Source organism: Pseudomonas sp. HP_14, from assembly GCF_055283875.1.
The window spans coordinates 110,492-207,312 of sequence record NZ_JBTOQI010000004.1; the positions used below are offsets into that span (position 1 = coordinate 110,492).

A 96,821-nucleotide genomic window follows, 5' to 3' on the forward strand; every position below is an offset into this window, starting at 1 on the left:
CAAACTCGGGCCTGTAGGAGTGAGCTTGCTCGCGATTCGATCTGACAGTCGATGAACATATCGCCTGTGCTGACGCCATCGCGAGCAAGCTCACTCCTACAGGGAATCCATCTCAGAGTCAGTACTGATAACGCAGCACGGCATGCGGCAGCGAATACAGCGCGAAACCGCCAAACAGTGCCACCAGGGATGGCAACACCAGCCACCAGATTTTTACAGGCAAGGCAGGCAGCGACGATTGTCTTTGCACCAGGCTCAGGCTGATCGCGCAGAGCGTGAACGCCAGCAGCATCCCGGCCAGTACGTCAGTCGGCCAGTGCACACCCAGATAGACCCGGGACATCGCGATCGAAATCGCCGGAAGCCCGCCCAGCATCAGCCATGTCAGTCGCAACCGCACCGGTTGGCCGCGACCGGCCAATACTGCCAGTGTCATGAAAAACGCAAACGCTGCAGAGCTGTGTCCACTCGGCATGCTGTAGGTCGTCAACGGTTCAAGCAGCACTTCCGGACGCTGGCGTGCGAACACCCATTTCATTCCACCGTTGGCGCAGGCCGTGCCCAGTGTTGTGATGCCCGCAAACAAGGCGTGACGCCATTGCCGGGTAGCAACCAGCAGGATCAGCAGCAAGGCGGCGGCATAGAACTGGGTACGGAAATCACCGAGGCCGGTGACCACGATGACGAACTGATCGACCACCGTGCTGCGGTGTTCCTGGATCAGGGTCATGATGCCGTTATCGAGCTGGGTCAGGTGCGGCCAGCCGAAAAAGATGGCGGCGAGTAGAACCGCGCTGGTCGCAGCGATGATCTCGGTCGCGTGTTTTTTGCTGCGCAGGCTGGTCTGGATAGCCACCCCGATCAGCACGGCAAGGCTGCCCCCGACGATGCCGGCCTGAGGCCAGAAACCGTCAGGCAATGGCAGGCGCACAGCTGCACCCGCAGCCCAGCCCGGCAACAGATAAGCAATCGACCAGCCTGCGGCCGCAACCACGCTGACTGCGGCGAACCGTGGGAAAGGCATATCGAACATGCCCGCGACCATGGGGAGCATCGGACGCAGCGGACCAATAAAGCGCCCGACCAGAAGGCTGGCGATGCCGTAGCGCTGGAAGTAGGTTTCTGCGCCGCCGATCCATTCCGGGTGGGTACGAAGACCCGGAAGACGCCGTATGTTCTGGTGAAAGTGGCGCCCAATGAAGTAGGAAACCGCATCGCCGAGCAGGCCTCCGACGAAACCCAGCAGGAGAACCTCACCCAGCGGCAGAATCCCGCTGCCCGCCAGCGCCGCCACGGCAAACAACACAACCGTACCCGGTACGATAATGCCGACAATCGCCACGCATTCGACGAACGCGATCAAAAAAATAGCCACGCTCAGCCACGACGGATTGACCGCCAGCCAGCCGGTGATGCTGTCGAGCCATTGGCCCATGGTTCAGTTTCCTTGATCGAGATAAAAGTAGTCGCGCCCTTCGACCTGACCGCGTCGCAGCGGGTTCCGTGTACAGAATCGAGCGTATTCAGGGTCGACGAAGCGGTACATCAGGTGTTCATCACGGCCCAGAGGTATGCCCAGTCGCGTGGTCTGGATGATACGGGGTGGCGTTTGACCGACATCTTCTACGAGTAACAAATTTGCATCGAAACGTTTCGCATCCCACATCGGTACTTTCAAGCCTAGCGCCTTGCACAGCAGTGTCTGACCTGCGCACAAACGCTCGGGCGCCCTTAGCGCGCCGCTGGCGTCAGGGTTGTTTAATTGCATTCGGGCAAGGCTGTTGGCATCCGATATGGCATCGACCCAAGGGTGCGCTGATTTAATCAGCACCGCGTTGCCCGGCCCTTCGGCGCTGAAGTTAAGCGAATCTCCGCCGCGCGCGTAGTACATATAGATATGCCCGCCGTCGAGAAACAGGGCCCTGCGCTTTTCGGTGTAGCCAAGCGATGCGTGGCTGCCCTTTTCGGCAAAGTAATAGGCTTCGGTCTCGATAATCCTGGCGGCCAGCCACAAGTCGCCGACCTTGTGCCGAATAACTTTGCCCAGCAGCGCCTGCGCCAGAACCTGTGCGTCACGGTTGAAAAAGCTGTCGGGCAGGGCGGTTGGCATGTCTGGTTACACAAAGAAGGCGGGCATTGATGATATCAACGCCCGGCTTAATTGCAGCTGAATGTGATGGTTCAAAACTTGTGCTTGCATCTGTAGGAGCTGCCGAAGGCTGCGAAGCATTTGATCTGACACACCGCCATCGCAGCCTTCGGCAGCTCCTACATGTACTCTGATTGGTGTGCGGCAGCGCTGAGTCAGGGATACAAGGCGATCTCCCGCAGATAAAACCTTCGTCCTATTTCACCCCGTTATCGACCATCCGCCTGTCACCGCTGTCGTTAGCGTCGCCCGACAGCTATAATCGGCCGCTTTCTTCACTGCCAAGACCTCTGAGACCATGACTGAGTCCGTTCTTGACTACATGACCCGCCTGGGTCGCGCCGCCCGCGAAGCTTCGCGAGTGATCGGCCGTGCCAGCACTGCGCAGAAAAACCGCGCCTTGCTTGCTACCGCCGCTGCTCTGGATGAGGCTCGCGCCGAGTTGTCCGCCGCCAATGATCTTGACCTCGCCGCAGGTCGCGCCAACGGTCTGGAACCGGCCATGCTGGAGCGTCTGGCCCTGACCCCCGCACGTATCGACAGCATGATCGTCGGGCTGCGTCAGGTAGCGAACCTGCCTGATCCGGTGGGCGCGATCCGCGACATGAGCTTTCGGCCGTCGGGTATTCAAGTCGGCAAGATGCGCGTACCGCTTGGCGTTGTGGGCATCATCTACGAGTCGCGTCCGAACGTGACCATTGATGCTGCCAGTCTGTGCCTGAAGTCAGGTAACGCCACTATTTTGCGTGGCGGCTCCGAAGCGATTAACTCCAATCGGGCAATTGCTGCCTGTGTGCAGCGCGGTCTGGCGGAAGCCGAGCTGCCTGCTGCTGTGGTGCAAGTGGTGGAAACTACTGACCGTGCGGCGGTTGGCGCGTTGATCACCATGCCTGAATACGTGGATGTGATCGTGCCTCGTGGCGGCAAGGGCCTGATTGAGCGCGTCAGCCGTGATGCGCGGGTTCCGGTAATCAAGCATCTGGACGGCATCTGTCATGTGTATGTCAGCGCCCATGCCGACCTGCCCAAGGCCCAGCGCATCGCGTTCAATGCCAAGACTTACCGTTACGGGATTTGCGGTGCCATGGAAACGCTGCTGGTCGATCAGACCGTCGCTGCGGATTTCCTGCCATTGATGGCGGCTCAGTTCCGTGAAAAGGGCGTGGAGCTGCGTGGCTGTGAGCGTACCCGTGATTTGATCGACGTTATTCCTGCGACCGAAGAAGACTGGCACACCGAGTATCTGGCGGCGATTCTGTCGATCCGTATCGTGAGCGGCCTGGATCAGGCCATCGAACACATCAACCATTATGGTTCGCATCACAGTGACGCGATCGTTTCCGACCATCAGGGGCAGGTTCGCCGATTCATGGCTGAAGTTGACTCCAGTTCGGTAATGGTCAATGCGCCAACCAGCTTTGCCGATGGCTTCGAATACGGATTGGGTGCGGAGATAGGTATTTCTACTGATAAGCTGCACGCCCGTGGCCCGGTAGGTCTGGAAGGTCTGACGTGCGAGAAGTACATCGTGATCGGCGATGGCCAGTTGCGCGGACAGGAGCCAGCCTGACTTGAGCGAACCTGTGCAGCACGCGGCAACGCCTGCGGATGCTGTAGTCGAGGCCGATACGGCCTTGCCGAAACGTATTGGTATTCTGGGCGGCACGTTCGACCCGGTACACATTGGTCACTTGCGCGGCGCCCTTGAGGTTGCTGCGCTGCTTGAACTCGATGAGTTGCGCCTGACGCCCAGCGCCAGGCCTCCTCATCGCGACATGCCGAGTGTCAGCGCAGAAGACCGTCTAGCGATGGTCGAGTGTGCAGTGGCCGGTGTGACGCCCTTGACGGTGGATGACCGTGAACTGAAGCGGGACAAACCGTCGTACACCATCGACACCCTGGTATCGATGCGCGCCGAACTGGCCGCAGAGGATCAGTTGTTCCTGTTGCTGGGCTGGGATGCTTTTTGCGGGCTACCCACCTGGCATCGTTGGGAGGAGTTGCTGGAGCACTGCCATATAGTGGTGCTACAGCGCCCGGACGCAGACAGCGAGTCGCCGGATGCCATGCGCAACCTGCTGGCGGCCCGCGCGGTCAGCGATCCGAAGGCCCTGAAGGGGCCGGGCGGACACATTACATTCGTCTGGCAGACGCCTTTATCGGTGTCTGCCACCCAGATCCGCCAACTGCTGGCCAGCGGTAAGTCGGTACGTTTTCTGGTGCCAGACGCCGTACTGGCCTACATCGAGGAGCACGGGCTGTACCGTGGTCCCAATTGAACTGAATGAGTTTTATATGACCAAGCAAAAACACAATATTTCCGGCGAAGAACTGGTTGAACTGACCAAAGCTGCTCTGGAAGACGTTAAAGCCCAGGATATCCTGGTCATCGACGTGAAAGACAAGCACAGCCTGACTGACTACATGGTTATCGCTACCGGTACTTCCAACCGTCAGATCAACGCGATGCTCGACAAGGTTCGCGAGAACGTCAAAGCCAAGGGCGCACAGCCTCTGGGCGAAGAAGGCAAAGGCGAAAGCGATTGGGTTCTGCTCGATCTGGGCGACGTTATCGTGCACATGATGACCGCCGCCGCACGTCAGTTCTATGACCTGGAACGTCTCTGGCAGGGTGCCGAGCAGAGCCGCGCTGCAAGCGCTGCACACCACACTCCGGGTAACGAAAGCGAATAAGGTCTCATTGTGCGTCTGCGTCTGATTGCCGTTGGTTCGCGCATGCCTAAGTGGGTGGAGGAGGGCTGGCATGAATATGCCAAACGTCTGCCATCCGAGCTGGCACTCGAACTCGTGGAGATTCCGCTTAATACCCGTGGCAAAAATGCCGACGTGGCCCGTCTGATCCGTCAGGAAGGCGAGGCCATGCTGGCAAAAGTGCAACCGGGTGAGCGGATCGTGACCCTCGAAGTGCACGGCAAACCATGGAGTACCGAGCAGCTCGCGGTGGAGCTGGATCGCTGGCGACTTGATTCGCGCACAGTGAATCTGATGGTTGGCGGCCCTGAAGGGCTGGCACCGGAAGTCTGTGCGCGCAGTGAGCAACGCTGGTCGTTGTCACCCCTGACGTTGCCGCATCCCTTGGTGCGCATCCTCATCGGTGAGCAGATCTATCGTGCCTGGACAGTTCTGTCCGGGCATCCTTATCACAAATAGCATCGCGCCCTCATGTCTCAGCCCATCCGCCTAAAAGACCACGAGAAAGACGCACGCCTGGTGCGTAGTCGCGTTGTGGTCGGGGCTGTGGCTGTTGTCTTGCTGGTGTGCGTGTTGATCGCCCGGCTGTATTTCCTGCAGGTCATCCAATACGACTATCACTCCACACTGTCGGAGAACAACCGGGTTCATGTGCAGCCGATTCCCCCAAGCCGTGGCTTGATTTTCGACCGCAATGGCGTCGTTATCGCCGATAACCGGCCCAGTTTCAGTCTGAGCATGACCCGCGAGCGTTCCGGTGACTGGGCGCAGGTGCTGGACACCATCGTCGAGGTGCTGGAGCTGACGCCGGATGACCGGTTGATCTTCGAAAAGCGTATGAAGCAGGGGCGTCGGCCTTTTGAGCCGGTACCGATCCTGTTCGAACTGACCGAAGAGCAAATAGCCCGTGTCGCGGTGAACCAGTTCCGCCTGCCGGGTGTGGAAGTCGTGGCGCAGTTGGTTCGGCATTACCCTCAGGGTGCGCACTTTGCGCACTCGGTGGGCTACATGGGACGGATCAACGAGAAAGAGCTGAAGAACCTTGATCCGGTTAACTACAGTGGTACCCACCACATCGGTAAGACCGGCATCGAGCGCTTCTACGAAGACCAGTTGCATGGTCAGGTGGGCTACGAGGAAGTTGAAACCAACGCCCGAGGTCGCGTATTGCGCGTGCTCAAGCGAACTGATCCGGTGCCGGGCAAGGACATCGTGCTCAGTCTGGACATCAAACTTCAGGAGGCGGCTGAGGCCGCGCTCGCAGGGCGGCGTGGTGCGGTTGTGGCCATGGACCCGCGAAACGGCGAGGTGCTGGCGATGGTCAGTGCGCCGAGCTTCGACCCTAATCCTTTTGTAACCGGTATCAGTTTCAAGGCTTACGCCGAGTTGCGTGATTCCATCGATCGACCGCTGTTCAACAGGATCCTGCGGGGCTTGTACCCGCCGGGTTCGACGATTAAACCGGCCGTGGCGATTGCCGGGCTGGATGCCGGGGTCGTGACGGCTTCAAGCCGTGTATTCGATCCGGGTTACTACCAATTGCCCAATTACGATCATAAATACCGTAACTGGAATCGCACTGGCGATGGCTATGTGGATCTGGACACCGCGATCATGCGCTCCAATGACACGTACTTCTACGATCTGGCCCACAAGCTGGGTATCGATCGGCTTTCTTCCTACATGAACAAGTTCGGCATCGGACAGAAAGTGTCTCTGGATATGTTCGAAGAGTCGCCGGGCCTGATGCCGTCCCGCGACTGGAAACGTGCGACCCGCCGTCAGGCCTGGTTCCCGGGTGAAACCTTGATTCTCGGGATCGGCCAGGGCTACATGCAGGCAACACCTCTGCAGTTGGCCCAGGCGACTGCGCTGGTTGCCAATAGAGGCGTGTGGAACCGGCCGCATCTGGCCAAGACCATTGAGGGCGAGAAGCCGGTCGATGACAATCCGATGCCTAACATCGTGCTGCGCAATCCCTCCGACTGGGACAAGGTCAACCACGGCATGCAGCAGGTTATGCATGGCGCTCGGGGGACTGCGCGCAAGGCGGCTATTGGCGCTCAATACCTGATTGCGGGCAAAAGTGGTACCGCACAGGTCGTCGCTATCAAGCAGGGCGAGAAATACGATCGCTCCAAGGTTCAGGAGCGTCACCTCGACCACGCACTGTTCGTAGGCTTCGCGCCGGCCAACGACCCGAAAATCGTTGTTTCGGTCATGGTGGAAAACGGCGAGTCGGGCTCGGGGGTCGCAGCTCCTGTGGTCCGTCAGGTAATGGATGCCTGGCTGCTAAACCCCAACGGAACACTGAAACCTGAATATGGCGGCGCTCAAGCCGTGGAGGCCGCAGCCAGTGCCAGTGAAGAGTAATTTCGACCGCATTTTGTCCAGTGAAGACGTGATGCGTCGTCGCGCGACGTTCTTGCAGCGTATCCATATCGACGGTCCTTTGCTGGTCTTGCTGCTGACCCTGGCGGCAGGCAGCCTGTTCGTTCTGTACTCGGCGAGTGGCAAGAACTGGGATCTGCTGATCAAGCAGGCGAGTTCGTTCGGTATCGGTCTGGTCGCTATGGTGATCATTGCTCAGTTCGAGCCGCGCTTCATGGCCCGCTGGGTGCCCGTGCTGTATGTGGTGGGTGTGCTGTTGCTGGTCGTCGTGGATGTCATGGGCCATAACGCCATGGGTGCGACCCGCTGGATCAATATCCCCGGCGTGATTCGCTTTCAGCCTTCCGAGTTTCTCAAGATCATCATGCCCGCGACGATTGCGTGGTACCTGTCCAAGCGATCTCTGCCGCCGCATCTCAAGCATGTGGCGGTCAGTCTGGCGTTGATCGGTGTGCCGTTTGCCTTGATCGTTCGTCAGCCTGACCTGGGGACATCGCTGCTGATCCTCGCGTCGGGTGCGTTTGTGATGTTTATGGCGGGCCTGCGCTGGCGCTGGATTATCAGCGTGATTGCTGCTGCGGTGCCGGTGTCGGTTGCAATGTGGTTTTTCATCATGCACGACTACCAGAAGCAGCGCGTGCTGACCTTTCTCGACCCGGAGAGCGATCCGCTCGGCACAGGCTGGAACATCATTCAGTCCAAAGCCGCTATCGGTTCCGGTGGTGTATTCGGCAAGGGCTGGCTGCTGGGTACCCAGTCACACCTGGACTTCCTGCCGGAAAGCCATACCGACTTCATCATCGCCGTACTGGGCGAAGAGTTCGGTCTGGTGGGGATCTGCGCGCTGTTGCTTATCTATATGCTGCTCATCGGACGCGGTCTGGTGATCACGGCTCAAGCCCAGACATTGTTCGGCAAGTTGCTGGCTGGCGCGTTGACGATGACATTTTTTGTTTACGTTTTCGTCAACATCGGTATGGTCAGTGGCCTGTTGCCGGTCGTGGGTGTGCCGTTGCCCTTCATTAGCTATGGAGGAACTTCGCTCGTGACGCTGCTGTCAGCCTTTGGGGTTTTGATGTCGATCCATACACACCGTAAATGGATCGCACAGGTTTGATTAAGGTGAAGAATTCAATGCAAGTAGTGCGTAGCTGGGCTCGATATGCTCCGGTGGTCGGCCTGGTTGGCATTCTTGGATCTGTTCAAGAAGCATTCGCTGGCGATTACGAAGGTTCGCCGCAAGTGGCTGAGTTTGTCGGTCAGATGACCCGCGATTATGGTTTTGCCGGTGAACAATTGATCGACGTGTTCCGTGAGGTCGAGCGCAAGCAAGCCATTCTGGATGCGATTTCCCGTCCGGCCGAGCGGGTCAAACAGTGGAAAGACTATCGCCCGATGTTCATCACCGACGCGCGTATTGCGCGGGGTGTGGATTTCTGGCGTCAGCACGAGGCCGCGTTGGCCCGTGCCGAGCAGGAATACGGCGTCCCGGCTCAGGTGATCGTATCGATTATCGGCGTCGAGACCTTTTTCGGGCGCAACACCGGTAATTACCGTGTGATTGACGCTCTGTCGACGCTTGGCTTTGACTATCCTCCTCGCGCTGAATTCTTCCGCAAGGAGCTGCGTGAGTTCTTGTTGCTGGCCCGTGAAGAACAGGTTGATCCGCTGACGCTCAAGGGGTCTTATGCTGGTGCCATGGGCTTGCCGCAGTTTATGCCGAGTAGCTTCCGCGCCTATGCGGTGGATTTCGACGGTGATGGGCACATCAATATCTGGACCGATCCGGATGATGCCATCGGCAGTGTGGCCAGTTACTTCAAGCAGCATGGCTGGGTCGCTGGCGAGCAGGTGGTCAGCCTTGCAAGCGTGCGCGGGGATCGCGTTGATGAAGGACTGACACCGGGCATTGATCCGGTAAAGACCGTCGGGGAGTTGCGAGCCTTGGGGTGGTCGAGTCATGATGCGCTGCGCGACGACCTGCCAGTGACCGCATTCAAGCTGGAAGGCGAAAATGGGCCTGAATACTGGATGGGTTTGAAGAATTTTTATGCAATCACTCGCTATAACCGCAGTGTGATGTACGCCATGAGTGTGCATCAGCTGTCTGAATTATTGGTTCAAGCTCGGGGCGTCAAGTAATGCGGGCATTGCCGATGGTTACATCTTTGAAGTTGATGGCGTTGGCTTCGTTGTCATTGCTGGTGGTCAGCTGTTCGTCCCCGAGTCGTCCTGTACAGAAGGGCACGGCGGGTATCTCTTCGCCACCGGGCCTGGACATCAACCGTGCGCATAAAGATGGCGCGCCCTGGTGGGACGTGGATATCTCGCGTATCCCTGATGCGACGCCAAGCCTGCACACCGGTCCGTACAAGGCCAACCCGTACACCGTGCTGGGCAAGACTTATTTCCCTATTCAGGACTCCAGGAACTATGTCGCGTCAGGCACTGCATCCTGGTACGGGACCAAGTTCCATGGCCAGAACACCGCCAATGGCGAGGTTTATGACCTGTATGGCATGAGCGCGGCGCACAAGACGTTGCCGCTGCCCAGCTATGTAAAAGTGACCAACCTGGACAACAATCGTACGGTGATTTTGCGCGTCAACGACCGTGGACCGTTCTATTCGGACCGGATCATTGACTTGTCTTATGCCGCGGCCAAAAAGCTCGGTTATGCCGAAAGCGGCACCGCACGGGTCAAGGTTGAAGGGATCGACCCGCAGGTATGGCTAGCCCAGAATGGACGTCCTGCGCCGTTGCTGCCGAATCAGCCACAGGCAATACCGCAACCTGCTGCACCGGCTTTGGTCGCATCTGCCGGGACCATCGAGCAGTACACGCCACCGCCGCAACAGCACGCTGCGCCTGCGGTGCCGTTTGACGCAAAAAAAAACGCTTCCGTACCAGTCTCTGGGCTGTATCTCCAGGTGGGCGCGTTCGCCAACCCGGACGCTGCGGAGCTCCTGAGGTCGAAATTGAGCGGGATGGTTCGGGCACCGGTTTTCGTGAGTTCGATAGCCCGCAATCAACAGACACTCTATCGAGTTCGAATGGGGCCGATCGAGACTCAGGGTGAAGCCCAGCAAATGCAAAACAGCGTTAGGTCAGCCAATCTGGGTCAGCCTAGCGTCGTGACACTGGATTAATAGCCGTTCACGTCCGGCAGCGATGTCGGGGCGGATCGGTTTGCAGTTGCCTGCCAGACTCATTGCCATCAGAGCAAGTCGCGCAGGCAACTGTCCATGAGCCTGTTTGTCGAACAGGCGGCTCATGGGCCAGGATTAGAGCCTGGCACCGCCGGTCGATGGCGGCACCGCTGCCATCGGCCCGTTAAGCTTTGCCCGCGAGGGCATGTTTGCCCATTAGCAATTTCGAGAGACGGATGAACATCACCACCTTTGCAAAACGCTTGTGCCTGCTTGTACCGCTGATCATCACTCCGGCTGCCTGGGCGGCCGAGCAGATGACGCCTTCCGCACCGCAACTGGCCGCCAAGGCCTACGTGCTGATGGACGCCAGCAGCGGTAACGTTCTGGTCGAAAACAATGGCGACCAGCGCCTGGCGCCTGCAAGCCTGACCAAACTGATGACCGCCTACATCGCGACTCTGGAAATCCGTCGTGGTCAGATTGGTGAGAACGACCCTGTGACCGTCAGCGAAAACGCTTGGCGCACCGGTGGTTCGCGGATGTTCATCAAAGTCGGCAGCCAGGTAACCGTCAGTGACCTGCTGCACGGCATCATCATTCAGTCGGGTAACGACGCCAGCGTAGCGCTCTCCGAGCACATCGCAGGCAGCGAAGACGCGTTCGCCGACATGATGAACAAGACTGCCGCTGATCTGGGCATGACCAACAGTCACTTCATGAACCCGACAGGCCTGCCAAATCCGGAGCATTACTCTTCTGCTCACGACATGGCGATTCTGGCGCGCGCGATCATTCATGAAGACCCGGCTCACTACGCGATCTATTCGCAGAAAGAGTTCTTCTGGAACAACATCAAGCAACCTAACCGTAACCTGCTGCTGTGGCGCGACAAGACAGTAGATGGCCTGAAAACCGGCCACACTGACGAAGCTGGCTATTGCATGGTTTCGTCTGCCGTTCGCGACGGCATGCGTCTGATCGCAGTAGTATTCGGTACTGCGAGCGAGCAGGCCCGTGCTGCCGAAACGCAGAAGTTGCTGACTTACGGTTTCCGTTTCTTCGAAACCCAGAACTTCTATCAGAAGGGCACCGAGCTGGCTCAGGCCACTGTCTGGAAAGGTACCGAGCGCCAGGTCAAAGCTGGCCTGGCTGAAGACCTGAGCATGACCATGCCAAAAGGCGAGATGAAGAAGCTGACCGCCAGCATGACCATGAACCCGCAGTTGGTTGCGCCAATCGCCAAGGGCGATGTGATCGGCAAGGTTGAAGTGAAAATGGAAGACAAAGTCGTCCACACTGCCAATCTGATTGCCCTCGACGCTGTTGAGGAAGGTGGCATCTTCCGCCGCGTGTGGGATAGCATTCGTCTGTTCTTCTACGGCTTGTTCAACTGATAACAGTACAACGCTGACCATGACGCGCCCGCTCATACCCTGAGTGGGCGCGTTTCCGTGTTCACGGCTTGTGAGACCTTTACTGCCATGACAGATTCCGACGTCAAGTCGCACAAAATCGAATTCCCCTGCGATGACTATCCGATCAAAGTGATCGGTGACACAGGTGTGGGGTTCAAAGACAGCGTGATCGAGATTCTGGCCAAATACGCCAAGATCGAGATATCCACGCTCGCCGAACGCCAAAGCAGCAACGGCAAGTACACGACTATCCAGTTGCACATCGTTGCAACCGGCGAAGACCAACTGCGTGACATCAATAGTGCCTTGCGCGCTACGGGTCGCGTGCACATGGTGCTTTGATGGCTGCAATGCTGGGCGTTCGCGAACTGGGTCAGGTCGATTACGAACTGGCCTGGCATGCGATGCAGCGCTTTACCGACCAGCGCGGTAAAGAGACTCAGGACGAGATCTGGTTGGTGCAGCACGCACCGGTTTTCACTCAGGGACAGTCCGGTAAACCCGAACATTTGCTGTTACCGGGTAATATTCCGGTGGTACAGGTCGATCGTGGCGGCCAAGTGACCTATCATGGGCCCGGCCAATTGGTGGTCTATCTGATGCTTGATGTCAGACGCCTTGGTTTCGGTGTGCGTGATCTGGTAACCCGGATCGAAAATAGCCTGATCGACCTGTTGGCCAGTTACGGTGTAACGGCTGCGGCAAAGGCTGACGCACCGGGTGTTTATGTCGAAGGAGCGAAGATCGCGTCCCTGGGATTGCGAATTCGCCAAGGTTGCTCATTCCATGGTCTGGCGCTCAACGTCGACATGGACCTTGAGCCCTTTCGACGGATTAATCCCTGTGGATACGCAGGACTGGCAATGACCCAGCTGTGCGATCATGCAGGCCCGATTGAATTTGCCGAGGTAAGTGCCCGGCTGCGCGCGCAGCTCGTCAAACACCTCGACTATGCTGAGCAGACGACCCTAACGGGCGGAATCGACTGATTATGACTACTGCGACTGAAACTGCCGTGCAAACCTTGATCCCAACCGTCGACGTTTCCGAGCGTGCACCTCGCCCTAAAGTTGAGGCTGGCGTGAAGCTGCGTGGCGCGGAGAAAGTTGCGCGTATCCCGGTGAAGATCATTCCGACTGTCGATCTGCCGAAAAAGCCTGACTGGATCCGCGTTCGTATTCCGGTTTCCCCTGAGGTTGATCGCGTCAAACAACTGCTACGCAAGCACAAGTTGCACAGCGTTTGCGAAGAGGCTTCCTGCCCGAACCTGGGTGAGTGCTTCTCCGGTGGCACTGCGACCTTCATGATCATGGGCGATATCTGCACCCGTCGCTGCCCGTTCTGCGATGTAGGCCATGGTCGTCCAAAGGCGCTGGACGTCAACGAGCCGACCAACCTGGCCGTTGCCATCGCCGATCTGCGCCTCAAGTATGTGGTGATCACCTCGGTTGACCGTGATGATTTGCGTGATGGCGGTGCTCAGCATTTTGCCGACTGCATCCGTGAAATCCGTAAGCTGTCGCCGAACGTGCAACTCGAAACGCTGGTTCCGGACTACCGTGGCCGTATGGACGTCGCTCTGGAAATCACTGCTGCCGAGCCACCGGATGTGTTCAACCACAACCTCGAGACCGTGCCGCGTCTGTACAAGGCTGCGCGTCCGGGCTCCGATTACCAGTGGTCGCTGACCCTGCTGCAGCGTTTCAAACAAATGGTCCCGCACGTACCGACCAAGTCCGGCCTGATGCTGGGTCTGGGCGAAACTGATGAGGAAGTCATCGAAGTCATGCAGCGCATGCGCGAGCACGACATCGACATGCTGACCCTCGGTCAATACCTGCAACCTTCGCGCAGCCACTTGCCTGTCCAGCGCTTCGTGCACCCGGACACGTTCGCGTGGTTCGCCGAAGAAGGTTACAAGATGGGCTTCAAGAACGTGGCGTCCGGTCCGCTGGTGCGTTCTTCGTACCACGCCGACGAGCAGGCCAAGATTGCCGTCAAGGCGATGGTCTGACGCGTCAAGCGTTGATTGTTTGAGCTGTAAACAAGGCGGGCCGGATATCACTATCCGGCCCGTTTTTGTTTGGAGGATGCTTGGCTTTCGGTAGATGTGTTATTTGCTATGTATGGCCTGCATGAGCCGTCCCCGTGTCCCTGACACCGCGCTGTCTCGCAGCAACATTTGACCTGTAGGAGTGCACGAGCACCGCGAGGCCGCGATAGCGGTGCATCAGGCAGGACGCCATCGCTGCCTCGCGATGCTCGTGAGCTCCTGCAGGAGGTGTCTTTTCGGCTTAAGGCCTGCGCAGGTTTTGCAACAACTCCTGCGTCGGATAGCCATCAGCAGGCCAGCCAAGTGCTTGCTGCGCACTGCGAATGGCTTTGCGCGTGTTGGCGCCGATAATGCCGTCTGGGGTGCCTGCGTCGTAGCCTTTGGCCGAGAGCAGGGTTTGCAGTTCCATGCGCTCAGAACGGCCTAGAGGGACGTCCCCGCGCGGCCAACTGCCTTCGACATACCCACCGCCCTGGAAACGCCCAGACAACAGCCCGATAGCCAGCGCATATGAAGATGAGTTGTTGTAGCGCAGGATCGCGCGGAAGTTGTCCATCACCAGAAAGGCCGGGCCTTTATAACCTGCCGGTAACAGCAGAGCCGCCTGTTGCTGCGCCGCCGTCGGTGGCAGGGCGCTGCCGTTGGGCAGAGTCAGCCCCAGTTGCTGCCATTCAGCAAGAGTCTTACGGGTTGACGCATCAGCCAGTGCATAGTCGAAACCAGACGCGAGTTTGACTTCATAGCCCCAGGGCAGGCCGGTCTGCCAGCCAGAGCTTTGCAGGTAGTGCGCCGTCGATGCGAGCGCGTCAGGCGCGCTGTTCCAAATGTCACGGCGCCCGTCACCGTCAAAGTCAACGGCGTGAGTGTTGTAGGTCGTCGGGATGAACTGCGTCTGGCCCATGGCGCCGCCCCAGGAACCGATCATTTGTTCCGGTGAAATATCGCCCTGCTGCAGGATTTGCAGTGCTGCCAGTAACTGGTCTTGAGCGAAGCTGCGACGCCGGCCCTCATAGGCCAGTGTGGCCAGCGAGCGGATCACTGATTGCGAACCCTGGAATTGTCCAAAGTTGCTCTCCATACCCCATACAGCTACCAACGCATTGCGGTCGACGCCGTAACGCTGTTCGATGGTTTGCAGGACCCCTGCGTACTGATTGAGCAGTGCTTGTCCCTTGCGAACCCGCGCATCCGAAATTGCGCCGTCCAGGTATTCCCACACTGGGCGGGTAAATTCGGGCTGGCTGCGATCAGCTTTGACCACCTTCATGTCTGGCGTCACGCCAGTAAACGCGCGATCAAAAATGTCCGGTCTGATACCTGCCTTGAGGGCTTGCGCGCGGAAACCAGCCTGCCAGTCGGCAAAGCTCATGGTTGGCAGAATATCGAGATTGGCATCCACAGCAATGGCCGGAGCCGGTGAGGCCAGCGGCGTTGTGATAACGCGTGGAAGAGGCGTGGCGTCGGCTGCTGTCGGTTTTTCCGCGCAGGCAACTAACAGGATAAGGCTGGAGGCAGCGATCATTTGGCGCAATTGCCAACGTCGGAAAAAACAAGAGGGCATGCTTGGGTCCAAGGTATTACCGTTAGATGCAGACCTTAACATGCCTGCAGGCCGGAAAGGACCTCGGGGAACAGTCGCGATGTTTCAGGCTGCCAGAAAGTGAGAAGCCTCCCAGCTTTTAGACTGGAAGGCTTCACGGCGGTAGCTGCCTTTGCCTTTACCCGGTTGTTCCTGGCGGCTGCGGAACAAGGGTTGGGCGATGATGGATTTGGCTTTGTTCGGTCTTTTTTGCTTATTCATGGCGGGTGTTCTCTGGAGGGAAGGAAGCGGGGCGGATTTTCAAACAGAATGAAGCCTTCTGTCTAATAGATGTGTGCTATCGCCAACGCCCAATCCCTGTTTGTTTTAAAGAGCATGTCACTTTGCTACCTGTAACTTATGACAGCTAGACAGCCCCTATAACGACGCGCCTAATAATCTTCCGACCAGCATTAACTTGAATTCTGAGAGGCGGTAATCGAGCGTGTGTTCGACACATGGAGGTTTAGATGAAACGGCTATATGCAGTGGCGCTATTATTGGCTTTGTCGGCTTGTTCGGTAGATGAAAGCTCGAAGAGGGAAGCGATTGATCCATTTTCTACTGTCGATATGTCGCAGCAGCAATTGGTTGATGACCTGAATGCACGTTATAAAAGCGACGTTGTGGAATGTACCGATGGCACACCCGCCTATTATTGTTCGGGCGTTATGCTTCGCACGGTAAATTACAGTGCTTCTTATCCATTCTGGACTCATAGTCCGCCGGCGGCTCAGTTGGGGTCTCTGACGTTCTCCTATATCAGGCAGGATATTGGAAGTGACGGCAGTGATATCAGCAGCGGCTTTATCTTCAGTGATCAGGACACAGCACTGGCGCAAAACAAGGCGCAGGTGGTGAGGTGTATCTATCCCTTTATGGCAGGCACGCAGAACACGGGGCGGCCGGGTTTCGGGTGTGGCTTTGCGGCAAGCAAGGGTAGACAGGAAGTCGATCTCAGTACCTGTAGGACATTGAGCACTCCTGCAATCACGGCTGCATTATGGTTGGAGAATTTCCGCCGCTTTGGCTCGGATGTTTATAAGCAGTGCTCGTTGAGTTCAATAGTTGCCAGTCAATTCAAAGCCAGCCTGGAAGCGCACAATGGCGTCGATACCGCACATACGGTGAAGCGTAACGAATTGCTGATTGGCACCTGGCGAGAAGAAACGCCAGAGTTGCTGCCGATTGAAGCTTTCTTTTACAACGGCACCACCGGCGGTCTGCTGAATGTGCATGCCTTACGTCGAGCCTATTACCTTAGAACTTCACAGCGCTTGCCGATTGTCAGGGTGAATTTCTCAGCGGCAGACCGAAATATATTCAGTTGGAATGAGGCGGATCAGGTCGACGGCTGGGAGGTGGCGGATCGGTTGAATGCCCGTTACAACGACACCGCCTATGACTGCGAGGGGAAAGCAGCCTTTTACTGTAATGGCGTGATGGCCAGACTGACGGGGTATGGACCCGATTTTCATTCCTGGAACCCCAACCCCGCGGGCAGTAACGATGTTTCCTTTAGCTACTTACGGAAGGATCTCAAGTTCATGCATGCAATTTTTTCAGGGTTGATTGAGCAGGGTTATATATTCAAACAAGCTAATTATTTCGGTCAAAACGGTAATTACCCTCTCCAGGTTTTATGTTCATTTCCTTATGACGCGGTATCAGCGAGTCGATACGGGGAAGGCTGCGGCCCTTCACATTTATTTCCCGTGGACAGTCGCCCCTGTGATGAACAAGGCATTACTACGCTCGCAGCGTGGCGGACCCACTTTAATCTCTATCCGCCTGTAAATTACAATAGATACAGTCACCAGTGCGGGTTTAAAGCTGATCAACCTGGTTTTGCTCTGAGTCTGATGGCCCGGGAAAACCCTCAGGCAGAATGGAGTCTCCTGGCTCATAACGAAATTCTCATTGATCGGTGGCCGCAAAATATTCCCACACAACTTCCAATCGAGGCATTTTTCTATATATACGATCAAGCCAAGGCGGTAGGCCTTGAAGGTGCTAAGTTCATACAACGGGATTATTTCAGTCAGAGTCGCATTACGGCCCCGGTGATCAGCGTCGCCTTCAAAACGGGAGGGGACAACATTTTTAGCTATCACCCGAGTGATCAAGCTGCTGGACTATAGCAATCGGCCGTGGAGCCTGACGTTTCCTGGCTCCACGGTCCAGATTGAGTCTGCTGAGTGTTATTCGGCAGGCAACGCCAGCCGCTGCCCCGCCATCAGCAACGATAACCGACTCAAGCTGCTCCACGGCGAGCCTACCGCTTGGCCTTTGATCTGCGCATCAATGCGTTGCGCATCCATAAGCAGTTCTGCCCAGCGTTTGGCAGAGTAGCGCTGCAGTGCTTTGCTCATTAGCGGTTTGCGTTTGTCCCAGATGGGCGGTCGGGCTGAGCTGAAGGCTTTGTCCAGGGGCATACCCTGACTGAATTGCAGTGCAAGGTTGGCCAACACCCGCAGCTCGCGAGAGAGCGCCCAAAGGATGACCGGCGGCTCGACGCCTTCGCCGCGTAGCCCCTCAAGCATTCTTAAAGCATGAGAAGCTTCGCCGTTGAGAATGGCATCGGTCAGCCCGAAGACGTCGAAACGCGCGCTATCGGCCACCGCGGCCTGCACTGTTTCGACCGTAATCTGACCTTCTTCGGCCATCAGCTTGAGCTTTTCGATTTCCTGCGCTGCTGCCAGCAGATTACCTTCCACCCGAGCGGCTATCAGCTCAACGGCATCCTGAGTTGCGCTCAGACCCGAGTGAGACAAGCGCTGGCGAATCCACTGTGGTAACTGCCCAGCGTCCACTGGCCAGATTTGCACGAACTGAGTCTGCGCGCCGTCGATCAGCGCCTTGCCCCATTTGGTTTTCTGCGCGCTGCCATCAAGCTTGGGCAAACTGATCAGCAGTAACGTGTCTTCCGCCGGGCGTGAGCAGTACTCCATGAGCGCTGCGGCACCTTTGTCGCCAGGCTTGCCGGAAGGCAGGCGCAACTCCAGCAGGCGACGTTCGGCGAAAAGCGACATGCTCGCACCGGCTTGCAGCAGCGTGCCCCAGTCGAAACTGGAGTCGGCACTAAAGACCTGACGTTCATCAAACCCTTGCTGCCTTGCGGCGGCACGAATGGCGTCGGCAGCCTCCTGGCACAGCAACGGGTCATCGCCACTTATCACGTAAACAGGCGACAGGTTGCCTTGCAGGTGTTTGCTGAGTTGGGCGGGTGCGAGTTTCATCTGAGATTCCCCGGTGGCCCTGACGCCGCGCCTTCAAGCAGCAAACACCGAATCTTTGTAGGAGTGAGCTTGCTCGCGATTCTGTCTACCCGTCGCAGAAGTACTGACGGAGCTAACGCTATCGCGAGCAAGCTCACTTCTACAGAAAAAATGCGATTCAATTGAGATGTTTGCATTTTTGTAGATGGCGAATGAAAAACGCGAGGGCCAGGAAAGTGCTGGCCCCCGGCATTTTAACGAGAAGGGATTTCGATTGGCGACTGTTGTGGTGTTTCGTCGCGAATACGTTGTGCAGCTTCCAGCGCATCAGCTTCCGCCTTGGCTACTGCGTCGGCTTTGGCCTGCAGTTCGTCCAGTTGTGCCGGAGTCAATTGCTGCAGCTGGGCCATCAGGTTCTGTATCAGGTCGCTGCGCATTTCGTTGCGAACCTGCACGGCCTGCAGGTCAGAACCGATCAGGTTGTTGCCGTCATGCACGTAGATCTTTTCGATCTGGACCTTGCGCTTCAACAGCTGACGATTCTGGCTGCCGTTGATTTCGTAGTTGAGCGTGGTATTCAGGGTGTACTCGGTTGCACGCCCCGCGCCTCCCGAGCTCGCCGTACGCTGAGTTTCCTGTTCGTCGAGAATAACCAGCTTGTATGGAGCGCCGGTGTAGATCTTCACGTTATTGCCTTCCAGAACCTGACGCAGTTGCACAACGGTTTTACCGTAGGCATCACGTGCGCTGAGGTCCAGTTCCTTGATGGAAAGCTGGTTTTCGCCAGTACCACGCAGCTGGAAACCACAGGCGCTCAACAATACGGCGAGGCCCATAACCAGCAAATTGCGTTTGATCATCTTGATGCTCCCCTTGAAACCGTTTGGGTCGACTCTGCGAACCCAGGAAATATGTTCAGCGCCCGCGCATGGTCGGGCGCCTGATCCCATCAGCTTGCGACGATATTGACCAGTTTGCCGGGTACCACGATCACTTTACGGATCGTCAGGCCATCGATGAAACGCAGTACGTTTTCGTTGGTCCGGGCAGCGGCTTCTACTTCTTCGCGGGTAGCACTGGCAGGCATTTCGATCTGGCCGCGCAGTTTACCGTTAACCTGGATGACCAGCTGCAAGCTGTCTTGAATCAATGCAGTCTGGTCCAGAACCGGCCAGCCAGCGTCGATGATCGGCGTGTCATGACCCAATTCACTCCAGAGTTCGTGGCTGATGTGCGGCGTGATCGGAGCCAGCAACAATGCAACTGTTTCCAGACCTTCCTGCAGCAGCGCGCGATCCTGAACTGAGGCCTGCGGTGCTTTTTCCAGCACGTTCATCAGCGTCATTACCTGCGCGATGGCCGTGTTGAATTTGTGGTGCTGACCGACATCCTGGCTGGCTTGCTTGATTGCCTGATGGATGGCACGGCGAATGACTTTCTGATCGTCGTTCAGCGAAGCGATATCTAGCGCGGCTGGCAGCCCTTGCGTCACGTGGCTTTGCGCCAGACGCCAGACGCGACGCAGGAAGCGATGCGAGCCCTCAACGCCGGAGTCAGACCACTCCAGGCTCATGTCAGGCGGCGATGCGAACATCATGAACAGGCGGCAGGTATCTGCGCCGTACTGATCGATCATCGACTGAGGGTCAACGCCATTGTTCTTCGACTTGGCCATCTTCTCGGTGCCACCAATCTCGACCGGCAAGCCGTCGCTGATCAGTTTGGCGCCAATGATCTTGGCTTTGCTGTCGCGCTCAAGTTCGACATCGGCCGGGTTGAACCACGTCTTGCTGCCGTTGGCTTCGAGACGATAGTAGGTTTCGGCGATAACCATGCCTTGAGTCAGCAGGTTCTTGAACGGCTCGTTCGAGGTCACCAGGCCTTCGTCGCGCATCAGCTTGTGGAAGAAGCGCGCATACAGAAGGTGAAGGATTGCGTGTTCGATACCGCCAATATATTGATCAACCGGCAGCCAGTGGTTGGCTGCAACAGGATCAACCATTCCGCCTTCATAGTGTGGCGAGGCGTAACGGGCAAAGTACCAGGACGACTCCACGAAGGTGTCCATGGTGTCGGTTTCGCGCTTGGCTGGTGCGCCGCATTTCGGGCAGCTGCACTCGTAGAACTCAGGCATGCGCGCCAATGGCGAGCCAGCGCCGTCCGGTACAACGTCTTCAGGCAGTACAACCGGCAACTGATCTTCAGGGACCGGTACATCGCCGCAGGTGTTGCAATGCACGATCGGGATCGGGCAGCCCCAGTAACGCTGACGGCTGATTCCCCAGTCGCGCAGGCGGAATTGGGTGCGTGATTGGCCGAGGCTCTTCTTGGTCAGTGCCGCTTCCATGGCGTCGAATGCGCCAGCGAAGTCCAGGCCATCGAACTCGCCGGAATTGATCAGCGTGCCGTGCTCGTTGTACGCGGCTTGCCATGGCGCAGGTGTTTCATCGCCAGCGCTGGTGCGTACGACCGGTTTGATGGGCAGGTTATATTTGACCGCGAACTCGAAATCACGCTCGTCGTGGGCCGGTACTGCCATTACCGCGCCGTCGCCGTAATGCATCAGCACGTAGTTGGCGACCCAGACTGGCAGTTTTTCGCCCGTCAGCGGGTGCTCCACGAACAGCGAGGTCGGCAGGCCTTTTTTCTCTTGGGTGGCGACGTCCGCTTCGGCAACGCTGCCGCTTTTGCATTCGTCGATGAAGGCTTGTAGCTGCGGGTCGGTCTGTGCAGCCAGAGTCGCCAGTGGATGCTCGGCAGCCACGGCAACGTAAGTCGCGCCCATCAGGGTGTCAGGACGAGTGGTGAAGACTTTCAGTGCACCGGCTTCACCAATGGACGCCTGGTCGTACGGGAACTGCACTTCCATGCCACGGGATTTACCAATCCAGTTACGTTGCATGGTTTTGACCTGCTCGGGCCAGCCCGGCAGTTCGTCGAGACTCTCCAGCAGCTCATCCGCGTACGCGGTGATCTTGAAGTAGTACATCGGGATTTCACGCTTCTCGATGACCGCGCCGGAACGCCAGCCGCGGCCATCGATGACTTGTTCGTTGGCCAGAACGGTCTGGTCAACAGGGTCCCAGTTCACGGTGCCGTTCTTGCGGTAGATCACGCCTTTTTCGAAGAGTCGGGTGAACAGCCACTGTTCCCAGCGATAGTAATCAGGCTTGCAGGTGGTGACTTCCCGGGACCAATCGACCGCCAGTCCCAGGCTGCGCAGCTGGGTTTTCATGTAAGCGATGTTTTCGTAGGTCCACTTGGCCGGCGCGACGTTGTTTTTCATCGCGGCGTTTTCCGCCGGCATGCCGAATGCGTCCCAGCCCATTGGCTGCAGAACGTTCTTGCCTTGCATGCGCTGGTAGCGGGCGATCACGTCACCGATGGTGTAGTTGCGCACGTGACCCATATGCAGCTTGCCGCTAGGGTAAGGAAACATCGACAGGCAATAGAAGGTGTCCTTGCCTGGCTGTTCACTGACTTCAAAAGACTTTTGCTCGTCCCAGAAGGTTTGGGCGGCGGCTTCGATTTCACGGGGCTGATAGAGTTCGTGCATGGCTACTTTTTACTAAAGATTGGTGACCCTTGACCTCTTCGTTGCTTCGCCGAGTCAGGTCGGCACCGCTTGCCGGACAAAGGAAACTGCCTGTGCGGTGCTTTCGTGCTCACGCGAGCGGAAGTGGAATTACAGGAAGCGCCGTAGCATACATGAGCGCCGACTATCGAGGGAAACCCTGATTGCGTGGCTCATTGCTCGCAAGGACCTGTTGCGCAGCACCCAGCCGCCGTTTGTCGCAGCAATGCACCGGTTTTGACAGTGGCGCTAAGCTCAATGACGAGGGTATGTTTTATCTTCGATGAGGTGAGCGGATGACAGAGCTGCAGCACACAGCAACACCCCCCGAGCTGTACGAACGTTTGATTAATCGGCTGGGCCTTGCTCTGGAAACGGCAGATATTGCAGTGCGACTTCGTCACGAGTGGCCTGAGGAGCTGGAGCTTCGTGGCTTGAGTCGTGCCGAGTTCGATCTGATTGAAGCCTACTTAAACAACGGTGCCGTTGCGGCAGGTGGTGAGGTGACGCCTGATGGAAAAAGCGGTTTCATCGTTTCAAGAGAACCCGTGGGGTCGGTATCGATGCCGTCGCATTCAGCCAAGGTCATCTGGCTGAAGGATAAAAAGCACGCCATGACCCTGGCGAAGTTGAACCGTCACAGCACGAGCAATTTTTTCAGGCGTTAACCTTCGCAGGCTGCGGGCCTGCATCATAAGCATTGTTGCTTAGCGTCAATCCTTCTAGGCTTCGGGCATCTTCTGGAGATGCTCGATGCCTGTCCGCTATTTTTTCAAAGCTCTTTTTCTCCCACCCGGTATTTTCTTCGTCCTTTTGCTACTGGCGTTTTATGTACGCCGTGCCCGGCCGCGTCTGGCTGCAGTATGTTTTGCGATTGGCCTCGGCGGGCTGTGGCTGATGAGCTTGCCTGTAGTCGTAGAGACCGCTGCCCGCAGTATCGAGCAGGTACCGCCGCTCTCGCGCAGCGAGTGGGCAACCCTCGCGCAGCAGGCCGACGCGATTGTGATTCTCGGGTCGGGGCGCGAACGTAATGACCCGAGTTGGGGGGCTGATATCCCGACAGGCGTGGCCCTTGAGCGCATGCGCTACGCAGCAAGGCTGGCAAAAGCTTCAGGCCTGCCGATCCTGACGACCGGTGGCTTGCATTACGGAGAGCCGCCGAGTGAGGCGGCCATTATGGCGGAGTCTCTGGAAAACGATTTTGGCGTACAGGTGCGCTGGCAAGAGGGCTTGAGTCGTACGACCTGGGAGAACGCAACGATGACAGCTGCCATCTTGCAGCCTTTGGGTATCAAACGGGTGGTGCTTGTAACGCAGGGCTGGCACATGCCGCGTTCAAAATGGAGCTTTGAAAAGGCCGGATTTACGGTGGTTGGGGCGCCCGTTGGTTTTTTGAGTGCCGACAACGCTCGCGTGTTTGGTGGCTGGCTGCCGGAAAGCCGGGCTATCTGGCAAAGCGGTCAGTTGCTTAATGAAGCGGCGGGGTTGCTGGTTTATCCGTGGGTGTACCGGTAATTTGTGAGAGCCGAGCTTGCTCGCGATAAGGCTCAGGTAATTTACCTGCTAAATCTCGGTGCCCTTATCGCGAGCAAGCTCGGCTCCCACATAGACTGCATTTTTCCGTAGGAGCGGTGTTGTTACACCGTCTTGGAAATCCGGCTCGCTACCAGTGCCCAGCCAATCAGCAGTACGCAAACAATGGCCAATGGCCAAGAGCGCCAGCGCAGGTACGGTGTCAGTTGCTGCATCGGCACAACTTCGCCGTACATCACGCCACGCTCGAATTGCGGGATGCGGGTGGTGATTTTTCCAAACGGATCAATCAGCGCGGTAACACCGTTGTTGGTCGCGCGGATCATCCAGCGGCCAGCCTCCAGCGCACGCATCTGCGCCATTTGCAAGTGTTGAAGCGGGCCGATAGAGGTGCCGAACCACGTGTCGTTACTCACCGTCAGCAGTAGTTCGCTTTGCGCTGAAAGCCCGGCAGCAAACTCTGGGTAAACCACTTCATAGCAAATGAATGGCGCGATCCGGTAGCCTTTGGCTTGCAGCATTGCCTGATCGCTCGGGCCGCGAGCGAAGTCGGACATAGGAAGGTCAAAAAATGCAATCAGGCCGCGTAGAAGGTCCTGTAAAGGAACGTACTCGCCAAATGGCACCAGCTTTTGTTTCAGGTAAGTGCCTTCGCCCTGACCCACTACGGTGATGGCGTTGTAGTAGTTGTAGCTACCGCGATCATTGGATTCACGCAGCGGGACGCCGGTAATCAGTGCCGAACCTCGCTCCGTCGCGAATTGCCCCATCATTTTCAGATAGCCTTCAGCGGAGCTTTTGAGCACCGGCACGGCGGTTTCCGGCCAAATGATCAGGTCGGCCTGTTGCGAGCGGAAAGTCATGTCGCGATACAGCGCCAACTGCGCGTTGAGCTGCTCGGGGTCCCATTTCATCTGCTGTTCGATGTTGCCCTGCATCGCAACCACTTTCAGCGGCGCACCGGCGGGCGACGTCCAGGCGTAACCTTTCAATGCCAGCGAAACAATCCATGGCCCGGCCAGCAGAACCAAGCCCGCCGCCAAGAACGACTTGCGCGCCCGCAGCCTTGAAATATTGCACAGCAACGCAGCCGTCAGTGCCAGGGTGAAGGACACCAGCCACATCCCGCCGAGCGGCGCGAGCCCTGCCAGTGGCCCATCAAGTTGACTGTAACCGGAGTAGAGCCACGGGAACCCGGTGAGAAACCAGCCGCGGAACGCCTCTTGAACCAGCCACAAGGCTGCAAAAGCGAGTGCATCGGCTAGCGGGGCTTCGTTGCGGCGGATCCAGCGTGCCCACACCCAGGCGGGCAGGGCAAAGAACCAGGCAATACAGGCGATAAACAGTAGCATCAGGAACCCGGCGAGCAGCACCGATGCGCCGCCGAAGTTATGAATGCTGACATAGATCCAGCTGGTGCCAGCCCCGAACAGGCCAAAGCCAAAGCACCAGCCGCGCCCCAACGCCTGACGTGGACGCAGGTCGCGCAGACCGAGATAGAACAAGGCCAGCGCGACCAGGGCCAGCGGCCAGATATCGTAGGGGGCTAAAGCGAGGGTGGTAAGCGCGCCAGCCACCACAGCCAGCAGGTTACCGGGCCAGCCGGGGCGGGAGATCCAGCGCATTTACATTCCTTAGAACGGGGGTGGCGTTACGAGCGTGAAATAGGGCTCAAGCGCAGCAAGTGAATACGACGGCTGTCAGCATTGAGAATCCGGAAACGATACGCGCCGATTTCGGTGATTTCATTACGCTTGGGCAGGTGCCCGAACGCGCTCATCACCAGACCGCCAACTGTATCGAACTCGTCATCAGAGAACTCGCTGTCGAAGAACTCGTTAAAGCTTTCGATGGGCGTGAGCGCTTTGACCAGAAAATCGCCACTCGGCAGAGGTTTGATGTAGCTGTCTTCCTCTACGTCGTGCTCGTCTTCGATATCGCCGACGATCTGTTCCAATACGTCTTCGATGGTCACCAGTCCGGCCACGCCGCCGTATTCGTCGATAACGATGGCCATGTGGTTGTGGTTGGCGCGAAACTCACGCAGCAGCACGTTCAGGCGCTTGGATTCGGGCACGAAGGTGGCGGGTCGCAGCAGGTTCTTGATGTCCCCTTCGCCGCCATCCTCCTTGAGGATCAGAGGCAGTAGATCCTTGGCCAGCAATACGCCGAGTACGTCGTCATGGCTTTCGCCGATGACCGGGTAACGTGAGTGGGCGGCGTCGATGACTGCCGGGAGAAACTCCCGCGGCGTCTGGCTGGCCTTGATGCTGATCATCTGCGAGCGCGGCACCATGATGTCGCGCACTTGCAGGTCTGCTACCTGAATGGCGCCTTCGACGATGGCCAGGGCTTCGCTGTCCAGCAGCTTGTTCTGGTGGGCTTCGCGCAGCAGCTCAAGGAGCTCCTGGCGGTTTTTCGGCTCATGGGCAAAAGCCTGGGTGAGCTTACCCAGCCATGACTTTTGCCCGTTGCTCGATCGATCTTCGCTCATAGCCCTTACTCGTTGTCCTTGCTTGGTATTGCTGAATGTGGAGGTTCGTCGTGTTCGTCGTCTGCATAGGGATCGGGATAGCCCAACTCTCCAAGCAACGTTCGTTCCAGCGCTTCCATTTCCTCGGCTTCTTCATCGTCGATGTGGTCGTAACCCAACAGATGCAGACAACCGTGAATGACCATGTGCGCCCAATGTGCGTCGATCGCCTTGCCTTGTTCCTGTGCTTCACGGGCAATTACCGGTGCACAGATGACCAGGTCACCGAGCAGCGGTATATCCAGCATATCGTCGGGCACGTCAGCAGGGAACGACAGCACATTAGTCGCGTAATCCTTGTGTCGCCATGTGTGATTGAGCTCACGGCCTTCGGTTTCATCCACAAGCCGGATGGTCAGCTCGGAATCGGCACTGCGCTTGCGCAAGCCCATTTCGCACCAAAGGCGGAACTGAGCTTCGCTTGGGAGATTCGCTTCACTCGCTACTTGCAGGTCCAGCTCAAGCATCGCGGCGGTATTCCCGTGAGGAATTGGTCGTAGCTGGCGGCGCGTCGCTGTTGCGGTCTTCGAAGCGCTCGTAGGCTTCGACGATGCGCTGCACCAGTGGGTGACGGACCACGTCCTTGGGCTTGAAGTGCGTGAAGCTGATGCCCTGAACGTCCTTGAGCACTTCGATGACATGAGTCAGGCCGGACTTGGTGCCTTTGGGCAGGTCAACCTGAGTGATGTCGCCGGTTATGACGGCAGTGGAGCCAAAGCCGATCCGGGTCAGGAACATCTTCATCTGCTCGACCGTGGTGTTCTGGCTTTCGTCGAGGATAATGAAGCTGTTATTGAGTGTACGACCGCGCATGTACGCCAGCGGTGCGACTTCAATAACCTGCTTTTCGATCAGCTTGGCGACATATTCGAAGCCCAGCATTTCGTAAAGCGCATCGTAAAGCGGGCGCAGGTAAGGGTCGATTTTTTGAGCCAGATCACCGGGCAGGAAGCCGAGCTTTTCGCCCGCTTCAACGGCCGGTCGGACCAACAGGATGCGTCGAATCTGCTCACGCTCCAGCGCATCCACGGCGCAGGCCACAGCAAGATAGGTCTTGCCGGTACCCGCCGGGCCGATGCCGAAGTTGATGTCGTTACCGAGGATTTCCTTGACGTAGCGCTGCTGATTCAAGCCGCGGGGGCGAATCATGCCTTTTTTGGTGCGCAGAGCCACGCCTGGGTCGGCGGCCGGATGGTTGTCCAGCTCTTCCACGCCGGATTCCTGCAGGAACAGGTGGACCATGTCGGGCGACAGTTCGGAGCTTTTGGCTTCCCGATACAGGCGGCGCAACAGGTTTTCGGCTGAGGTGGTTTGCTTGGGCTCGCCAATCAGTTCGAACTGACTGCCGCGGTTGCGGATCTCGATATTCAGGCGCTGTTCGATGAGACGCAGGTTCTCGTCGAGTTGCCCGCAGAGATTTGCGAAGCGATGAGCCTCGAAGGGTTCGAGGATAAAACGATGTGGTTCGACTTGTACGTTCAAGGTCGTTTTTAGCTGCCCTGCAATTTAGGTGATACGAAGGATAAACCCTGTGACCGGTGTGCGAAAGCTTTGACTTGAGAAAGGTTGTGCGCAAATCAACAGGACGATGAAATCCCGGTACGAGCGAACTTGTTCGCGAGGCGTCATCCGTAGCTACACGGGACCAATGCCTCGCCAACAAGTTGGCTCCTACCGGTTCGGCGTGCTCGGCGCTTTCAATTCAACAACGACCCGCGCAACGAGTGCGGCTGGGCGTCGTCGATGTGTACGTCGGCAAACTGGCCGATCAGCTTGGGGTTGTCGCAGCGGAAATTGACGATCCGGTTGTTCTCGGTGCGACCCTGCAGTTCGCCCGGGTCTTTTTTCGAATAGTCGGTCACCAGAATGCGCTGGGTGCTGCCGACCATTTGTCGGCTGATCTCGAAACCCTGCTGGTTCAGGCGGTGCTGCAAGGCAGCCAGGCGCTCTTTTTTCAGCGCTTCAGGGGTCTCATCGTTCAGATCTGCTGCCGGAGTGCCAGGGCGCGGGCTGTAGATGAAGGAAAACGAGAAGTCGAAGCCGACGTCGGCGATGAGCTTCATGGTGTTTTCATGGTCTTTTTCAGTTTCGCCCGGGAAACCGACGATGAAGTCCGAACTGATGCTGATCCCGGGCACGGCAGCCTTGAGTTTGCGGATTCTGGACTTGTATTCAAGCGTGGTGTGGTTGCGCTTCATCGCTGCCAGAATACGGTCCGATCCCGACTGCACCGGCAAATGCAGGTGTTTGACCAGCTCCGGAACTTCGGCGTGAGCCTGGATCAGGCTGTCAGAGAACTCCAGAGGGTGCGAGGTGGTGTAGCGAATGCGGTCGATGCCATCCACCGCAGCTACAACCCGGATCAGATCGGCCAGGTCGGCGGCGCGTCCATCATGGGTGGTGCCGCGATAACCGTTGACGTTCTGCCCGAGCAGCGTCACTTCACGCACACCGTTTTCGGCCAGGTGAATCACCTCGGCGATCACGTCATCGAAAGGCCGGCTGACCTCTTCGCCCCGGGTATAGGGCACAACACAGAACGTGCAGTATTTGCTGCAGCCTTCCATCACGGACACGTAGGCACTCGGGCCATCGACGCGAGGCTCGGGCAAATGGTCGAATTTTTCGATTTCCGGGAAAGAAACGTCGACCTGCGGCAGGCGCGTAAAGCGGGCTGCGTCGATCATTTCCGGCAGGCGGTGCAGGGTTTGCGGGCCAAAAACCACGTCCACGTAGGGCGCGCGATCTCGAATAGCCGCGCCTTCCTGGCTGGCGACGCAACCGCCGACAGCGATCACCATCTCCGGGTTGGCCAGTTTCAGCTCACGCCAGCGGCCCAGCTGGGAGTAGACCCGGTCCTGAGCGCGTTCGCGGATTGAACAGGTATTGAGCAGGATGACGTCTGCATCTTCCGCACGAGCGGTGACTTCCAGGGCTTGATGTTCGCCCAGCAGATCGACCATGCGCGAGCTGTCGTACTCGTTCATCTGGCAACCGTGGGTTTCGATATAAAGCTTCTTGGCCATGCGTCCGTCATCAGGTGGTTCAAAGAACCGCGCATTATAGTGGCGACGGTCTCTGCTTCCTAGCGTCCTCTACCGAACGGGCATGCTATAGTTCGCGCCCTCTTTTATGCCCCCGATTCTTACCCGCCCTTTATGACCAAACGCGAAGCTCCAATCTACAAAGTGATTTTCCTTAACCAGGGCCAGGTGTTCGAAATGTACGCCAAGCAGATCTATCAAAGTGATCTGTGGGGTTTCCTTGAAGTAGAGGAATTCGTCTTTGGCGAGCGCACGACCGTTGTGGTGGACCCGAGCGAAGAGAAGCTCAAGGCGCAGTTCGAAGGTGTCGTACGCAGCTTTGTGCCGATGCATTCAATTGTGCGCATCGACGAAGTCGAGCGAATCGGCACGCCAAAGATCAGCGAAGCACGCGGCACCAGCAACGTGATGCCGTTTCCGATGCCGATGCCGGATAAGTAAGTTTTCGCCCCCTTGAGCCTCACTTTCCTGCGCTGGACTGCGCCTCGGTAAATCGCGCGACAAGGTTCTGATTGGGCTTTTGCTCCCGGAGAACCTTCACCGCGTGGCTCAGACGCTGCAATTCCTCACTGGGCCTGGCCCATTGCTCCTCTGGCAGCGACTCGGACCAGCTTTGCATCGCCTCCGGAATGGCTGCACGGCCGATGCTTTTGATCCGGCGGATTTCCCATTCGGTGAGGTGGTTGGGCAGCGTCCACAAGGTCAGCACGTGGTACGTGTACCACCAGAACGGATAAAAGAAGCCCACCTCGCGATTCTTACGCCGACGCCTCATGCGCTCCCGTGCGTTGTAAAACGTATGCAGCCCTTCATGGGGCGGATCGCCGGGGTTTTGTAGCTCCAGCGGGTCCTGAATTTCCTTGAGGGTGTGAACCTCATATTCCATATACGCCCGGATCGCCTCCCAGTTGCATACCGCCAGATCAAACCCTGCACAAAAAAACTCCAGGCTGTAATGCTCGTCGTGAGGCGGATGATAAAAGCCCACGCCCATGGCGTAGCGGATGTCCATGCCGTATTGCATGACCGACTGTGCCTGAATAACCCACGCCGATAGCGATTCCCATGGCACGAAGATAGGCTCGGTATGACCTCGAGGGACAAAGCAGACTTCCCGGCGCTGGCGGTTGAAGCGGGTGGGGATGACTTCGTGGTATTTGTTGAGGTGGTTGAAGGTGATGAAGAGGTAGAGGGTGAGTGCGGCAGCTGCCGCCCATGAACCTACTTGAAAACCGTATGGCATGTAGTCCAAGGCAAGCTTTGTGGCCATGTCTGCGCCATTACCTTCTGCGATGGTCATAAACCAGACGAGTGCTGATGCGAACAAACCAAAAAACCAGATGGCCCAAAAGGGGAGTCCTACACCTACCTGCCAGGCGAATACTGCGGGTAGCCCAACGCCGAAGTCCAGATACGTATCGTTCATTTCACCGACCGCGTGTCCGTAATCCTGAGCGGGTAGGTCTGTGGGCAACGGCAATGGCGCGAGGTACACGATCTGGCCTGTCGGGAAGGTTTCTCGCATACCCGCATGGGGTGCATGATGAATTTGCGGCGGCGCGTCAGGCGCTTGTTTCCTCATCTTAGTTCTTTCTGCCAAATCAACTACCTCAGGTTTTCTGGACAGATTGCTGTACTTCGCTGAATCGTGATGCGAGGTTCTGGCTGGGTCTTTGTTCGCGTAAGGTTTTGACTGCCTGACTCATGCGCACCAATTTGTCACTGGGCTTTACCCACTGTTCGGTTGGCAGCGGCTCTGACCAGCTTTGCATCGCTTCAGGTATGGCGGCGCGGCCGATGTTTTTGATGTGGCGGATTTCCCATTCGGTGAGGTAGTTGGGCAAGGTCCACAGGGTCAGCACGTGGTACGTGTACCACCAGAACGGATAAAAGAAGCCCACCTCGCGATTCTTGCGACGCCGCCGCATGCGTTCTCGCGCGTTGTAAAACGTATGCAGACCTTCGTGAGGCGGATCGCCGGGATTTTGCAGTTCAAGCGGGTCCTGGATTTCCTTGAGGGTGTGAACCTCATATTCCATGTACGCCCGAATTGCCTCCCAGTTACACACCGCCAAATCAAACCCAGCGCAGAAAAACTCCAGGCTGTAATGCTCGTCGTGTGGAGGGTGATAAAAGCCGACGCCCATGGCGTAGCGGATGTCCATGCCGTATTGCGTGACCGACTGTGCCTGAATAACCCACGCCGATAGCGATTCCCACGGGACGAAGATAGGCTCGGTATGACCTCGAGGGACAAAGCAGACTTCACGGCGCTGGCGGTTGAAGCGGGTGGGGATGACTTCTTTGTATTTGCATAGGTTGTTGAAGGTAATTGCGAGGTAGATGGTGAGGGAAAAGGCGGCGGCCCATCCCCCCATTTCCAAGCCCCCTCGAACCAGTTGCAGCGAAAACTCGGTGGCCTTCTCCAATCCTCTTCCTTCCACAATGGAAAGTAACCAGTCAAGTACGGGGAAGAATAAGCCAAAAAACCAGATTGCCCAGAAAGGTGTTCCAAGGCCCATCTGCCAAGCGAAGACAGCGGGCAAGCCGACTCCAAAGTCGAGGTATCTGTCGTTTAGTTCTCCCACTGCGCCGCCGTAATCCTGCGCCGGTAAATCGGTAGGCAACGGTAATGGCGCAAGATAAGTCACCTGACCAGTCGGGAATGCCTCCAGCATGCCAGCGCGGGGAGCGTGATTGATGGGCGGTGGGCTAGTAATGTCTGTCGCCATCTTATTTTTTCACCTCAGGCATGAGGTCGGGATGAATAGCGAAGTACTCGCATTGTTCTCCCGGTGGCTCGAGGTCGACCGCCGGGAAATCGCCGCTTTCGCCAAACATCGGGAAGCAAACCTCATACACGTTGGCTTCGTATTGCCCCTTTGTAGTGATAGGTCCCAGCTGAATTGAGAGCACGATATCTGTGTGGCTGGGCAGCTCTGAATTGATAAGGCCGCGCACATCCGTCAACTCCACAATTAGTGGGTTGCGCGCCTTGATGTGCAGACGATCTTCCAGGGCTGTGCTCAAGGGGCTCCAGCGCTCTGGCCTGCCCATTCGGCCTTCGACTTTGCGTATCACTTGATAGCCGCCAATATTGAGCACGGAAGAACTGGCATGACTGCCAAGGGGCTTTGTCAGTTCAGCAGCAAACAGTGTCGGGAAATGCAGCAAGAACCTGCGAGGGGTGTCATCGCTACTCGGTATGATTTGTATACGTGGGGCCTGGTAATGCGCGCGCAGCTCCTTCAAATAATGAGCAAGAGGTAAGGAAAGACACAGGTTGGAGTCCTGACCCTCGGCCCATGGTGTGCTCAGCAGCCAGCGATCGTGCCGGCTGAGGTTGTTGCGGTTGAAGTACCAACTGCCGGACAGCTCCAGGGCAGTAAACAAAATCCCTGCCAGGTTAAAACGTAAAAATACTGTAGACAGGCGCACACCGGCAGCCGCCCAAGCGGCTGTCCTCGCAGCAGTTCCAGCTTCTGCGGCTAGAACATGGCTGAAGGTTTGAATCGTTTGAGCGAAGCCATAACTGTTGCTAGCCAGAAAGCCGCTGTTGCCCAGCATGCTGATTGTGGCCCCAATCTGCGCATCGCTATTACCGCTGCGCACTGAGTCTTGCCAATTTTTATGGGAACTCGCAAGGCTCATAGTCGCAGCAATGATCCCTGCGACGTAGCCCACCATTCCAAGGCCAATATGCAATTTCCCCATTTGCACATGAACACCGAGCAGTTCAGCTTTCTTGAAGTTTTTCGCCAGCTCTGCGGCATGGGCGCTAAGTGCCGTATCGGCGATGCCTTGGGCTGCACCAAATCCAGCCGCAGCAGTTGTTGCCTGTGCGCTCCGGTAGGAGCTCTGGTCCTTGGAGCTCTCAGGTTGAGCGAGTGTTTCTCCTCGCACCACAACCAAATTCACCACCTGCGCCAAAAACACCAATAACCCAGCCCCATCCCCGAGCAGCCCGGCCTTCGGCGCTACCGTCACACCCTTTCGATAACTCTCCAGCACCGACTGAGCCTCCCGATGCTGTTGCGCAGGGAACACCAACGCCAACCCCGGCTTGCCGGGGGCCGCGGATTGCAGGTGATTTGAGTCGGTCGGCAGGTCCGCGATGGGGCTCATGGCCTTGGCGAGTTGTTGTTCCAGTTCGGCCAAGGACTGTTGAGTGGTTTGCCGTTGCTCCTTGAACCAGTTGGCATCGGAACCTAGATGCCAGGAACGATCTGCGGCCCTGCGCTCGCGGGACATGCTGGTCAAGGTGCGCAGACGATCACGATGCTGCTGGACGGCCTTGATGGTCTTGCCAAGATTTTGCAAGTCTTCGGCGCTGGCTACCTGGAACGTCACGTTCTCCCGGCGTGCTGCATCAAGAATCGCTACGCCCGCCGCCTTGGGCAGAGTACGAAACAGAGCATCCATGTCGGGCAACTGGCCCTTGTCCATCTGCTGCAAGAAGGCCTGCACCGCCTGCTGAATGCCCATCTGCAACGCTGGAGCCAGTGTGCCCCAGGCAGCCGTGAGGTTGACTTGAGAGGCGGGCGATAGCCGCCCGGTGTCGAGCACCACGCCAGCGCCCCATTGTTTGAGGCGTTCCAGCCATTGCGGTGCGTCCTTGAAAAACAGCCAGCTCGCGTTTGTGAAGACAGCAAACTGCACGCCCAGCTCGGTTTGCGCACTCAACGGCGCGGCGTAAAACATGGGGCGGGACATGGCCGGGTTGTTGTTCAGCCAATCCAGCACCGAATCAACGGCTTTGTCGCTTCGGCAGATGTCTTTCAGACAGGCGTATTCGGTGAGCAGGGCGTGATCAACCTGCTCGCTGTCTTCGATGTCGTAATACCAAATGGCCCGATGCAGGCGGTTTTTGATCAGCAGATCGATGCGATCCTGGGTGATCTTTTCCAATAGCTCGTTTAGCGGTCGCAGGATTGCCCGTTGCTTCTTGAGAAAGACATCCATGCGGGGGCGGTCGATCAAGTCATTGATGCCGCGCTGGCCGAATTTGGCGCCGTGCAGCAGTTCCTTGGTGCGCTTGTCCATCTGGCGATAGAGGCGCCACAGAGGCTGTCGATGTCGAGAAATAAACGCTGGGCTGGTGTTGCTGAAACGTTGCTCGAGGTAGTACTGCTGAAGGGTACGCACTCGGGCTTCTTGTCCTGCATACAGGTTCGACGGATCGGCGCTGGGCGGTATCAGTTCGAGCCTGGCTTTCAGGTCGGCAGGTAATCCCGGATCGTCCACGCGTGGTACAGGGTGCTGGCTGTTGTCTTCACTCATCACTTCCAGCAAGGTTTTGCGCGTGTCACTGCGCTCGGGCTCGGCCAGGAGTTCGATGTCATCCAGGAGCGCCTGAAGCGCAGGATCAGTCTCGGCCCTCTTGTCGAGATCGGCCTCGCTGATCTGGGTCAGGGATTCGATATAACAACCCAGCAAGTAGTCGCGCTCGACCTGACCTTCCTCGGTTCCGCTTTTCGCCCAGGCATCTATCTGGTCGACCACCTGATCCTGATACTGCGCCAGATCGCGCATCACACCGACGTCATCGCTAACCGCCAGAAACAGGAAGTCACGCTTATGAGCGGTGGTGATCTGGCTGGTGAACTCTTCAAGAATGGTTTGGCGATACAGCGGGGTGTGTTCCCAGGCGTAGGGTATCTTCGTCGAAGTGTCGTCCGGTCTGTCCGCCCAACTGCCGCTGCTTTCCGCCAGCCACACGGCCATTTTTCGGTCGTCGAAGAGGTCCCGGGCATCGCCGCGCTGAATATTTTCAAAGCTGACGCGCTGCATGAAGTACTCGCGCTCGGTGGCGACCTTCATCACCTGCGCGCATTTGAAAGCCGTCCACTGGACCTCGGAAAAGGCGACGTGCAGCACGCTGCTGCGAGAGAACGCCAGCGCTGGATCAGTTTCAATCACATCAGTCCGACGATCCCCGGTGACCTGATCGCCCTTGAACAGCAACGCAGTCACTGAACCATGGGTTATCTGGTACTCGTGCAGCATGCCGGTGGCGCTGTCGATGATGTACAGATAGCCATCGCGCAGCAGGCGAAAGCCCAAAGGCAAGGCCTGCAATTTGTACGGCATGGTGATTTCGATGGACGGGTCGAGGTCTTCCACCAGCCCATAACGTACGGGCAGCAGTTGCAGGGTCTGACTCATCAATGGACAGAATCCTCCCGCATCAGGTGCTTCGGCGGGTCTGGCTTTGGCGACTAGATTGGCCATATGGCCACGCGGCGTAATATGAGGATTTGTCATGCAGGCTCCTTGCCTTGGGCTGGCGAGTAGAGGCCAGGATCCAGATGGCGGAGCACTAATCTCAAGCCCGACCCTGAGCGAGGGCGGGAGAGTGGCTGATGCGCGGCGGGTACTCAATGCACGGAAGGGGGTTTGGGAAATGCCCTACAAGAAATGTCGTAAGTTTTCCGGGGCATACGGTCGGCTACCGGTTTTGGTCAGGAGGAATGTACTCCCGGCTAAAGCCAGTCCTACGGAGTTGCGTACGTCTGCAACAGCTTTAGCCGGGAGGCATTGGGATTTCTACGGCAGCGGAGCAAACGGCGTACGCCCTTCAGCTGTCTGCAATTCCAGCAGATACTTGCGGAAAATCTGGCCCAGCACCTGAGTGGCGACTTCAAGCTCGTCGCGCTGCATGTGCTCGGAGACTTCATCGGCTGCGTCCAGTGCGTCTTCTGAGCCATTCACCGAGGCCATCTTCAGTACGATATACGCCTGAATATTATTGGCCTGCACACCTTCACCCTTGGAGAACATCAGGCCGAGCTGGTACTGCGCCTGCGCGTGACCCTGCAGCGAAGCCTGCTCGAAGTAACCCAGTGCTTTGGGCAAGTCACGTGGCGCGTGTTTACCGTCGTAGTAAAACTCGCCCAACTCGTATTGTGCCTGTGCATCCCCGGACTGCGCGGCCTGCTGACAGGCGGAAAGCGCCGCTGGCAGGTTGTCTGGCTGGGTATTTAGAGTGCAACGACCCACCGCTGGGATTAACAACGAGTTGCCGCCTGCATTCGCCAGCAGGGGATGAATAAGCAACAGGCAGCCCAATGCAAGGGTGCGGCCGGTGCGGTTCATGGGAATCGACTTACCTCTGAAAAAGGTGCGGGCGTGCCCGTCCAGCTAAACGTGCTGGCTGCGCATTATGAAATAAGCGGGGCCAACCTTACAAAGTCTTTACTGATTTTCTGCTGCGCGGGGCTGAAAAGCCCGGTTTTGCGGGGTGCTGTATGCCCGGTAGGAGCTAACTTGTTGGCGAGACGGTGTATAAGGGATACCGTCTCGCTAACAAGTTAGCTCCTGCCAGGGTTCATGCCGCCCTTATTTCAACGCCGCAAACGCCTTTTCGGCGGCATCCAGGGTCAGCTTCAATTCTTCATCGCCATGGGCAATGGAAGTGAAACCTGCTTCGAATGCGCTCGGGGCCAGGTAAACGCCACCCTCAAGCATCAGGTGGAAGAAGCGCTTGAAGCGATCAGCGTCGCTGGTCATGACGTCATTGAACGTCACAATTTCCTTGGCTTCACTGAAATACAGACCAAACATGCCGCCTGCCTGGGTGGTCACGAAGGGGATGCCCGCTGCATCAGCGCGTTGTTGCAGGCCTTCAAGCAGGCGGCGAGTGAAGTCGCTGAGTTCGTCGTGGAAACCCGGGCGGCTGATCAGGCGCAAGGTGGTCAACCCGGCGGCCATGGCCAATGGGTTACCCGAGAGCGTGCCTGCCTGATAAACCGGGCCGAGCGGGGCGATGTGAGACATGATTTCGCGTTTGCCGCCGAAACAGCCAACCGGCATGCCGCCGCCAATGATTTTGCCGAAGGTGCTCAGGTCCGGTGTCACGCCGTAGTAAGCCTGCGCGCCGCCAAGGGCTACCCGGAAACCGGTCATGACTTCGTCAAAAATCAGCACCACGCCGTACTCGTCGCACAGTGCACGCAAACCTTGCAGGTAACCCGGTGCTGGCGGTACGCAGTTCATGTTGCCCGCGACCGGCTCGACGATGATGCATGCGACCTCCTGGCCCACTTCGGCCAGCAATTCTTTAACAGCGTTCAGATCGTTAAACGGTACGGTCAGCGTGTGTTTGGCGAATGCGGCGGGTACGCCCGGTGAACTCGGTACGCCCAGGGTCAGTGCGCCGGAACCGGCCTTGACCAGCAGGCTGTCTGAGTGGCCGTGATAGCAGCCTTCGAACTTGATGATGCTGTCGCGGCCGGTGAAACCACGGGCCAGACGAATGGCGCTCATGGTTGCTTCAGTGCCCGAACTGACCATGCGGACCATTTCCATCGACGGTACGATCGAGCAGACCAGATCGGCCATCTCGGTTTCCATGGCGGTTGGCGCGCCGTAGGACAGACCGTGTTCCAGTTGGCTACGCACGGCGTCCAGCACTTCAGGATGGCTATGGCCGAGGATCATAGGTCCCCACGAGCCCACGTAGTCGACATAGCGCTTGTTATCTTCGTCGGTGACATAGGCACCGGCCGCATGCTTGAAGAACAGAGGTGTACCACCGACGCTCTTGAATGCGCGTACGGGCGAGTTAACGCCACCGGGAATATGTTTTTGGGCATTGGCGAACAGGGTTTCAGAACGGGACATGAGTAGGTCTCTGACTTAATCGAAATAGGGCCGGGCGCGGTCAGGCTCTGTTGAGCAATGCATTGAAGGCGCGGGCGCGGCGGGTGACTTCCTGGGTGTTTTCGGCGCCGAACAGGCCATGTACCACGGCCAGCAGGTCGGCACCGTGCTCAACCAGTTGCGGAGCGTTTTCCAGGGTAACGCCACCGATGACAGCAATCGGCATGTTGAAGCGGGCGCGAGCCTGGGTCAGCACATCCAGCTCGATGGCAGGAGCATCAGGCTTGGTCGTAGAGTTGAAAAAGCGTCCGAAGGCGACATAAGTGGCGCCATCTGCTTTAGCCTTTTCGGCCATTTCCAGGCTGCCGTGACAGGTTGCGCCAACAATGGCCTTATGGCCCAGCAGCGCGCGGGCATCGGTCAGCGAGCCGTCGGTCTGGCCCATGTGCACACCCACATCCAGGCGCGCAGCCAGGTCAGCATCATCGTTAATGATCAGATGAGTCTTGTACTGCTGGCACAGCTTGAGCAGGGCGGTGGCTTCTCGCAGGCGTCTGGATTCATCGCCAGACTTGTCACGGTATTGCAGCAGAGTGACACCGCCATCAAGGGCGGCCTCGACGTAAGACAGGAATTTGCCAGCCAACAGGCGACTGTCGGTGACGGCATACAAGCCACGTAGTTTCATAGAAAGAGCCTCATCACGTGGCGTTACGAACAGAAATCCAGGGGCAGGCGCCGGGGAACAAATTGTCCTTTGCCCAGCTGTTCAGCATCGCGCAGCGTGCGCCAAGTGTAGTCCAGCGCGGTCTGTACGGCGCTGATCAGGTTTTCGCCTTGTGCCAGACGGCCTGCCAGAGCGCTGGCCAGTGTGCAGCCGGAGCCATGGTAACTGCCGGGGAGGCGCTGGCAGATAAAGGTGCGTGTTTCACCGCCACGGCTATATAGGCGGTTGTGGACTTCCACCTCGTCACCATGCCCGCCGGTGATCAGCAGGTGTTCGCAGAATGGCAGCAGCTTTTCAGCGCATTCGTCAGCTGTGCCTTCCGGTAATTCGGCCAGAATACGGGCCTCCGGCAGATTCGGCGTCGCGATGGTTGCCAGCGGCAGCAAGCGTTCACGCATGGCATAGCCGACTTCATCCTTGCCCAGACGCCCGCCGCCGCCAGCGCGCAGCACTGGATCGCAGACCATCGGCAGGTGAGGGTTCGCTTCAAGCAGCTGCACGACGGTGTCGACCATTTCCAGAGAGCCGAGCATCCCCAGCTTGACCGCCGCCACGGTCGAGTCATTGAGTACTGCATTGGCTTGCGCCAGCACCCATTCGCGATCCAGCACCCTGAAGTCAATGACATTCACGGTGTCTTGTATGGTCAGTGCGGTAACTGCCGGGGCCGCATGGCAACCCTGAGCGAGCAATGCTTCGATATCTGCTTGCAGACCGGCACCACCACTTGGATCGTGACCGGAGAGGCAGAGGACAACAGGGCGGGAGCTATAGATATTCATGGTGCGCGAGCTTACCACTAAACTTTTTTTGGCACCGCTCAGTGGACTCGGAATTTTCATACGGCCGATAGAGATTCTGAACAGATATTCAGCCCATGAATTTACTTTATAAATTCATGGGCTGGCTGTAAGTGCTGATTTAGAGCCTTTTAAACGATTTCAGAAAATAGTGCATCAGACCTTTTGGCAGCTATGCTTTAGAGCGTTGGCATGAAATAGTGATGGCACTAACCCGGTACTGCTGTGTGAAGTGAGCGAGCCTGTGCACACAGGCCCACATTGAGATAGTTGTTTCAGGCTGTCTGGAGCTACTCCAAAAAAATCAGGAACTGCAGAAAGCGTCGCTCCAATGGAAGGGGGCCAGCGACGTCAACTGACGGATCTATCCGGGGCTTTATGCGCTATTTGTTGATCATGCTGGTCGCCTTGTTGTCGCAGCTAGCCAGTGCCGTCGACTTCGACGAGAGCACTCGCAGTCTTGCGTTGGGCCGAGCAGTTCAGGTGTTTGAAGATGTCAGCGGCGAAGCGACGATCAGTGATGTCAGCTCTGCGGCGATGTCTGCGAGCTTCCGCGACCTTGGCAGCGACACCCTGAACGCAGGCTTTTCCAACTCCGCCTTCTGGCTCAGGGTTGATTTGCGCTATCTACCCCGAGACGTCACCGCTCACCGTGACTGGATGGTGGAACTGGCCTATCCGCCCATGGATTACGTGGACTTTTACTTGCCGGATGCTCTTGGCACTCAGCACCTTGCCTGGCAGACCGGGGACATGCTCCCGTTCTCCAGCCGGCAGATCAAACAGGCCAACTATCTGTTCGAAGTCAGTCTTGAGCCTGGGCAAAGCAAGACCATTTACTTACGCGTCAAAAGCGCCGGCTCGATTCAGGTCCCCTTGAGCCTGTGGGACAGCAGCGCCTATCTGGAAGAACAACCGCCGCGTATGTATGTGCTGGGCGTGTTGTATGGCGTACTTCTGGTCATGCTGATTTACAACCTGTGCATTTACCTAGGCGTGCGTGACGTCAGCTATCTGTACTACGTTCTCTACATCGCACCTCTTGGGCTTTATCAACTGGCGCTTAACGGCATAGGCGTCGAGTTTTTGTGGCCAGAGAGTCCCTGGCTCGCCAATGTCGCGCCCTTGTTCCTGCTGATGATGTCGGTCCTGTTCGCCTGCCAGTTCGCCCGTTCTTTCCTGCAAACAAAGAACATCGGGGCCTGGCTTGATCATTCGCTTGTGTTGGTAATGGCAGCAGCAGGGGTGGTGATGTTGCTGAGCTTGTCGCCTAACCTCAACCTGGCGTTTCGCCTGTACGGCGGGTTGATGCTGATCTTCACCGCGATGATCTTTGTCGCTGGTATCACTGCGATGTGTCACGGGGTCCGCGAGGCCCGGTATTTTGTTCTCGCCTGGACTGCATTTTTGCTGGGCAGTGTGATTCACGTCGGCATGTTGTCGGGGTATTTGCCGCACACGTTCTTCACCATGTACGCCAATCAGATCGGCTCAGCCATGGAAGCGGCCCTTGTTTCCATCGCGTTGGCGGTGCGGATCAACCAAAGCCGCGAGGAACACGCGCAGATCATGCGTCAGGCCGGGGAAAATCTAGAGCGGGCCAACCAGGCACTTGCGGCAAGCAACCGGCTCAAGGATGAGTTTCTCGCCACCCTCACTCATGAATTGCGCACTCCCATGAACGGCGTAATCGGCTCGCTGGAGCTGATGCAGACCGTAGACCTGAACCCTGAACTTGCGTCTTACCATCAGACGGCCGCCAGTTCTGCGCAGGACATGATGGGCATGGTGAACGGCATTCTGACCCTCACCGAGTTGCAGGCCGGGCGGCTGCATGTCGTGCCTGAGCCCTTCGATTTACGCTGCCTCATCATGGCGCTCAAGGGGCACTACAACGCAGCCGCGCAGAACAAAGGGCTCAGGTTAGCCGTTGATTGGGTTGAGCCATTGCGAACCGATCTGGTGGGGGATGTATACAAGCTGCGCCAGTGTCTGGAATGCCTGTTGGATAACGCCATCAAGTTCACTCAGTCCGGCTCGGTCAGAATTCGCGTTCAGGAACTGGAGCATGGTGAGGGTCAGGTTCAACTGCTGATCGAGATAATCGACAGCGGTATAGGCTTTACCCGACTGGACGAATCAACCCTTTATCAGCATTTCTTTCAAGTGGACGGCTCATTGACTCGCCAATATGGCGGGCTAGGTATCGGCCTGGCGATTTGTCGGCAGTTGATAGAGCTGCAGGGCGGCCGACTTAGCCACCATTCTGCACCCGGCGAGGGCAGTTGCTTTGCGCTTAAAGTGACGCTCGGCGTTTCAGCGCAAACATCTGCGCTCGCTGAGCGGCCCGCAAGGCTGCGCAGTGGTCTATGAGTAACAAGGCAAAAGCGCCGCAAATTCGTCGCATATGGCGCTTTTTAATGGGCTGAGTGCGTGATTCACTTCGTGTCTGGCTGTGTTTGAAGCGCGCCCGACAGAGAGGAAATCGCCATGAACCTGCACCAGTTCGCCGAAACCCACGAAGTCACCAATCAACCGCCCTCGCTCGATGGCGCCAATCTCTACCGTCTGGATCTGCCATTGCAACAATGGTCGGAGCGCTTCGGTGCGGGTTGGGCTGAGGCGCGAATTGATGCCTACGGTGCATTGGCGGGCGGCCCTCTGATGGAAGCCGGTTTTCTTGCCAATCAAAATAAACCGGTGTTCGCCAGCCATGACCGGTATGGGCATCGCATCGATCTGGTGGAGTTTCACCCCGCTTATCACCAACTGATGCGTACGGCGGTTGAGCACGGTATTCCGTCATTGCCGTGGGCGGATCCTCAGCCCGGTGCTCACGTAGCGCGTGCGGCCATGAGCTACCTTCACAGCCAGGCCGAAGCAGGCAGCGGATGCCCGTTGACCATGACCTTTGCCAGTGTGCCTGCGTTGAATGTGCAGCCGGGGCTGGCCGAGCAGTGGCTACCGAAGATCCTCGCCCGCGAATATGACCCACGAAATGTCGGCATGGCACACAAGGCGGGTGTGACTATTGGCATGGCCATGACCGAAAAGCAGGGCGGTACCGATGTTCGGGCCAACACCACCCGGGCTTACCCCATAGGTGCTCCGGGTCCGGGGCAGGCTTATGAACTGGTCGGACACAAGTGGTTCTGTTCGGCGCCGATGTGCGATGCGTTTCTGACTCTGGCGCAGACGGACAAGGGGCTGACCTGTTTCTTGCTGCCGCGCCATCGCCCGGATGACACCCGTAACGAGTTTTACATACAGCGACTGAAGAACAAGCTGGGCAATTGGTCCAACGCTTCCAGTGAAGTCGAGTTTCGCGGCGCATTCGCCTGGATGATCGGAGAAGAGGGGCGTGGCGTGCCGACAATCATCGAAATGGTTGCCATGACTCGTTTTGATTGCATGGTCGGCTCCAGCGCGCTGATGCGTCAGGCCTTGAGCCAGGCGACTCATCATTGTGCTCATCGTAACGTCGGCGGGTGGGTGTTGGCTGATCAGCCACTCATGCAGAACGTCTTGGCTGATCTGGCGCTGGAGAGCGAAGCGGCGCTGGCCCTGAGCATGCGGATGGGGCGTGCGCTGGATCATCTGGATGATCCGCACGAGGCGCGTTTTGCCCGACTGGTCACGGCCGTGGGCAAGTACTGGATCTGCAAACGGGCACCGGCCATGATCAACGAGGCCGCTGAATGCATGGGCGGTGCGGGTTATGTCGAGGACAGCATCCTGCCGCGGCTGTATCGCGAAGCGCCTGTCAACTCTACGTGGGAAGGTTCCGGCAACGTGCAGTGTCTGGATGTGTTGCGCGCCTTGTCCAAAGAACCGGGCGTGCTTGATACCTTGTTTGCCGAGTTGGGTGACGGCCATGGAGATCAGGATCTGGCCGTACAGATCGACGGCCTGAAAGCGGCCTTTCGAGATACCAGCGATATCCAGTACCGCGCCCGGCAACTGACTGAGGGCATCGCCTTGGCGCTGCAGGCCAAGTTACTGCTTGAAGCAGGTAATGCGGCGGTCAGCGATGCGTTTATCGCCAGTCGTCTGGCTTCTCGAAGCTCGGTTTACGGCACTCTGCCAAGAGGTGTTGATGTGCAAGCGCTGGTTGCACGATCCACTCCGATGGTTGGCTGAGGCACATAACCCGCCGGGATTGCCTGGATCATCGCTCCCACAAGTCCATGTATGCCGTAAGTTGGTAGCACCTCTGGATATTTGGTGTTTGTCCTGGCCTTTCCCAATTAAAGTCGGTCTCACCTGATCATGACCAGGCATAACCTTCCACACTACGCCACTAGTGCCTTCCCTTCACGATGCAGGCAAGATGGGCCACTGCAAGATCAGAAGGATACGAATCGTGACTGAAACCTTTATCGTCGTGGATACTCCCGAACAAGCCGTGGATCGCCTTGCTGAACTGCATGAGCGCGCAACCAGTGCATTGAGCCAGGCGCTCAAGCGTTACCTGAAGGACCGGGTCGAGCCTGATGCAGCTCAGCGTTCCCTGTTCCGCTACCCGGAATTACGCCTGAATTATCAGTGTCAGGGTGAAGTCCCGCTGACCACTCGGGCCTACGCCAAGGTCCAATTGCCGGGCAACTACAGCGTGACCGTGACTCACCCGGCCGCCTTCCGCAAATACCTGCTCGAACAACTCGGGCCCTTGATGAACGACTTCACGATTACGGTGGAAGTCGGCGTCAGTGAACAGAATATTCCGTACCCTTATGTGGTTGAGCAGGGCGATGAGCTGGCGGGCTCAGGCGTAACGGCTGCAGCGCTGGCGCGGGTTTTCCCCAGTACTGACCTGTCAGCCGCCACCGATGGCATCGCTGACGGTCTTTATGACTGGGCCAACACTGATCCACTGCCGCTGGCCTTGTTCGATGCCGCCCGAGTGGACTTTTCCCTGCGTCGCCTGGTGCATTACACCGGTAGCGATTGGCGTCATGTCCAGCCGTGGATCCTGCTGACCAACTATCACCGCTACGTTGACCAGTTCATCGTTCACGGCCTGGAAAAGCTGCGCGAAGACCCGCGCTTTGTGCGCATGGTGTTGCCGGGTAACGTCATCGTCGAAAAGAGCATGGATCACGGTGAAGCGCAGGCCATTGTTGCCAGTGTGGTATGGCATCGTTATCAAATGCCGGCTTATCACCTGATCGCTGAAGACGGTCATGGCGTGACGCTGGTCAACATCGGTGTCGGCCCGTCCAACGCCAAGAACATCACCGATCACCTCGCCGTACTGCGTCCGCATTGCTGGTTGATGATTGGTCACTGCGGCGGCCTTCGCCAGTCCCAGACGATCGGCGACTATGTGCTGGCTCACGCTTACATGCGTCGCGACGGGATTCTCGATCGCGTACTGCCGCCTCATATCCCGATCCCGGCCCTCGCCGAAGTGCAGCTGGCTCTTCAGGAGTCGGCCGCGCAGATCACTGGCGAGCGTGGCGACGATCTGAAGAAGCGGCTGCGTACCGGCACGGTGCTGACCTATGACGACCGTAACTGGGAGCTGCGTTGGGCGCAGGAGCGTCCGCTGATCAACCTGTCCCGTGCAGTTGCCGTGGACATGGAAAGCGGCACCATCGCCGCTCAGGGTTATCGCTTGCGGGTTCCTTACGGCACGTTGCTCTGCGTCTCGGACAAACCGCTGCACAGTGAAATCAAACTGCCTGGCTCTGCCAACGCGTTCTATGAACGTGCGGTCAGCCAGCATTTGAAGATCGGTATTGCTGCGCTGGACCTGATGCGCACTCAGCTCAACTCGCTGCACTCACGCAAACTGCGCAGCTTTGATGAGCCGCCGTTCCGTTGATTAATTAGGTGATGAACGAAAGGGCCATTAAAGTGGCCCTTTCTGTTTTCCGAATACCGAAACTTTCATGCCCCGTACCCAGCGTCCTCCTGCTCGTCGCCCATCACCTGCCAATGCCGGTGCAAACCGCCGTGTCGCCAAGGCTCCGCCTGCCGAGCCAAAACTGATCCTGTTCAACAAGCCATTCGATGTGCTGACCCAGTTCAGTGATGGTGAGGGGCGGGCGACGCTCAAGGATTTCATCGAGATCCCTGGTATTTATCCTGCCGGGCGACTGGATCGGGACAGCGAAGGATTGTTGCTGCTGACCAACGACGGCCAGCTTCAAGCACGCATCGCTGACCCGAAACACAAATTGCCCAAGACGTACTGGGTGCAGGTTGAAGGCGAGCCCAGTGCCGAACAGTTGCAGCAATTGCGTGACGGCGTGCAGCTCAATGATGGCCCGACCTTGCCCGCTCAGGCGCGGCAACTGGACGAACCACAACTTTGGCCGCGCGACCCACCGGTGCGCTTTCGTAAAAGCGTGCCGACCAGTTGGCTGGAGCTGATCATCAAGGAAGGCCGCAACCGCCAGGTCCGGCGCATGACCGCTGCGGTAGGTCTGCCGACGCTAAGGCTGGTCCGGGTGAGGATTGGTGACTGGACAATCGAAGGCCTGGATCAGGGGCAATGGCGGGAAGTGCCTGCGAGGTTGTAGCGCGGGTTAGAGCTTGTGGGAGCAGAGCTTGCTCGCGATAAAGGCAACGCGGTCTAAAGTGAATCTCGTCCAGCCCTATCGCGAGCAAGCTCTGCTCCCACATAGACCGCGCGATCCCGTAGGACCGGCTGCAGCCGGGAGGACGTCGGAGCATTCGCTAAATATCCTTCGCCTGGAATACTCCCTCCCGGCTAAAGCCAGTCCTACGGGGCGGGATCAGTGCTTGCAGGCAAACATAGAACCTCCCACATGAAGTTGCATTAGCTTTCTAGATAAGCAATTACAACCGTCTTGATCACAAACGCCATGATTCCCAAGCCCAGCACGAAGAACAGGATCAGGGTACCAAACCGTCCGGCTTTGGACTTTTTCGCCAGGTCCCAGACGATGAAGCCCATGAAGCCGACAAGAAGGGTGATGAGGATCGTCATCATCCATTGCTCGAAAACTTCAGGCTCCATGACTTATCTCCAGACCATCAGTTGCGCAGGTGTACCAAAGGTAACTCGGTGCTGGCCAGAACCTGATTGAGCACAAAGCTCGATTTAACGCTGGTCACACCGTCGATGCGGGTAAGGTGCCCTAATAGCAGTTTCTGATAGTGATCCATGTCAGCCACCACCACTTTCAACTGATAGTCCGCATCCATACCGGTCACCAGGCTGCATTCGAGCACTTGTGGCAGGTTGCGAATTTGCGCCTCGAAGTTCTCGAAGCGGTCTGGCGTATGTCGATCCATGCCAATCAGCACGTAGGCCGTCAGGTTCAGACCGAGTTTTTTTCGGTCCAGCAGTGCAACCTGCCTGACGATATAACCGTCGTCTTCCAGTTGCTTGACGCGTCGTGAGCAGGGCGAAGGGGACAGACCGATACGTTCAGCCAGTTCCTGATTGGAGATGCGCGCGTCGCGCTGCAATTCCGCCAAAATGCTCAGGTCATATCTGTCGAGTTTGCTCACGAAGTTCACCTTTCTAGGTTCGATTGCGCTGAATTATTCATCCGAAGCTAAAAATTGCGCAAGTAATGTTTTATTCAGCAACATTAGCAATCCTGTGCTGATGCCTCAGGCCTATTCTTTTAAACAGAATCACTGCCCGGACATAGCGTCCAGCGCGGCTCGCCCAATCAGGCCAGCTGCGGCCTCCAGCCCCAAAGGGTTGGCACGGCCCCCGGGCTACATACTGTCCAGAAGACGGCATGAGGTGAGCCGACGCCACAAGCGTTGAGCCAGGACGAAATTCCCGAAGGGGGGCCGCCAGGTCCCCCTTTTCTTTGTGCGCCGTTTTTACGGTCAGCTCCTTTGTGCACAGATGTGTTCGCCGCTAGTAGCGTCCTGATAGCATGCGGCGAACGGCGCATCAATAATGCAGTCTTAACCACATATATCCGGCGCCCCTGTGAGGAAAGCATGAAATCGCGTATCTGGCATTTGGCAGGCTTGAGCCTGTTATGTGTAAGCATCAGTACTCAGGCTTTGGCTGGGGATGACGCGCCACGTGATCAGATCCGTGGCAGCTCTGGCGGGCAGCGCGAGCAACCCAATGCCTCGCAGCAGTTGCAAAACCAGCAGCGGCAGAATCAGCAACAGATTCAGCAGCAGCGTGATCAACAGCGCGGCGTCGAGCGTCAGCAGGATCAACAGATTCGTAATGCTGATCGCCAACAACAGCAGCAGATTCAAGAGCAGCAGAACCAGCAGCGGCAGGTCGAGCGTCAACAGCAGCAACAGATTCGTGACGTTGACCGCCAGCAACAGCAGCAGATCCAGCAACAACAAATTCAGCAGCGCCAGGCCGAACGGCAGCAACAGCAGCAAATCCAGCAGCAACAGAATCAACAGCGGCAGATAGATCGTCAGCAGCTGGATCAGCGCCAGAACAATCTGCCGATCCAGAGTGGCCCAGGTGAGGCGCGTCAGACTCAGCCGCCGCGCCAAGGCTACTATCAGGACAATGGTTATCGCGGCAGCCGGGGCGATAACCGCCCGAACGATCACTGGACCGGTCGCCCGGATGGTCACGGCAATGGCTGGGGCCCTGGCCCGCAATATCGCCCGGGGCATGTCATCGATCGAGTCCCGGGTAACTACTCGCGCGTTCCGTACCGTGGCCTGGATTACTTTTACTCAGATGGATATTGGTACCGCCCACAAGGCCCACGCTACGTGATTGTGACGCCGCCCTATGGAGTGCGGGTGCGCAGCTTGCCTGCTTATTCACAGGAAGTCTGGATGGGCAGTTCGCTGTACTTCGTGGCGGCAGGAACCTACTACACCTACCAGAACGACACGCAGGATTACGTGGTGGCCTATCCGCCGCAAAACGTCGAGCCTGTTTATACGCCACAAATGCCTGCATCCAGCCCGTATGACCCGATTGCGTACCCGAACAATGGCCAGAATGCTGAGCAGGTCGCGCAGGACAAGTACGATTGTTATCGCTGGTCGGTAGAGCAGAGCAGCTTTGACCCAAATGACCCGAATTCGCCCAATGCCCCGGCGATGATCCAGGTCTACCGTCGCTCCATGGTGGCTTGCCTGATGGGACGCGGCTATACCATCAACTGACGCGGCAACTGAGTCAGACGGTTGCGGGTCGCACGACTTCCTGAGGGTCGGCGTGCACCAGCACTTCGGCCTTCGGGTATTCGCTGTTGATCGCGGCCTCAACCTGATCGCAAAGGGCGTGCGCGATCGACAACGTCAGGCTGCCGGGCAATTCCAGGTGCAGTTGCACGAACCAGTGGTTGCCGGAAATCCGCGTGCGCAAGTCGTGAGCGCCGAGAACGCCGGGCACGCTGCACGCCAGTTCGAGCATGCGGGCGCTGACATCCACCGGCAATTCCTCGTCCATCAGCACCGAAATGGTTTCCCGGGCGATCTGGAAAGCGCTCCAGAGGATGTACAGGGAAATGCCCAGGCCGAACCAGGCGTCCAGTTGCTGCCAGCCAAACCATGCCAGAACCAGCGCCAGCAGGATGCCCATGTTCAGCAACATATCTGAGCGGTAGTGCAACGAGTCGGCGCGAATCGCGGCTGAGCCGGTTTCCTTGATCACTTTGTGCTGAAACGCCAGCAGAGCGAAGGTCAGCGCTAGAGAAAGCAGCATGACCGCAATGCCCAGGCCCGGCGCACCAATCGGTTCCGGGTTCTGAATCCGTTCCACGGCCTGGAAGCCGATGAGGCAGGCGCTGACGGCAATGAACAGTGCCTGAGCCATCCCCGACAGCGCTTCCGCCTTGCCATGCCCATAACGATGATCATCATCGGCAGGGCGCAGGGCGTAATGCACTGCCAGCAGGTTGAGAAAAGATGCCGCTCCATCGAGCAGGGAATCGGTCAGCCCGGCCAGCAGGCTGACCGAGCCACTGAGCCACCACGCCACTGCCTTTGCGACGATCAGGATACTGGCGACCGCCAGCGATGCCCGGGTTGCGAGACGCAACAGGCGGGCGTGTTCGAGGCTGGTGCTCATGGTACTTCCTTCAAATTATAGTCAGGCCGACGGCGCGAGGCCCAGTGAAGCCAGTTGTTGCACACTGCCACGATGCTGGATCAGGCGTGGATCGTTCAGTGGCAGCGAGCGGCCCAGTTCTGTTTCCAGAATGGCCTGTAGCTTGCTGTTATCAACACTGCCGTCGGCATTAACGGCTGGTTGAAGTTTTTGCGGGTCAATCTGCGCGCTCTGGCCGTGCGGGAAATAAATCGCACCGGTCGCGAAGTCGACGCCAAAGGCGATCAGGCCCGGGATCACATAGAACAGCAGGCCGACGGCGTCGAGCACGGCGATTGCCGGGTCAATCTTGCCGTCGATCTGCCCGCGTCGATCAGGGTAGAAAATACTGCCGCATGCGGTGAGTTGAGTCAGCAGAGTAGCGACCACAACGCCGCCGATGAAACGAGTAGGAATGCGCATGAACATCTCCATCAAGTGAAGTGGCAACTATACAAGGCAAATAACGCAGAGCTATGACTATTGCACGCGGTTACCGTTCGCGGGCACAGTTTGAACTCAGGGCGTGGGACCTGCTTTAGCCGGGAACAGGTCAATACATTCACTACATCTGTACTGTTTGAAATATTGCCTTCCTGGCTGAAGCCGGTCCCACGTCGTTCCTTCTGCCACATCGCCGTTGCCTTCGACAACTCTCGTTAAAAATATACTAACGCTTTGAGTTTTAATGCTTTTTCAGTAGGAGTGAGCTTGCTCGCGATAGCGCCTGGTCAGACGCTGATTTTTCAACAGCTCCACCGCTATCGCGAGCAAGCTCACTCCTACAGGGGCCAGTGTTTGCTGAGCGACAGCGCTGTGTAAGTGCACTGGGCGATCTCCTACAGTTCTCGGCTGGGAGCATCCGGGATTTACCCGCTACCCAAGGCACTGCATATTGCCCACGTATTTAAAAGGAGACGAATGATGTCAGTCAGGGTTTTGATTTTGCCGGGGCTGTTCAACTCGGGCGAAGCGCATTGGCAATCGCAGTGGGAGCGGCAGTTCCCCGAGTTGCATAGGGTTGAGCAACAGGACTGGGAAACACCGGTCGCTGCGGACTGGGTCGAGCGCCTCAATCAGGAAATCATGGCGACCGACGGTGAAGTCCTGCTGGTTGGCCACAGTCTGGCCTGCACCTTGATCAACCGTTGGGCCGAGCAATATCCAGAGGCGCATAAGGTCCGCGGCGCTTTGCTCGTGGCACCCAGCGATACGGAAGCGGAGAGCTATCCACCAGGCACTCGCGGTTTCACACCGATGTCGACGCAACGCCTGCCATTCCCGACCATCACGGTGGCGAGCACGGATGACCCCTATGTCACCCAAGAGCGAGCACGCTTCTTCAGCGAGGCGTGGGGCAGCGAGTTGATCTGGCTGGAGAATGCCGGGCACATCAATGGCCAATCCGGATACGGGCCTTGGCCAGAAGGTATTGAATTGTTGTACCGGCTGACAGGCGACGCTCGTTTCAAGCTCAAGTAGCCTTCGGCACGTATAATCGGCGGCCTGTTCTGGAGCCGCCATGATTTCCCTGCCCATCGATGCCGTTTTACCCGACCTGCGCCAGGCTTTGTCCGAGCGCCATGAAGCGGTGCTTGAAGCGCCGCCCGGTGCAGGCAAAACCACTCGCGTGCCGTTGGCGCTGCTTGAGGAAGCCTGGCTGGCCGGGCAAACCATTCTGATGCTTGAGCCGCGCCGGCTGGCGGCACGGGCAGCGGCGGAGCGACTGGCCAGTGAGCTGGGTGAAAAGGTCGGTGAGACCGTTGGCTACCGGATCCGTCTGGAAAGCAAGGTCGGCCCCAACACACGTATCGAAGTTGTCACCGAAGGCATTCTGACCCGTCGCCTGCAGGATGATCCGGCGCTGGAAGGCGTGGGTTTGCTGATTTTTGACGAGTTTCATGAGCGCAGCCTTGATGCAGACCTGGCCCTGGCGTTGAGCCTCAATGGCAGGGAATTGTTCCGCGACGAGCAGCCTCTGAAAATCCTGCTCATGTCAGCCACGCTAGAGGGCGAGCGGCTTTCCAGTCTGCTGGAAAACGCACCGGTGGTACGCAGTGACGGTCGCATGTTCCCGGTGCAGATGCAGTGGGGTCGACCGTTTCAGCCCGGCGAATTCATCGAGCCGCGTGTGGTACAGACCGTCCTGGATGCGATCAACGATCAAAGCGGTAGCCTGCTGGTTTTCTTGCCGGGGCAGGCCGAGATTCGGCGGGTTAATCAGCAACTGGCGGATGCGCTGGGCTCGCGCCCCGACATTCTGCTGTGCCCGTTACATGGCGAACTGGACCTGAACGCCCAGCGCGCGGCTATAGAGCCTGCACCGAAAGGCATTCGCAAAGTGGTGCTGGCGACGAATATTGCCGAAACCAGTTTGACCATTGATGGTGTACGCGTGGTGATCGACGCCGGTCTGGCGCGAGTGCCGCGATTTGATCCGGGCAGTGGCATGACCCGCCTCGATACGCAGCGCATCTCCAGAGCCAGCGCTACCCAGCGTGCCGGTCGAGCGGGACGGTTGGAGCCAGGCGTGTGTTATCGGCTGTGGTCCGAAGCTCAGCACGAACAACTCTCTGCGTATGGCGCGGCGGAAATCCTGCAGGCAGATCTCGCCGGTTTAGCCTTGCAACTGGCGCGCTGGGGCGTGATGCCGACGCAATTGGTCTGGCTCGACGTGCCACCGGCCGCGGCTTATGGTCAGGCTCAGGATTTGCTGCGACGCCTCGGCGCCTTGAACAGCCAGCCGGGTGAGGAGCCCAAACTTACCTCTCACGGTCAGGCCATGGCTGAGTTGCCTGCGCATCCACGTATCGCCCATTTGCTGTTGCGCGGTCAGGCGCTGGGGCTTGGCAGTCTGGCCTGCGATGTTGCCGCTTTACTTGGCGAGCGCGACATTCTGCGTGGTGCGGGGGCGGATTTGCACAGTCGCTTGAGCCTGCTTGAAGGCACTGAACGTGCAGCTCGCGGCGCACAAGGCGGCGTACAGCGGGCCAAACAACTGGCTCGCCAATACCGCAGCTATTTGCGGGGTTCTGCGTCTGAACCGGTCAGCGATCCAGACCATTCGCGCTGGCTTGGCGCTCTGCTGGCGCTGGCTTATCCCGACCGGGTCGCGCAGCAACGCAAGGCTGGCGGTGCCGAGTATCGACTGGCCAATGGTCGTGCTGCGCTGTTTGCCGAGGTCGATGCATTGATGAAGCAACCTTGGCTGGTGGTCGCTGATCTTGGCAGTCGTCAGGGACAGCGCGAAGAGCGTATCTACATGGCGGCCGAGTTCGACCCTGCGTTGTTTGATTCGGTGTTGGCGGAACAAGTGGCTCAGCTCGACCAACTGGATTGGGATGAGCGCGAAGGCGTGTTCCGTGCTGAGCGACAGCGCAAAGTTGGGGAATTGATCCTCAGCCGAGAACCGCTGACCCGTCTGGACGAGTCCGCCAAAGGTCAGGCTTTGTTGGCTCTGGTGCGCCGTAAAGGTCTTGAACTGCTGCCGTGGACACCCGAACTTCGCCAATGGCAGGCGCGAGTTGCTTTGCTGCGCTCTCTGGATCTAGAACAAAAAGTCAGCAGCGAATGGCCGGATGTCAGTAACGCCGGTTTGCTTGAGCGGCTGGAAATCTGGTTGCTGCCGTATCTGGGCAAGGTCTCGCGGCTCAGCCATTTCAGTAATCTGGACCTGTCGTCGATCCTCCACAATCTGCTGCCGTGGCCTTTGCCTCAGCGTCTGGATGAGCTAGCACCACACCACTTGAGCGTACCGTCGGGTTCATCGGTGCGTCTGGATTACAGCGAACACCCGCCGATTCTCGCCGTGCGCCTGCAAGAGCTGTTTGGTCTTGCCGATACACCACGCATCGCCAACGGGCGGCAGATCGTCAAACTGCACCTGCTGTCTCCCGCCCGCCGTCCGGTGCAGGTCACGCAAGACCTGGCCAACTTCTGGCGCAGTACCTATGCCGAAGTGAAGAAGGATTTGAAGGGGAGATACCCCAAGCACTATTGGCCGGATGACCCGCTGATAGCCGAGCCTACGGCGCGGATCAAGCCGAGGAAGTAGCGCTCCGCGAGTGTGTTGAGCGTCTAAGGGATTGGAATGCTGCTTTCTGTGGGAGCCCGCGAAATTTTCGGATGGGTGTCGTTATCTCGGATAGGGAACCGCACAAATGGTGTGAGTTCCTGCGTTGTAAATTTTATCGAGGACGAATGAGTAAAAGTAGCCGCTTATTCGCTGGCGTCAGTGACATATTTTGCCTATGCACGCAGGGTCGACCGTTACGGTTTGACTCCTAATACCGCCTGATTCCATATTGATATCACTGAACAAAGCATGTAATTTGCCAGGCATCTCTAAGCTCCAAACCTAAATTTTTCCGAAGGATAATTTTGTGAAAGGAATCAAGACATTTTTGGTGCTGCGCTACTCGTTAATAGAAAATAAGCAAGGCGCTCTTGTTCCTACGCCTTTGCCAAAACCGAAGGGTGCGGTTGTTATTTCCGCTCTCCAAGACGATGGTCGTGAGTTTGTAAAAAACAAAGTTCGTTATAGTTTTGTTGGTTTCTCGAATGTTGAACCTTTAACAGATGAGTTTCCGGATGGAAGATTTTGGGTTGGGAAGACGGCTAAGCACAAGATAACAAAGGTTGGCGATAAGATACCTGGTGATATAGTTCCTCATGATGCTGACGATTGGGTGCCTGTAATTACTATAGTTGATATTGTCGATCAATATATATTTGTCCAGCATGATTGGCGATTTGGTTCTGAGGAGCAGATTGCGAACGCTATTCATACTGGTTTGAAAGGCGCCGTTCTAGAGCAGTATAACTATTCGATATTTATTGAGCCTAAAACTATAAAAGGTGAATTTTGGAATGTGATAAGCTCACATAAAAAAATATATAAAATTGAGTTGGAGCTAATATCTCCGAATATCCTGCAAACGAATGTCAAGGCCCGTGATGCGCTTAAGGCAATGAAAGAGCTTTTTGATCAGGATGAAGTTAAAGTCACGCTGACCAACGAATATGGAGATCTAAAAGTTCCCAAGGCTCCAGTTGAAGATTATGTAGACTATATTGAAGAAGGCGAGGGGAAGTGGAGTGTCACCACGGAAGGTGAGCATGGTGGTAAAAAAACTTATAAGAGCATCTCTGCTATAGTCACAATTGACCTAGATATTCCTTCGCATGACGTGGTCATGCACGAGGGACAGTTGGAGCTGGAGACAGGGCGACCCGCTCCTGGGCGCGCTGATAACGATGCCCGAATGGTAGCTGACGTCTATTCAGCTATAGGTAACTTATCGAGACGTTAACATGTTGCGTTTATTGTTGGTTTTTTCGGTCTCGTTCTGCCTCTCCTACCTTGTGCTATGGGGGTCGTGGGGGGAGGCTAGTCCAGTTTTTAATAATACTAATGCGGTATTGTTTTTCTTGGGAACATTATTTGCTGCTCTGACTTTGGCTTTTTTTAACTATGTTGAGGGGGTCATGAAAGACGTTCCTAAGAAGTTGAAATCACAAAAGCCACAGGCTTATGCAGTGGCCGTTGGTGCGCTGACTGGTTTGAAACGAGAGATTGTTAGTAATTTTGTAGTGGTTGTTGTGCTCCTGATTGTTGCATATGTCGTGAGTTCTATATGCGAAATGCCTTCCATTCAGAGATTGGAGTTTTTCATGTGGTGGGAGTGGGGTTGTCTGTCCATTCGTGGTGCCTGTTTGGTAAGTCTTGTAGTTGTCATGTTTTTCCAAATGGCGGGGTTTCTCACGGCAAATGATCTCCGTGCGGAGATTTCTATGTATGGTGAGTGAGTTTATTAGATTTTACATTTCTTAATTAATAAGTTCTGAGAATAATAAGTCAATGTCGATTTCTTCCGAGTTGTCTTGGGTGACGGCCTCATCAATCTCTGTTCTGGCTTCTTCGTTGTCTGTGTAGCTGATCTCCGCTTTTTCGCGTAGATCTAAAATTAATTTCTTAGTCCCGAATTTCATTCTTTGGTGGAATTGCTCTAAATGGTCTGCGGTTTCCTCTAGTCTTTGAATGTTATCTTCGGTGTCTAAGATTTCTTTTGCTTTGCAATCTGCGTCGAATTGGATCTTTAATTTGTCTAAGGTGTTCAATTCGATAGTAAAAAGTTGTGTGCATTCATGGAGGATGTTAAGTGTGCTTAGCTCGTTACACCAGTCAGGTTGCGAGTGCATACATTGCTGAAAAGATGTGTAGAAGGATCGCTTTATATTTGCTTGATGGAGCTTCCAATAAGCCGAATTAATCAGCCAGCTTGCAAGCCTTCGGATGGAGTAAGGAACTGAGCTGCGAGATGCTAAATTTTCAAGCTGTAGAGTCCAGCCGGCATGTGTGGTTATTTTTTTCTCTATTTCATAACTTGCACCCAAGTCTGGAGTGAGGGAGGATATCTTCAAAAGTATTAAAGTTGTATCGTTCTCTAAGTATAGGTCCGTGTCAGTATAGACTATTTGTCCCCCAAGACCTCTGTAGGTATCGCCCTTTGCTTTGAAGGTTGTTTGACTGTTTCTCGCTAGCAAGCATTGAGCTATACACGAGCGGTCCGCCAGCGGAAGTGACTCTAGGATGGAGACGATTTTTTCATACTGGGTGAGAAACACGGCTCGCTCTGAGAGTGTTTTGATCCAAGTGGCTTCTGCTTGTAGGAAGGATTCTATATAGTCATTGATTGAAGGGTTTTGGAAACTTATTGCAGTAATTGTCTTGCCTGAGTGCTTGGTGTGTTTGTATTGATCACTGGTTATAAAATTTTCAGCTAGTTCTCTAAGGCACTTGTTAAACTGCAAGGCAGATTCTGTGTCGAAGGCAATTGTCTTTAGGGATAAAACTGCTTCTTTGAGCTTTTCAATTTCTGCTTCGCCTCCCATTGTCCATAAGACCACGAGAATCCAGCGAGAAAGTGGCATGATTTCGTTATTAAATGGCCCATTCCATATTTCTGCGGGATTATCGAATTTTGCGCTAATGTATGTGATGAATTCGTCGTTGTTTAATGATTCGCTGTTTGCTCTATTGCTTATTGCGGAAATGATTCGTGGGTTAAAGTGTTTGTGTTCTATGATTTTTTTATAAAGTTTGCTTTCTACAATTGCTTGAAGCTTTTCAGTGGGTAGGTTTGAAAAGTAAAGATGATTAAATAAAACTTTTGCGCGGTGGTTTGTACTATAGTCGGTAAGGTTGATAGTGCATTTAGCGATGCTGTCAGCATTTGTGTCAAATACGCCGTGAGAAATTCGCGCGTCTGCGATGATGTATTCCCTGGACGTTAGAATGAAGCGTATGTTGCTACGCTTTTCTGCAAGTTTTATAAGTTGAATCAGTTGAGCGTCTTCGTTTTTTCCGAACTTCAATTGGTCGTATCTGGTTTGGCCTAGAAAATCATCATATAGAATCGCGATTTTCTGATTTTCCGAATGCTGGTGTCGGCTTACCAGCGCCCATGCATCGCCGATGTCATTGTGCACTAAAATCGGTTCAAATCCTTCTTGGGCGTAATGACATAACAAAATCTTTGCCAAGGTTGTTTTTCCGATTCCGGGGTTGCCTGCGATTATGCAATGATGACTCTTCTTTAACGTGGATAATGCACGCTCATATCCTTCGTGTAGGACGATTTTGCACATCTCATTTTTCATTTCATCAAGTGTAAATTGAGTGAGATTGAATATTTTTGCTTGGAAAATTGCTTCCAGTGCTGAGGTGCTGGAAATCCAGAGTTTAAAATGCGACCGAATTATGTGCTCGTGCTTTCTGAGTAATGTGTTGATCTCGGATTGTCCGTAGATTTCTCCCGTCGAATTCAGCCAGGGTTTTAACATCCCTATTAGTTTTAGCTTGTTTGCGTGAGATAATGCGACGGATGTAACTATTACATATTTTTTAGGTTTTATTTTCTCTATTTTTTCTAATTCTTTCTTGAAGCTGTTTAGTAGTTGTGGAAATGCATCGGTTTTATATCTTTTGCACTGTAGTATTGTGCGTTCTTTATCGTTGAATGTTCTAGAGTGCAGCAGATCAATACCTGAGTCCTTGCCTGGTTTGTACGACTCTAATGTTACCCCCCATTCAGCCGAAAATAGATCAGCAACCATTTTTTCAAAGTCATCAGGGGAAAGCGTCTGAAAGTCATAATCCATGCGTTATCTCACTTCAGTCCAATACTTACATTCATAATGCAGCAGACGTTATCGTTCCGCGTCTAGCAGGACCGTCATTCCAGATTTTTGCATCCCGCGCGTAGGCTTGGAAAGAGTTCAATATAAGCTGAGTGAAGTATCTGAGCCACTCTTTTGAAATCAGAAAGACAACCATCATTGGGCTTGAGATCTAGGGTTGGGAAAAGGTGATCTACGGCAACACCGGCAACAAAAACCGCCCAATCACTGGCAAGTGATTGGAGATCAGCAGCGTGTCTTCCTGGCGCACGGCAGCGCCGACGCGTTTGAGCCGCGGGCTGAAAAACAGGTAGTCAACGGTGCGATCCGGGCCGTTGACGCGTGGATCATTGGGGAAATGCGTTAGCCATTTCGAGCGGTCGATGCCGCTCGCTTCGACGTTGTTGGGGATCATCGGGTATTTGTCCCACAGCACGTGCAGTTGGCTGTCCGGCTGGTACAGCGAGCGTTGCTCGGCTGGGAGGCGCTGATACTGACCCAGCGGCAGCAGATTGAAATCCCCGCCAATCAACCATGGCGTGCCACTGGCTTCGAACTTGTCCAGCAGCTTGCTGGTGACCTGCACTTGACGCTGCATGGCGTCGTCGCCTTCGACAAAAGTGTCCAGATGCGTGTTGATGACCGCCAGATGACCGCCGTCACGCAGTGGTAGATAACTGACCAGAAGGGCGGGTTTGCGCTGGAATTGACGACTGATCAGGTTGGCATCGCGAATCGGCAGTTGGATGCGTTCAGCCCGGTCGATTTCGAAACGACTTAGGGTCGCGAGCTTCATACCGACGCTGCCTGCGATATGCGGATTCGGCACGAAATCGGCTTTCCAGTAGAACGCCTCGGTGCTGCACGGGTAAAGGTCGGTCACGCGCTCCTGCAGCAACGCCAGTTGATCGTCGTAACCGGTGTTCTTCGCGCCGTCGTTCACCTCTTGCAACAGGACGATATCCGGCTGTTCGTCACGAATCACCCGGGCGACTTCATCGAGATTGAAGGCTACATCTTCTGGCGTTGGCTGTTCATCCTGACCGCTACCATCGGCCATGTCGTACCAGAACACGTAACGCTTGCCCGCCAGATACTGGATGTTCCAGGTCATGACTTTGAGCGCTTGCCCGGGCACCAGACGTTGAGCATGGCCTTCAGGGCTACAGGCCACAGGCAGCTCTTCACGTTGAACGGGGCGCCAGGTCAGGGTGTAGATCAGCCCCAGCACCACGCTGGCCAGCAGTACAAGAATCAGAATGAAACGGGTCAGACGACTCATCGGCTCGGCTTAGAACGCGCTGCGTTCAGTCAGAAGTTCGCGTTGCAGGGCTTTTCAAACAACGTGCAGCCCGAGCATAGCCGACTGGAACCTGATTGACAGCCTTCGTCTCGGCTACTCCAGCTCTTCGGGTGGTGCTGGTGGTTCGTTGAGCAGCATGAACAAGCGGAACATCACCACACTGGTGAACAACTGCAGGAAGCTGCTCACGACATTAATCAGCAACGTGGCTGCAGCGTTCTGCGGCTCAGGCAGTAGAAAGTAAGCGATGCCTTCCAGCAGCGACAGCGGAATATAGATGCACAGCACGCAGGTCAGGATGCGCACGAAATGGCCTTTGCTCATCTCGAAGCTTGCGCGCATTGCCATCAGTGGTGTCAGGCCGCGCAGGACCAGCAGGTATTCAGCGAACACCAGTTTGACCATCACCCAGATGCCGGGAAGGATGAACAGCGACAGGCCAAACATGATCAGCAGCGTGCTCAGCGCCGAGAGCACGGCGAAGGTTGGCCACATGCGCAACGCCATGGCCAGCAGGTCACGTGGCCGCGGCTGATCACCGCCACGGCTGCGGGCGTCCAGAAACAGAATCAGTGCGCAGGTGTAGAGCGGGTAGAACAACAGGCCGATCAGTAACTCGTAGGCCGATGAAGAGTTGGCCGTCAGCGAACCGCTCAGCGCCTGTTTGGCCAGCGCCTCAACGATGACCAGCGGCAGACACAGCACCAGAATGCTCGTCAGGTTGCGCCGAAAAAAATACAGAGAGTCGGTAAGAATGGTAAGCGGGTTCATTAGTATCGGGTCGCAGAAAAAAAGCAGGCGGTCACTTTAGCTGGCTAACCAGGCACCGGCCAGAGCCTTCTTAACATTTGCGACAGTCTATTGAAACGCCCTGGATTAGCCCCATTACCTTGCTTACGCGCTGGCTATCCGGCCAGGCGAAGATTTTTAACGGCAATCTAACGAGGTCGCCATGAACAGCGAAGAGCAAACCCTGATCGACGGTCTTTTCACCAAGCTGAAAAGTGCCGAAACCGCTTCAGCCCCCCGCGACGTGGAGGCTGAAGCCAGGATCAAGGAGCATCTCAACCAGCAACCGGCCGCGCCTTATTACATGGCGCAGGCGATCCTGGTGCAGGAAGCGGCAGTCAATCAGCTCAACCAGCAGGTCAAAGAGCGTGACGAGCAAATCCAGCGTCTGCAGGCTGAACTCCAGCAGGCGAAGGCTCAAGGTTCCTCGGCTCCGGCGCAGGGCAGTGGTGGGTTTCTGTCGAGCATCTTCGGTGGCGGAGGCAACCGTCCGCAGCCGCAAGCACAACCGCAGCAGTCGTTCTCCCAACCGCCAGCGTCATCGGGTGGTGGCTGGCGTGATGGCCCGTCCAGCCCGCCGCCTTACAACGCGCCGCAGGGTAACAATGCCGCGCCACAGCAGCAGGCTCCGCGCGGTGGTGGTTTTCTCGGCGGCGCGTTGCAAACCGCAGCCGGTGTCGCCGGTGGTGTAATGCTGGCGCAGGGACTGAGCAGCATGTTCGGCAATCACAACCAGCCCGAAGAAGTTGTCGAGGTTATCAAGGAAGAACCTGCTCAGGTTGCAGATCACAGCCCTCAGGATTCTGGTGGCGGCTGGAACGATGGTCAGGAGAGCGTGAGCAGCAATGATTCATACGGCAACGATCAAGGCGGCTGGGATGACGGCGGCTTTGATGGCGGGGATGATGATTCGTTTGTTTGATTGAAGCGTTGATGGAGATTTGTCGGAGCTGCCGAAGGCTGCGATAGCCATTCCCCTGATACACCGCTATTCGCAGCCTGCGGCAGCTCCTACAAAAACCGGGCAGTGGCGCCAATGCCCGGGGCACCCACGAAACTGGCATACTAAGCGCCGATTCATTTCTGAATCGGCGTTGTCGTTTGGCTGCGCTGCTGCGTCATGAGGATTACCGGTGAAGAAAATCGCTGTGTTCGCCGATGTACAGAACCTCTATTACACCGTCCGTCAGGCCCATGGTTGCCATTTCAACTATGCGGCGTTGTGGGCGGACATCAGCAAGCGTGGGCAAATCGTTGAGGCGTACGCTTATGCCATCGACCGTGGCGACAGCAAGCAGCAGCAATTCCAGCAAATCCTCCGCAACCTCGGTTTCACCGTCAAACTCAAACCGTACATCCAGCGCAGTGATGGCTCGGCCAAGGGTGACTGGGACGTGGGCATTACCATCGATATCATGGACGTCGCGCCGCAGGTCGACGAAGTGGTACTGGCTTCAGGCGATGGCGATTTCGATTTGTTGCTTGAGCGCATCATCAGCAAACATGGTGTCGAAGCGGTTGCCTATGGCGTGCCGGGGCTGACCGCCAACTCGCTGATCCGCGCCGCCAGTCGTTACGTGCCCATCGAGGGTGCGTTCCTTTTACGTTGATTTTTTAAGGATTCAGGCAAGTGTTGGAACGTGTAGCGGTCATCGACTTTGAAACCACCGGTATTTCTCCCGGCCAAGGCTGCCGTGCCACGGAGATTGCTGTGGTGATCATGGAGCAGGGGCGCATCGTTGATCGTTTTCAAAGCCTGATGAACGCCGGTGTGCGAATTCCAGGCTTCATTGAGTCGCTGACCGGCATCAGCAACAGCATGATTCGCACTGCACCGTCGGCTGAACGAGTCATGAGCGACGTGGCAGACTTCGTGGGCACGATCCCGTTGGTGGCGCATAACGCGTCGTTCGACCAGAAGTTCTGGGATTACGAGCTGTCGCGCATCGAACGTAGCCGCCAACAAAGCTTCGCCTGTTCCCTGCTGTTGGCGCGACGCCTGATGCCCGCGGCGCCCAATCACAAGCTAGGCACCCTGACCAGCTATGCGCGACTGCCCAACACCGGCAAGGCTCACCGGGCCATGGCCGATGCTGAAATGGCGGCCAACCTGACTGCGCACCTCACTAACGAATTGCGCCACACCCACGGCCTGTCCACGATATCCCACCAATTGCTCTGCACCCTGCAGAAAGTGCCTGCGGCGAAAATCAGCGACGCCATCAAGCGTCAGCGCGGGTTTTAACGACTGTCGTTGGCGCCTCGCCGCCAGTCTCTACAACTGATTAACCTGACGCCGTTTGCGAAAGCCGCAGGCGGTGCAGGCCGGAATAGTCCGGACAGGGTAAACTGCGCGCCATCTCGCGTGATTTATCTACGGTATTCAAATGACATTCGCCACACTCGGCCTGATCGAACCCCTGCTGCGCGCGCTTGAAGCGCTCGGCTACCAGACTCCCACGCCTGTTCAGGCGCAGGCGATTCCACCGGTCCTGGCCGGGCGTGACCTGATGGCCGCTGCCCAGACCGGTACCGGTAAAACTGCCGGTTTCGCCTTGCCACTGCTGCAGCGTCTGACCATGGAAGGCCCTAAAGTCACGCCCAACTCGGTGCGTGCGCTGGTGCTGGTGCCGACCCGTGAGTTGGCCGAGCAGGTCCACGAGAACATTCGCCAGTACGCCGAACACCTGCCGTTGAGCACGTATGCCGTCTACGGCGGCGTGAGCATCAACCCGCAGATGATGAAGCTACGCAAGGGCGTCGATGTACTGGTTGCCACGCCGGGGCGTCTGCTGGATCTGTATCGCCAGAACGCGGTGAAGTTCTCCCAACTGCAAACGCTGATTCTCGACGAAGCAGATCGCATGCTCGATCTGGGCTTCTCCGAAGAGTTGCGCGACATCTACAAGGCGCTGCCCAAAAAACGTCAGACGCTGCTGTTCTCTGCGACTTTCTCCGACGCCATCCGCCAGTTGGCTGCGCAGATGCTCGACGACCCACTGACTATCGAAGTCAGCCCGCGTAACGTGGCGGCGTCGTCGGTCAAGCAATGGGTGGTGACGGTCGACAAGAAGCGCAAGCCTGAGTTGTTCATCCATCTGCTGAAGAAACTGCGCTGGTCTCAGGTTCTGGTGTTCGCCAAAACTCGCGTAGGCGTCGATCAACTGGTGGATCGCCTGCAAGGTCTGGGCATCAGTTCTGATGGTATTCACGGCGACAAGCCGCAGGCTACACGGCAGCGGGCGCTGGATCGTTTCAAGGCGAGTGAAGTACAGATTCTGGTGGCGACTGATGTTGCCGCGCGCGGTCTTGATATTGATGACTTGCCGACAGTGGTCAACTTCGACCTGCCCATCGTCGCCGAAGATTACATCCACCGCATTGGTCGTACCGGTCGTGCAGGTCTGACGGGTGAAGCTATTTCGCTGGTGTGCGCTGACGAAGTGGAATTGCTGTCAGCCATTGAAACCCTGACCCGCCAGACATTGCGTCGTGAAGAAGAGCAGGATTTCGAGCCGGAACATCGTGTGCCAACCACGGATGCCAGCGGTCAGATCCTGAAGAAACCGAAAAAGCCGAAGAAACCCAAGGTATCTGGCGGCAAGCGCAATCTGGGCAAGTGGATCGACAGTGGTGACACCGCCCCGGAAGCGCCATCGGCCAAGCCAGTGCGTAAAGTTCCGGTATTCAACACCGGCCCGCGCAAGAAAAAACCTTGATGTAATTGCACGGTTTTTTTGTAGGAGTGAGCTTGCTCGCGATAGCGTTAGTTCAGGCGATAAATTCGTCGACTATGAAATCGAATCGCGAGCAAGCTCACTCCTACAGGGTCCGTGTTTGCTGCGCGACAGCGTGATGTCAGGTGCCTAGGCTGCGCTGCTATTCCGTCACCGGCTGCCAGCTTCCCACCATATGCACCAACTCTGGCGCACCTTCCAGGCGGAACTGACCGTGAGACCCGGCGGCGCTGGCTGACAGCACTATCTCGCTGGGCAAGCGGACGGGTTTCTGGAACTGCACGCTGATGTCCACATTGGACGCCGGAAGATGATTGGCCAGAAAAGCCAGGGTTCTCGCCTTGAGCCACATGCCATGGGCAATCGCCTTGGGGAAGCCGAATAACCTGGCGCTGGGCGCACTCAGGTGAATCGGGTTGTAATCACCGGACACCTTGGCGTAACGCCGACCAATCTCCGCTGTCGCTTGCCAGCGTGCAACTTCCGTGACGGGTAATGGGGCGGGTTCGAACTCACCGATGGCTGCGCCTTCGAGGTTTACACCCCGGCACAGCATCGTGCTTTCTTCTTCCCATAACAGACCCATTGAGTCTTCAACTTGAGTGATCAGGCTGAACGTCGCACCTTTCTCATGGGGCTGCAGGTTCTCGGCCTGCACGCCCACGTACACCTTGCTCACGCTGCCGAGAGGCCGATGAATCTTGATGCGGTTACTCAGGTGTATCAGCCCCAATAAAGGGAAGGGAAAATCCTTGGCAGTCATAAGCTGCATTTGCAGGTTGAACGCCAGCACATGTGGATAGGTTGGAGGCAGCAGGCTGTTTTCACTGAAACCGCACACTTCGCGGTATTGGGTCAGTTTCTGCGCATCTACTGAAGTCCAGCAGCGTAGCCCGATCTCGGGTAGTTCAGTACCGGTTACCTTGCGCCGCAATGCTGCCTGCACGAATAGATTCGGCAGGGTGGGCAGGGAATCCAGGTATCGCCAATGAGCGCTCATCGTGCATCTCCTTGCTCTGATTATCGTCTGCTGGTCACGCGCCGATGACGCTTTGACCACAGACCCGCAACACCTGGCCACTGACGGCGCCAGCACCTGGTTGAGCCAGCCAGGCAACAGCCTCTGCCACATCTTGTGGCAAGCCCCCTTGACCCAGAGAACTCATGCGCCGCCCGGCTTCTCGCAGGGCGAACGGCATGCTCGTGGTCATTTTGGTTTCGATGAAGCCAGGTGCGACTGCGTTGATGCTGATACCACGCTCATTCAGGACCGGGGCAAGGGCGCGAGCCAGCCCGATCAGGCCTGCTTTACTGGTGGTGTAATTGGTTTGGCCTCGATTGCCTGCAAGCCCGCTGATTGAGGCGAGGAGGATGACGCGGCCGTTATCACGCAAGGTGCCACTGTCCAGCAGCGCTTCGGTCAACACTTGGGGGGCGTTGAGGTTGACCGACAGCACTGAGTCCCAGAAATCGGCAGACATATTGGCCAGCGTCTTGTCACGAGTAATGCCGGCGTTATGAACCAGGATATCGATGCCACCTTGCAAGTGTTCGATCAACTGCGCGCCTGCATCAGCCGCGCCGATGTCCAGCGTTAGCGCCTTTCCGCCCAGCCGTGCGGCCAATGCTTCCAGATCAGACTTGGCCTGAGGAACGTCAAGCAATGTGACTTCGGCTCCGTCGCGGGCCAGTGTTTCGGCAATCGCGGCACCGATACCACGCGCAGCGCCAGTGACCAACGCTTTGCGGCCACTGAGCGGACGGCTCCAGTCCTGCACCTGGGTCGGGCAAGGACTCAGGCGGATGACCTGACCCGAGATAAACGCGCTCTTGGGTGACAGGAAAAACCTCAGCGCACCTTCAAGCTGATCCTCGGCACCGCTGTCCACTTGCAGCAACTGCACAGTGCCGCCATTGCGCATCTCTTTGGCCAGCGAGCGGCTGAAGCCTTCGAGTGCTTGCTGGGTGCTGGCGGCCAGTGGTTCCTGCAGGCTGGCGGGGGCGTGGCCAAGAATCACTACATGCGCGCTGTTATCCAGATTTTTCAGCAATGGCTGAAAGAATTCGCGTAACTGCTTGAGGTCTTCGGTGCGCGTAAAGGCACTGGCGTCAAACACTACGGCTTTAATCTTAGGCCCTTGGTCGGCAATCCAGGCCGTTGCGCCCGGCACTTCTGAGCCAAAGCTGTAGATTGATTCGGTCAGGCGTTGCGCAAAAAGTCTGACTTGATCCGCCAGTGGCCCGGCGCTGATCAGCAGCGTTCCTTCAACAGGTCGCAGACGCCCGGCCTGCCAGCGTTCCAGTCTGACCGGTTTTGGCAGGCCAATAGCGCCGACCAGGCGGCTGCCCAGGTCGGAGTTGGCAAAATCTATGTAGCGATCAGACGGCATGGAACACTCTCCTTGAGTCGGGGTTCAAAGGAGTTGACCACACTCAAGCGACGTTCGTTCGAGTATCCCCTACGCTGCTCATCAGCGAATCCGTATCAATAAAGGGAGTTTTCAATGAATCAGCCACGCCGGGTCGCCATTGTCGGCGGTAACCGTATTCCGTTCGCGCGCTCAAACGGGCCGTACGCCACTGCGAGCAACCAAGAGATGCTGACTGCTGCTCTGGAAGGTTTGATCGAGCGCTTCAACCTGCACGGCGTTCGCATGGGGGAGGTGGTTGCCGGGGCGGTGCTCAAGCATTCCCGGGACTTTAATCTGACCCGCGAATGCGTGTTGGGCTCGCGCTTGTCGCCGCAAACTCCTGCCTACGATCTACAGCAGGCCTGCGGTACTGGCCTGGAGGCGGCGTTGCTGGTGGCCAACAAGATTGCATTGGGGCAAATCGAATGCGGCATTGCGGGCGGCGTAGACACGACTTCCGATGCGCCAATTGGCGTTAATGAAGAATTGCGTAATATTTTGCTGCAGGTCAATCGCACTAAGTCCATGGGCGACAAACTCAAGCTTTTGTTGAAGTTGCGTCCACATAATCTCAAGCCAGAACTGCCGCGTAACGGCGAGCCGCGCACAGGCCTGTCCATGGGGCAGCATTGCGAATTGATGGCGCAGCGCTGGAATATTCCTCGCGATGCCCAAGACCAATTGGCGCTGGAAAGCCACCTGAAAATGGCCGCGGCCTACACCGAAGGCTGGCAGAACGACTTGATGACGCCGTTTCTGGGGCTGACTCGTGACAACAACCTGCGCCCTGATCTGACGCTCGAAAAGCTCGCCAGCCTGAAACCGGCGTTCGAGCGTAGCGCCAAGGGGACTCTGACAGCGGGCAACTCCACACCGCTGACCGATGGCGCCTCACTGGTGCTATTGGCCAGTGAGGAGTGGGCCAGGGAACGGGGGTTGCCGGTGTTGGCGTATCTGCGAGATGGCGAGTCTGCGGCAGTGGATTTCGTCAACGGTAATGAAGGTCTGTTGATGGCGCCTGCCTATGCCGTGCCTCGGCTATTGGCGCGTAATGGCCTGACCCTGCAGGACTTCGATTACTATGAGATTCACGAAGCGTTCGCCGCGCAGGTGTTGTGCACGCTCAAGGCGTGGGAGGACGCAGATTATTGCCAGACCCGGCTCGGGCTGGACGCGCCCTTGGGCTCGATTGATCGCAGCAAGATGAACGTCAAAGGCAGCTCATTAGCCGCCGGTCACCCGTTTGCCGCCACGGGCGGACGTATCGTCGCCAACCTGGCCAAGTTGTTAAGCGTTGCGGGTCAGGGGCGCGGATTGATATCCATCTGCGCGGCAGGCGGGCAGGGGGTTACGGCGATTCTTGAACGGTGATGTAATTTGTAGGAGCTGCCGAATGCTGCGAATCGATGTATCAGATAGACCGATTCGCAGCCTGCGCCAGCTCCTACAAAGATCACACCATGCTCAAGCCGCCCGAGCTTCTTCCAGTGCTTCTGCCGACAATTGCTGCTTGTGCCGGTTGGCGTAGTTCTCAGCCATCACCGAACACACAATCAACTGCAGTGGGTGATAGATCATGATCGGCAGCAGAATCAGACCCAGGCCTGGATTGTTGCCGAAGATCAGCGCTGCCATCGGCGCACCGGCCGCCAAGGACTTCTTGGTCGCACAGAACACTGCCGCAACTTTATCTGCGTGGTTGAATTTCAGCACCCGCGCCGTACCGGTGGTCAGGAGCAGGATCACCACCAGCAACATCGCGCTGCCCACGAAGGCCATGGTAATCACCGAATTGCCTTGGGTTTGCCAGAGGCCTGAAACCATGGAGTTACAGAACGCCGCATAGACCAGCAACAGGATCACGATCTTGTCGATCAGGTTGGTGTACTTCTTGTGTCTGGCGAAAAACTTGCCCACCAACGGACGCACCAACTGGCCCAGGATGAGTGGCAGCAGCAACATCAGGCTCAGGTCCAGCAGCGTAGAACCCAGATCGATGCCACCAGAACCGGTGCCAATCACCAAGCTGACCAGCCACGGCGTCATGAAAATGCCGAACACGCTGGACATGCTCGCGTTGAGAATGGCCGCCGGGACGTTGCCACCTGCGCTGCCGGTCAACGCTACCGAAGAGGAAATGGTCGAAGGCAGTGCGCACAGGTACAGGAAACCCAGCATCAACAATGCCGGGACGTAGGCACCAAATGCCTTGTCGCAGGCCAGCCAGATGACCGGGAAAACCACGAAAGTGAAGACTTGCACCATGATGTGCAGGCGCCAGTTCTTCAGACCATGTTTGATCTGTTCGCTGGAAAGGTTGACGCCGTGCAGGAAGAAAACCACGAACACGCCAATATTGATCACGTATTCGGCGTGCATCGAGCCGCCGGTCGCGCCGAAGCCCGGGAAGAAATAAGCCAGAACTGTGGCCAGGACCATCCCGCAAAGGAACCAGTCGGTGACGACGCGTTTGAGATGTTTAAGGACAGACATAGGGGCTCGGCTGATTGTAAAAATGGATGTCTGCAGGCTAACTCACTCGTACACTGCCGTCTTGCGACATAAGGCCATTCCATACCGACTAACGGACAAAATCCCATGCACCGTCAAGGCAGCGAGCGACAGATACCCGCCCTGAGCCAACTACCGCGCCCGTTGTATGCCCGCGCCGAAAGTCTGAGCGCCGGTTCCTGGACACCTCCGCATCGTCACGAGTGGGTGCAGTTCTCCTACGCGATCAGTGGGGTGCTCGGGGTGCATACCGCCGAAGGCAGCTTCTTCGCTCCACCGCAGTGGGGCGTCTGGATACCTGCCGGTCTGGAGCACGAAGTGGTGACCTCTATGCGTGCGGAAATGCGCAGCCTCTACGTGCGAAAAGAGGACTCTGCGTGGGCACCGCAACGCTGTCGGGTACTTGAGGTGACGCCGCTGGCTCGCGAGTTGATCAAGAGTTTCTGTCAGTTACCGGCTGAATACCCGCTGGGTAACAGCAGCGAAGCGCGATTGGTGCAGGTATTGATGGATCAATTGGCGCATCTGCCAGAGGTGGGCTTTTCGCTGCCCTTGCCTCGGCATCCTCGTCTTTTGGAACTGTGCAACGAATTGATTGAAGACCCCGGCCAACTGATCACCCTGCATGATTGGGCCGTGCGACTGGGCGCTTCGGAGAAAACCCTGATGCGTCTGTTTCAGCGCGAAACGGGGTTGAGCTTTCGCGGCTGGCGGCAGAGAGCACGGCTGCTGTCTTCTCTCGGTGCGCTGGAAAATGGCGACAGCGTGACCAACACGGCGTTGGCCTGTGGCTACGACTCTACCTCTGCATTCATTGCGGCGTTCAAGGGCCTGTTCGGGTTTACTCCCGGTGAACTTTTCAAGCAGTGATTGACCCTGATTGTCTTCCGCGATGCGTGCAGTCGGTGAAGTTTCTTACCCTGTGAGCACGGTTTGTTTTTTGCTCTCTTACGGCATGAAAGCTGCTTTATACCGGGACGATGAGGGATTTTCCGACAGAAACTATCCACATCAAACGTCAGCTCCCACTACTCGCTGGCAGAGGATTGCCGTATAACGGGCAACAATCGCGTGTTTGGCAACGAAGGACCCACAATAAAAGCTGATGAAAACTCCTAAACGCATTGAACCCCTGATCGAGGACGGTCTGGTGGACGAGGTGCTGCGCCCGCTGATGAGCGGTAAAGAGGCAGCTGTTTATGTGGTGCGCTGTGGCAATGAGCTGCGGTGTGCCAAGGTTTACAAGGAGGCGAATAAACGTAGTTTCCGTCAGGCTTCGGAGTATCAGGAAGGCCGCAAGGTTCGCAACAGCCGTCAGGCTCGAGCAATGGCCAAGGGTTCGAAGTTCGGCCGTAAGGAAACAGAGGACGCCTGGCAGAACGCCGAAGTGGCGGCGCTGTTCCGGCTGGCTGGCGCAGGTGTCCGGGTCCCCAAGCCGTACGACTTCCTTGAAGGCGTGTTGCTCATGGAGATGATTGCCGACGAGTACGGCGATGCCGCTCCGCGATTGAACGATGTGGTTCTTGAGCCCGATCAGGCTCGCGAGTATCACGCCTTTCTGATCGAACAGATCGTACTGATGTTATGTACCGGTTTGGTGCATGGTGACCTTTCCGAGTTCAACGTGCTGTTGACCCCGACTGGCCCGGTGATCATCGATTTGCCTCAGGCAGTGGATGCTGCCGGTAACAACCACGCGTTCAGCATGCTGGAGCGTGATGTGGGCAACATGGCGTCCTACTTTGGCCGCTTTGCGCCGGAGTTGCGTAAAACCAAGTACGCCAAGGAAATGTGGTCGTACTACGAAGCCGGTACCTTGTCGCCATCGACCGTGCTGACCGGTGAGTTCGATGAGCCGGAAGATGAGGCCGATGTAGGCGGTGTGCTTCGCGAAATCGAAGCGGCTCGTCTGGACGAAGACCGTCGCCAGGCTGCTCGCGCTGCCGACGATGCCCCACCGAGCAAGACTGCCGAAGAGCCGCCTCCGCCCTGGATGCAGTGATCGGCAGTTAATAAAAACCCGGCTCAGGCCGGGTTTTTTGTGGGCGGAAGGCTGCCAATATCGTCCACTGTCATTTGGGTTGGAACGCTGTTCCCCTGTGGGAGCCGAGCAAGCTCGGCTCCCACAAGGTGTGGGTGTCACCTGCGAGGTCACCTACCCACAACACCCACCCGAAGCCAGGTCCTTGAGAATCGGGCAGTCCGGGCGGTCGTCGCCTTGGCAATGTTCAACCAGTTCCTGCAAGGTGTCGCGCAGGCTCGCGAGCTCTTCGATTTTCTGGTTCAGTTCACCGATATGCTGACGGGCCAGTGCTTTGACGTCGGCGCTGGCGCGTTGCCGGTCTTGCCAAAGCGTCAGCAATTTACCCACTTCCTCCAGAGAAAACCCCAGATCCCGCGAGCGCTTGATGAACGCAAGTGTGTGCAGATCATCTTTGCCATACAGGCGATAGCCGCTCTCACTGCGGTGCGCTGCTTGCAGCAGCCCTGTGGCTTCGTAGTAGCGAATCATTTTGGCGCTCAGTCCGCTCTGTTTCGCGGCTTGTCCGATATTCATGGCTGCGTTCCTGAGTCCTTGGGCTTCCATGTCTTGAGCAGAAGGGCGTTGCTCACCACGCTGACGCTGGACAACGCCATGGCCGCGCCTGCCAATACCGGGTTGAGAAAACCGAACGCCGCCAGCGGGATGCCGATCAGGTTATAGACGAAAGCCCAGAACAGGTTTTGCCGGATCTTGGCGTAGGTCTTGCGGCTGATCTCCAACGCTGCCGGAATCAGCGCCGGGTCGCCGCGCATCAAGGTGATACCGGCCGCATGCATGGCCACGTCGGTACCGCCGCCCATGGCGATGCCGATGTCGGCGGCGGCCAACGCTGGAGCGTCGTTGATGCCATCGCCGACCATGGCGACCACGCCGTAGCGTTTCAGGTCTGCCACTGTCGCGGCTTTGTCCGCAGGCAGCACTTCGGAATGCACGTCACGGATACCCAGTGCGTCTGCAACTACTTTGGCGCTGCCGTGGTTATCACCGGTCAGCAAGTGGCTGCTGATGTTGCGTGCCGCTAATTGTTCGACCGCTTGCCGCGCGCCGGGCTTGAGTGTGTCGCCAAAGGCGAACAGACCGAGCACAGCGGGGTTCGGACTTTGCTCGATCAACCATGACAAGGTCCGGCCTTCGGCCTCCCAGGCACGGGCTGCGTCGGCCAGCTCTTCCATGTGCAGGCCGCTCTGCTCAAGCATTCGTCGGTTGCCCAGGACCAGGTCGCGTCCGTCCAGCGTTCCGGCAATACCGACACCAGGGAGGGCATGACTGTTTTCAATGCTGACCGGATTCAGATGCCAATCCCGGCAGGCATCCAGCACGGCTTTAGCCAGCGGATGTTCGCTGCCTCGCTGCAAAGCGCCAGCCCATTCCAGTACCTGTTCTTCATTGCCGCCTTTGGCGCAGAAATGGGCGATCTGAGGTGTGCCCGAGGTCAGCGTACCCGTCTTGTCGAACACTACCGTCGTCACTTCGTGTGCGCGTTCCAGTGCTTCCGCGTCCTTGATCAAAATCCCGTAGCGCGCCGCGACGCCGGTTCCGGCCATGATTGCCGTGGGCGTCGCCAACCCCAGCGCACAAGGGCAGGCGATGACCAATACCGCAACAGCATTGATCAGCGCGCTTTCCATGGGGGCGCCTGCCACCAGCCAACCGGCGAACGTGAACGCAGCGATGACTAAGACCGCAGGGACGAACACCTGACTGACCCGGTCCACCAGCTTCTGGATGGGGGCCTTGCCTGCCTGAGCATCCTCGACCAGCCGGATGATGCGTGCCAGCACCGTTTCAGTGCCCAGCGCTGTGGTCTTGACCAGCAGGCGGCCTTCGCCATTGATAGCGCCGCCCGTGACTTTGTCGCCTGTCTGTTTTGGCACTGGCAGGCTTTCGCCGCTGATCAGCGCCTCGTCAGCGTGGCTTTGACCTTCGATCACTTCGCCATCTACCGGGAAGCGCTCGCCCGGTTTTACCAGTACCAGATCGCCAAGATTCAAGGCGCTGATGGCGATGTCGTACTCATGACCATCGATGACCTGCAGGGCGCGATCCGGGCGCAACGCTTCCAGCGCCCGAATGGCGCTTGCGGTCTGGCGTTTGGCACGGCTTTCCAGGTACTTGCCCAGCAATACCAAGGCAATGACGACGGCCGAAGCCTCGAAATACAAGTGGGGCATTTCGCCGGGCGTAGCATTCATCCATTCATAAACACTCAAGCCGTATCCGGCACTGGTCCCCAGCGCAACCAGCAGGTCCATGTTGCCAGCCCCAACGCGCACGGCTTTCCATGCGGCGACGTAAAAGCGTGCCCCGAAAATAAACTGAACAGGCGTGGCGAGTGCGAACTGTGCCCAGGCGGGCAGCATCCAGTGCATGCCCAGAGGTTGCAGCAGCATTGGCAGAATCAGCGGGATCGACAGCATGATTGCCAGAATCAACGTCCAGCGCTCGCGTTTCAGCGTGCGTAGTTGTTGGTCGGCTTTGGCTGTCGGGTCTTGAGGGGCGGTGGCACCGTACCCGGCTTTTTCAACTGCTGCGATCAGGGTCGCGGTATCCGGCCCGCCGTCCGTCTCGATATGCGCCTGCTCATTCGCGAGGTTGACGCTGACGGTCTTGACCCCTTGCACCTTGTTCAGCGCACGTTCGACCCGACCTGCGCAACTGGCGCAGGTCATGCCGGAAATCGGCAGATCGAAGTTGAGCGGGTTCAGCATGTTCTTTCTCCCTGAAGGCATTTACCTGCAAGGATCAACCTTTCCACGAGGACAAGGTCAAGTCCAGATCAATAATTCAGATCGGCGCGCTTGAGATACATACCATTCAGGCTGCTTGCAATTCGATACTTGAGGATATCGCCCGCTTGAATCCGGATGTTGGTGTTGCTCTGCGCTTCCATGCCCGGATCGCAACCGAATACCGCGCCCGGCAGCACGCGCAAGCGAATGGCGACGTTACCTGCTGGCAGGTTGAAGGATACGGATTGTTCCTGGAACACCCGGCCCGCGAGCTGGTCCTGAATATAAATGCCGATCTCGCACGACGTGGCAACTTCCAGTCGCTCGCGGGAAATGATCAGAACGCCGTAATCCTGATCGGCCTGAACCGCCGGGGAAGCAGCCAACAGACCGAGAATGCCGAAGAGGCTCAATGCTGACCAGCGCATCGCTGATACTCCTGATGTAGACGGTGATGATGCAGCTTGGCCGAGCCTTGCGCCGAATACCAGCCCGGCAGATGAAAGAGAAACTTGACCTTGCCACGATGGGAAGGTCAAACATGGCTTCATTGTTATTCACATCCCTGCTTGAAGGAGTAGCACCATGCAAAGATTCAACGTTCAAGGCATGACCTGCGGGCACTGCGTTAAGGCCGTCACCAGTGCAATCAAGGACCGGGACCCCAGCGCTCTGGTACAGATAGATTTGCCAACTGGCGAGGTGATTGTCGAAAGCGACCTTGCTGCTCAGGAAGTTGTGGGGCTGATTGGCGAGGAGGGGTATCAGGCGCAGGTGGTTCAAGGTTGATGACTGAAACGCTACCTGTGGGAGCCGGGCTTGCCCGCGATAAAAGCACCCCGGTTACCCAGACAGATTCCGGTGACTGTATCGCGAGCAAGCTCAGCTCCCACGGGAATTGTGTTTGCATGCCAGCATAGAGCCTCCCACAGGTTCTGCGACATCGCGTCAATGGTGAGATCCCAAAGGTCAGCACCTGAAACTTTTTGAAGTAATTACCTTCTCCTGACACTCAGCCTCTGCACGCGCGGTTAAACTGTCTGGCTGCACGAGCACTGTCTGGACGCCTCATGAACCTTCGTACCATCCTGATTCTCGGTGCGCTTAGCGCCTTCGGCCCTTTGGCTATCGATTTCTACCTGCCTGGTTTCCCGGCCATCGCCTTGGCGTTTGGCACAGATGAGAAACACGTTCAGCTCACCCTGGCGTCTTACTTTCTGGGGCTTTCCATTGGTCAGCTGGCTTACGGGCCGGTGGCTGACCGCTTTGGCAGACGAGTTCCGCTGCTGTTTGGTGTGACGCTGTTTACGCTGGCTTCATTGGCCTGCGCATTCGCCCCTAATCTGGAGTGGTTGATAGGCGCACGCTTCGTTCAGGCTCTGGGCGGTTGCGCGGGAATGGTGATTGCCAGGGCGATTGTCAGCGACAAGTGCGACGCTGTGCAGTCAGCCAAAGTTTTCTCGCAATTGATGCTGGTGATGGGCCTGGCCCCGATCCTTGCACCCATGCTTGGCGGGTTACTGGTCAACCTCTATGGCTGGCAGTCCATCTTTATCAGCCTGACAGCCTTCAGTGCGCTGGCTTCGCTGGCCGTGGCACTCGGGTTACCAGAGAGCATGCCAGCCAGCCATCCGCGTCAGCCTCTGGCAGGGGCCCTGACTCAATACCGCAGTTTGTTGGGTGATCGCATTTTCCTTGGGCATGCGTTGACGGGCGGTATTGCCATGGCCGGGATGTTTTCCTATATCGCAGGCTCGCCTTTCGTATTCATCAAACTTTATGGCGTACCCGCTGAGCATTATGGGTGGTTGTTCGGTACCAACGCGGCCGGCTTCATTCTGATAGCACAGCTCAATGCACGGCTGGTAGGGAAGCGAGGGCCAGCGTTTCTGTTGTCACGGACGATCTGGATCTACCTCGCCGCAGCCTTGGTATTGCTGGCCATTACAGGTTTGCGCACCGAGCAACTCTGGCCGTTGCTAGTGCCGTTGTTCATCTGCATTGCCAGCTTGGGGTGCATCATCCCGAATGCCTCGGCCTGCGCAATGAATGGCCAATGGGCTCGCGCCGGAAGCGCGTCTGCGATGCTGGGTTGCCTGCAGTTCAGCGTGGCGGCGGGTGCTGCTGCAATGGTTGGCGTGCTGCACGACGGCACCGCCGTACCCATGGCGCTGGTGATCAGCACGTGTGGCGCACTGGCGGTCAGCATTTCGGTACTGACCCGCCGCTTGCAGAACCAGCGCGATACATTGAACCGCCAGCCCTGATGTTGAAGCTCCCGCGAATGTTTCGCGGGAGCTTACTCACTGATAAGTAGTCCCCACCGCAAATGCTGATTAATTAACGGCCCATTAAGTGTGGGTGTGGCTATTTGTCGGATGTAAATAATAAGCCAGGCAGTCTCGGTTTATATTCCTTCAATGTTTTGCTGTTGTTGGCTACATGTTTAGTGGATTCGTCCTACGGATATTTCGGAAAATGACGAGCGTAAATATGATTGATGGTAACTAGCTGCGAACATGAGCTCTACTAATTGTCTTATTTTATTGAGCGTTTTTTGGTGGCATGGCTGTAGGAAAATGCCTTGTGCAGCGTTGCGGATTTTCTTCTGGAGGAGCGGAAAGCCTTTGTATCTGGGGTTTAAGTGAGTCCTTTTTGATTTTTTCAGAAGTTGTCTAGCCGTAAAAGCTTGGGCTAGGTTAGTCAAAAGGGACTGGATCACGTCGGGGTGATGAGTTTTTTGCCTGATAGGGTGAAAGGTTTCAAGGCTTATACTGGCTATCCGAATTTGGATTCATGGTTGATGTCGGGAGGGGCCGGCAGTTAGATGCTGTTGGTCACTTGAGGACCGCTGTTTCACTGGCTCATTACGGCTTCGAATTTGGCGGCGTGGCTTCTTGATTACAACTTGATTGCTGCCACCATTTCATCGCGATAGATGATGTTTCAACAGGGAGTGAACATATGGAATATGCACCTTGCATCAGTCACGTTGCAACACTGCTGGCTGACCCGAAGCGTAGTGCAATGATTTGGGCCTTGATGGATGGAACTGCTCGACCCGCTAATGAGCTGGCTCTGCTTGCGGGCCTGACGACATCATCGGCTGGTGCCCATTTGGCACGCCTGGCGTCTGGCGGGCTGTTGAAGCAGGAGGTGCGAGGTCGCAAACGTTTTTTCCGTTTGGCGGGGCCACAAGTAGCGACAGCACTTGAAGCGCTGGCATGTGCCTCTGTTGTCAGTACTGCGCAGATCAACCGGAATGTGGCGCAACCTTCGTCTTCCATGCCATTGAGGGAGGCCCGTATCTGCTGTGATCACTTGGGGGGAGACATGGCCGCCGAGCTTTATCAACGGCTTCTGGGGGCGGGGTGGATCGAACAACAGGAGCAGCGGGTCGAGGTCACCAGCGTAGGTATGGCAAAGTTTGCCGAGCGTGGGATTTACATACCTGCGCTTGCGCTTCGTCAGCGCGAAACGGTCTGTGCCTGTGCCGACAGGGGCGAATTCACTCCGCACCTGGGCGGTGCGCTGGGGGCAGGGTTGCTGCAGCTTTTCATTCAGATGGGCTGGTTACGCACGACTGAAGAGTCCAGCACCCTGCAGGTGTCATCCAGCGGGCAGCGCGAGATCGACAAGATCGCGGCTGCCGCGTGACGTGCGATCAGATCAAGGCTTGATCAGGCGAGCATCCAGACTGTTTTGCGCCAGACGTTTTGCCTGGTCTTCAGTCATGCCCAAATGGGTATACAGCGCATGGAAGTTCTCGGTGACATAGCCGCCGAAATAAGCTGGATCGTCGGAATTCACCGTGACCTTCACGCCACGCTCAAGCATGTCGAGAATGTTGTGCTTTGCCATGTCATCGAAGACGCAGAGCTTGGTGTTCGAAAGCGGGCAAACAGTCAGCGGGATCTGCTCGTCGATAATACGCTGCATCAGACGTTCGTCTTCGATTGCCCGTACACCGTGGTCAATACGCTGGATTTTAAGCAGGTCCAGCGCTTCCCATATGTACTCCGGCGGACCTTCTTCGCCAGCATGAGCTACGGTCAGGAAGCCTTCGTTACGCGCACGATCAAAAACGCGCTTGAACTTGCTGGGTGGATGGCCCATCTCCGAGCTGTCCAGGCCCACGGCGACGAATGCATCGCGAAACGGTAGCGCCTGGTCGAGGGTTTTTTCCGCTTCCTCCTCGCTCAAATGACGCAGGAAGCTGAGGATCAGACCACTGCTGATACCCAGTTTCGACTGACCGTCTTTCAGGGCGCCAGTGATGCCGTTCAGCACGACTTCAAACGGTATACCCCGGTCGGTATGGGTTTGCGGATCAAAGAAGGGCTCGGTGTGAATCACGTTCTGGGCCTTGCAGCGCTCCAGGTACGCCCAGGTCAGGTCGTAAAAATCCTGCTCGGTACGCAGTACATCTGCGCCCTGGTAATAGAGGTCGAGGAATTCCTGCAGGTTGTTGAAGGCGTAAGCTCCGCGCAGGGCCTCGACGTCATTCCACGGCAGCGCGATCTTATTGCGTTCGGCGAGTGCAAAGAGCAACTCGGGCTCCAGAGAACCCTCCAGGTGCAAGTGCAGTTCTGCCTTTGGCAGGGCGTTCAACCAATCGTACATGTGCTTTTCTCATCAGGTGCAGATGGCCGGCATTCTACAGAAGCATGGCTTCTTGAGGTCAAAACCTGACCAAGCGGTTCAAATTTACCCAGCCTCCTGCTCTCGTCGGTACGCATAGGTATCGGCAAAACGTGACAACAAGAACTCAGAGCAGGTGGTTGCAGGATAGCGTGCGGGCCTGGTTTCGCTTTGGCAGCCAGGCAGGCATTCAATTCTGGTATCCGGGTTGGGCTCGACGAAAAACGGCATCGAGTAGCGGTCGACACCCAGCGGGCTGACAACCCGGTGTGGCGTAGACACATACCGGTCGTTGCTCCAGCGCGCCATCATGTCACCAATGTTGACCACGAATGTGCCGTCGATGGGGGGCGCATCGATCCATTGCCCGCGCACATCGCGTACCTGCAAACCTCCGGCAGAATCCTGATGCAGCAGGGTAATGCAGCCATAGTCAGTATGTGCCCCTGCACCTTGTTGCTCGGCGCTGGTAGCGGTATGGCGCGGCGGGTAATGGATAAAACGCAGCACGCTGACCGGAGCGACAAAGCGTTTGTCGAAGAAGTCACGCTCGATGTCCAGCGCGACAGTGATTGCCTGAAGCAACTTCTGCGCAAGGGCCTGCATGTCTAAATAGTGCTGCTCCATCAATGCTTCCCAGCCGGGCATGGCTGGATGGCGATTGGGGCCGCGCAACGGTTTTTCAGCGACGACCTCCGGATGATCGGCGGGCAAATGAAAGCCCATGTCGAAGGTTTCCTTGAGATCGCTCGGTATATTCGGGTCCAGCTGTTCGGTCGCAATAGCGCCATAGCCGCGGTGATGACGGCTCTGGGTGATGTCGATCTTGAGTTTTTCAGTTTGTGGCAGGGCGAAGAATTGCTGCGCCGTGCCCACCACTTGTTCGATCCGCTCGGCGCTGATCGGGTGGCCTTTGATATAGAAAAAACCCCACTCCCGACAGGCCTGGTCGATTTGCCGGGCAATGGTTTGCCAGGCGATTTGGTCATCGCTGTAGAGCGGGGCGATGTCGATGATCGGGAGTTGGTTCACGGTGCTTGTCCTGATACAGATTATTCAGCTTGTGATGACCCCTGTAGGAGCCATCTATATAACTACCTGATAAGCCTGAGTTTCTGTAGGAGCGAGCTTGCTCGCGATAGTGTCAGTTCAGGCGATAAAAACGGCGACCAATAAACCGGATCGCGAGCAAGCTCGCTCCTACAGGGTCTTGCCTGCTGCGCGACAGCGCTGTGTCAGGGAAGAAGAGCGCTTACTTCGGCAATTCCGCCTTGATGCCTTCAACGTAATAGTTCATCGAAGCCAGTTCTGCAGTGGTCGCCACTTTGCCAGCCGGGATTTTCACTGCACCGGTCTGATCCTTGATTGGGCCTGTGAACGGGTGGAACTCGCCGCTCTTGATGTCGGCGATGATTTTCTCGGCTTCAGCCTTTACGTCCGCAGGCACGATATCGCTGATCGGCAGTTCAACCGTGCCTTCCTTCAGGCCGCCCCAGTAATCCTGAGATTTCCAGGTCCCGTTGATCACGCCCTCGGTCGCCTGAATGTAGTGCGGTCCCCAGTTGTTGACGATGGAGGTCAGCACTGCTTTCGGGCCGAAGTGAGCCATGTCCGAGGCATAACCCACTGCGTAGACACCGCGACGTTCAGCTGTCTGGATCGGCGCCGGACTATCGGTGTGCTGGAACATGACGTCCACACCCTGATCGATCAACGCGTTGGCAGCATCAGCTTCTTTGCCCGGATCGAACCAGGAGTTGACCCACACGACTTTGATCTCGGTGCCGGGGTTGTATTTGTTCAATGCCAACTGGATGGCATCGATATCACGCAGTACTTCCGGGATCGGGAACGAGGCGACGTAACCGACTTTTTTGGTCTTGGTCATTTTTGCCGCCAGGAACCCACCGACGTAGCGACCTTCATAGGTGCGCGCCAGGTAGGTACCCATGTTCTTGTCTTGCTTGTAGCCGGTCGCGTGTTCGAAGGTCACTTTCGGGAATTGCTTGGCAACTTTCAGCGTCGGGTTCATGTAACCAAACGAAGTGGTAAAGACCAGATCGTAGCCACCCTTGGCCATGTTGCGGATCACCCGCTCGGCGTCGGCGCCCTCCGGCACGTTCTCTACATAGCTGGTGGTGACCTTGTCGCCCAGCGCTTCAACCATGGCTTTGCGACCTTGCTCATGTTGATAGGTCCAGCCGTGGTCGCCTATTGGACCGATGTAGACGAAGCCGACTTTCAACGGGTCTGCCGCCGATGCGAGCAGGCTAGAGCCCAGTCCGACGACAGCAGCCATAGCGCACAGCAATTTTTTCAGGGGGCGACGCGGGTGAGTGGTGGAGTGCATCGGGTCTAGCTCCTTTTGGTCTTGTTGGCACGGCCGTCTTAGCGGGTTGCTCCAGCAATGCAAAAAACTGACCAACTGGACAGTTAATGACAGGGCTTCATCTGTAATAGGTTTTCCCACGATACAGACGACACCGGACGGTGCATTCCAGCCCAGCGTTGCTGCTAACTGGTGCGCCCATGATCTGTAGGAGCTGCCGAAGGCTGCGAACGACAGCGTGTCAGGCAGATCGCTTCGCAGCCTTCGGCAGCTCCTACAGGAATGCGCGACGTCAGATCTCACCCATTTTGAAACCTTTGCTTACACTCAGTACTCTCAACGCCTTGAACGCGTTATCCGGACGGTTCATGTGTGAAGGTTTAAAGGCAGGTAATGGGCTCAATACTCAAGCAAGAAAAATTTCTCCTGCTGGCGATTCTGGCAACGTTCGTCGCTTACCCGTTTGAGCACTGGTTCCTCAACAACGGGCAGGGCATTGCGCTCACAGCGGGCATTGCGTTGGTTGGATTTATCGTCTGCGCATCATTGCGCGTGGCTCACCATGCCGAGTTGCTTGCTGAAAAAGTCGGCGACCCCTACGGCACCATGATCCTCACCCTTTCGGCGGTGCTGGTGGAAGTGGTGATCCTGGCGATCATGATGAGTAACGAACCGTCGCCAACGTTGGTGCGGGACACGATTTACTCGGCGGTGATGCTCGATATCAATGGCATCCTGGGCCTGGCTGCCTTGATGGGCGGTATCAAGCACGGCGAACAGTCCTATAACGACGATTCAGCACGCACCTACAGCGTGATGATCCTGACCGCGATGGGCGTTTCCATGGTGGTGCCTGAGTTCATCCCCGAAGGCGACTGGAAGATGTATTCGGCGTTCACCATTGGCGCGATGATCTTGCTCTACACCCTATTCCTGCGCATGCAGGTCGGTCCGCACAGTTACTTCTTCAGCTATAGCTATCCGGAGAAAAAGAAGCGCAAGGACCAACCGGAAGCGCAGAGCGAGCCCGTCAATCTGACGCTCTCGATTGGGACGCTGGTGCTGGGTGTGGTCGTCATTGGCGCGCTGGCCGAAGTGATGTCCAAAACCGTCGACCTGGGCCTTGAAGGCACAGGTGCACCACCGGTCATGACTGCGATTCTGGTGGCGGCTATTTCTGCCGCGCCCGAAATTCTGACGGCCTTGCGTGCTGCGCTGGCAAACCGTATGCAGTCCGTGGTGAACATCGCTCTGGGTGCGTCGCTGTCGACGGTTATCCTGACCGTCCCCGTCATGGAAGCCATGGCGCTTTACAGCGGCCAGCCGTTCCAGATGGCAATGACGCCAGTGCAGACGGTGATGATTTTCATCACCTTGCTGGTGAGCGCTATCAACCTCAATGACGGTGAAACCAACGCGATAGAGGGCATGACCCACTTTGTGTTGTTCGCGACATTCATCATGCTGTCGTTGTTGGGGTTGTAGCTACTCACACTGCGCTACTGTGCTGCAAACGAATGATCTGTAGGAGCGCACGAGCACCGCGAGGCCGCGATAGCGGTGTATCAGGCAGGCCGCCATCGCTGCCTCGCGGTGCTCGTGAGCTCCTGCAGGAATGTGTCCATCAACCGCGAATCAACGCTCGCGCTGCCTGACTGTGATCGGCAATCAAGCCCTTCAAATCAAGGCCTTCCACCTGCCCATCAATCACTCGCCACTGGCCGCCAATCATGACCCGATCGGCGCGATCGGCACCGCACAGTAGCAGTGCCGATACTGGATCATGGCTGCCGGAGAAACGCAGTTCATCCAGTTTGAACATCGCCAGATCCGCCTGTTTGCCGACTGCCAGTTCGCCGATGTCGGTTCGGCCGAGTAACTGCGCAGATCCTTTAGTGGCCCAGCCAAGCACGAGCTCCGGAGTGATTTTTTCTGCTCCGTAACGAAGGCGTTGCAGATACAGTGCCTGCCGCGTTTCGAGGATCATGTTCGACGCGTCGTTGGAGGCCGAGCCGTCTACACCCAGCCCTAGCGGAGCACCTGCTGAGATCAAGTCCAGTGTCGGGCAAATGCCGGAAGCCAGGCGCATGTTCGAGCTTGGGCAGTGACAGACACCTGTTCGAGCCGAACCCAGTCGGGTGATTTCGTCAGGGTTGAAATGAATGCCGTGGGCGAGCCAGGTGCGTGGTCCCAGCCAGCCGACGCTGTCCAGGTAATCGACAGTACGCAAGCCGAAGCGCTGCAGGCAGAAGTCTTCTTCATCCAGAGTTTCGGCCAGATGGGTGTGCAGGCGGACATCCAGTTTGTCTGCCAGATCAGCGCTTGCACGCATGATCTCGGGCGTGACCGAAAACGGTGAGCAGGGTGCCAGGGCGATCTGTATCTGAGCGCCTGCGCCGCGCTGGTGATAGCGCTCGATCAAACGCTGGCTGTCTTCGAGGATGACCTCACCTTGCTGCACGGTTTGTTGCGGCGGTAACCCCCCGTCGTCCACACCCAGGCTCATCGAGCCTCGGGTGAGCATCGCGCGCATTCCCAATTCACGGACGCTCTCAACCTGCACATCGATGGCGTTTTCCAGGCCGTCGGGAAACAGATAATGATGATCCGCCGCTGTGGTGCATCCCGACAGCAGCAACTCGACCAGCGCAACTTTGCTGGCCAGTGCGAGTTTCTCTGGAGTCAAACGCGCCCAGACCGGATACAAGGTTTTCAGCCACGGAAACAGTGGCTGATTGACCACCGGAGCCCAGGCCCGCGTCAGGGTTTGATAAAAATGGTGATGAGTATTGATCAAGCCCGGTAGCAGCACATGCTCGCGGGCGTCGAACACTTGATCGCAAGGGCTCGACGGTAACTGACCGGCGCCAAGTAGTTCGGCGATAACGCCATTTTCAATGACCAGGCCGCCTCGGGCATCGAGGTCGTTGGCAGTGAAAGCGGCAAGGGGATTTTTCAACCAGATACGGATCGCGGGCATTGTGCCGGCTCCTCTGAAAGACAGGTTCAGGTTAGCCAGCTCAGTGTTGCCCTGTCTGCTGATCCAGGGTCGCCGGCGTTTTGCAGCGTCGGCGAGGCCGGGATTCTACCTGTGAATCCCTGTAGCAGCCAACTCGTTGGCGAGAGGTTCTATGCGTGATTCAAGTTTGCCGCCTCGCGAACAAGTTCGCTCCTACCGGCTAGCGCGGTGTGAGGTAGGAGGCAACTTGTTGGCGACAGGGTTATACGCGGTGATTCAGGTCTGCCGCCTCGCGAACAAGTTCGCTCCTGCCGGTTAGGGCCGTGTCAGGTAGGAGGCAACTTGTTGGCGACAGGGTTATACGCGGTGATTCAGGTCTGACGCTTCGCGAACAAGTTCGCTCCTACCGGTTAGCGCGGTGTGAGGTAGGAGGCAACTTGTTGGCGAGAGGTTCTAATAGTGACTTCACCACGGAATGGTTTCGCCCTTGTAATCCACAAAATAATGCCCGCCTTTACCGGCGTAAGCATCGAGTTGTTCCACCAGCCCGAGAGTGCTGGTTTCAACATCGATAGCCGCACTCTCGCCACCCATCTCGGTTTTGACCCAGCCCGGGTGCAAGGACAAAACGGTGGGGCGAGGTTCGGGCAGCTGCAGCACGAAACTGTTGGTCAGAGAGTTCAGCGCCGCTTTGCTCGCTTTGTACAGCACGGCATCTGCACCATCCGGGCAGGTAACGCTGCCAAATCTGGAGCTCATAAAGGCCAGGACACCCGTGCCAGGGGCTATTTGCGGGACAAGACGCTCCGCCAGGCGGATAGGCGCAATGGCGTTGGTGAGGAACAGTTGTGCCAAGTCAGTTGTAGTCACCTGCTCGGCGTTTTGCGGCTTGGGTCCCATGATCCCGGCGTTGATGACCACTGAATCAAAGACCTGTCCTTGCAGCGTGTTTTTCAAGGCATCGAGAGAGGCGACGTCATCCATGTCGAGGGTTTCGATGCGGACGCCAGAGATGGCTTTGAGATCAGTCGCTTTTTGTGGGTCGCGAACGGTGGCAATGACCTTCCAGTTTTGTTCAGTCAGTCGTTTGACCAGCCCCAGGCCAATGCCGCGAGAGGCGCCGATGATCAGTGCAGTTTTTTGAGTGGACAAAATGTTCTCCTGAACAGCGTTATGAGGGATTTAGCGGGCAACTTCGGCCCAGCCGGTCCTGTAATTCGTTGCGCAATTCACCGAGTTCGGCGATGCGGGTTTCGACCAGTGCGAGTTTGTCCCGCAGTAGCTGAGTAATCGCCATATCGGGTGCCGGTGCTTTCCAGAGTTCGGCAACGCTATGGCCGATTTCGTTCAGGCTGAAGCCCAGACGCTGTGCGGTTTTGATGAACTGCACCAGTTGCACCATCTCTGCAGGATAGTGCCGATAGCCATTTGCGCTGCGTTGCGCGGCAATCAAACCGCGCTGCTCATAGAACCTCAGCGTATCGCGGCTGACGGCGGTGGCTTGAGCCAGTTCACCAATGCGCATATTTCCGTTCCCTGGGATTGACCGTGGAGCGTACTCCAGCCTTTAGCCTGTTGGAACATTCAATCAACAGGAGAGATTTCATGTGGCAACCGCAACACTATCAACATGTGGTCCGGGCTAGCGGCTGGTACGACCTTATTGTTACGGCAGCGTTTGTCACGCCCTGGAGTTTCGTCGCGATGCATGGGCTTTTATCCAGCTTGAGTCAGGCCTGGAGTCTACCTGGCACGCTGCCACCGTTCGAACCCATGCATATGTTGATGGCCAATTTGCTGGGGTCGATTGTGTGCGTCTGGTCAATGCTACGGATCCGCGATCCGCAACAGGTTTTCGGACGTTATGACGCGGTAGGTCGCTTGATGTTCGCGACCTGGCAGACATATGCCCTGCTACAGGGAGCAACGTGGTTGCTGGCGGGATTTCTGATCATGGAGTTGATGTGGGCGGTGATGCAGTTATTACCGGTCCGCTCGATTAACAAGCAACTGTAGGAGCGCCACCCCGGTCGCTCCTACAGCATCATTTTTTTCAGCGCTGCTTTAATGCCCGGCCTGCCAGGGTTGTCCCAGTGAGACCGGAGCATAGAGCCGGGTGCGCAGGGCATTGCGCGATAGCAGCACCAATACAACGATGGTCGCTACATACGGCAGCATCGCCAGCAGATTGGACGGGATCGCCAGGCCGATACCCTGAGCAACCAAGTGCAGGATGCTGGCGAGGCCAAACAGGTACGCGCCCAACAGCAGCCGCCATACTCGCCAACTGGCGAATACAACCAAAGCCAGGGCGATCCAGCCGCGGCCGGCGCTCATGTTCTCTGCCCACATCGGTGTGTACGCCAACGACAGATAGGCACCCGCCAGGCCAGCCATTGCGCCGCCGAACAATACTGCCAGTGTTCTCACCCGCAAAACGGGCAAGCCCATGGCGCTGGCCGCGTCCGGGTTTTCGCCGACTGCCTGGATAATCAGGCCCACGCGGCTTTTCAGCAGTGCCCAGGCCACCAGCGCAAACAGTGCAAAGGACAGGTAAACCAGAATGTCCTGAGCGAACAGCATGCGACCAATCAGCGGGATATCGCTCAGGTAGGGGATCAGAATCGGCTCGAAACCTTGCAGGGGTTTACCCACCCAGGCAGCGCCGACAAAGCTCGACAAGCCGACGCCAAAGATAGTCAGCGCCAACCCTGTTGCTACCTGATTGGCATTGAAAACCAGTGCGACCACTGCGAACAAACCCGATAGCAGCATGCCCGCCATCATCGCCAGTAACACCCCAAGCCAAAGATTGCCGGTGCTCAGGGCAATAATGAAGCCGATCACTGCCCCAAACAGCATCATGCCTTCCTGCCCCAGGTTGAGGACGCCGCTTTTTTCGCAGATCAGCTCACCCAGTGCAACCAATAGCAGTGGCGTTCCGCAGCGCACCATGGCGAAGAAAATATTGCTCAGCAGATCGATATCCATCACACGGCTCCCGTGGCAACGGGTGCCATCTGACGTTTTGCCCAGCGCGCTTTCAGGCGTGGGCGATAAAGGATCAACACATCACAAGCCAGCAGGAAGAACAGCATCATGCCCTGAAACAGTTGAGTGATGGCTTGAGGTAAATTCAGCGCCATCTGCGCGTTTTCGCCGCCCAGGTACAGCAGCGCCATCAGCAAGCTGGCGAACAAAATACCGATTGGATTGAGGCGGCCAAGGAACGCTACGGTAATCGCTGCGTAGCCATAACCCGGCGACACTTGCGGGACCAGTTGACCAATCGGGCCTGCAACTTCGCTGACTCCAGCCAGGCCGGCCAGCGCGCCGCTGATCATCAACGCCAGCCAGACCAGCCGTTTCTCGCGAAAGCCCACAAAGCCTGCGGCGCGCTTATCCAGCCCCAGCACCTTGATCTGAAAACCGACAAAGCTGCGTTGCAACAGAACCCAGACGGCAACCAATGCCAGCAAGGCGAAGTACACACCGGCATGTACGCGGCCATCTTCGCTGAGCAGGGGTAAGCGGCTGGCGTCACCGAACATTGCCGACTCCGGAAAATTCATCCCGGCCGGGTCCTTCAGCGGCCCATGTACGAAAAACAAAAGGAGGTTCAGCGCGATGTAATTGAGCATGATGCTGGTCAGGATTTCATTGGCGTTGAAATGGGTGCGCAGCCACGCGGTCAAGCCGGCCCATGCGGCACCACCGAGCGTGCCAACCAGCAGAACCAGCACCAGCGCCCAGCGGCTTTCCATGCCAATGATGTTGACCGCCAGTGCACTACCCGCCAGTGCGCCCATCAACAGCTGGCCTTCGGCACCGATGTTCCAGATCCGCGCTTGATAAGCCACCGCCAGACCCAGGGCGCAGAGCAGAATGGGCAGCGCCTTGACCATTAATTCGGATACGCCATACCAGTCACTGACTGGAGCAATCAGCAAAGTATGCAGAGTAAGTAAAGGGTCCAGGCCCAAGGCGATAAACAGTAATGAGCCGCAGATGAGGGTCAATACAGCGGCCAGCAGTGGTGAAAACCACAGCATGGCTCGCGATTGTTGCCCGCGCGGTTCCAGAGAAAGCAGCATCGGAAACTCCGTTAATTAAGCGCGGCGGCTTGGAATTGAGGTTGAGTGCCAGGCGGAGCATCGAATTCACCGGCCATCCAACCGCCGACTTGCGCGAGCGAAGTCTGCCCGGTCGCCACGAGAGGGGAGAGCCTGCCGCTGCTCAGTGCCGCAAGGCGGTCGCTTATCTGGAACAGTTCGTCGAGGTCTTCTGATATCACCAGAATCGCGGCGCCTGCATCGCGCAAGGCAATCAACGCGCGATGAATCGCTGCAGCGGCCCCCACATCGACTCCCCAGGTCGGGTGCGCGGCGACTAACAGCTTAGGGTTCTGGAGGATTTCGCGGCCTAGAATAAATTTTTGCAGGTTGCCGCCAGACAGGCTGCGAGCTGGCGCCTGAGCGTCGGGTGTCTTCACTGCGAAGCGTTTGATGATTTCATCAGCCAGGCTTCGGACTTTGCCGCGCTGGATCAGGCCATTACTTACCAGACCCTGCTGAAAGGCGGTCAGCAGCGCGTTATCACTGAGGCTCAAATCCGGAACGGCACCGTGGCCCAGTCGTTCTGCCGGAACAAAGGCCAGGCCGTTTCTACGGCGCGCATCCGGACGCAGATGACCAATGTTGGCATCTGCGAACCGAATACCAGGGGACAGCGCATGGCTCAGCGTTTGTTCGCCGCTGAGCAGTGCGAGCAGTTCGTCCTGGCCGTTACCTGCCACACCTGCGATGCCGACGATCTCGCCGCTGCACACTTCAAGGTCGATGTTGACCAGAGAACACCCGAAGGGATCCGGGTTATGCCAAGAGAGTTTTTCGACTTGTAGAAACGGCTTGTGGCCTGTGACTTTTGGATACTTTGCGGTCAAGCCTTCAGCGTCACCGACCATCAAGCGGGCGAGCTCCAGATCAGAACACTGGGCCGGGATGCAATGTCCGGATACCTTGCCACCCCGCAGCACTGTCGCGCTGTGGCACAAGGCCCTGACCTCACCCAGTTTGTGGCTGATGAAAAGAATGCTGCAGCCTTCCTCGGCCAGACGCCGCAGGGTGACGAATAGTTCGTCGGCCTCCTGCGGAGTAAGCACGGATGTCGGTTCATCGAGAATCAGCAGACGGATGTCCTGCATCAGGCAGCGAATGATCTCGACTTTCTGCCGCTCGCCGATCGACAGGCTATGGACAAGTCGTTGCGGCTCGACCGCCATGCCATAGCGCTGTGAAACTTCGCGAATTTTTGGTTCCAGTTGTCTGGGCGTGCCAGCCGCGCCGCCCATCGCCAGCGCGATGTTCTGCGCGACTGTCAGGGTTTCGAACAACGAGAAATGCTGGAACACCATACCGATGCCCAAGCTTCGGGCCTGGGCTGGATTGCGCATTTTCAGAGCCTGTCCCTGCCAGACGATCTCGCCTGAGTCAGGCTGCGTTACGCCGTAGATGATTTTCATCAGGGTGCTTTTGCCTGCGCCGTTTTCGCCGAGCAGGGCGTGGATTTCTCCGGGCGCAATATTCAGGTCAATTGCGTCGTTGGCCAGGCAGCCGGGATAGCGTTTGCTGATGGCGCGGAGTTGCAGGCGTGCGGGCGTCACAGGGTTTGGCATGACAGGCTCAAGGTAAGAGGATCGCTCGTGGATATAGCAATTTCCTGGCCAGGCAGTCAGGTTTTTTCAGGTGAACTTGAAAATGCTTGTAACTACTGTGTCGTAACAACTCTAGCTCAGCGTTTGTTGGGGATTGAAACCGGATTAGAAGCTCCTCAAAGCACCAGATCGGGGCATATTTCTGGTGACATGGCGCAATATCGCTCAGCCGGATTGAGCGAAAGACATACAATCATTGTCTGGGCAGGCTGCTTCGGCGTCGCCGAGACCCTTGCACCTGTTATCCACAGGTTGTTCCACAGGAAATGTGCGCAAGCTCAAAACATCGATATAAGCCGCTACTCGTTAGTTGCTACGGGCGATAACGGGTCGTAACGCGCTGTTTTAAAGAGGCTTTTGTCGTTATAAAGCCTATTTGTATAAAAAATGATCGGCGGGCTGAAAGCCACATGTTACAAGGCTTACAGCCGCATGTGCTCAGCTTATCCACAGTCGGATGCACAGTAATTGTGTGTAGGGCCGACGGTTGCGCTCCCACGCCATCGCGGAGATTCTGTGGGAGCTGAGCTTGCTCGCGATAAGGCTGGACGCGATCCCAAGTGAACCGCGTCCAGCCTTTTCGCGAGCAAGCTCAGCTCCTACAGGATTTGCTTCGCATGTCAGCTTGTCGACACACAGAGAGTCTTCCGAATGAGCCTGCATGTGGCGTGCGAGAACTCGGTATCAGTCAGTTAAAACAATCCGCCCCCGGCTCAAATCCGCCAACTGCCGCTGTAGGGTTTCAACCTGTTCAGGTCCAACCGCGATCGCAAGCTCCACTCCATTGGCGGTGAAGTCTTCGTGCTGTACCAATCCGTTCAGCTCGGCAAGCCGCAGCTTTACCAGGGCCAATTCGCTGAAGCTGCAGGACAAATTGAGTTGTACGCGAGTGATCAGAGGCAGGCGTTCCGCCTGTTGCAGGCATTTGTTTGCTCCGCCACCGTAGGCTCGGGCGAGGCCGCCGGTACCCAGTTGAATGCCGCCGTACCATCGAATCACCAGGACCACGACCTGATCGAATTCCTGAGCCTCGATGGCTGCCAGAATCGGTCGGCCCGCCGTGCCACCAGGTTCACCGTCGTCATTGCTACGGTATTGATCGGCCAGTTTCCACGCCCAGCAGTTATGGGTCGCGTTGAGGTCGCTGTTCTGCTCGATAAACGCTTGTGCGTCAGCGGCACTAGTGATCGGCGCGGCAAGGGTAATAAAGCGGCTCTTGCGAATCTCTTCGCGAAATTCACAAGGGCCAACCAGAGTAAAGGGCATGCGTGGGTTCCAGCTGTAAACAGATTGCGCCAGTTAAGCGCCTGGAGGCGTCAGGCCGCAACCCTTGAGGATGATGCGAATGAGATTATCGCCCGCAACCTCCATATCTTGCTTGGTCAAGCGGGTACGTCCGGTCACCTGGCAGATTTGCGTGGCAAAGTCGGCGTAATGTTGAGTGCTGCCCCACAGCAGGAAAATCAGGTGGACCGGGTCCACAGGGTCCATTTTGCCTGCATCGATCCAGGCCTGGAAAACCGAGGCTCGGCCTTGGAACCAGGCCTGGTAATCCTGGCTGAAGTATTGGTTGAGGCATTCGCCACCGCTGATGATCTCCATCGCGAAAATCCGCGAAGCCTGGGGCTGTCGGCGAGAGAACTCCATCTTGGCTCGTATGTATTGGCTTAGCGCCAGCGCCGGGTCGTCCTCGACGGTAAGGTTGTTGAAGGTGCTGTCCCACAGTTCGAGGATGTTGCTGAGTACTGCAACGTACAGCCCGAGCTTGTTAGTGAAGTAGTAATGAAGATTGGCCTTGGGCAGCCCGGCGTTCAGCGCAATGGTATTCATGCTGGTGCCTTTGAAGCCGTGGCGGGCGAATTCATCTTCTGCAGCTTTGATAATGGCCTCTTCATTCTTCTGACGAATGCGGCTGGCCGGCTTTATGCTGTGAGTACTGTGCGCTGGGACTTCAAGGATCATGGGGCAGTTCCGGACAGATCATGGGGTGCAATGCTGAACAGATAACGCAACCCTGCTGATCCGACAAGTATCGGCAAGGCAAAGCAATAAGCGCTCGGCATCGTCAGGATTCAGTGCGTCGATGGTTCGCCTTCGGTTGCAGATTTTGTACCGGCGACACTGGTTTTGTCCTCCGGCAGAAGAAAGCACATGACAATGGCGGTGATGCCACCGCTGGTAATCGCCGAGTCAAACAGGTTTTGTACCAATTTAGGCAGATGATGCAGCAGTGCCGGTTGCGCGGCGATACCCAGGCCGACACCAAATGAGGTCGCGATAATCAGCATGCTGCGTCGGTCCAGCGGAGCCTGGGCCAGAATACGTACGCCCGCAGCCGCAACGCTTCCGAACATCACCAGCGTCGCGCCGCCGAGAACCGGTTTGGGGATCTGCTGCAGTAATGCGCCAATGGTCGGGAACAGCCCGAGCATGAACAGCACTGCGCCTATGTACAGGCCGACATAACGGCTGGCCACACCGGTGAGCTGAATGACCCCGTTGTTCTGCGCGAAAGTCGTATTGGGAAATGCGCTGAAAGTCGCGGCGATCATGCAGCTAACTCCATCGCCCAGCACGCCACCTTTTAGCCTGGCGATGTAGCTCGGGCCGCTGATAGGCTTTTTTGCGAGCATGCAGTTGGCTGTCAGGTCGCCCACTGTTTCGATGGTACTGATCAGATAGATAAGCGCGACCGGCAGGAATGCGGTCCAGTCAAAGGCAAAGCCAAACCGGAATGGGACGGGGACGCTGATCAGGGGTAAGTCACTGACGGCGTGAGGGACCAGCTTGCCGCTGAACCACGCCGCCAGGCTACCAACAGCGAGGCCGATGATAATTGCCGACAAACGTATCCACGGGATATTCGAGCGGTTAAGCAAAATGATCACGGCCAGCACGAAGCCGCCAAGTGCCAGATTCAGTGGCTCGCCGAAATCAGGCGCATTGAAGCCTCCGCCAAGGTCGGTCACGCCGACCTTGATCAGGCTGACGCCGATCAGGGTAATCACGATGCCGGTCACCAGGGGCGTGATGACTCTGCGCAGTTGGCCAATAAAGCGGCTCAAGACAATCTGCACCAGCGCGCCGAAGAAACAGACGCCGAAGATCATTGCCAGAATGTCTTCAGGGCTACCACCGCGTTGCTTGACCAGAAAACCCGCGGACAATACGGCACCGAGGAAGGCAAAGCTGGTGCCTTGCAGGCAGATCATCCCTGCACCAATGCCGAATGGCCGACGTGCCTGGATGAAAGTACCTACGCCTGAAACCATCAACGCCATGCTAATCAGGTAAGGGATGTACGCCCCCAGGCCGAGCGCCGAGCCGATCACCAATGGCGGTGTGATGATGCCGACGAAGCTGGCAAGCACATGCTGCAGCGCGGCCAGTGTCGCCGGTAATGGTTTGGGGCGATCATCCAGACCATAAATGAGATCGCTGCTGGGTGAGGCGTCGGGCTGCATGTCGTGCTCTCAATGGACGTCTGATACATCCACTGTGCAAAAAGCTGTCCAAGTGCTCAGGAATTTTGAGGGCTAGTGTTTAGCGAATACCTTTAGTCGCACCTCGGTGTCCACGGCACGGCGCAGTCGCGCAGCAAACCCAGACCTGTAGGAGTGAGCTTGCTCGCGATTCGATCTCATGGTCGAAGAATTCATGTGATGAATCGACGCTATCGCGAGCAAGCTCACTCTTAGAGGTCGTGGGTTTGCCGCTGGGCAAATGTCTCAGCGTGTAGCAGCCAGCGTCTGCAGAAAGCTCTCCAGCACCAAATGGGGGCGGCGTCCCTTGCGGGTTACTGAAACAAGGCTCAGGTCATAAAAACGGGAGGAGGGCTTCAATGCCCGCAGTCGGCCCTGTTGTACCCAAAAGCTTGCGTAGTGGTCGGGCAGGTAGCCGATGTAGCGACCCGTCAGAATCAGAAAAGCCATGCCTTCCCGGTCGGATGCGCTAGCAGTGCAATTGAGTGCCTGATAATGGGCCTGAATGTCCGCAGGGAGTCTGAATGTCGGCGCAATGGCGTCCTGTTCAGCGAGTCGTTCATCATCCAGCGCAGCGTCTTCCATATAGAAGAGCGGATGACCCACTGCGCAGTAAAGCAACGACCGCTCGCTGTACAGCGGCTGATACTCAAGCCCTGACAAGGCGCTGGCCTGAGGCACAACGCCGACGTGCAAGCGTCCATCGAGCACGCCTTGTTCGACTTCATTGGGAGCAATCATGCGGATGTTGATGTGCACGTCAGGTCCGCGCTCTTTCAACTGGGCGAGTGCATGGGTGATGCGCATATGAGGCAGGGTAACGAGGTTGTCGGTCAGACCGATGTTCAACTCCCCACGCAAATGCTGGTGCAGTCCGTTCACTTCGGTGCGGAAGCTTTCCAGCGCACCCAGCAGCTGTAACGAAGACTGATAGACCTCTCGGCCTTCTTCGGTCAACGAAAAACCGGCGCGACCTCGCTGGCAAAGGCGCAAGCCCAGCCGCTGCTCAAGATCGCTCATTTGCTGACTGATAGCTGAGCGGCCTATGCCTAGCGCGCTTTCAGCGGCGGAGAACCCGCCTGATTCGACTACGCTTCGAAAGATGCGCAGCAATCGAATATCAAAGTCGCTGACTTGTGCCAGTGGATCGGGGCGACGACTGCTCATAGTTTAGTAATCGGCTAACTAAAGATCGTAAAAGTTGAGTTTTCACGACTTTATCCCCGTGGCACCGTAGCTGCATCAAGTATTTGCATTCCGTCTACCGCCCAGCGCCCCAGCGAGGTCCATTTCGATGAACAGTTTCGAGTCGTCCGAGATGTCTATTGCCAGCCAATTGAAGCTTGATGCTCATTGGATGCCCTACACAGCCAATCGCAATTTCCAGCGAGATCCACGTCTGATCGTTGCGGCACAGGGCAGTTACCTGACAGATGACAAGGGTCGCAAGATCTACGATGCATTGTCCGGTCTGTGGACCTGTGGGGCGGGTCATACGCGCAAGGAAATTCAGGAAGCGGTTTCCAAACAACTGGGCATTCTGGATTACTCCCCGGCGTTCCAGTTTGGTCATCCGCTGTCTTTCCAGCTTGCGGAGAAAATCACCGAGCTGACACCCGGTAACCTCAATCATGTTTTCTACACCAACTCAGGTTCCGAGTGCGCTGATACCGCAGTGAAGATGGTGCGGGCTTACTGGCGGCTGAAAGGGCAGGCGACCAAAACCAAAATGATCGGCCGAGCCCGCGGTTACCACGGCGTGAACGTTGCGGGTACCAGCCTGGGCGGGGTTAACGGCAACCGTAAAATGTTTGGCCAGTTGATGGACGTGGATCATCTGCCCCATACCTTGCTGGCCAGCAACGCCTATTCCAAAGGCATGCCGGAGGCTGGCGGTATCGCGTTGGCTGATGAGATGCTCAAGCTGATTGAGTTGCATGATGCGTCGAACATTGCAGCGGTTATCGTCGAGCCGATGGCTGGCTCAGCGGGTGTGATTGTTCCGCCTCAGGGTTATCTCAAACGCCTCCGGGAAATCTGCGATCAGCACAACATTCTGCTGATCTTCGACGAGGTCATCACCGGCTTTGGTCGTACCGGATCCATGTTCGGTGCCGAAAGCTTCGGCGTGACGCCTGATCTGATGTGCATCGCCAAGCAAGTCACCAATGGCGCGATTCCGATGGGGGCAGTGATTGCCAGCGGCGAAATCTATCAGACGTTCATGAATCAACCGACGCCTGAATACGCCGTTGAATTCCCGCATGGTTATACCTATTCGGCACACCCTGTTGCGTGTGCGGCCGGTATCGCGGCGCTCGATCTGCTGCAACGGGAAAACCTTGTACAGCAGGCGGCCGAAGTGGCGCCGCATTTCGAAAGCGCGCTGCACGGCATCAAAGGTACGAAGAACGTCGTCGACATTCGTAACTATGGTCTGGCTGGTGCTATCCAGATTGCTCCACGCGATGGCGATGCAATCGTGCGACCTTTCGAGGCAGGCATGAAGCTCTGGAAAGCTGGTTTCTATGTTCGTTTTGGCGGTGACACTTTGCAGTTCGGACCAACCTTCAACAGCAAGCCGCAAGACCTGGACCGTTTGTTCGACGCGGTGGGCGAAGCGCTGAATCAGGTCGACTGACCAATCTCTTCTATATAGATGACGGGCGCGGAGTTGTTCGCGCCTGCTTTGGAGTCATTTCATGAGCACCATCCAACACTTGATCGATGGCCAACTGGTCAGCGACAACGGTCGCACTGCTGACGTGTTCAACCCGTCGACTGGTCAGGCCATCCATAAGGTTTCACTGGCCAGCCGCGAAACCGTGCAGCAAGCCATCGATTCGGCCAAGGCAGCGTTCCCCGCCTGGCGCAATACGCCACCAGCAAAACGTGCACAGGTTATGTTTCGCTTCAAGCAACTGCTGGAGCAGAACGAAGGCCGCATTGCGCAACTGATCAGTGAAGAGCACGGCAAGACGCTCGAAGACGCTGCGGGTGAGCTCAAGCGTGGTATCGAAAACGTCGAGTACGCTTGTGCGGCTCCTGAAATTCTAAAGGGTGAGTACAGTCGCAACGTCGGCCCGAATATTGATGCATGGTCCGATTTCCAGCCGCTAGGTGTCGTTGCCGGTATTACGCCGTTCAATTTTCCGGCCATGGTCCCGCTGTGGATGTACCCCCTGGCGATCGCTTGCGGCAACTGCTTCATTCTCAAGCCGTCAGAGCGCGATCCAAGCTCTACGTTGCTGATCGCACAGCTGCTGCATGAGGCTGGTTTGCCCAAGGGAGTGCTCAATGTCGTTCATGGCGACAAGGCTGCGGTGGATGCACTGATCGAAGCGCCGGAAGTCAAAGCGCTCAGTTTTGTGGGCTCAACTCCAATCGCCGAGTACATCTATAAAGAAGGCGCTGCACGTGGCAAACGAGTGCAAGCGTTGGGCGGCGCGAAAAACCATGCGGTGCTGATGCCGGATGCAGATCTGGACAACGCCGTCAGTGCCTTGATGGGCGCTGCTTACGGTTCGTGCGGTGAGCGCTGCATGGCGATTTCAGTTGCCGTGTGTGTGGGGGATCAGATTGCCGATGCTCTGGTGGCCAAATTGGTGCCTCAGATCGCTTCGCTGAAAATCGGCGCCGGTACAACGTGTGGTCTGGATATGGGGCCTCTGGTCACCGGCCAGCATCGCGACAAAGTAAGTGGCTATATAGAAGACGGTGTGCAAGCAGGCGCCAAGCTGGTCGTTGATGGTCGTGGCTTGAGTGTTGCTGGTAATGAAGACGGCTTCTTTATGGGCGGTTGCCTGTTCGATCAGGTGACGCCAGAGATGCGTATCTATAAAGAAGAGATCTTCGGCCCGGTGCTGTGCATCGTGCGGGTTGCCAGTCTCGAGCAGGCCATGCAACTGATCAATGATCATGAATACGGTAATGGCACCTGCATCTTTACCCGTGACGGTGAAGCTGCGCGTTTGTTCTGCGACGAGATTGAAGTGGGTATGGTTGGGGTTAACGTGCCTTTGCCTGTGCCGGTTGCTTATCACAGCTTCGGCGGCTGGAAGCGTTCACTGTTCGGCGATCTGCATGCGTATGGTCCTGATGGCGTGCGGTTCTATACGCGTCGCAAGGCAATTACCCAGCGTTGGCCGCAGCGTGCAAGCCATGAAGCTTCGCAGTTCGCCTTTCCCAGCCTGTAAGTAGTCGTCTCTAAAAGAGGGGGAGGCGCCAGGCTCCCCCTGTGTTTCAGGGTGTTTCAGAAAGATATGACACTTTAGTGAAATTAAGGGTTGACGGCCTCTCGAATCTCTCTATAATTCGCACCTCTTCTGGCGCAGACGGAACGAAAAACTCCTTGGTAATCAATGAGTTGGACAGTTTAGTTGGCTCGGAAGGGGTTTCGATGAAGTTGATCGAAAGCGGTGAAAAAGGTAGTTGACAGCAGGTTGTAACGCTGTAGAATTCGCCTCCCGCTAACGAGCAACGTGATGTTGATC

At 56.9% G+C, this 96,821-nt stretch carries 86 protein-coding genes; 40 read left to right on the forward strand and 46 right to left on the reverse strand.

What is annotated here, in order from left to right; translation table 11 throughout:
- Positions 1 to 118: 118 nt before the first annotated feature.
- A complete protein-coding gene (locus tag ACYASS_RS04740; protein WP_463585261.1) occupies positions 119 to 1,435 on the reverse strand; it encodes a bifunctional DedA family/phosphatase PAP2 family protein in 1,317 nt (438 codons plus the stop codon).
- Between the two features lie 3 nt (positions 1,436 to 1,438).
- Entirely contained in the window at positions 1,439 to 2,110 is a 672-nt protein-coding gene (locus ACYASS_RS04745; protein WP_463585262.1) for a DNA-3-methyladenine glycosylase, read from the reverse strand.
- A 337-nt stretch (positions 2,111 to 2,447) separates the two neighbouring features.
- Between ACYASS_RS04745 and ACYASS_RS04750 the strand changes: the two genes are divergently transcribed.
- From ACYASS_RS04750 to lipA, 12 genes are all read left to right on the forward strand, one after another.
- Complete coding sequence (locus ACYASS_RS04750; protein ID WP_243247822.1) at positions 2,448 to 3,719, forward strand: glutamate-5-semialdehyde dehydrogenase; 1,272 nt, start codon at positions 2,448 to 2,450, stop codon at positions 3,717 to 3,719.
- 64 nt (positions 3,720 to 3,783) lie between these two features.
- A complete protein-coding gene (nadD, locus tag ACYASS_RS04755) occupies positions 3,784 to 4,428 on the forward strand; it encodes a nicotinate-nucleotide adenylyltransferase (RefSeq protein ID WP_463585317.1) in 645 nt (214 codons plus the stop codon).
- A 16-nt stretch (positions 4,429 to 4,444) separates the two neighbouring features.
- A complete protein-coding gene (gene rsfS, locus ACYASS_RS04760) occupies positions 4,445 to 4,843 on the forward strand; it encodes a ribosome silencing factor (RefSeq protein WP_243247823.1) in 399 nt (132 codons plus the stop codon).
- Positions 4,844 to 4,852: 9 nt separating this feature from the next.
- Entirely contained in the window at positions 4,853 to 5,320 is a 468-nt protein-coding gene (gene rlmH, locus ACYASS_RS04765) for a 23S rRNA (pseudouridine(1915)-N(3))-methyltransferase RlmH (RefSeq protein ID WP_122662457.1), read from the forward strand.
- 12 nt (positions 5,321 to 5,332) lie between these two features.
- On the forward strand, positions 5,333 to 7,234 hold the full coding sequence (gene mrdA, locus ACYASS_RS04770; protein ID WP_243247824.1) for a penicillin-binding protein 2: 1,902 nt from the start codon (positions 5,333 to 5,335) through the stop codon (positions 7,232 to 7,234).
- Between the two features lie 31 nt (positions 7,235 to 7,265).
- Positions 7,266 to 8,369 carry a rod shape-determining protein RodA gene (gene rodA, locus ACYASS_RS04775; protein ID WP_162874186.1) on the forward strand — a complete coding sequence of 368 codons (1,104 nt, stop codon included), beginning with the start codon at positions 7,266 to 7,268 and terminating at the stop codon, positions 8,367 to 8,369.
- Between the two features lie 17 nt (positions 8,370 to 8,386).
- Positions 8,387 to 9,394, forward strand: coding sequence for a lytic murein transglycosylase B (gene mltB / locus ACYASS_RS04780; RefSeq protein ID WP_463585263.1), 1,008 nt, complete (start codon positions 8,387 to 8,389; stop codon positions 9,392 to 9,394).
- Positions 9,394 to 10,401 (forward strand): septal ring lytic transglycosylase RlpA family protein, encoded by a 1,008-nt coding sequence (locus tag ACYASS_RS04785; RefSeq protein WP_122662463.1) that lies wholly within the window; start codon positions 9,394 to 9,396, stop codon positions 10,399 to 10,401. Before mltB ends, ACYASS_RS04785 begins: the two co-directional genes overlap by 1 nt.
- 236 nt (positions 10,402 to 10,637) lie before the next feature.
- On the forward strand, positions 10,638 to 11,798 hold the full coding sequence (locus tag ACYASS_RS04790; RefSeq protein WP_122662465.1) for a D-alanyl-D-alanine carboxypeptidase family protein: 1,161 nt from the start codon (positions 10,638 to 10,640) through the stop codon (positions 11,796 to 11,798).
- A gap of 87 nt (positions 11,799 to 11,885) precedes the next feature.
- Positions 11,886 to 12,161, forward strand: coding sequence for a DUF493 domain-containing protein (locus tag ACYASS_RS04795; RefSeq protein WP_027902321.1), 276 nt, complete (start codon positions 11,886 to 11,888; stop codon positions 12,159 to 12,161).
- Positions 12,161 to 12,808 (forward strand): lipoyl(octanoyl) transferase LipB, encoded by a 648-nt coding sequence (lipB, locus tag ACYASS_RS04800; protein ID WP_463585264.1) that lies wholly within the window; start codon positions 12,161 to 12,163, stop codon positions 12,806 to 12,808. The genes ACYASS_RS04795 and lipB overlap by 1 nt, the downstream gene beginning before the upstream one ends.
- Positions 12,809 to 12,810: 2 nt before the next feature.
- Entirely contained in the window at positions 12,811 to 13,833 is a 1,023-nt protein-coding gene (gene lipA / locus ACYASS_RS04805; protein WP_027902323.1) for a lipoyl synthase, read from the forward strand.
- 280 nt (positions 13,834 to 14,113) lie between these two features.
- Here lipA and ACYASS_RS04810 read toward each other — a convergent pair whose 3' ends face one another.
- Positions 14,114 to 15,433, reverse strand: a complete 1,320-nt coding sequence (locus ACYASS_RS04810; protein ID WP_463585265.1) for a lytic murein transglycosylase — start codon at positions 15,431 to 15,433, stop codon at positions 14,114 to 14,116.
- Between the two features lie 84 nt (positions 15,434 to 15,517).
- Entirely contained in the window at positions 15,518 to 15,673 is a 156-nt protein-coding gene (arfA, locus tag ACYASS_RS04815) for an alternative ribosome rescue factor ArfA (protein WP_463585266.1), read from the reverse strand.
- Positions 15,674 to 15,921: 248 nt separating this feature from the next.
- Here arfA and ACYASS_RS04820 point away from each other — a divergent pair, with 248 nt between their 5' ends.
- Entirely contained in the window at positions 15,922 to 17,592 is a 1,671-nt protein-coding gene (locus ACYASS_RS04820; protein WP_463585267.1) for a hypothetical protein, read from the forward strand.
- Positions 17,593 to 17,652: 60 nt separating this feature from the next.
- On the opposite strand, the gene holA is transcribed toward ACYASS_RS04820, so the two are convergent.
- The 3 genes from holA to leuS all read right to left on the reverse strand — a co-directional run bounded on the left by holA (position 17,653) and on the right by leuS (position 22,225).
- The gene (gene holA / locus ACYASS_RS04825; protein WP_463585268.1) at positions 17,653 to 18,690 is read right to left on the reverse strand and encodes a DNA polymerase III subunit delta; all 1,038 of its coding nucleotides are present in this window, start codon (positions 18,688 to 18,690) and stop codon (positions 17,653 to 17,655) included.
- A 233-nt stretch (positions 18,691 to 18,923) separates the two neighbouring features.
- Entirely contained in the window at positions 18,924 to 19,529 is a 606-nt protein-coding gene (locus tag ACYASS_RS04830) for an LPS-assembly lipoprotein LptE (RefSeq protein ID WP_463585269.1), read from the reverse strand.
- A gap of 89 nt (positions 19,530 to 19,618) precedes the next feature.
- Complete coding sequence (gene leuS, locus ACYASS_RS04835; RefSeq protein ID WP_463585270.1) at positions 19,619 to 22,225, reverse strand: leucine--tRNA ligase; 2,607 nt, start codon at positions 22,223 to 22,225, stop codon at positions 19,619 to 19,621.
- Positions 22,226 to 22,539: 314 nt separating this feature from the next.
- Between leuS and ACYASS_RS04840 the strand changes: the two genes are divergently transcribed.
- Positions 22,540 to 22,911, forward strand: a complete 372-nt coding sequence (locus tag ACYASS_RS04840; RefSeq protein ID WP_463585271.1) for a hypothetical protein — start codon at positions 22,540 to 22,542, stop codon at positions 22,909 to 22,911.
- A gap of 85 nt (positions 22,912 to 22,996) precedes the next feature.
- A complete protein-coding gene (locus tag ACYASS_RS04845) occupies positions 22,997 to 23,758 on the forward strand; it encodes a YdcF family protein (protein WP_463585272.1) in 762 nt (253 codons plus the stop codon).
- Positions 23,759 to 23,880: 122 nt separating this feature from the next.
- Here ACYASS_RS04845 and lnt read toward each other — a convergent pair whose 3' ends face one another.
- The 5 genes from lnt to miaB all read right to left on the reverse strand — a co-directional run bounded on the left by lnt (position 23,881) and on the right by miaB (position 29,335).
- Positions 23,881 to 25,401: an apolipoprotein N-acyltransferase gene (gene lnt, locus ACYASS_RS04850; RefSeq protein ID WP_463585273.1), complete on the reverse strand. Its 1,521-nt coding sequence runs from the start codon at positions 25,399 to 25,401 to the stop codon at positions 23,881 to 23,883.
- 26 nt (positions 25,402 to 25,427) lie between these two features.
- A complete protein-coding gene (locus tag ACYASS_RS04855) occupies positions 25,428 to 26,270 on the reverse strand; it encodes an HlyC/CorC family transporter (RefSeq protein WP_122662487.1) in 843 nt (280 codons plus the stop codon).
- A gap of 5 nt (positions 26,271 to 26,275) precedes the next feature.
- Positions 26,276 to 26,776 carry an rRNA maturation RNase YbeY gene (gene ybeY, locus ACYASS_RS04860; RefSeq protein ID WP_463585274.1) on the reverse strand — a complete coding sequence of 167 codons (501 nt, stop codon included), beginning with the start codon at positions 26,774 to 26,776 and terminating at the stop codon, positions 26,276 to 26,278.
- Positions 26,769 to 27,791 (reverse strand): PhoH family protein, encoded by a 1,023-nt coding sequence (locus ACYASS_RS04865; protein ID WP_243247837.1) that lies wholly within the window; start codon positions 27,789 to 27,791, stop codon positions 26,769 to 26,771. The genes ybeY and ACYASS_RS04865 overlap by 8 nt, the downstream gene beginning before the upstream one ends.
- A 215-nt stretch (positions 27,792 to 28,006) precedes the next feature.
- Positions 28,007 to 29,335: a tRNA (N6-isopentenyl adenosine(37)-C2)-methylthiotransferase MiaB gene (gene miaB / locus ACYASS_RS04870; RefSeq protein WP_243247838.1), complete on the reverse strand. Its 1,329-nt coding sequence runs from the start codon at positions 29,333 to 29,335 to the stop codon at positions 28,007 to 28,009.
- Between the two features lie 132 nt (positions 29,336 to 29,467).
- Here miaB and ACYASS_RS04875 point away from each other — a divergent pair, with 132 nt between their 5' ends.
- On the forward strand, positions 29,468 to 29,794 hold the full coding sequence (locus ACYASS_RS04875; RefSeq protein WP_087267690.1) for a DUF1820 family protein: 327 nt from the start codon (positions 29,468 to 29,470) through the stop codon (positions 29,792 to 29,794).
- A 19-nt stretch (positions 29,795 to 29,813) separates the two neighbouring features.
- Here ACYASS_RS04875 and ACYASS_RS04880 read toward each other — a convergent pair whose 3' ends face one another.
- From ACYASS_RS04880 to ACYASS_RS04910, 7 genes are all read right to left on the reverse strand, one after another.
- Positions 29,814 to 30,935, reverse strand: a complete 1,122-nt coding sequence (locus tag ACYASS_RS04880) for a hypothetical protein (protein ID WP_463585275.1) — start codon at positions 30,933 to 30,935, stop codon at positions 29,814 to 29,816.
- Between the two features lie 28 nt (positions 30,936 to 30,963).
- Positions 30,964 to 32,085 carry a hypothetical protein gene (locus tag ACYASS_RS04885; RefSeq protein WP_463585276.1) on the reverse strand — a complete coding sequence of 374 codons (1,122 nt, stop codon included), beginning with the start codon at positions 32,083 to 32,085 and terminating at the stop codon, positions 30,964 to 30,966.
- Between the two features lies 1 nt (position 32,086).
- A complete protein-coding gene (locus tag ACYASS_RS04890; protein WP_463585277.1) occupies positions 32,087 to 35,617 on the reverse strand; it encodes a toxin VasX in 3,531 nt (1,176 codons plus the stop codon).
- Positions 35,618 to 35,899: 282 nt separating this feature from the next.
- Positions 35,900 to 36,448 (reverse strand): tetratricopeptide repeat protein, encoded by a 549-nt coding sequence (locus ACYASS_RS04895; protein ID WP_122662495.1) that lies wholly within the window; start codon positions 36,446 to 36,448, stop codon positions 35,900 to 35,902.
- 243 nt (positions 36,449 to 36,691) lie between these two features.
- Positions 36,692 to 37,975: a glutamate-1-semialdehyde 2,1-aminomutase gene (gene hemL, locus ACYASS_RS04900; RefSeq protein WP_463585278.1), complete on the reverse strand. Its 1,284-nt coding sequence runs from the start codon at positions 37,973 to 37,975 to the stop codon at positions 36,692 to 36,694.
- Positions 37,976 to 38,015: 40 nt separating this feature from the next.
- A complete protein-coding gene (gene thiE, locus ACYASS_RS04905; protein ID WP_463585279.1) occupies positions 38,016 to 38,642 on the reverse strand; it encodes a thiamine phosphate synthase in 627 nt (208 codons plus the stop codon).
- A gap of 23 nt (positions 38,643 to 38,665) precedes the next feature.
- The gene (locus ACYASS_RS04910; protein ID WP_463585280.1) at positions 38,666 to 39,463 is read right to left on the reverse strand and encodes a hydroxymethylpyrimidine/phosphomethylpyrimidine kinase; all 798 of its coding nucleotides are present in this window, start codon (positions 39,461 to 39,463) and stop codon (positions 38,666 to 38,668) included.
- Positions 39,464 to 39,859: 396 nt separating this feature from the next.
- Here ACYASS_RS04910 and ACYASS_RS04915 point away from each other — a divergent pair, with 396 nt between their 5' ends.
- The 4 genes from ACYASS_RS04915 (at position 39,860) to ACYASS_RS04930 (ending at position 46,008) form a co-directional block, all read left to right on the forward strand.
- Positions 39,860 to 41,854 (forward strand): sensor histidine kinase, encoded by a 1,995-nt coding sequence (locus tag ACYASS_RS04915; RefSeq protein WP_463585281.1) that lies wholly within the window; start codon positions 39,860 to 39,862, stop codon positions 41,852 to 41,854.
- Positions 41,855 to 41,971: 117 nt separating this feature from the next.
- The gene (locus ACYASS_RS04920; protein WP_463585282.1) at positions 41,972 to 43,621 is read left to right on the forward strand and encodes an acyl-CoA dehydrogenase family protein; all 1,650 of its coding nucleotides are present in this window, start codon (positions 41,972 to 41,974) and stop codon (positions 43,619 to 43,621) included.
- Positions 43,622 to 43,811: 190 nt separating this feature from the next.
- A complete protein-coding gene (gene amn / locus ACYASS_RS04925) occupies positions 43,812 to 45,308 on the forward strand; it encodes an AMP nucleosidase (RefSeq protein ID WP_463585283.1) in 1,497 nt (498 codons plus the stop codon).
- Between the two features lie 67 nt (positions 45,309 to 45,375).
- The gene (locus ACYASS_RS04930; protein WP_463585284.1) at positions 45,376 to 46,008 is read left to right on the forward strand and encodes a pseudouridine synthase; all 633 of its coding nucleotides are present in this window, start codon (positions 45,376 to 45,378) and stop codon (positions 46,006 to 46,008) included.
- Positions 46,009 to 46,268: 260 nt separating this feature from the next.
- On the opposite strand, the gene ACYASS_RS04935 is transcribed toward ACYASS_RS04930, so the two are convergent.
- The 3 genes from ACYASS_RS04935 to ACYASS_RS04945 all read right to left on the reverse strand — a co-directional run bounded on the left by ACYASS_RS04935 (position 46,269) and on the right by ACYASS_RS04945 (position 48,070).
- A complete protein-coding gene (locus ACYASS_RS04935; RefSeq protein WP_122662507.1) occupies positions 46,269 to 46,469 on the reverse strand; it encodes a DUF2788 domain-containing protein in 201 nt (66 codons plus the stop codon).
- A 17-nt stretch (positions 46,470 to 46,486) separates the two neighbouring features.
- A complete protein-coding gene (locus ACYASS_RS04940; RefSeq protein ID WP_027901835.1) occupies positions 46,487 to 46,966 on the reverse strand; it encodes an Lrp/AsnC family transcriptional regulator in 480 nt (159 codons plus the stop codon).
- A gap of 489 nt (positions 46,967 to 47,455) precedes the next feature.
- A complete protein-coding gene (locus ACYASS_RS04945; RefSeq protein WP_463585320.1) occupies positions 47,456 to 48,070 on the reverse strand; it encodes a hypothetical protein in 615 nt (204 codons plus the stop codon).
- A 3-nt stretch (positions 48,071 to 48,073) separates the two neighbouring features.
- On the opposite strand from ACYASS_RS04945, the gene ACYASS_RS04950 reads away from it, so the two are divergent.
- A complete protein-coding gene (locus ACYASS_RS04950) occupies positions 48,074 to 48,574 on the forward strand; it encodes a DUF6515 family protein (protein ID WP_463585318.1) in 501 nt (166 codons plus the stop codon).
- 13 nt (positions 48,575 to 48,587) lie between these two features.
- On the opposite strand, the gene ACYASS_RS04955 is transcribed toward ACYASS_RS04950, so the two are convergent.
- Together ACYASS_RS04955 and ACYASS_RS04960 are read right to left on the reverse strand one after the other, a co-directional pair.
- On the reverse strand, positions 48,588 to 49,481 hold the full coding sequence (locus tag ACYASS_RS04955) for a cation diffusion facilitator family transporter (protein WP_463585285.1): 894 nt from the start codon (positions 49,479 to 49,481) through the stop codon (positions 48,588 to 48,590).
- A 21-nt stretch (positions 49,482 to 49,502) separates the two neighbouring features.
- On the reverse strand, positions 49,503 to 49,922 hold the full coding sequence (locus tag ACYASS_RS04960; RefSeq protein ID WP_122662512.1) for a polyribonucleotide nucleotidyltransferase: 420 nt from the start codon (positions 49,920 to 49,922) through the stop codon (positions 49,503 to 49,505).
- 501 nt (positions 49,923 to 50,423) lie between these two features.
- On the opposite strand from ACYASS_RS04960, the gene ACYASS_RS04965 reads away from it, so the two are divergent.
- The 4 genes from ACYASS_RS04965 to ACYASS_RS04980 all read left to right on the forward strand — a co-directional run bounded on the left by ACYASS_RS04965 (position 50,424) and on the right by ACYASS_RS04980 (position 55,307).
- Positions 50,424 to 50,981 carry an RBBP9/YdeN family alpha/beta hydrolase gene (locus tag ACYASS_RS04965; RefSeq protein ID WP_463585286.1) on the forward strand — a complete coding sequence of 186 codons (558 nt, stop codon included), beginning with the start codon at positions 50,424 to 50,426 and terminating at the stop codon, positions 50,979 to 50,981.
- 40 nt (positions 50,982 to 51,021) lie between these two features.
- Positions 51,022 to 53,553, forward strand: a complete 2,532-nt coding sequence (gene hrpB, locus ACYASS_RS04970) for an ATP-dependent helicase HrpB (protein ID WP_463585287.1) — start codon at positions 51,022 to 51,024, stop codon at positions 53,551 to 53,553.
- Between the two features lie 328 nt (positions 53,554 to 53,881).
- A complete protein-coding gene (locus ACYASS_RS04975) occupies positions 53,882 to 54,811 on the forward strand; it encodes a hypothetical protein (RefSeq protein WP_463585288.1) in 930 nt (309 codons plus the stop codon).
- A gap of 1 nt (position 54,812) precedes the next feature.
- A complete protein-coding gene (locus tag ACYASS_RS04980) occupies positions 54,813 to 55,307 on the forward strand; it encodes a hypothetical protein (RefSeq protein ID WP_463585289.1) in 495 nt (164 codons plus the stop codon).
- A 21-nt stretch (positions 55,308 to 55,328) separates the two neighbouring features.
- Here the strand turns inward: ACYASS_RS04980 and ACYASS_RS04985 are convergent, their stop codons facing one another.
- The 3 genes from ACYASS_RS04985 to ACYASS_RS04995 form a co-directional block, all read right to left on the reverse strand.
- A complete protein-coding gene (locus ACYASS_RS04985; RefSeq protein WP_463585290.1) occupies positions 55,329 to 57,662 on the reverse strand; it encodes an nSTAND3 domain-containing NTPase in 2,334 nt (777 codons plus the stop codon).
- A 211-nt stretch (positions 57,663 to 57,873) separates the two neighbouring features.
- Positions 57,874 to 58,962, reverse strand: a complete 1,089-nt coding sequence (locus ACYASS_RS04990; RefSeq protein ID WP_463585291.1) for an endonuclease/exonuclease/phosphatase family protein — start codon at positions 58,960 to 58,962, stop codon at positions 57,874 to 57,876.
- A 114-nt stretch (positions 58,963 to 59,076) separates the two neighbouring features.
- On the reverse strand, positions 59,077 to 59,754 hold the full coding sequence (locus ACYASS_RS04995) for a YciC family protein (RefSeq protein ID WP_243247851.1): 678 nt from the start codon (positions 59,752 to 59,754) through the stop codon (positions 59,077 to 59,079).
- A gap of 181 nt (positions 59,755 to 59,935) precedes the next feature.
- Here ACYASS_RS04995 and ACYASS_RS05000 point away from each other — a divergent pair, with 181 nt between their 5' ends.
- From ACYASS_RS05000 to ACYASS_RS05015, 4 genes are all read left to right on the forward strand, one after another.
- Positions 59,936 to 60,694 carry a DUF2076 domain-containing protein gene (locus ACYASS_RS05000; RefSeq protein WP_463585292.1) on the forward strand — a complete coding sequence of 253 codons (759 nt, stop codon included), beginning with the start codon at positions 59,936 to 59,938 and terminating at the stop codon, positions 60,692 to 60,694.
- Positions 60,695 to 60,905: 211 nt separating this feature from the next.
- Positions 60,906 to 61,382 carry an NYN domain-containing protein gene (locus tag ACYASS_RS05005; RefSeq protein WP_243247853.1) on the forward strand — a complete coding sequence of 159 codons (477 nt, stop codon included), beginning with the start codon at positions 60,906 to 60,908 and terminating at the stop codon, positions 61,380 to 61,382.
- A gap of 23 nt (positions 61,383 to 61,405) precedes the next feature.
- A complete protein-coding gene (locus ACYASS_RS05010) occupies positions 61,406 to 62,017 on the forward strand; it encodes a 3'-5' exonuclease (RefSeq protein ID WP_243247884.1) in 612 nt (203 codons plus the stop codon).
- Between the two features lie 142 nt (positions 62,018 to 62,159).
- Positions 62,160 to 63,491 carry a DEAD/DEAH box helicase gene (locus ACYASS_RS05015; RefSeq protein ID WP_463585293.1) on the forward strand — a complete coding sequence of 444 codons (1,332 nt, stop codon included), beginning with the start codon at positions 62,160 to 62,162 and terminating at the stop codon, positions 63,489 to 63,491.
- A gap of 160 nt (positions 63,492 to 63,651) precedes the next feature.
- Here the strand turns inward: ACYASS_RS05015 and ACYASS_RS05020 are convergent, their stop codons facing one another.
- Together ACYASS_RS05020 and ACYASS_RS05025 are read right to left on the reverse strand one after the other, a co-directional pair.
- Positions 63,652 to 64,509: a MaoC family dehydratase gene (locus tag ACYASS_RS05020; protein WP_463585294.1), complete on the reverse strand. Its 858-nt coding sequence runs from the start codon at positions 64,507 to 64,509 to the stop codon at positions 63,652 to 63,654.
- Between the two features lie 34 nt (positions 64,510 to 64,543).
- Positions 64,544 to 65,899 (reverse strand): 3-oxoacyl-ACP reductase, encoded by a 1,356-nt coding sequence (locus ACYASS_RS05025; protein WP_463585295.1) that lies wholly within the window; start codon positions 65,897 to 65,899, stop codon positions 64,544 to 64,546.
- Positions 65,900 to 66,013: 114 nt separating this feature from the next.
- On the opposite strand from ACYASS_RS05025, the gene ACYASS_RS05030 reads away from it, so the two are divergent.
- Positions 66,014 to 67,291 carry an acetyl-CoA C-acetyltransferase gene (locus ACYASS_RS05030; protein ID WP_463585296.1) on the forward strand — a complete coding sequence of 426 codons (1,278 nt, stop codon included), beginning with the start codon at positions 66,014 to 66,016 and terminating at the stop codon, positions 67,289 to 67,291.
- A gap of 93 nt (positions 67,292 to 67,384) precedes the next feature.
- On the opposite strand, the gene ACYASS_RS05035 is transcribed toward ACYASS_RS05030, so the two are convergent.
- Positions 67,385 to 68,413, reverse strand: a complete 1,029-nt coding sequence (locus ACYASS_RS05035) for a bile acid:sodium symporter family protein (RefSeq protein WP_463585297.1) — start codon at positions 68,411 to 68,413, stop codon at positions 67,385 to 67,387.
- A gap of 105 nt (positions 68,414 to 68,518) precedes the next feature.
- Here ACYASS_RS05035 and ACYASS_RS05040 point away from each other — a divergent pair, with 105 nt between their 5' ends.
- Both ACYASS_RS05040 and ACYASS_RS05045 read left to right on the forward strand, forming a co-directional pair.
- Positions 68,519 to 69,301 (forward strand): AraC family transcriptional regulator, encoded by a 783-nt coding sequence (locus ACYASS_RS05040; RefSeq protein ID WP_463585298.1) that lies wholly within the window; start codon positions 68,519 to 68,521, stop codon positions 69,299 to 69,301.
- Positions 69,302 to 69,536: 235 nt separating this feature from the next.
- Positions 69,537 to 70,433 carry a PA4780 family RIO1-like protein kinase gene (locus ACYASS_RS05045; RefSeq protein WP_243247860.1) on the forward strand — a complete coding sequence of 299 codons (897 nt, stop codon included), beginning with the start codon at positions 69,537 to 69,539 and terminating at the stop codon, positions 70,431 to 70,433.
- Positions 70,434 to 70,586: 153 nt separating this feature from the next.
- On the opposite strand, the gene cueR is transcribed toward ACYASS_RS05045, so the two are convergent.
- The 3 genes from cueR to ACYASS_RS05060 all read right to left on the reverse strand — a co-directional run bounded on the left by cueR (position 70,587) and on the right by ACYASS_RS05060 (position 73,632).
- On the reverse strand, positions 70,587 to 70,988 hold the full coding sequence (gene cueR, locus ACYASS_RS05050) for a Cu(I)-responsive transcriptional regulator (RefSeq protein WP_463585299.1): 402 nt from the start codon (positions 70,986 to 70,988) through the stop codon (positions 70,587 to 70,589).
- Complete coding sequence (locus ACYASS_RS05055) at positions 70,985 to 73,183, reverse strand: heavy metal translocating P-type ATPase (protein ID WP_463585300.1); 2,199 nt, start codon at positions 73,181 to 73,183, stop codon at positions 70,985 to 70,987. Before ACYASS_RS05055 ends, cueR begins: the two co-directional genes overlap by 4 nt.
- Before the next feature lie 68 nt (positions 73,184 to 73,251).
- A complete protein-coding gene (locus ACYASS_RS05060; RefSeq protein ID WP_122662545.1) occupies positions 73,252 to 73,632 on the reverse strand; it encodes a hypothetical protein in 381 nt (126 codons plus the stop codon).
- Positions 73,633 to 73,789: 157 nt separating this feature from the next.
- Between ACYASS_RS05060 and ACYASS_RS05065 the strand changes: the two genes are divergently transcribed.
- From ACYASS_RS05065 to ACYASS_RS05075, 3 genes are all read left to right on the forward strand, one after another.
- Positions 73,790 to 73,993 (forward strand): heavy-metal-associated domain-containing protein, encoded by a 204-nt coding sequence (locus tag ACYASS_RS05065; RefSeq protein WP_122662547.1) that lies wholly within the window; start codon positions 73,790 to 73,792, stop codon positions 73,991 to 73,993.
- Positions 73,994 to 74,274: 281 nt separating this feature from the next.
- On the forward strand, positions 74,275 to 75,471 hold the full coding sequence (locus ACYASS_RS05070; RefSeq protein ID WP_463585301.1) for a multidrug effflux MFS transporter: 1,197 nt from the start codon (positions 74,275 to 74,277) through the stop codon (positions 75,469 to 75,471).
- Between the two features lie 697 nt (positions 75,472 to 76,168).
- Complete coding sequence (locus ACYASS_RS05075; RefSeq protein ID WP_243247864.1) at positions 76,169 to 76,861, forward strand: ArsR/SmtB family transcription factor; 693 nt, start codon at positions 76,169 to 76,171, stop codon at positions 76,859 to 76,861.
- 12 nt (positions 76,862 to 76,873) lie between these two features.
- Here ACYASS_RS05075 and ACYASS_RS05080 read toward each other — a convergent pair whose 3' ends face one another.
- From ACYASS_RS05080 to ACYASS_RS05090, 3 genes are all read right to left on the reverse strand, one after another.
- Positions 76,874 to 77,827, reverse strand: coding sequence for an adenosine deaminase (locus ACYASS_RS05080; protein WP_122662557.1), 954 nt, complete (start codon positions 77,825 to 77,827; stop codon positions 76,874 to 76,876).
- 84 nt (positions 77,828 to 77,911) lie between these two features.
- Entirely contained in the window at positions 77,912 to 78,877 is a 966-nt protein-coding gene (locus tag ACYASS_RS05085) for an isopenicillin N synthase family dioxygenase (RefSeq protein ID WP_463585302.1), read from the reverse strand.
- Positions 78,878 to 79,097: 220 nt separating this feature from the next.
- Positions 79,098 to 80,195, reverse strand: a complete 1,098-nt coding sequence (locus tag ACYASS_RS05090; RefSeq protein WP_463585303.1) for a BMP family ABC transporter substrate-binding protein — start codon at positions 80,193 to 80,195, stop codon at positions 79,098 to 79,100.
- Positions 80,196 to 80,567: 372 nt separating this feature from the next.
- Between ACYASS_RS05090 and ACYASS_RS05095 the strand changes: the two genes are divergently transcribed.
- Positions 80,568 to 81,659, forward strand: a complete 1,092-nt coding sequence (locus tag ACYASS_RS05095) for a calcium:cation antiporter (protein ID WP_463585304.1) — start codon at positions 80,568 to 80,570, stop codon at positions 81,657 to 81,659.
- A gap of 139 nt (positions 81,660 to 81,798) precedes the next feature.
- Here ACYASS_RS05095 and ACYASS_RS05100 read toward each other — a convergent pair whose 3' ends face one another.
- The 3 genes from ACYASS_RS05100 to ACYASS_RS05110 all read right to left on the reverse strand — a co-directional run bounded on the left by ACYASS_RS05100 (position 81,799) and on the right by ACYASS_RS05110 (position 84,658).
- Positions 81,799 to 83,154, reverse strand: a complete 1,356-nt coding sequence (locus ACYASS_RS05100) for an 8-oxoguanine deaminase (RefSeq protein ID WP_463585305.1) — start codon at positions 83,152 to 83,154, stop codon at positions 81,799 to 81,801.
- A 444-nt stretch (positions 83,155 to 83,598) separates the two neighbouring features.
- Complete coding sequence (locus tag ACYASS_RS05105) at positions 83,599 to 84,288, reverse strand: SDR family oxidoreductase (RefSeq protein ID WP_463585319.1); 690 nt, start codon at positions 84,286 to 84,288, stop codon at positions 83,599 to 83,601.
- A 16-nt stretch (positions 84,289 to 84,304) separates the two neighbouring features.
- Positions 84,305 to 84,658, reverse strand: a complete 354-nt coding sequence (locus ACYASS_RS05110) for a MerR family transcriptional regulator (protein ID WP_463585306.1) — start codon at positions 84,656 to 84,658, stop codon at positions 84,305 to 84,307.
- An 80-nt stretch (positions 84,659 to 84,738) separates the two neighbouring features.
- On the opposite strand from ACYASS_RS05110, the gene ACYASS_RS05115 reads away from it, so the two are divergent.
- The gene (locus ACYASS_RS05115; RefSeq protein ID WP_463585307.1) at positions 84,739 to 85,149 is read left to right on the forward strand and encodes a hypothetical protein; all 411 of its coding nucleotides are present in this window, start codon (positions 84,739 to 84,741) and stop codon (positions 85,147 to 85,149) included.
- Positions 85,150 to 85,197: 48 nt separating this feature from the next.
- Here the strand turns inward: ACYASS_RS05115 and ACYASS_RS05120 are convergent, their stop codons facing one another.
- The 3 genes from ACYASS_RS05120 to ACYASS_RS05130 are packed head-to-tail and all read right to left on the reverse strand — an operon-like array spanning position 85,198 to position 88,807.
- Positions 85,198 to 86,124, reverse strand: coding sequence for an ABC transporter permease (locus ACYASS_RS05120; RefSeq protein WP_095100339.1), 927 nt, complete (start codon positions 86,122 to 86,124; stop codon positions 85,198 to 85,200).
- The gene (locus ACYASS_RS05125; RefSeq protein WP_463585308.1) at positions 86,124 to 87,227 is read right to left on the reverse strand and encodes an ABC transporter permease; all 1,104 of its coding nucleotides are present in this window, start codon (positions 87,225 to 87,227) and stop codon (positions 86,124 to 86,126) included. The genes ACYASS_RS05120 and ACYASS_RS05125 overlap by 1 nt, the downstream gene beginning before the upstream one ends.
- Before the next feature lie 11 nt (positions 87,228 to 87,238).
- Positions 87,239 to 88,807, reverse strand: a complete 1,569-nt coding sequence (locus ACYASS_RS05130; protein WP_463585309.1) for an ABC transporter ATP-binding protein — start codon at positions 88,805 to 88,807, stop codon at positions 87,239 to 87,241.
- A gap of 27 nt (positions 88,808 to 88,834) precedes the next feature.
- Between ACYASS_RS05130 and ACYASS_RS05135 the strand changes: the two genes are divergently transcribed.
- The gene (locus tag ACYASS_RS05135; protein WP_463585310.1) at positions 88,835 to 89,182 is read left to right on the forward strand and encodes a hypothetical protein; all 348 of its coding nucleotides are present in this window, start codon (positions 88,835 to 88,837) and stop codon (positions 89,180 to 89,182) included.
- Between the two features lie 348 nt (positions 89,183 to 89,530).
- Here the strand turns inward: ACYASS_RS05135 and ACYASS_RS05140 are convergent, their stop codons facing one another.
- From ACYASS_RS05140 to ACYASS_RS05155, 4 genes are all read right to left on the reverse strand, one after another.
- The gene (locus ACYASS_RS05140; RefSeq protein ID WP_463585311.1) at positions 89,531 to 90,112 is read right to left on the reverse strand and encodes an IMPACT family protein; all 582 of its coding nucleotides are present in this window, start codon (positions 90,110 to 90,112) and stop codon (positions 89,531 to 89,533) included.
- 33 nt (positions 90,113 to 90,145) lie between these two features.
- Positions 90,146 to 90,808, reverse strand: a complete 663-nt coding sequence (locus tag ACYASS_RS05145) for a TetR/AcrR family transcriptional regulator (RefSeq protein ID WP_122662582.1) — start codon at positions 90,806 to 90,808, stop codon at positions 90,146 to 90,148.
- Between the two features lie 110 nt (positions 90,809 to 90,918).
- Positions 90,919 to 92,310: a uracil-xanthine permease family protein gene (locus ACYASS_RS05150; RefSeq protein ID WP_463585312.1), complete on the reverse strand. Its 1,392-nt coding sequence runs from the start codon at positions 92,308 to 92,310 to the stop codon at positions 90,919 to 90,921.
- 264 nt (positions 92,311 to 92,574) lie between these two features.
- Entirely contained in the window at positions 92,575 to 93,495 is a 921-nt protein-coding gene (locus tag ACYASS_RS05155; protein ID WP_243247878.1) for a LysR family transcriptional regulator, read from the reverse strand.
- 127 nt (positions 93,496 to 93,622) lie between these two features.
- Here ACYASS_RS05155 and aptA point away from each other — a divergent pair, with 127 nt between their 5' ends.
- A complete protein-coding gene (gene aptA, locus ACYASS_RS05160; RefSeq protein WP_463585313.1) occupies positions 93,623 to 94,969 on the forward strand; it encodes an omega-aminotransferase AptA in 1,347 nt (448 codons plus the stop codon).
- Positions 94,970 to 95,030: 61 nt separating this feature from the next.
- Positions 95,031 to 96,524: a CoA-acylating methylmalonate-semialdehyde dehydrogenase gene (locus tag ACYASS_RS05165; protein ID WP_099269477.1), complete on the forward strand. Its 1,494-nt coding sequence runs from the start codon at positions 95,031 to 95,033 to the stop codon at positions 96,522 to 96,524.
- Positions 96,525 to 96,821 lie beyond the last annotated feature (297 nt).

Coding starts and splice junctions, on each gene's coding strand:
- ybeY (WP_463585274.1), bottom strand. CDS start 26,776: ATGCTTGAGCTGGACCTGCAAGTAGCGAGTGAAGCGAATCTCCCAAGC.
- ACYASS_RS05070 (WP_463585301.1), top strand. CDS start 74,275: ATGAACCTTCGTACCATCCTGATTCTCGGTGCGCTTAGCGCCTTCGGC.
- ACYASS_RS05025 (WP_463585295.1), bottom strand. CDS start 65,899: ATGCCGTCTGATCGCTACATAGATTTTGCCAACTCCGACCTGGGCAGC.
- ACYASS_RS04915 (WP_463585281.1), top strand. CDS start 39,860: ATGCGCTATTTGTTGATCATGCTGGTCGCCTTGTTGTCGCAGCTAGCC.
- thiE (WP_463585279.1), bottom strand. CDS start 38,642: ATGAAACTACGTGGCTTGTATGCCGTCACCGACAGTCGCCTGTTGGCT.
- ACYASS_RS05090 (WP_463585303.1), bottom strand. CDS start 80,195: ATGCACTCCACCACTCACCCGCGTCGCCCCCTGAAAAAATTGCTGTGC.
- ACYASS_RS05030 (WP_463585296.1), top strand. CDS start 66,014: ATGAATCAGCCACGCCGGGTCGCCATTGTCGGCGGTAACCGTATTCCG.
- lipA (WP_027902323.1), top strand. CDS start 12,811: ATGACTACTGCGACTGAAACTGCCGTGCAAACCTTGATCCCAACCGTC.
- ACYASS_RS04995 (WP_243247851.1), bottom strand. CDS start 59,754: ATGAACCCGCTTACCATTCTTACCGACTCTCTGTATTTTTTTCGGCGC.
- miaB (WP_243247838.1), bottom strand. CDS start 29,335: ATGGCCAAGAAGCTTTATATCGAAACCCACGGTTGCCAGATGAACGAG.
- ACYASS_RS05055 (WP_463585300.1), bottom strand. CDS start 73,183: ATGCTGAACCCGCTCAACTTCGATCTGCCGATTTCCGGCATGACCTGC.
- ACYASS_RS04875 (WP_087267690.1), top strand. CDS start 29,468: ATGACCAAACGCGAAGCTCCAATCTACAAAGTGATTTTCCTTAACCAG.
- holA (WP_463585268.1), bottom strand. CDS start 18,690: ATGAAACTCGCACCCGCCCAACTCAGCAAACACCTGCAAGGCAACCTG.
- lipB (WP_463585264.1), top strand. CDS start 12,161: ATGGCTGCAATGCTGGGCGTTCGCGAACTGGGTCAGGTCGATTACGAA.
- ACYASS_RS04750 (WP_243247822.1), top strand. CDS start 2,448: ATGACTGAGTCCGTTCTTGACTACATGACCCGCCTGGGTCGCGCCGCC.
- ACYASS_RS05130 (WP_463585309.1), bottom strand. CDS start 88,807: ATGCCAAACCCTGTGACGCCCGCACGCCTGCAACTCCGCGCCATCAGC.
- rsfS (WP_243247823.1), top strand. CDS start 4,445: ATGACCAAGCAAAAACACAATATTTCCGGCGAAGAACTGGTTGAACTG.
- hrpB (WP_463585287.1), top strand. CDS start 51,022: ATGATTTCCCTGCCCATCGATGCCGTTTTACCCGACCTGCGCCAGGCT.
- ACYASS_RS04855 (WP_122662487.1), bottom strand. CDS start 26,270: ATGAGCGAAGATCGATCGAGCAACGGGCAAAAGTCATGGCTGGGTAAG.
- ACYASS_RS04830 (WP_463585269.1), bottom strand. CDS start 19,529: ATGATCAAACGCAATTTGCTGGTTATGGGCCTCGCCGTATTGTTGAGC.
- ACYASS_RS04840 (WP_463585271.1), top strand. CDS start 22,540: ATGACAGAGCTGCAGCACACAGCAACACCCCCCGAGCTGTACGAACGT.
- ACYASS_RS04845 (WP_463585272.1), top strand. CDS start 22,997: ATGCCTGTCCGCTATTTTTTCAAAGCTCTTTTTCTCCCACCCGGTATT.
- leuS (WP_463585270.1), bottom strand. CDS start 22,225: ATGCACGAACTCTATCAGCCCCGTGAAATCGAAGCCGCCGCCCAAACC.
- ACYASS_RS04955 (WP_463585285.1), bottom strand. CDS start 49,481: ATGAGCACCAGCCTCGAACACGCCCGCCTGTTGCGTCTCGCAACCCGG.
- ACYASS_RS04980 (WP_463585289.1), top strand. CDS start 54,813: ATGTTGCGTTTATTGTTGGTTTTTTCGGTCTCGTTCTGCCTCTCCTAC.
- ACYASS_RS05120 (WP_095100339.1), bottom strand. CDS start 86,124: ATGGATATCGATCTGCTGAGCAATATTTTCTTCGCCATGGTGCGCTGC.
- ACYASS_RS05035 (WP_463585297.1), bottom strand. CDS start 68,413: ATGTCTGTCCTTAAACATCTCAAACGCGTCGTCACCGACTGGTTCCTT.
- arfA (WP_463585266.1), bottom strand. CDS start 15,673: ATGAATAAGCAAAAAAGACCGAACAAAGCCAAATCCATCATCGCCCAA.
- ACYASS_RS04920 (WP_463585282.1), top strand. CDS start 41,972: ATGAACCTGCACCAGTTCGCCGAAACCCACGAAGTCACCAATCAACCG.
- ACYASS_RS05140 (WP_463585311.1), bottom strand. CDS start 90,112: ATGCCCTTTACTCTGGTTGGCCCTTGTGAATTTCGCGAAGAGATTCGC.
- amn (WP_463585283.1), top strand. CDS start 43,812: ATGGGCCACTGCAAGATCAGAAGGATACGAATCGTGACTGAAACCTTT.
- aptA (WP_463585313.1), top strand. CDS start 93,623: ATGAACAGTTTCGAGTCGTCCGAGATGTCTATTGCCAGCCAATTGAAG.
- mrdA (WP_243247824.1), top strand. CDS start 5,333: ATGTCTCAGCCCATCCGCCTAAAAGACCACGAGAAAGACGCACGCCTG.
- ACYASS_RS04945 (WP_463585320.1), bottom strand. CDS start 48,070: ATGCCCCGGGCGATATTGCGGGCCAGGGCCCCAGCCATTGCCGTGACC.
- ACYASS_RS05045 (WP_243247860.1), top strand. CDS start 69,537: ATGAAAACTCCTAAACGCATTGAACCCCTGATCGAGGACGGTCTGGTG.
- ACYASS_RS04895 (WP_122662495.1), bottom strand. CDS start 36,448: ATGAACCGCACCGGCCGCACCCTTGCATTGGGCTGCCTGTTGCTTATT.
- ACYASS_RS05020 (WP_463585294.1), bottom strand. CDS start 64,509: ATGAGCGCTCATTGGCGATACCTGGATTCCCTGCCCACCCTGCCGAAT.
- ACYASS_RS05075 (WP_243247864.1), top strand. CDS start 76,169: ATGGAATATGCACCTTGCATCAGTCACGTTGCAACACTGCTGGCTGAC.
- ACYASS_RS05015 (WP_463585293.1), top strand. CDS start 62,160: ATGACATTCGCCACACTCGGCCTGATCGAACCCCTGCTGCGCGCGCTT.
- rodA (WP_162874186.1), top strand. CDS start 7,266: ATGCGTCGTCGCGCGACGTTCTTGCAGCGTATCCATATCGACGGTCCT.
- lnt (WP_463585273.1), bottom strand. CDS start 25,401: ATGCGCTGGATCTCCCGCCCCGGCTGGCCCGGTAACCTGCTGGCTGTG.
- cueR (WP_463585299.1), bottom strand. CDS start 70,988: ATGAATATCGGACAAGCCGCGAAACAGAGCGGACTGAGCGCCAAAATG.
- ACYASS_RS04820 (WP_463585267.1), top strand. CDS start 15,922: ATGAAACGGCTATATGCAGTGGCGCTATTATTGGCTTTGTCGGCTTGT.
- ACYASS_RS04910 (WP_463585280.1), bottom strand. CDS start 39,463: ATGAATATCTATAGCTCCCGCCCTGTTGTCCTCTGCCTCTCCGGTCAC.
- ACYASS_RS04745 (WP_463585262.1), bottom strand. CDS start 2,110: ATGCCAACCGCCCTGCCCGACAGCTTTTTCAACCGTGACGCACAGGTT.
- ACYASS_RS04740 (WP_463585261.1), bottom strand. CDS start 1,435: ATGGGCCAATGGCTCGACAGCATCACCGGCTGGCTGGCGGTCAATCCG.
- ACYASS_RS04785 (WP_122662463.1), top strand. CDS start 9,394: ATGCGGGCATTGCCGATGGTTACATCTTTGAAGTTGATGGCGTTGGCT.
- mltB (WP_463585263.1), top strand. CDS start 8,387: ATGCAAGTAGTGCGTAGCTGGGCTCGATATGCTCCGGTGGTCGGCCTG.
- ACYASS_RS04965 (WP_463585286.1), top strand. CDS start 50,424: ATGTCAGTCAGGGTTTTGATTTTGCCGGGGCTGTTCAACTCGGGCGAA.
- ACYASS_RS04880 (WP_463585275.1), bottom strand. CDS start 30,935: ATGAGGAAACAAGCGCCTGACGCGCCGCCGCAAATTCATCATGCACCC.
- ACYASS_RS04990 (WP_463585291.1), bottom strand. CDS start 58,962: ATGAGTCGTCTGACCCGTTTCATTCTGATTCTTGTACTGCTGGCCAGC.
- ACYASS_RS04935 (WP_122662507.1), bottom strand. CDS start 46,469: ATGGAGCCTGAAGTTTTCGAGCAATGGATGATGACGATCCTCATCACC.
- ACYASS_RS04890 (WP_463585277.1), bottom strand. CDS start 35,617: ATGACAAATCCTCATATTACGCCGCGTGGCCATATGGCCAATCTAGTC.
- ACYASS_RS05150 (WP_463585312.1), bottom strand. CDS start 92,310: ATGCAGCCCGACGCCTCACCCAGCAGCGATCTCATTTATGGTCTGGAT.
- ACYASS_RS05080 (WP_122662557.1), bottom strand. CDS start 77,827: ATGTACGATTGGTTGAACGCCCTGCCAAAGGCAGAACTGCACTTGCAC.
- ACYASS_RS05155 (WP_243247878.1), bottom strand. CDS start 93,495: ATGAGCAGTCGTCGCCCCGATCCACTGGCACAAGTCAGCGACTTTGAT.
- ACYASS_RS04985 (WP_463585290.1), bottom strand. CDS start 57,662: ATGGATTATGACTTTCAGACGCTTTCCCCTGATGACTTTGAAAAAATG.
- ACYASS_RS04930 (WP_463585284.1), top strand. CDS start 45,376: ATGCCCCGTACCCAGCGTCCTCCTGCTCGTCGCCCATCACCTGCCAAT.
- ACYASS_RS05065 (WP_122662547.1), top strand. CDS start 73,790: ATGCAAAGATTCAACGTTCAAGGCATGACCTGCGGGCACTGCGTTAAG.
- hemL (WP_463585278.1), bottom strand. CDS start 37,975: ATGTCCCGTTCTGAAACCCTGTTCGCCAATGCCCAAAAACATATTCCC.
- ACYASS_RS05110 (WP_463585306.1), bottom strand. CDS start 84,658: ATGCGCATTGGTGAACTGGCTCAAGCCACCGCCGTCAGCCGCGATACG.
- ACYASS_RS05100 (WP_463585305.1), bottom strand. CDS start 83,154: ATGCCCGCGATCCGTATCTGGTTGAAAAATCCCCTTGCCGCTTTCACT.
- ACYASS_RS05060 (WP_122662545.1), bottom strand. CDS start 73,632: ATGCGCTGGTCAGCATTGAGCCTCTTCGGCATTCTCGGTCTGTTGGCT.
- ACYASS_RS05145 (WP_122662582.1), bottom strand. CDS start 90,808: ATGATCCTTGAAGTCCCAGCGCACAGTACTCACAGCATAAAGCCGGCC.
- ACYASS_RS05095 (WP_463585304.1), top strand. CDS start 80,568: ATGGGCTCAATACTCAAGCAAGAAAAATTTCTCCTGCTGGCGATTCTG.
- ACYASS_RS05125 (WP_463585308.1), bottom strand. CDS start 87,227: ATGCTGCTTTCTCTGGAACCGCGCGGGCAACAATCGCGAGCCATGCTG.
- ACYASS_RS04795 (WP_027902321.1), top strand. CDS start 11,886: ATGACAGATTCCGACGTCAAGTCGCACAAAATCGAATTCCCCTGCGAT.
- ACYASS_RS05165 (WP_099269477.1), top strand. CDS start 95,031: ATGAGCACCATCCAACACTTGATCGATGGCCAACTGGTCAGCGACAAC.
- ACYASS_RS05115 (WP_463585307.1), top strand. CDS start 84,739: ATGTGGCAACCGCAACACTATCAACATGTGGTCCGGGCTAGCGGCTGG.
- ACYASS_RS04885 (WP_463585276.1), bottom strand. CDS start 32,085: ATGGCGACAGACATTACTAGCCCACCGCCCATCAATCACGCTCCCCGC.
- ACYASS_RS04790 (WP_122662465.1), top strand. CDS start 10,638: ATGAACATCACCACCTTTGCAAAACGCTTGTGCCTGCTTGTACCGCTG.
- ACYASS_RS05040 (WP_463585298.1), top strand. CDS start 68,519: ATGCACCGTCAAGGCAGCGAGCGACAGATACCCGCCCTGAGCCAACTA.
- ACYASS_RS05000 (WP_463585292.1), top strand. CDS start 59,936: ATGAACAGCGAAGAGCAAACCCTGATCGACGGTCTTTTCACCAAGCTG.
- ACYASS_RS04960 (WP_122662512.1), bottom strand. CDS start 49,922: ATGCGCATTCCTACTCGTTTCATCGGCGGCGTTGTGGTCGCTACTCTG.
- ACYASS_RS04810 (WP_463585265.1), bottom strand. CDS start 15,433: ATGCCCTCTTGTTTTTTCCGACGTTGGCAATTGCGCCAAATGATCGCT.